Annotated in this window: 105 protein-coding genes and 1 pseudogene (2 of these 106 only partly in view); 52 read left to right on the top strand and 54 right to left on the bottom strand. The window is 63.3% G+C overall.

Going from position 1 to position 113,515, the window contains the following annotated elements; translation table 11 throughout:
• The 4 genes in view from thiO to LAC81_RS25130 are tightly spaced (at most 3 nt apart) and all read left to right on the top strand, a layout consistent with a single transcriptional unit that may run on beyond the window.
• A protein-coding gene (thiO, locus tag LAC81_RS25145) for a glycine oxidase ThiO (protein ID WP_223729863.1) crosses the window boundary here: on the top strand, positions 1-804 show its 3' portion. 168 nt of this gene lie to the left of the window's left edge; the window shows 804 of its 972 coding nt (coding positions 169-972); the start codon falls outside the window, past its left edge; the stop codon is at positions 802-804.
• Positions 801-998, top strand: a complete 198-nt coding sequence (gene thiS, locus LAC81_RS25140; protein WP_113538297.1) for a sulfur carrier protein ThiS — start codon at positions 801-803, stop codon at positions 996-998. Before thiO ends, thiS begins: the two co-directional genes overlap by 4 nt.
• Before the next feature lie 3 nt (positions 999-1,001).
• The gene (locus tag LAC81_RS25135) at positions 1,002-1,775 is read left to right on the top strand and encodes a thiazole synthase (RefSeq protein WP_223729862.1); all 774 of its coding nucleotides are present in this window, start codon (positions 1,002-1,004) and stop codon (positions 1,773-1,775) included.
• Positions 1,772-2,377, top strand: coding sequence for a thiamine phosphate synthase (locus LAC81_RS25130; RefSeq protein ID WP_223729861.1), 606 nt, complete (start codon positions 1,772-1,774; stop codon positions 2,375-2,377). Before LAC81_RS25135 ends, LAC81_RS25130 begins: the two co-directional genes overlap by 4 nt.
• Before the next feature lie 41 nt (positions 2,378-2,418).
• On the opposite strand, the gene LAC81_RS25125 is transcribed toward LAC81_RS25130, so the two are convergent.
• Positions 2,419-4,119, bottom strand: coding sequence for an amidohydrolase family protein (locus LAC81_RS25125; protein ID WP_223729860.1), 1,701 nt, complete (start codon positions 4,117-4,119; stop codon positions 2,419-2,421).
• Between the two features lie 171 nt (positions 4,120-4,290).
• On the opposite strand from LAC81_RS25125, the gene LAC81_RS25120 reads away from it, so the two are divergent.
• The 3 genes from LAC81_RS25120 (at position 4,291) to LAC81_RS25110 (ending at position 11,197) form a co-directional block, all read left to right on the top strand.
• Positions 4,291-8,406 carry an AAA family ATPase gene (locus LAC81_RS25120; RefSeq protein ID WP_223729859.1) on the top strand — a complete coding sequence of 1,372 codons (4,116 nt, stop codon included), beginning with the start codon at positions 4,291-4,293 and terminating at the stop codon, positions 8,404-8,406.
• A complete protein-coding gene (locus LAC81_RS25115; protein ID WP_223729858.1) occupies positions 8,403-9,992 on the top strand; it encodes a B12-binding domain-containing radical SAM protein in 1,590 nt (529 codons plus the stop codon). Before LAC81_RS25120 ends, LAC81_RS25115 begins: the two co-directional genes overlap by 4 nt.
• A gap of 140 nt (positions 9,993-10,132) precedes the next feature.
• Positions 10,133-11,197 carry a GH25 family lysozyme gene (locus LAC81_RS25110; RefSeq protein ID WP_223729857.1) on the top strand — a complete coding sequence of 355 codons (1,065 nt, stop codon included), beginning with the start codon at positions 10,133-10,135 and terminating at the stop codon, positions 11,195-11,197.
• 49 nt (positions 11,198-11,246) lie between these two features.
• On the opposite strand, the gene LAC81_RS25105 is transcribed toward LAC81_RS25110, so the two are convergent.
• Positions 11,247-12,725 carry a patatin-like phospholipase family protein gene (locus LAC81_RS25105; protein ID WP_223729856.1) on the bottom strand — a complete coding sequence of 493 codons (1,479 nt, stop codon included), beginning with the start codon at positions 12,723-12,725 and terminating at the stop codon, positions 11,247-11,249.
• Positions 12,726-12,950: 225 nt separating this feature from the next.
• Here LAC81_RS25105 and LAC81_RS25100 point away from each other — a divergent pair, with 225 nt between their 5' ends.
• Together LAC81_RS25100 and LAC81_RS25095 are read left to right on the top strand one after the other, a co-directional pair.
• The gene (locus LAC81_RS25100; RefSeq protein ID WP_223729855.1) at positions 12,951-13,625 is read left to right on the top strand and encodes a response regulator transcription factor; all 675 of its coding nucleotides are present in this window, start codon (positions 12,951-12,953) and stop codon (positions 13,623-13,625) included.
• Positions 13,622-14,992 (top strand): sensor histidine kinase, encoded by a 1,371-nt coding sequence (locus tag LAC81_RS25095; RefSeq protein WP_223729854.1) that lies wholly within the window; start codon positions 13,622-13,624, stop codon positions 14,990-14,992. The genes LAC81_RS25100 and LAC81_RS25095 overlap by 4 nt, the downstream gene beginning before the upstream one ends.
• 111 nt (positions 14,993-15,103) lie before the next feature.
• Here LAC81_RS25095 and LAC81_RS25090 read toward each other — a convergent pair whose 3' ends face one another.
• The 6 genes from LAC81_RS25090 to LAC81_RS25065 form a co-directional block, all read right to left on the bottom strand.
• Positions 15,104-16,477, bottom strand: coding sequence for an alpha-glucosidase/alpha-galactosidase (locus LAC81_RS25090; RefSeq protein WP_223729853.1), 1,374 nt, complete (start codon positions 16,475-16,477; stop codon positions 15,104-15,106).
• A 23-nt stretch (positions 16,478-16,500) separates the two neighbouring features.
• Positions 16,501-18,174, bottom strand: a complete 1,674-nt coding sequence (locus LAC81_RS25085; protein WP_223729852.1) for an ABC transporter ATP-binding protein — start codon at positions 18,172-18,174, stop codon at positions 16,501-16,503.
• Between the two features lie 12 nt (positions 18,175-18,186).
• Positions 18,187-19,314: an ABC transporter permease gene (locus tag LAC81_RS25080; RefSeq protein WP_223729851.1), complete on the bottom strand. Its 1,128-nt coding sequence runs from the start codon at positions 19,312-19,314 to the stop codon at positions 18,187-18,189.
• Positions 19,311-20,321, bottom strand: a complete 1,011-nt coding sequence (locus tag LAC81_RS25075) for an ABC transporter permease (RefSeq protein WP_223729850.1) — start codon at positions 20,319-20,321, stop codon at positions 19,311-19,313. The genes LAC81_RS25080 and LAC81_RS25075 overlap by 4 nt, the downstream gene beginning before the upstream one ends.
• A gap of 68 nt (positions 20,322-20,389) precedes the next feature.
• Complete coding sequence (locus LAC81_RS25070; RefSeq protein WP_223729849.1) at positions 20,390-22,474, bottom strand: ABC transporter substrate-binding protein; 2,085 nt, start codon at positions 22,472-22,474, stop codon at positions 20,390-20,392.
• Between the two features lie 111 nt (positions 22,475-22,585).
• Positions 22,586-24,049 (bottom strand): alpha-glucosidase/alpha-galactosidase, encoded by a 1,464-nt coding sequence (locus LAC81_RS25065; RefSeq protein ID WP_223729848.1) that lies wholly within the window; start codon positions 24,047-24,049, stop codon positions 22,586-22,588.
• A gap of 190 nt (positions 24,050-24,239) precedes the next feature.
• Here LAC81_RS25065 and LAC81_RS25060 point away from each other — a divergent pair, with 190 nt between their 5' ends.
• Positions 24,240-25,181: an AraC family transcriptional regulator gene (locus tag LAC81_RS25060; RefSeq protein ID WP_223729847.1), complete on the top strand. Its 942-nt coding sequence runs from the start codon at positions 24,240-24,242 to the stop codon at positions 25,179-25,181.
• A gap of 15 nt (positions 25,182-25,196) precedes the next feature.
• Here the strand turns inward: LAC81_RS25060 and LAC81_RS25055 are convergent, their stop codons facing one another.
• The 3 genes from LAC81_RS25055 to LAC81_RS25045 all read right to left on the bottom strand — a co-directional run bounded on the left by LAC81_RS25055 (position 25,197) and on the right by LAC81_RS25045 (position 26,884).
• On the bottom strand, positions 25,197-25,694 hold the full coding sequence (locus tag LAC81_RS25055) for an EVE domain-containing protein (RefSeq protein ID WP_223729846.1): 498 nt from the start codon (positions 25,692-25,694) through the stop codon (positions 25,197-25,199).
• 129 nt (positions 25,695-25,823) lie between these two features.
• Entirely contained in the window at positions 25,824-26,540 is a 717-nt protein-coding gene (locus LAC81_RS25050) for a GNAT family N-acetyltransferase (protein ID WP_223729845.1), read from the bottom strand.
• Between the two features lie 197 nt (positions 26,541-26,737).
• Complete coding sequence (locus LAC81_RS25045) at positions 26,738-26,884, bottom strand: DUF1127 domain-containing protein (protein WP_113536282.1); 147 nt, start codon at positions 26,882-26,884, stop codon at positions 26,738-26,740.
• 372 nt (positions 26,885-27,256) lie between these two features.
• On the opposite strand from LAC81_RS25045, the gene LAC81_RS25040 reads away from it, so the two are divergent.
• Positions 27,257-27,967, top strand: coding sequence for a GntR family transcriptional regulator (locus LAC81_RS25040; protein ID WP_113540847.1), 711 nt, complete (start codon positions 27,257-27,259; stop codon positions 27,965-27,967).
• Positions 27,968-28,094: 127 nt separating this feature from the next.
• Positions 28,095-29,057: a dihydrodipicolinate synthase family protein gene (locus LAC81_RS25035; RefSeq protein ID WP_223729844.1), complete on the top strand. Its 963-nt coding sequence runs from the start codon at positions 28,095-28,097 to the stop codon at positions 29,055-29,057.
• A 342-nt stretch (positions 29,058-29,399) separates the two neighbouring features.
• On the opposite strand, the gene LAC81_RS25030 is transcribed toward LAC81_RS25035, so the two are convergent.
• The gene (locus LAC81_RS25030) at positions 29,400-30,437 is read right to left on the bottom strand and encodes an Ldh family oxidoreductase (RefSeq protein WP_223729843.1); all 1,038 of its coding nucleotides are present in this window, start codon (positions 30,435-30,437) and stop codon (positions 29,400-29,402) included.
• 156 nt (positions 30,438-30,593) lie between these two features.
• Between LAC81_RS25030 and LAC81_RS25025 the strand changes: the two genes are divergently transcribed.
• From LAC81_RS25025 to LAC81_RS24975, 11 genes are all read left to right on the top strand, one after another.
• Positions 30,594-32,111: an aldehyde dehydrogenase (NADP(+)) gene (locus LAC81_RS25025; RefSeq protein ID WP_223729842.1), complete on the top strand. Its 1,518-nt coding sequence runs from the start codon at positions 30,594-30,596 to the stop codon at positions 32,109-32,111.
• 235 nt (positions 32,112-32,346) lie between these two features.
• Positions 32,347-33,153, top strand: a complete 807-nt coding sequence (locus LAC81_RS25020; protein ID WP_223729841.1) for a transporter substrate-binding domain-containing protein — start codon at positions 32,347-32,349, stop codon at positions 33,151-33,153.
• 72 nt (positions 33,154-33,225) lie between these two features.
• Positions 33,226-33,891, top strand: coding sequence for an amino acid ABC transporter permease (locus tag LAC81_RS25015; RefSeq protein ID WP_223729840.1), 666 nt, complete (start codon positions 33,226-33,228; stop codon positions 33,889-33,891).
• 13 nt (positions 33,892-33,904) lie between these two features.
• Positions 33,905-34,555, top strand: a complete 651-nt coding sequence (locus LAC81_RS25010; protein WP_034798414.1) for an amino acid ABC transporter permease — start codon at positions 33,905-33,907, stop codon at positions 34,553-34,555.
• Complete coding sequence (locus LAC81_RS25005) at positions 34,548-35,270, top strand: amino acid ABC transporter ATP-binding protein (RefSeq protein ID WP_113540834.1); 723 nt, start codon at positions 34,548-34,550, stop codon at positions 35,268-35,270. The genes LAC81_RS25010 and LAC81_RS25005 overlap by 8 nt, the downstream gene beginning before the upstream one ends.
• 7 nt (positions 35,271-35,277) lie before the next feature.
• Positions 35,278-36,525, top strand: a complete 1,248-nt coding sequence (locus LAC81_RS25000) for an NAD(P)/FAD-dependent oxidoreductase (protein WP_223729839.1) — start codon at positions 35,278-35,280, stop codon at positions 36,523-36,525.
• A gap of 12 nt (positions 36,526-36,537) precedes the next feature.
• Positions 36,538-37,539, top strand: a complete 1,002-nt coding sequence (locus LAC81_RS24995) for a 4-hydroxyproline epimerase (protein ID WP_223729838.1) — start codon at positions 36,538-36,540, stop codon at positions 37,537-37,539.
• Positions 37,536-39,227, top strand: coding sequence for an aconitase X (locus tag LAC81_RS24990; RefSeq protein ID WP_223729837.1), 1,692 nt, complete (start codon positions 37,536-37,538; stop codon positions 39,225-39,227). Before LAC81_RS24995 ends, LAC81_RS24990 begins: the two co-directional genes overlap by 4 nt.
• A 399-nt stretch (positions 39,228-39,626) precedes the next feature.
• On the top strand, positions 39,627-41,576 hold the full coding sequence (locus LAC81_RS24985; RefSeq protein ID WP_223729836.1) for a PrkA family serine protein kinase: 1,950 nt from the start codon (positions 39,627-39,629) through the stop codon (positions 41,574-41,576).
• 25 nt (positions 41,577-41,601) lie between these two features.
• The gene (locus LAC81_RS24980) at positions 41,602-42,921 is read left to right on the top strand and encodes a YeaH/YhbH family protein (protein ID WP_223729835.1); all 1,320 of its coding nucleotides are present in this window, start codon (positions 41,602-41,604) and stop codon (positions 42,919-42,921) included.
• Positions 42,922-42,933: 12 nt separating this feature from the next.
• Positions 42,934-44,478 carry a SpoVR family protein gene (locus tag LAC81_RS24975; protein WP_223729834.1) on the top strand — a complete coding sequence of 515 codons (1,545 nt, stop codon included), beginning with the start codon at positions 42,934-42,936 and terminating at the stop codon, positions 44,476-44,478.
• A 171-nt stretch (positions 44,479-44,649) separates the two neighbouring features.
• Here the strand turns inward: LAC81_RS24975 and LAC81_RS24970 are convergent, their stop codons facing one another.
• The gene (locus LAC81_RS24970) at positions 44,650-45,573 is read right to left on the bottom strand and encodes a LysR family transcriptional regulator (protein ID WP_223729833.1); all 924 of its coding nucleotides are present in this window, start codon (positions 45,571-45,573) and stop codon (positions 44,650-44,652) included.
• A 109-nt stretch (positions 45,574-45,682) separates the two neighbouring features.
• Positions 45,683-45,904: a hypothetical protein gene (locus LAC81_RS24965; RefSeq protein WP_223729832.1), complete on the bottom strand. Its 222-nt coding sequence runs from the start codon at positions 45,902-45,904 to the stop codon at positions 45,683-45,685.
• Between LAC81_RS24965 and LAC81_RS24960 the strand changes: the two genes are divergently transcribed.
• A complete protein-coding gene (locus LAC81_RS24960; RefSeq protein ID WP_223729831.1) occupies positions 45,894-48,341 on the top strand; it encodes a penicillin-binding protein 1A in 2,448 nt (815 codons plus the stop codon). The genes LAC81_RS24965 and LAC81_RS24960 overlap by 11 nt on opposite strands.
• Before the next feature lies 1 nt (position 48,342).
• Complete coding sequence (locus tag LAC81_RS24955; protein WP_223729830.1) at positions 48,343-50,079, top strand: peptidoglycan D,D-transpeptidase FtsI family protein; 1,737 nt, start codon at positions 48,343-48,345, stop codon at positions 50,077-50,079.
• A 74-nt stretch (positions 50,080-50,153) separates the two neighbouring features.
• Here LAC81_RS24955 and LAC81_RS24950 read toward each other — a convergent pair whose 3' ends face one another.
• The 7 genes from LAC81_RS24950 to LAC81_RS24920 are packed head-to-tail and all read right to left on the bottom strand — an operon-like array spanning position 50,154 to position 56,812.
• Entirely contained in the window at positions 50,154-51,209 is a 1,056-nt protein-coding gene (locus tag LAC81_RS24950; protein WP_223729829.1) for an ABC transporter substrate-binding protein, read from the bottom strand.
• A 17-nt stretch (positions 51,210-51,226) separates the two neighbouring features.
• A complete protein-coding gene (locus LAC81_RS24945; RefSeq protein WP_223729828.1) occupies positions 51,227-52,369 on the bottom strand; it encodes an NAD(P)/FAD-dependent oxidoreductase in 1,143 nt (380 codons plus the stop codon).
• Positions 52,366-53,769 (bottom strand): NAD(P)/FAD-dependent oxidoreductase, encoded by a 1,404-nt coding sequence (locus LAC81_RS24940; protein WP_223729827.1) that lies wholly within the window; start codon positions 53,767-53,769, stop codon positions 52,366-52,368. The genes LAC81_RS24945 and LAC81_RS24940 overlap by 4 nt, the downstream gene beginning before the upstream one ends.
• A complete protein-coding gene (locus LAC81_RS24935; RefSeq protein ID WP_223729826.1) occupies positions 53,762-54,076 on the bottom strand; it encodes a (2Fe-2S)-binding protein in 315 nt (104 codons plus the stop codon). The genes LAC81_RS24940 and LAC81_RS24935 overlap by 8 nt, the downstream gene beginning before the upstream one ends.
• 6 nt (positions 54,077-54,082) lie before the next feature.
• On the bottom strand, positions 54,083-54,877 hold the full coding sequence (locus LAC81_RS24930; protein ID WP_223729825.1) for an ABC transporter permease: 795 nt from the start codon (positions 54,875-54,877) through the stop codon (positions 54,083-54,085).
• A 4-nt stretch (positions 54,878-54,881) separates the two neighbouring features.
• The gene (locus tag LAC81_RS24925; protein WP_223729824.1) at positions 54,882-55,754 is read right to left on the bottom strand and encodes an ABC transporter permease; all 873 of its coding nucleotides are present in this window, start codon (positions 55,752-55,754) and stop codon (positions 54,882-54,884) included.
• A complete protein-coding gene (locus LAC81_RS24920) occupies positions 55,754-56,812 on the bottom strand; it encodes an ABC transporter ATP-binding protein (RefSeq protein ID WP_223729823.1) in 1,059 nt (352 codons plus the stop codon). The genes LAC81_RS24925 and LAC81_RS24920 overlap by 1 nt, the downstream gene beginning before the upstream one ends.
• 329 nt (positions 56,813-57,141) lie before the next feature.
• Between LAC81_RS24920 and LAC81_RS24915 the strand changes: the two genes are divergently transcribed.
• Complete coding sequence (locus LAC81_RS24915; protein WP_223729822.1) at positions 57,142-57,966, top strand: IclR family transcriptional regulator; 825 nt, start codon at positions 57,142-57,144, stop codon at positions 57,964-57,966.
• Between the two features lie 18 nt (positions 57,967-57,984).
• Here LAC81_RS24915 and LAC81_RS24910 read toward each other — a convergent pair whose 3' ends face one another.
• Complete coding sequence (locus LAC81_RS24910; RefSeq protein ID WP_223729821.1) at positions 57,985-58,671, bottom strand: TetR/AcrR family transcriptional regulator; 687 nt, start codon at positions 58,669-58,671, stop codon at positions 57,985-57,987.
• 144 nt (positions 58,672-58,815) lie between these two features.
• On the opposite strand from LAC81_RS24910, the gene LAC81_RS24905 reads away from it, so the two are divergent.
• From LAC81_RS24905 to LAC81_RS24895, 3 genes are read left to right on the top strand one after another with little or no spacing between them, the layout of a single operon-like run.
• A complete protein-coding gene (locus tag LAC81_RS24905; protein WP_223729820.1) occupies positions 58,816-59,826 on the top strand; it encodes an efflux RND transporter periplasmic adaptor subunit in 1,011 nt (336 codons plus the stop codon).
• 7 nt (positions 59,827-59,833) lie between these two features.
• Positions 59,834-61,075: an ABC transporter permease gene (locus LAC81_RS24900; RefSeq protein WP_223729819.1), complete on the top strand. Its 1,242-nt coding sequence runs from the start codon at positions 59,834-59,836 to the stop codon at positions 61,073-61,075.
• Positions 61,072-61,794 (top strand): ABC transporter ATP-binding protein, encoded by a 723-nt coding sequence (locus LAC81_RS24895; RefSeq protein ID WP_223729818.1) that lies wholly within the window; start codon positions 61,072-61,074, stop codon positions 61,792-61,794. The genes LAC81_RS24900 and LAC81_RS24895 overlap by 4 nt, the downstream gene beginning before the upstream one ends.
• 11 nt (positions 61,795-61,805) lie before the next feature.
• Here the strand turns inward: LAC81_RS24895 and LAC81_RS24890 are convergent, their stop codons facing one another.
• From LAC81_RS24890 to LAC81_RS24875, 4 genes are all read right to left on the bottom strand, one after another.
• Positions 61,806-63,860 carry a calcium-binding protein gene (locus tag LAC81_RS24890; protein WP_223729817.1) on the bottom strand — a complete coding sequence of 685 codons (2,055 nt, stop codon included), beginning with the start codon at positions 63,858-63,860 and terminating at the stop codon, positions 61,806-61,808.
• Positions 63,861-64,157: 297 nt separating this feature from the next.
• The gene (locus LAC81_RS24885; RefSeq protein ID WP_223729816.1) at positions 64,158-64,562 is read right to left on the bottom strand and encodes a DUF1236 domain-containing protein; all 405 of its coding nucleotides are present in this window, start codon (positions 64,560-64,562) and stop codon (positions 64,158-64,160) included.
• 294 nt (positions 64,563-64,856) lie between these two features.
• Complete coding sequence (locus tag LAC81_RS24880; protein WP_223729815.1) at positions 64,857-65,093, bottom strand: hypothetical protein; 237 nt, start codon at positions 65,091-65,093, stop codon at positions 64,857-64,859.
• A 169-nt stretch (positions 65,094-65,262) separates the two neighbouring features.
• Positions 65,263-65,448, bottom strand: a complete 186-nt coding sequence (locus LAC81_RS24875) for a hypothetical protein (protein WP_057252114.1) — start codon at positions 65,446-65,448, stop codon at positions 65,263-65,265.
• Positions 65,449-65,777: 329 nt separating this feature from the next.
• On the opposite strand from LAC81_RS24875, the gene minC reads away from it, so the two are divergent.
• The 3 genes from minC (at position 65,778) to minE (ending at position 67,718) form a co-directional block, all read left to right on the top strand.
• Positions 65,778-66,530: a septum site-determining protein MinC gene (gene minC, locus LAC81_RS24870; RefSeq protein WP_223729814.1), complete on the top strand. Its 753-nt coding sequence runs from the start codon at positions 65,778-65,780 to the stop codon at positions 66,528-66,530.
• A gap of 115 nt (positions 66,531-66,645) precedes the next feature.
• Positions 66,646-67,461 (top strand): septum site-determining protein MinD, encoded by an 816-nt coding sequence (gene minD, locus LAC81_RS24865; RefSeq protein ID WP_113540809.1) that lies wholly within the window; start codon positions 66,646-66,648, stop codon positions 67,459-67,461.
• Positions 67,458-67,718 (top strand): cell division topological specificity factor MinE, encoded by a 261-nt coding sequence (gene minE / locus LAC81_RS24860; RefSeq protein ID WP_034798387.1) that lies wholly within the window; start codon positions 67,458-67,460, stop codon positions 67,716-67,718. Before minD ends, minE begins: the two co-directional genes overlap by 4 nt.
• Before the next feature lie 100 nt (positions 67,719-67,818).
• On the opposite strand, the gene LAC81_RS24855 is transcribed toward minE, so the two are convergent.
• The 10 genes from LAC81_RS24855 to LAC81_RS24810 all read right to left on the bottom strand — a co-directional run bounded on the left by LAC81_RS24855 (position 67,819) and on the right by LAC81_RS24810 (position 77,212).
• Complete coding sequence (locus LAC81_RS24855) at positions 67,819-68,670, bottom strand: cupin domain-containing protein (protein ID WP_223729813.1); 852 nt, start codon at positions 68,668-68,670, stop codon at positions 67,819-67,821.
• Positions 68,671-68,737: 67 nt separating this feature from the next.
• A complete protein-coding gene (locus LAC81_RS24850) occupies positions 68,738-69,304 on the bottom strand; it encodes a TetR/AcrR family transcriptional regulator (protein WP_043618747.1) in 567 nt (188 codons plus the stop codon).
• A gap of 34 nt (positions 69,305-69,338) precedes the next feature.
• Positions 69,339-70,424 carry a Gfo/Idh/MocA family protein gene (locus LAC81_RS24845; protein ID WP_223729812.1) on the bottom strand — a complete coding sequence of 362 codons (1,086 nt, stop codon included), beginning with the start codon at positions 70,422-70,424 and terminating at the stop codon, positions 69,339-69,341.
• Positions 70,425-70,457: 33 nt separating this feature from the next.
• Entirely contained in the window at positions 70,458-71,297 is an 840-nt protein-coding gene (locus LAC81_RS24840; protein WP_223729811.1) for a carbohydrate ABC transporter permease, read from the bottom strand.
• Position 71,298: 1 nt separating this feature from the next.
• Positions 71,299-72,204, bottom strand: a complete 906-nt coding sequence (locus LAC81_RS24835; protein WP_223729810.1) for a carbohydrate ABC transporter permease — start codon at positions 72,202-72,204, stop codon at positions 71,299-71,301.
• Between the two features lie 7 nt (positions 72,205-72,211).
• Positions 72,212-73,285 carry an ABC transporter ATP-binding protein gene (locus tag LAC81_RS24830; protein WP_223729809.1) on the bottom strand — a complete coding sequence of 358 codons (1,074 nt, stop codon included), beginning with the start codon at positions 73,283-73,285 and terminating at the stop codon, positions 72,212-72,214.
• Positions 73,282-74,208: an ROK family protein gene (locus tag LAC81_RS24825; RefSeq protein ID WP_223729808.1), complete on the bottom strand. Its 927-nt coding sequence runs from the start codon at positions 74,206-74,208 to the stop codon at positions 73,282-73,284. Before LAC81_RS24825 ends, LAC81_RS24830 begins: the two co-directional genes overlap by 4 nt.
• A complete protein-coding gene (locus LAC81_RS24820) occupies positions 74,208-75,005 on the bottom strand; it encodes a 6-phosphogluconolactonase (RefSeq protein WP_223729807.1) in 798 nt (265 codons plus the stop codon). Before LAC81_RS24820 ends, LAC81_RS24825 begins: the two co-directional genes overlap by 1 nt.
• A complete protein-coding gene (locus tag LAC81_RS24815; protein WP_223729806.1) occupies positions 75,002-75,877 on the bottom strand; it encodes a sugar phosphate isomerase/epimerase family protein in 876 nt (291 codons plus the stop codon). The genes LAC81_RS24820 and LAC81_RS24815 overlap by 4 nt, the downstream gene beginning before the upstream one ends.
• Before the next feature lie 66 nt (positions 75,878-75,943).
• A complete protein-coding gene (locus LAC81_RS24810; protein ID WP_223729805.1) occupies positions 75,944-77,212 on the bottom strand; it encodes an ABC transporter substrate-binding protein in 1,269 nt (422 codons plus the stop codon).
• Positions 77,213-77,473: 261 nt separating this feature from the next.
• Here LAC81_RS24810 and LAC81_RS24805 point away from each other — a divergent pair, with 261 nt between their 5' ends.
• Positions 77,474-77,710, top strand: coding sequence for a transcriptional regulator (locus LAC81_RS24805; protein WP_223729804.1), 237 nt, complete (start codon positions 77,474-77,476; stop codon positions 77,708-77,710).
• A 22-nt stretch (positions 77,711-77,732) separates the two neighbouring features.
• On the opposite strand, the gene LAC81_RS24800 is transcribed toward LAC81_RS24805, so the two are convergent.
• Positions 77,733-78,824: a citrate synthase/methylcitrate synthase gene (locus tag LAC81_RS24800; protein WP_223730317.1), complete on the bottom strand. Its 1,092-nt coding sequence runs from the start codon at positions 78,822-78,824 to the stop codon at positions 77,733-77,735.
• A 60-nt stretch (positions 78,825-78,884) separates the two neighbouring features.
• Between LAC81_RS24800 and LAC81_RS24795 the strand changes: the two genes are divergently transcribed.
• From LAC81_RS24795 to LAC81_RS24785, 3 genes and pseudogenes are all read left to right on the top strand, one after another.
• On the top strand, positions 78,885-80,030 hold the full coding sequence (locus LAC81_RS24795; protein WP_223729803.1) for a citrate synthase: 1,146 nt from the start codon (positions 78,885-78,887) through the stop codon (positions 80,028-80,030).
• Positions 80,031-80,329: 299 nt separating this feature from the next.
• On the top strand, positions 80,330-80,806 hold the full coding sequence (locus tag LAC81_RS24790) for a hypothetical protein (RefSeq protein WP_223729802.1): 477 nt from the start codon (positions 80,330-80,332) through the stop codon (positions 80,804-80,806).
• A 196-nt stretch (positions 80,807-81,002) separates the two neighbouring features.
• Positions 81,003-82,184 (top strand): annotated as a pseudogene (locus LAC81_RS24785) (Do family serine endopeptidase); the annotation flags it as partial.
• Between the two features lie 82 nt (positions 82,185-82,266).
• Here the strand turns inward: LAC81_RS24785 and LAC81_RS24780 are convergent.
• On the bottom strand, positions 82,267-83,331 hold the full coding sequence (locus LAC81_RS24780) for a helix-turn-helix domain-containing protein (protein WP_223729801.1): 1,065 nt from the start codon (positions 83,329-83,331) through the stop codon (positions 82,267-82,269).
• A gap of 166 nt (positions 83,332-83,497) precedes the next feature.
• Between LAC81_RS24780 and LAC81_RS24775 the strand changes: the two genes are divergently transcribed.
• Complete coding sequence (locus tag LAC81_RS24775) at positions 83,498-84,559, top strand: alpha/beta hydrolase family protein (RefSeq protein WP_223729800.1); 1,062 nt, start codon at positions 83,498-83,500, stop codon at positions 84,557-84,559.
• A 127-nt stretch (positions 84,560-84,686) separates the two neighbouring features.
• Here the strand turns inward: LAC81_RS24775 and LAC81_RS24770 are convergent, their stop codons facing one another.
• Positions 84,687-85,328 (bottom strand): dihydrofolate reductase family protein, encoded by a 642-nt coding sequence (locus LAC81_RS24770; RefSeq protein WP_223729799.1) that lies wholly within the window; start codon positions 85,326-85,328, stop codon positions 84,687-84,689.
• Positions 85,329-85,435: 107 nt separating this feature from the next.
• Between LAC81_RS24770 and LAC81_RS24765 the strand changes: the two genes are divergently transcribed.
• On the top strand, positions 85,436-85,759 hold the full coding sequence (locus LAC81_RS24765; protein ID WP_223729798.1) for an ArsR/SmtB family transcription factor: 324 nt from the start codon (positions 85,436-85,438) through the stop codon (positions 85,757-85,759).
• Between the two features lie 10 nt (positions 85,760-85,769).
• Complete coding sequence (locus LAC81_RS24760) at positions 85,770-86,249, top strand: SRPBCC family protein (protein WP_223729797.1); 480 nt, start codon at positions 85,770-85,772, stop codon at positions 86,247-86,249.
• Positions 86,250-86,385: 136 nt separating this feature from the next.
• Here the strand turns inward: LAC81_RS24760 and pcaD are convergent, their stop codons facing one another.
• The 9 genes from pcaD to LAC81_RS24715 all read right to left on the bottom strand — a co-directional run bounded on the left by pcaD (position 86,386) and on the right by LAC81_RS24715 (position 94,997).
• Complete coding sequence (gene pcaD / locus LAC81_RS24755; RefSeq protein ID WP_223729796.1) at positions 86,386-87,171, bottom strand: 3-oxoadipate enol-lactonase; 786 nt, start codon at positions 87,169-87,171, stop codon at positions 86,386-86,388.
• A gap of 165 nt (positions 87,172-87,336) precedes the next feature.
• On the bottom strand, positions 87,337-88,671 hold the full coding sequence (locus LAC81_RS24750) for an MFS transporter (protein ID WP_223729795.1): 1,335 nt from the start codon (positions 88,669-88,671) through the stop codon (positions 87,337-87,339).
• Positions 88,672-88,707: 36 nt separating this feature from the next.
• Positions 88,708-89,496 (bottom strand): benzoate diol dehydrogenase BenD, encoded by a 789-nt coding sequence (gene benD / locus LAC81_RS24745; RefSeq protein WP_223729794.1) that lies wholly within the window; start codon positions 89,494-89,496, stop codon positions 88,708-88,710.
• The gene (benC, locus tag LAC81_RS24740) at positions 89,493-90,521 is read right to left on the bottom strand and encodes a benzoate 1,2-dioxygenase electron transfer component BenC (RefSeq protein ID WP_223729793.1); all 1,029 of its coding nucleotides are present in this window, start codon (positions 90,519-90,521) and stop codon (positions 89,493-89,495) included. Before benC ends, benD begins: the two co-directional genes overlap by 4 nt.
• A gap of 34 nt (positions 90,522-90,555) precedes the next feature.
• Positions 90,556-91,044, bottom strand: a complete 489-nt coding sequence (gene benB, locus LAC81_RS24735) for a benzoate 1,2-dioxygenase small subunit (protein WP_223729792.1) — start codon at positions 91,042-91,044, stop codon at positions 90,556-90,558.
• The gene (locus LAC81_RS24730; protein ID WP_223729791.1) at positions 91,041-92,399 is read right to left on the bottom strand and encodes a Rieske 2Fe-2S domain-containing protein; all 1,359 of its coding nucleotides are present in this window, start codon (positions 92,397-92,399) and stop codon (positions 91,041-91,043) included. Before LAC81_RS24730 ends, benB begins: the two co-directional genes overlap by 4 nt.
• Positions 92,400-92,500: 101 nt before the next feature.
• Complete coding sequence (gene catA / locus LAC81_RS24725; RefSeq protein WP_223729790.1) at positions 92,501-93,439, bottom strand: catechol 1,2-dioxygenase; 939 nt, start codon at positions 93,437-93,439, stop codon at positions 92,501-92,503.
• A gap of 75 nt (positions 93,440-93,514) precedes the next feature.
• Entirely contained in the window at positions 93,515-93,805 is a 291-nt protein-coding gene (catC, locus tag LAC81_RS24720) for a muconolactone Delta-isomerase (protein WP_223729789.1), read from the bottom strand.
• Between the two features lie 10 nt (positions 93,806-93,815).
• A complete protein-coding gene (locus tag LAC81_RS24715; protein WP_223729788.1) occupies positions 93,816-94,997 on the bottom strand; it encodes a muconate/chloromuconate family cycloisomerase in 1,182 nt (393 codons plus the stop codon).
• Between the two features lie 152 nt (positions 94,998-95,149).
• Between LAC81_RS24715 and LAC81_RS24710 the strand changes: the two genes are divergently transcribed.
• Positions 95,150-96,091, top strand: a complete 942-nt coding sequence (locus LAC81_RS24710) for a LysR family transcriptional regulator (protein ID WP_223729787.1) — start codon at positions 95,150-95,152, stop codon at positions 96,089-96,091.
• A 5-nt stretch (positions 96,092-96,096) separates the two neighbouring features.
• Here LAC81_RS24710 and LAC81_RS24705 read toward each other — a convergent pair whose 3' ends face one another.
• From LAC81_RS24705 to LAC81_RS24680, 6 genes are all read right to left on the bottom strand, one after another.
• Positions 96,097-96,963, bottom strand: coding sequence for a sugar phosphate isomerase/epimerase (locus tag LAC81_RS24705; protein WP_223729786.1), 867 nt, complete (start codon positions 96,961-96,963; stop codon positions 96,097-96,099).
• Complete coding sequence (locus LAC81_RS24700) at positions 96,963-98,168, bottom strand: NAD(P)/FAD-dependent oxidoreductase (protein WP_223729785.1); 1,206 nt, start codon at positions 98,166-98,168, stop codon at positions 96,963-96,965. Before LAC81_RS24700 ends, LAC81_RS24705 begins: the two co-directional genes overlap by 1 nt.
• A 225-nt stretch (positions 98,169-98,393) precedes the next feature.
• On the bottom strand, positions 98,394-99,338 hold the full coding sequence (locus LAC81_RS24695; RefSeq protein WP_223729784.1) for a substrate-binding domain-containing protein: 945 nt from the start codon (positions 99,336-99,338) through the stop codon (positions 98,394-98,396).
• A 77-nt stretch (positions 99,339-99,415) separates the two neighbouring features.
• Positions 99,416-99,739 (bottom strand): MocE family 2Fe-2S type ferredoxin, encoded by a 324-nt coding sequence (locus LAC81_RS24690; RefSeq protein ID WP_223729783.1) that lies wholly within the window; start codon positions 99,737-99,739, stop codon positions 99,416-99,418.
• On the bottom strand, positions 99,736-100,770 hold the full coding sequence (locus tag LAC81_RS24685) for a sterol desaturase family protein (RefSeq protein ID WP_223729782.1): 1,035 nt from the start codon (positions 100,768-100,770) through the stop codon (positions 99,736-99,738). The genes LAC81_RS24690 and LAC81_RS24685 overlap by 4 nt, the downstream gene beginning before the upstream one ends.
• A gap of 148 nt (positions 100,771-100,918) precedes the next feature.
• Positions 100,919-101,920: a LacI family DNA-binding transcriptional regulator gene (locus LAC81_RS24680; RefSeq protein WP_223729781.1), complete on the bottom strand. Its 1,002-nt coding sequence runs from the start codon at positions 101,918-101,920 to the stop codon at positions 100,919-100,921.
• Positions 101,921-102,063: 143 nt separating this feature from the next.
• On the opposite strand from LAC81_RS24680, the gene LAC81_RS24675 reads away from it, so the two are divergent.
• From LAC81_RS24675 to leuB, 12 genes are all read left to right on the top strand, one after another.
• Positions 102,064-102,789, top strand: a complete 726-nt coding sequence (locus tag LAC81_RS24675) for a glutathione S-transferase family protein (protein WP_223729780.1) — start codon at positions 102,064-102,066, stop codon at positions 102,787-102,789.
• 399 nt (positions 102,790-103,188) lie between these two features.
• Entirely contained in the window at positions 103,189-103,872 is a 684-nt protein-coding gene (locus LAC81_RS24670) for a GntR family transcriptional regulator (RefSeq protein ID WP_223729779.1), read from the top strand.
• The gene (locus LAC81_RS24665) at positions 103,869-105,314 is read left to right on the top strand and encodes an aldehyde dehydrogenase family protein (protein WP_223729778.1); all 1,446 of its coding nucleotides are present in this window, start codon (positions 103,869-103,871) and stop codon (positions 105,312-105,314) included. The genes LAC81_RS24670 and LAC81_RS24665 overlap by 4 nt, the downstream gene beginning before the upstream one ends.
• A gap of 83 nt (positions 105,315-105,397) precedes the next feature.
• A complete protein-coding gene (locus LAC81_RS24660; RefSeq protein ID WP_223729777.1) occupies positions 105,398-106,144 on the top strand; it encodes a glucose 1-dehydrogenase in 747 nt (248 codons plus the stop codon).
• A 56-nt stretch (positions 106,145-106,200) separates the two neighbouring features.
• A complete protein-coding gene (locus tag LAC81_RS24655; protein WP_419195888.1) occupies positions 106,201-107,676 on the top strand; it encodes an ABC transporter substrate-binding protein in 1,476 nt (491 codons plus the stop codon).
• A 142-nt stretch (positions 107,677-107,818) separates the two neighbouring features.
• On the top strand, positions 107,819-108,769 hold the full coding sequence (locus LAC81_RS24650; protein WP_223729775.1) for an ABC transporter permease: 951 nt from the start codon (positions 107,819-107,821) through the stop codon (positions 108,767-108,769).
• Complete coding sequence (locus LAC81_RS24645; protein WP_223729774.1) at positions 108,769-109,629, top strand: ABC transporter permease; 861 nt, start codon at positions 108,769-108,771, stop codon at positions 109,627-109,629. Before LAC81_RS24650 ends, LAC81_RS24645 begins: the two co-directional genes overlap by 1 nt.
• Positions 109,626-110,642, top strand: coding sequence for an ABC transporter ATP-binding protein (locus LAC81_RS24640; protein WP_223729773.1), 1,017 nt, complete (start codon positions 109,626-109,628; stop codon positions 110,640-110,642). Before LAC81_RS24645 ends, LAC81_RS24640 begins: the two co-directional genes overlap by 4 nt.
• Positions 110,639-111,613, top strand: a complete 975-nt coding sequence (locus tag LAC81_RS24635) for an ABC transporter ATP-binding protein (RefSeq protein WP_223729772.1) — start codon at positions 110,639-110,641, stop codon at positions 111,611-111,613. The genes LAC81_RS24640 and LAC81_RS24635 overlap by 4 nt, the downstream gene beginning before the upstream one ends.
• Positions 111,614-111,623: 10 nt before the next feature.
• The gene (locus LAC81_RS24630; RefSeq protein WP_223729771.1) at positions 111,624-113,012 is read left to right on the top strand and encodes an amidase; all 1,389 of its coding nucleotides are present in this window, start codon (positions 111,624-111,626) and stop codon (positions 113,010-113,012) included.
• Positions 113,012-113,239 carry a hypothetical protein gene (locus LAC81_RS24625; protein ID WP_223729770.1) on the top strand — a complete coding sequence of 76 codons (228 nt, stop codon included), beginning with the start codon at positions 113,012-113,014 and terminating at the stop codon, positions 113,237-113,239. The genes LAC81_RS24630 and LAC81_RS24625 overlap by 1 nt, the downstream gene beginning before the upstream one ends.
• Positions 113,240-113,303: 64 nt before the next feature.
• On the top strand, positions 113,304-113,515 hold the 5' end (the start) of the coding sequence (gene leuB, locus LAC81_RS24620) for a 3-isopropylmalate dehydrogenase (RefSeq protein WP_223729769.1). 898 nt of this gene lie beyond the right edge of the window; 212 of the gene's 1,110 nt are visible here — the first part of the coding sequence; the start codon lies at positions 113,304-113,306; its stop codon lies beyond the right edge, outside the window.

Here is a 113,515-nt window from a genome sequence, read left to right as displayed (position 1 = left end):
GAGGAAGTGGTACTGACACGCGGCATCGGCGCCATCGACTGGTGGGACCGGGCGCTTCCGGGAGAAGTATCGCGCAACGGCACGCTCGTCGTCGCCCCGGCACGAGATGCCGGCGAACTCAAACGCTTCGCTTCGCGCACGTCCGGCTTCGAATGGCTTGACGCAGAGGCGATCGCGCGGCTGGAGCCGGCGCTTGCCGGGCGCTTCCGAGAGGCGCTGTTCTTTCCCGGCGAAGCACATCTCGACCCCCGCCGGGCGCTTGTCTTGCTGCGGCAAAAGCTGGTCGAGCGTGGCGTTTCCTTCGTTGGTGAGACAGATGGCGACAGCGGCCACGATATGATCGCCGACTGTAGCGGGGCTTCGCGGATCGGCACCGTCGCCGGCCTGCGCGGCGTGCGCGGCGAGATGCTCTATCTGCAGACGGGTGAAGTGGAGTTGTCGCGGCCGGTTCGCCTCATCCATCCGCGCATCCCGCTCTACATCGTGCCGCGCGGCGATGGGCTCTTCATGTGCGGGGCGACCATGATCGAAACGGACGATGGCGGACCGATTACCGCCCGCTCACTGATGGAACTCCTGAACGCGGCCTACACGCTGCACCCGGCCTTTGGCGAAGCGCGGCTTATCGAAACCGGCACCGGCGTCCGGCCGGCCTTTGCCGACAACCTGCCGCGCGTCATGCGCGCCGGAAACACCGTTACGCTCAATGGGCTTTACCGCCACGGTTTCCTGCTCTCGCCAGCTCTGGCCGAGGAGGCGGCGGATCTTGCCCTTGCACGGAACCTGAAGGGAGATGCCGCATGAAACTGATCGTCAACGGCGAGGATCACGACCTCGCAGTCGCGAACCTTGCCGAACTTCTGGCCGCACTCGACTTTGAAGGCGACTGGCTTGCCACCGCCGTCAACGGCGAGCTGGTGCATCGGACGGATCGCTCGGCCCATGCCCTCAACGATCGCGACCGGATCGAAATACTCTCGCCGATGAAGGGAGGCTGAGACATGCTGACGCTTTATGGACAGGAATTGCGCTCGCGCCTGCTTCTGGGTACCGCCCGCTACCCCTCGCCGGCCGCCCTTGAAGACGCGGTTCGCTCGTCTGCGACCGCGATCCTCACGGTTTCGCTCCGCCGCGAAACCGCCGGCGGCCGCCAGGGCGCCGCCTTCTTCGAACTGATCCGGTCACTTGGCGCGCATGTGCTGCCGAATACCGCCGGCTGCCACTCCGTATCGGAAGCGGTACTGACGGCGAAGATGGCGCGCGAAGTCTTCGGCACGAACTGGATCAAGCTCGAGGTGATTGGCCATCAGGATACGCTCCAGCCCGACGTATTCGGGCTGGTGGAGGCCGCACGCATTCTCTGCGCCGAGGGCTTCGAGGTCTTCCCCTACACGACCGACGACCTGGTGGTCGGCGAGCGCCTCGTTGAGGCCGGGTGCAAGGTGCTGATGCCCTGGTGCGCGCCGATCGGCAGCGCCATGGGGCCGCAGAACATCCCGGCGCTCAGAGCCATGCGGGCGCATTTTCCGGATATGCCGCTGATCGTCGATGCCGGCATCGGCCGGCCCTCACACGCAACCATCGTGATGGAACTCGGTTTCGACGCGGTCCTGCTGAACACCGCCGTAGCTGGCGCGACAAAACCGGCTCTCATGGCCGCGGCCTTCGCCCGGGCGATCGATGCAGGACGTGACGCTTTTGAGGCCGGCATGCTGGAACCACGCGATTTTGCCGTCCCGTCCACCCCCGTCATCGGAAAGGCGGTGTTTGCGTGAAACTCGACCCCTTCTACCTCATCCTCGACAGCGCCAAGTGGATCGAGCGGCTGGTGCCGCTCGGCGTCAAACTGGTGCAGCTTCGCGTCAAGGACCGCCCGGAAGCGGAGCTCCGCGACGAGATCCGTGCCGCCAAGGAAGTCTGCGACCGTCATGGCTGCCAGCTTATCGTCAACGACTACTGGCGCCTCGCGATTGCCGAAGGCTGCGACTTCGTCCACCTCGGCCAGGAGGATTTGGCGGAGGCGAATCTTGCCGCGATCCGCGCAGCCGGCCTGAAGCTCGGCCTTAGCACCCACGACGAGGCAGAGCTTGAGACGGCGCTTGCCGCGAAACCCGACTATGTTGCCCTCGGGCCGATCTATCCGACGATCCTGAAGCAGATGAAATGGGATCCGCAGGGGTTGCCGCGGCTCTCCGCCTGGCGGGAACGCGTCCAGCCGTTGCCGCTCGTTGCAATCGGCGGCCTCAACATCGAGCGGATCGCCGGCGTCTTCGAGCACGGCGCCGACAGCGCCGCCGTCGTCACCGATATCACGCTGAATGCCGACCCCGAGGGGCGGACACGGGAATGGATCGCACGCACGCAGCCGTGGCGCTGATCGAGACAAACGACAGGGTCACCTGACGCCGCGGCGCTGCCTCAGGCAATCGCAAGTTCGGAAAGCCAGGCCGACCCCAGGCCGTGCCTGTCGCAATAGGCCGTGAGGCGGTCGCGCGTCTTGCCCGGTCGGTCAATCCCGAGAAAGCGCGAGGCGTTTCTCCAGAGGATGTTCTGCTGGTGCTCGTCGCTGACGCTGGCGAGCGTCAGTTGCTCGGCAATCCTCGATACATAGGCGTTGTAGTCTTTTTCCAGCGCCATCATCGACCAGTCGGTGCCAAACATGAGGTGACGGGCGTCGGGGTCGTAGTCATCAAGCCATTTGTCCAGCAACTGCCGGATCTCTGCGTGAAGATTCTTGTCGTCGCTGCTGACCAATTCACTGAGATAGCTCAGATCCGCAAAAAGGTTCGGGCGACGTTCGTGGTCGATTGTCCTGCCGATGATGTCCTCCCAGGTCGGCGGCCCGGAAAACTTGTCCTGGGCACAGGAAACCATTACGCCCGTCGGCGCGCCCGGGCGTATGACTTCGTCGAAAGCGCCAAAATGCGCGAGATTGATTCGCAGCTTGTCGTACTGGTTGGTGTCGAGCAGATCCTTCCAATAGGCGGGGCTTGCCAGGTTGCCGTAGCCACAGCCGGCCCCGATGCTGTTTTCCGCATGGGCCATGATCGGCACATCGTTGTCGCGGCACCAGACGTAAAGCCGCTTCAGAGCGGCATCGATCGCCGGATCCGCATTGCCCCATGCCTTGAAGCCCATCGGCGGGTAGATCTTGACGCCCATGAAGCCCTTTTCCATGATCGCATACTGGACATTTGCCAGCGACGAACCCGGCCTTTGCGCCTCGCGGTGCGGATCGAAGCCGACGAAGCTATGCATGCGGATGCCGTGCTTCCTGGTGACGAGCTGCTGGACCTCGTCCATCACGTCGATCTGGTCGCGCTGAGGCGATGATCGACCGTGCAGCGATTTGTCGAAGTCCAGGATACTCGGCGTGATCAGCGACAGCCGGCATTTGGACGCGAAGATCTTGATATAGGCCTCGGCCAGGTTTTCCCGGTAGTCCTGCATCAGCCGGACGAAAGAAAGATAGGTGCCGATCTGGTCGTGCGCCTTTGCGTTGTTGGCGAGAGTATCGACCTCCGAGTCACTCATGGCGCCGCCCGAACGCCGCTGGTCCAGACGCCTCTGGAATGTCTGCGGCAGATTGGGGGTGCCGCCGAGTTGCTGCAGCAGGCCGTCATAATCGGGGGATTCGCCAAGGCTGCGCCGTGAGAATGTGGAGCGCTGTTCGTTGGCGCGCGAGATCAGTTCCCTGATCGCGACACGCAATTGCTCGTCCTTGCGCCGCGCAAGTTCGGCGTCGGAAATGCGCCGGGCACCCTTCCTTAGGACAGCGAGCTCATGCTTGGCTTTGGGCGCGACGTCGCCAAGCGCGGTCACGAGAAAGACCACCAGCGCGTTTTCCAGTCCCTTCGCTTCCTGCGCGTTCGCCGAGAGCCTTTTCTCGGGCATCTTCTCACGCAGCGCCACGTAGCGAACGAGCCCTTCCACCGGCACATCGGCCGCGTTGAAGAAATGACAATGCACGTCGATGATCGGATGACTGAGACTGCAGGCGCCGGGCGAAGGCAGATGCCGGCATCCGGAAAGCACATTTGCAAGCACGCCCGCCGAAACCAGCCGCAAGACATCACGGCGCGTCACGGCGGCAACCGGACCAGCCCAGTCGACCCCCATCGTCCCCTCCTGTTGCGAGACCCCCTCGAACAATCGGGGAAACATTACTCCGTCCGAAGGCCGCGCGAAACAGCTATTTACTTGCCGTTACTGACATCTCGTAGATCAGCGCGAGTCGTCTTTCAGTCAGACAGGAGGCGTGTTACTCTAAAATCTTGGGGAGAATTTTGCGTGGTTGGTGGCGCCGGCAAATATGAATTCCAACGTTACCTGTCCGGAGCCCTGGTCCAATGGTCCTCCCCGGCAGCGACGGAATCGGCTGCCCCCGCACGGGAAGACTTTCTCGGTTCGCTGCTTTTCGCCGACATTTCCGGCTTCACCCGCCTGACGGCCAAATGGTCCGAAAGCGACCGTGCCGCCGGCGCGGAGCGCGTCAGCCTGCTCCTGAACGCCTTCATGGGCGAGCTCATCAACCATATTGAAGAGCATGGCGGTACGGTCTTGAGTTTCGCGGGCGACAGCCTGATTGCCGGCTGGCGGGCACCCTCCCCAGAGGAACTCGAGCAGACTGCCTGGCGCAGCTGCTATTGCGCCGAACGGATCCGCGAACAAATCGGCGGCCCGGGCAGCCCAGAAGACGCTCTTCAATTGCGCATCGCGGTTGGCGCCGGTGCCATCACGCTGCTGCACCTGCTGCCGCGCGCCGATCAGCGCTGGCTGATCGTCGGCGGCGACTGCCTGGCCCAGGCCGACCATTGCGGCCAACTCAGCGATGCCGGCGAAATTCTCGTCTCGGATGCCGTGTGGCGCCTGGTCGGCAAGCGCGCCAAAGGCGGGCCGAACCGAGAAGGAACCGCGCGGCTCGACAGCATAGAGCCCTGCTCGACCACGAAGGAGGCGCCGCGCACGCAGCCGGGCTCGACGGCTGACCGGCTTGAGGCCTACCTGCCGCTTTCGCTGCGCAGCCGCCTGCTGTCGCCGCTTTCGGAATGGCTCGCGGACCTCAGAACGGTGACGGCGCTGTTCGTGCATATCGTCGGCCGCGATCTCGATACGGATCTCGATCGGCTGAACAAGCTCATAGAACGATCGATTGCCGTCGTCGGCCGCACCGGTGGCGAGATCCTGCACACGGCGCTTCATGCCGGCGGGCTCGAAGTCTTCGCCGTTTTCGGCCTGCCCGGCAGGAAACACGCCGACAATGCGCGTCGGGCGATCATCGCCGCCCTTCGCCTGTCAAACGAACTCGACGAACCGGATCTCGGCCTGTCGGCCGGCATCTCCACCGGCGAGAGCTTCTGTGGCGCACTCGGCACGATCCACCGGGCCGACTATACTGTCGTCGGCGCTGCCGTGAACATGGCCGCCCGACTGGCGAGCGTTGCGGCAGGCCGCATCCTCGTCGACCAGGCGACGGCCAAGGAGACTGCCGGCCAGATCGCTTTTTCCGGCCCCTGGACGCTCGGGGTGCCCGGCATGCGCGGTGGCGTCGTCGCCTTCGCACCGATTGCCGAAACGGTCGCGACGATCGACAACAAGTCTCCCATTCTTTTCAACCGGGCCGCCGAACTGGCGGTCCTCAACGCCTATGTGGAGCGCGCCGGCCGGGGGCAGGCCGCCGGCGTGATGATCGTCAAGGGAGAATCCGGCGTCGGGAAATCGGCGCTGCTTCGCGCCTTCGTCGAAAACTGCCGCGACCATGGTAGCCAGGTCCTGGTCGGCAATGCCGACGATATCGAAAGCGACGTGCCCTATTTTGCCTGGCGCGGGGTGATCCGCGATCTGCTCGGCATCGGCGACCTGCGCGGTCCCGAGGCATCGGACCAGGTGATGCAGTTCTTCGCCCATCGCCCGGAACTCGCACATCTGGCGCCACTGCTGAACGATGCCATCAACCTGACCTTGACCGACACGGTCGAGACCCGGGCGATGTCGGGCGACGGGCGTTCCCATCGCCTGCGCGAATTGCTGCGCGACCTGATGACCGACAGCCTTTCCTGGGGGCGGGGCGTCGTCGTGCTCGAGGACGTGCATTGGCTCGACGAGGCCTCCGGCCAATTGCTCGGACGGCTGGCCTCCGGAACGGCGCCGATCCCGGTCGTGGTATCGACGCGGACGACCAAGACGCAACAGGACCTGACTCGGTGGACCGGTCAACATCATAACGGTGCCCAGACCCTCGACCTTCTGCCGCTCGACTTCGAGGGCACGATCGCGCTCGTGCGCGCTTCGATCGGCAGCAATTCGCCCGCCGATGGCTTCGGCGAAGCCGTCTATGCCCAATCGGCTGGAAACCCGCTGCTGATCTGCGAAATCTGCCGGATGATCGGCGAGCGCCGCTTGCCGAAAGCGGCTGAAGCGCCCGCGCCGCTATCGCTCGCCGAAACCCGCTCGAACGATGCGACCCTGCTCAATACGGCGAAGGTCACCGTTATCGCCCGAACCGACCAGCTTCCGGCCGAGATTCAGGCCCTGCTGAAGATCGCAAGCGCCATGGGCGCGACTTTTTCCGTACCCGAACTGCAGGCGCTTCCGCCGATCAGGAAGTACGCGCTCGACATCGAAGCCAGCATCGAGCGGCTGCAGGCCGCCCATCTGATCAAGCCCATGGATGATCGCCCGGGTCGCTTCACCTTCAGCCACGCCGTCATCCGCCAGGCGATCTACGAGAGCATGCTGTCGGAACAGCGCCGTGAGGCCCATCGCGCCATCGCGCAGGCGATGGAAGAGAGCGGGCAGCCCGACAACGCCGAGAACCTGCCGCGCATCTTGAGCCATTGGGAACGCGCCGGCGATGCCAGGTTGGCGTTCAACTACCTGGATCGTGTCGCCGAGCTGCGCCTGCGCCAGTTCGACAATGCCGCCGTCGTCGACCTGATCGAGCGCTTCTTCAAGACCGCCCGCGAGCTCTCGATCACGATTACGCCGACCCGGCGGGCGGCCGCTTGTTTCCTGCTCGGCGAGGCCAGCCTCAATCTCGGGCGTGCCGAGGCGGCAAGGAATGCCTATGAGGAAGGTTTGCGGCTTTCCGGCCTTCCGCTGCCGCGCACCTCGGCCGGCCTCGCACTGCACCTCGTGCTCGATCTTGCCGAACAGGTGTGGCGTCGCGTGACCCACGGGGACAAGGACTGGATCCTGGAACGCGAGATCTCACGATCGCCGTCCGATCCCTTCCTGCTCGCGGCAAAGGCGCATGAAGACCTGACGCGGATCTACTACTTTACCAGCGAGAAACTGCGGCTGATCCATGCAACGCTTCGCGCGACGAACCTTGCCGAAAGAAACAAGTACGTCTCACCGACGACCGCCACCAATTACGCCAGCCTCGGCGCAATCTGCGGCGTCATCCCGCTTCACAAGCAGGCCGAGCACTACAGCCGCTTGGCCGCCGCCCTTTCGGAACGCGTGGATCAGCTGGGAACGCGCGTGCGCGTCGACCTCTTGTCGGGCATGTACCAGATCGGCATCGGCCATTGGCGCGAAGGCAAACAGGCATTCGAGGCCGGTCTCAACAATGCCTCGACCGTCGGTGACCTTCGGCGCTGGTGCGAGGTGGCCGTCGGCCTCGAGACGATTTCCGGCCCCTGGCTACTAACCTCCGCCTTCGAAGGCATCGCACCCTGGGAGATCCTCGTTCAGCGTATCTGTGAAGAGGGTCGCAGACGTGGCGACACCCAGGTGCTCGGCTGCGGCCTGCTCGGCCGCCTCAGGGGCCATGCGGCGCTTGGCCGATGGAACGCCATTGAAGCCGATCTCGATGAGCTCAAGCAGATCATCACCGCCAAGGCCGATGGGCTGGAACTCGTTCACTGCATCGAGGGCGCATCGCTTCTGGCAGAGGCCGCCCGGCGGCAGGGCAAGACGGGTGAAGCAAAAGCCTGGTTCGAACGCGCATTCTCCTGGTGCCAGACGCTCAACCCGGCAATGAAGACGCGGACCCTGCCGGCCCTTGCCCGCCTGTTCGACGTCGCGAGCGACCCTGATAGCGGCGACCCCATGGCAGCACAGCTTGTGCTGCGAAAGCTCGAGCGGTTTGCCCGCGTCTATCCGATCGGCCGCCCGGCGGCAGCGCTCGGCGAGGCGACCCTGCACGTGCATCGCGGCCAGCAGCGCCGCGCCGAACGGGTCGCACGATACGCCTTCGCAGAAGCGATACGATTGGAGATGCCGGCAGTGGCGCTCGCGTCGTTACACCACCCGGCGGGGCGGAAAGACGTTGCCGCATGGCAGGCTTTGGAGACGATGTTTGCCGTTCGCCAAAACACCTGGAGCGAGGTCCTCCAACTTCATCAAGCCGAGCCACCGACCCATGTCCCGATTGTTGCGTTCGAGGGAGGCCACGCATGAACCAGTCCCGAGTACCTCGCGTCCTGATCGTGCTTGCCCATTTCGACGAGACGAGAAATCCGGAAGGCCGCCCCGATTTCATTCCACAGGGAACCGGACATCTGTTCCTGGCGGGCGCCTTTGCCCGCGATCGGGTCAGCCTTCGCGCCTACAGCGAGTTTCACGACGGGCCGCTTATCGAAGAGGCGGCGTTCGCAGACCTCGATATGCTGGTGCTGACCGGCGTCACCGCCGCCTTCGACCGGATGCGCCACCTGACCGCCTATGCCCGCACGAAGTCGCCCGGATGCGTGATCGTCGCGGGCGGACCGGTCGTGCGCAATCTGCCGGTTTCGAGCGCCGAAACCTTCGACTACGCCTGCGAGGGCGACGTCGAGGAGATGCAGGCGGTCATCAGGGAAGTCTTCGGCGAATGGGCCGTCTCCGAGACGATCCTGCCGCGCTTCGACCTTGCCAATTGGGGCGGCCCGGTCAGCTACGTCGAGACGAGCCGCTACTGCAATTTCAAATGCAGCTTCTGCGCACTCACCGCCGAAAACCGGCGCTATCACAGCTACGACCTCGGCTATATCGAGGCGCAATTGCGCAATGTCCCGGCCAAGAAATACGTGCTGTTCATCGACAACAACTTTTACGGCAACAGCAAGGATGCCTTTCATGCCAAGCTCGAATTGATCCGGTCGCTGTGGCAAGAGGGGCTGTTTCAGGGGTGGATAGCCCTCGTCACCGGGGACTTCTTCCGAGACCCCGACAATCTCGAAGCGGTGCGCGCGGCCGGCTGTCTCGGCCTTTTCAGCGGTGTCGAGACGCTAAACGAAGCGCAGTTGAAGCGTTATCAGAAGAAGCAGAACCTGGTGGTGCCGCAACTGGAAGCCATCCAGACTTGCCTCAAAGCCGGCGTCGCCTTCCAGTATGGCCTGATGTTCGACCCTTCGTCGCAGACGATGCAGGCGATGCAGGACGAACTCGCCTTCATTACCGGCGAAAGCACCATGCCGTTGCCGGCCTTCCTCAGCCTGACGATCCCGCTGCTCGGCACGCCGTTGTTTGATGAATGCGCCGCTGAGCGGCGCTTCCTGCCTTCAGCCAAACTGCGCGACATGGATGGGTTCACCTTGATGACCCGTCCGATCGATGGCCTCGGGGAGGTGGCCCTCTTTGCGCGCAAGCTATCGCGCCTCGACGGCAACCGCGTCCGCATCCTGCGCCATTGCCTGGGTTTTTATCGCAACTACCGCCACTCGCTTTCCGGCCGGCAGATGATCCATCTGCTCGCCAACAGCCTGCGCCTCGCGCTTCCCTCGGTCCTGCATCGCCATGGCCTGCCGACGCGTTCGGGGAGCGACGACAATCTCACCTACGTCACGACGACCCAGCCGCTCGGGCCGCTTTACACGCCGGCGTTCCGGGTCAGCGAAGGCTTCCGCTCGCATTTTGCGCCGACAATGATCACCGACGCTTCCGGAGCGCTCGACGACACTATTGCCCGCAATCTCGAATTTCGCAGCAGCCGGCGGCAACGAACGGGCTTGGGATCGAACACAGCGCAGGCTGAGAGCGTGCCCTCTACGCCTGCGGCAATCTGACCTCCTCATTGCAACCTCCAGTGCGTGAAGTTGGGTCAGCTTGGTAAGATTGGATTCAAACTTTTTGGGTAAGCTTCCGTTAGCTATTCACACCTGTCGGCCGGCGACTGCCGTCGACCTTGTTTTGCGTACGGGTGCCCATGCGTCTTTCAGCTGCGACCGCAATCATCTTTGCCGGCCTTGTTTCCGGTTGCTCCTCCAGTTCAAGCCTGGACACGATCGCACCGCGTCCCTCGCGCGAGACGACCAGCTCCGTGGTGCTTTCAGCCGCACCGGTACCCGCGGCCAATGTGGGCGCAAGGGTCGCTGGGGTGACGCCGCCACAGAATGTCCAGTCCGCACCGCCGCAGGAAATGCTCGCTTGGGCCGGCCCCGTTCCGGAGCCGGAAGCCTTCGCGCCCGTGGCAAACACCACGACGACGCTCGCCGCGCCTGTTCCCGACGCTCGGCCGGTCGCCTTCGTCGCGCCGGAAAATCCGGTGACCCAGGCGATGCCGCAGGGCCGCTCGCGGATCTACGGTCATCGTTTCCGTGACGCCAAGCCAATCAACTTCGGCCGCGCCAAAAATCCGCGCAAGATGGCCGTGCATGGCGTCGACGTCTCGCGCTGGCAGGCTGACATCGACTGGGCACGGCTGCGTACACAAGGGGCGAACTTCGCCTTCATCAAGGCGACCGATGGCGGCGACCACCTTGACCCGATGTTCAAGAAGAATTGGCGCGCTGCCAAGGCGGCCGGCATCCGTCGCGGCGCCTATCACTTCTTCTACTGGTGCCGCACGGCCGGGGAACAGGCCGACTGGTTCATCCGCAACGTTCCGCGTGAACCGGGCGCGCTGCCGCCTGTCATCGACGTCGAATATAACGGCGAATCGAGCTGCAAGCGTCGCCTGTCGCCGGAGCGCATACGCGAAAAGATGCAGGTCTTCATGGACAAGCTCGAGGCGCACTATGGCCAGCGCCCGATCATCTACACCGCACCGGATTTCTATGCCGACAACCTGCAGGGCGCTTTCAAGAACTATCCGTTCTGGCTGCGTGCCGTCGCCCAGCACCCGTCGATCGTCTACCCGAACCGCAAGTGGCTGTTCTGGCAGTATTCCGGTTCCGGCCTTTCTCAAGGCGTCGATGGCAAGATCGACCTCAACGTCTTCCACGGGAGCGAGGACCAGTGGCACGACTGGCTGGAGGCACGGGCGAACTGAGCCGGCAGGCTCTCGCCCACCCAGCCGCTCAAACTGACACTACGGCGTCTCAGCCCGCTCGGGCAACTCTGGGCCCGCTCCGCTTGATGCGGTCCAGGAACCGCTGGTAGTCCGGCTGTTCGAGCAGCAAGCGCCGACCGAGGCCTGCGAGAAAATCGACGTCCTTCGCCTCCAGGCTCAGGCGATTGTGCAACCCCAGGATCCGGCGTGCCAGCGCCGGGTCGGATATGTCCGACAGCGCCAGCCTGACGATGCCGACATCGAGATCGCCGCAGCCTCGCTTCGCGCCACCGATCTGGCAACGCCATTTCACGAACTTGTCCCGCCAGGCGGGAAGATGGTCGCGCAGGGCATCGAAGCTCTGAAGATTGGGAATGTTGATCATCGCGTCGATGGCCGCGACGATTGCATCCGGCGCCTTGGGGCTGTCGACTGTCTTTGAAAGTTCCCCTCCGATCCGGGTCGAAGCATCGACGACGATGACCATCAGGTGCCTGAGACGCATGGCCCGCTCCGCGGGCACCGGCTCGGGCGCTGCCCGGTCCATCAGGTGGAGGAGGCTCTGCGTTCCGACACCATCGACCAGTCCGCCGTCGTAGAGCTTGAGATAGTTGAGATCCTTTGCCGTTTCGTAGCGCCCGAGAGAATCGGCATATTCGCGCGCAACGAGCGAGCCGGGCGCTCGAGGCCCGGTTTTCTGCGGTTTCGCTTCCGGCGACGCCTCGCAACCGGTCCGGAAGTTCTGCAGCGTCAGTGGCGCGAAGACGACCGGTACGGCGGCCGAGGCGGCAACCGCATAGGCAAGCGGATAGTCGTCGTAGTTGCTGCAGATGGCGGTGAACGACGGACGATCGAAGATGAATGGCGCGCGATTGTAGAGATCGGTCGCGTGGATCACCAGGCGTGGGCGTCCTGGGCTCGTGATGTCGCCGAACGTCGCGCCCCTGAATAGGTTGGCGTCGAGCCAGGCAGGGAAGCCGGACAGATCGTTCACGCCACCCCGATAGCCGCGCAGGATATTGGGTGGCGAAAAGGACATCTTGAGCGATGCCTCGACATCGCGCCCGAGAAACCGCTGACGGAAATCAGCAAGACCCGATCGACCGTAAAGGGCGAAATGGGAGGCAAGCACCGCCCCGCCGGAGACGCCGGCAACAACGGCGACATCATCCGCGAGACGGCGCCCCCTTGCACCCGGTGACGGCGCCTCCGCCAGTGCCGACAGCACCCCGTAGCCGAAGGCGGCGGAGCGGGCACCGCCGCCGGAAAAGGCGAGGATGATGCCGGTTTCACCGCCGTCCAAGATGGGTTGCGGCAGCGGCACGGCTCCAGTCGTCAGTTCGAGCCGCCTGTTGGTCGGCGTCACATCCGGGCCGGTGCAACCCGCCGCAGCAAGCGCAAACGCCAGCGTCCCGTGGCGCAGAAGCCGCCTTGTGCGGACAACCACAATTTTCCGCACCGCATAGCGGCCGGTAGGCCCCTCTCCGATTTCCTTGAGTGAACGCCGCTTTCGATTGGTGACCTTCATTCGTCCTGATCCGGGTTGGCTCCGCCCGCGAGAACCGATGTTCACGAGCAGGTGTCGCACAGCCTAAGGACCAACATTGAGACAGCATGTCATGCCACAGCCTCGCAACGAATGATTGTACGGCGGCAGCGATCGGGACTACTTTGCGACGGGATGACAGGTTCCCTCAATGAAGCGGCGCTAGGGTCACGCGCGTGGGCACATTGCACGAGGTAAAGCGCATTCATGCGGGTCTTGCTGGTCGAAGATGAGAAGGAACTGGCGGGTGCGCTGCGGACTGCCCTGAGCAATCACCGGATGATCGCCGATCATGCCCGCGACCTCGCCGAAGCCGCCTTGATCCTGAACGATGCCGTCTATGACGTGGTCGTTCTCGATCGCAAGCTGCCCGATGGCGACGGGCTGTCGCTCATCCCCGTGATACGGGCGCGCGGCAATACCGTGCCGGTGTTGATGCTGACTGCGCTCGACGATCTGGCTGACCGGGTCGCGGGGCTCGATGGCGGGGCGGACGACTATATCGGCAAGCCATTTGCCTTCGAGGAACTGCTGGCACGGCTGCGGGCGCTGGCGCGGCGTCCGGCGCCCGTGCAGTCCGATGTCGTCACCGTCGGACGTCTCTCCTTCGATCTCGCGCATTGCGAGGCAAGCGTTGCAGGCGCGCCCCTCAAGATGCCCCGGCGCGAGCTTCTGGTGCTCGAAACGCTGACCCGCCGCATGGGACGCATGGTGCTGCGCGCGGCCCTGATGGAAGCCGTGTTCGGTCTCGACGACGAAATCCAGTCCAATGCGCTCGACACCCATATCTCGCGCGTTCGGCGCAAGCTTGCGGACGCGGATGCCGGGGTGATCATCAACGGTATCCGCGGCGTCGGCTATCTGCTCAGAGAAGACCAATGAGCGGCAGCACTTCCCATTCGTTCAAATGGCGCCTTGTCGGCTGGCTGGTGCTGTTCGAAACGATAGCGACTATTGTCGTCATCGCCATCGCCGTCGGTCTGCTCTGGGTGACCGGCTATCTCATCGACGGCTACGAAAACGGCAATGTCGACGTCCTGAAGGACGCGATCACTCGCAATGCCGATGGCGGACTCGTGCTTCAGGAAACGCCGGAGCTCGCCCGATTGCGTCAACAAGCAGGAAAGATCTGGTTTGTTGTCCGCGACAGGCAAGGCAACCGCCTTTCCGAGGGAAGCGTGCCTGAAGAATTCGCCTTCGCGATCGCCGGCCTCGAGCGCATGAACGACGCTCGCTTCCGGCTTTCGCCGGATAAGAACGCCCGCCCGGAAGCCGTCGTCAAATGGCTCGAGTCTCCCGCCGGCAGCGTCCAGATCTTCAGCGGCACCGAAGGGCAGCTGACCCTTGGCCGCCTGCTGCTCAGCACCACCGGCGCCTTCCTCAGCATCTTCGTGCCGATGCTGCTGCTGCTCGCCCTTGCGACCGTGGTCGTCACCCCGATCGTCGTTCGCCGGATGCTATCGGGCCTGTCGCACGCGGCCTCGCATGCGGCCCATATCGAATACGACCAGCGCGGCATCCAGATGCCGGTCGCGGGCGTCCCCACGGAATTCCTGCCGTTGGTAACCGCGGTCAACGATGCGCTGGTGCGGCTGGACGACGGCTATACGAGACACAAGCGCTTCCTGGCGCAGGCGGCGCATGAACTGCGCACGCCGGTCGCAATCCTCGGCGCCCGCATCGCATCGCTGCCGCCGGGACCGGACAAGACGCGCCTCAACGAGGACGTGACGCGCCTTTCCATTCTGGCGGGCCAGCTTCTCGATCTCGAACGTCTCGACGCCCAGAAGGATGATTTCAGGCTCGTCGATCTCGCAGCCCTTGCCGAGCGGGTGATCGTCGCACTCGCGCCGCTTGCCTTCGGGGCAGGTTACGAGATGACCTTCGAGGCCGATCAACGCCCTGTCATGGTGACGGGAGACGAGGCGTCGCTGGAGCGAGCGCTCACCAATCTCGTGCAGAACGCCATCGACCACGGCGGTCGGCGCGGCACGATCACCGTCAAGGTCGACCCTCAGGGCTCGATCGATGTCTGCGACGACGGCGACGGCATTCCGCGCAGCGAAACCGATCGGATCTTCGAGCCGTTCCAGCGGCTGCGAAAGGACGGCAAGGGCGCGGGGCTCGGCCTCAACCTCGTCCAGAAGATCGTTCACCTGCACGGCGGTTACGTCGACGTCGCCCGCTCCTCTTCCGGCGGCGCCTGCATGCGCGTTGTGCTGCCACTGGCGGCCGACAATACGGCTTGAAAAGAGCAAGCCCCGGAACCTGCGCGGCCTCTCTTGCCCCTTAAATCGGCTAGGACCTGGGGGAAGACGGCGAAGTTCCGGGGCTCGACGCGGCCTGACCGGGAGAAAAAATCAGGCTGCCTGGACCTTCTTCGACACGCGCGCCCATTCCGGGATCCAGTCGCGATGGGCGACGAGCAGGTCGTCGACGAGCGACCAGATCTGGCCGAGGTCGAGCTCGGCCGCCGTGTGCGGATCCATCATCGCGGCGTGGTAGAGATGCTCGCGGTTTTCAGTCATGAGCGCCTGCACCGTCAGTTCCTGGACGTTGATGTTGGTGCGGATCAGCGCGGTCAGCTGCGGCGGCAGATCGCCGATGAAAGTCGGCTGGATACCGGATGCATCGACCAGGCAGGGAACTTCCGCCGCACAATTTGCCGGCAGCGAGGTGATGCAGCCATTGTTGCGCAGGTTGCCGTAGATCACCGACGGCTCGCCGGTCCAGACCGAGTTCATGATCGAGGAAGCGTATTCATGGCTCTCAGCCACTTCGATCGTCTCGGCCTCCTTGAAAGCGGCCGCCTGCCCCTTCCAGCGCTCGATCTGCTCGATGCAGCGCTTCGGATATTCGTCGAGCGGAATGCCGAACTTCTCGATCAGATCCGGGCGACCATCTTTGATGAAGTAAGGCGTGTATTCGGCGAAATGCTCCGAGCTTTCGGTGACGAAATAGCCGAGCCGCGTCAGCATCTCGTAGCGCACCTTGTTGGGGCAGCGCGGGTTCCAGTGGCTGGGCTTGGGGAAGCGCCCTTCGCGATAGCCGCGCACCAGATCCGGATAGAGATCGCGGAAGCTGCCGTCGGCCTGTTTGTGCTCGAACTTGAGGAAGAAGGCCATGTGGTTGATGCCGGCGGCGCGGTAGCGGATCTCCGACACCGGGATATCGAGATCGCGCGAAAGCTCGTAGGCCGTGCCCTGGACCGAGTGGCAGAGGCCCACTTGGCGGATCGTCGGATACTTCTCGGCGATCGCCCAGGTGTTGATCGCCATCGGGTTTACGTATTGCAAGAGGATCGCGTTAGGGCAGACCTCAAGCATGTCTTCGCAGATTTTCCAGAGATGCGGCACGGTGCGAAGCCCGCGCATGATGCCGCCGACGCCGAGCGTGTCGGCGATCGTTTGGCGCAGGCCGTATTTCTTCGGCACCTCGAAATCGGTGACCGTGCAGGGCTCGTAGCCGCCGATCTGGAAGGCGACGACGACGAAGTCGGCCCCTTCCAGCGCCTTTCTCTGGTTGGAATGGGTTTCGATGTCAGCCTTGACGCCGAGCGTGCGCACCAGCTTGCCGGCAACGATCTCGCTTTCGCCGAGGCGCTGCGGGTTGACGTCCATCAGCGCGATCGTCGCGGCCGAGAGCGCCGGGCGCTGCAGCACGTCGCCGATGATGTTCTTCATGAAGACGGTGGAGCCGGCGCCGATGAAGGTGATCTTGGGTTGTCTGGTCATGGATTGCCTCTGCTTTCTAGCGGTCATGCTGCCACATCGAAGGCGGCTTTCACGAGCCTTTCGGTGTAGGCGGTCTTGGGATTGGACAGAATTTCGCTCACCGGCCCCTCCTCGACGATTTTGCCGTGCTGCATCACCACCACCCGGTGGCAGAGCGCGCGCACGACCTTGAGGTCATGGGAGATGAAGAGATAGCTCAAGCCCCGCTCGTCCTGGAGCTTGCGCAGCAACTCGATGATCTGGGCCTGGACCGAGAGGTCGAGCGCCGAGGTCGGCTCATCGAGCAGGATGAATTCCGGCTCCAGCGCGATGGCGCGCGCGATCGCGATGCGCTGGCGCTGGCCGCCGGAGAATTCATGCGGGAAGCGCGACAGGATGTTGCCCGGCATGCCGGCGGCGATGAGCGCGTCCACCACCCGCTCCACCCGCTCTTTACGGCTCTGGCCGATACCGTTGACGACCAGCCCCTCCTCGATGATCTGGCCGATCGACATGCGCGGATTGAGCGAGGCGAAGGGATCCTGAAAGACGATCTGGATGCGCGAGCGCAGAGGCCGCATCTGGGTCCGGTCCTTGTCGTGGATCGGGATACCGTCGAAGTAGATCTCGCCACCATCGGCGTTGAGCAGGCGGATCAGCGCCTGGCCGAAGGTCGTCTTGCCCGAGCCGGATTCGCCGACCAGGCCAAGCGTCTCATGCTTGCGAAGGTTCAGGCTGAGCTTGTCCACCGCAACGAGCTCGGAAAACTCGGACCGGAACAGACCACCCTTCTTCAGCATGAAGGAAACCTTCACGTCCCGCCCGTCAAGCATGATCGGCGCATTGTCGGGCAGCGGCCTGGCGGCACCTGACGGCTCGGACGAGAGCAGCCGCTTTGTGTAGGAATGCAGCGGGTTGGCGAAGAGCGCGGCCGTGGTGTTGTGCTCCCTCACCTCGCCGTATTGCATGACATAGACGTAGTCGGAGAACTGCCGAACGACCGTCAGGTCGTGGGTGATGAGGATCACCGCCATGCCGAGCTCGCGCTGCAGGTCGCGGATCAGGTTGAGGATCTGCGCCTGGACGGTGACGTCGAGCGCCGTCGTCGGCTCGTCGGCGATCAGCACGTCGGGATCGTTGGCAAGAGCCATGGCGATCATCACCCGCTGGCGCTGGCCACCGGAAAGCTGGTGCGGATACTGGTTGATGCGGAGTTCGGGATCCGGGATCCGCACATGGCGCAACAATTCCAGCGCCCGCTCGGTCGCCGCACGGCGGCTCATTCTGCGATGCGCCCGGATCGCCTCGATGATCTGGGTGCCAACCGTGTAGACCGGATTGAGCGAACTCATCGGCTCCTGGAAAATCATTGCCAGTCGATTGCCGCGCAAGGCGCGACGTTCGCGTGGCGAGAATTTCAGCACATCCTTGCCGTCATAGTCGATGCGCGATTGCGGAGCGATGGTAGCGCGCTTCGACAAGAGCCCCATGACGCTGCGCGCCGTCACCGATTTGCCCGAACCGGATTCCCCGACGATGGCGATGGTCTCGCCGCGATAGAGCTGGAAGGACACGTCCTTCACCGCCTCCACCGTGCCGTGCTCGACCTTGAAACGGACCGCGACGTTGCGCGCGTCGATGATCGGCCGGCCGGAGCGTTCCGAAAGGTCCCTGCGCTCAGAGGGAGCAGCCGTGAGGACGTCGATTGTTTCAGACATTGAGCGTCCTCCTCAATAGGGATCGATGGCGTCGCGCAGACCGTCGCCAAGGGCATTAAAGGCGAAGACTGTGACAAGCACGAAGGCGACGGGCGACAGAATCCAGGGATAGGACCCGATGACGGAATAGGTGGACGTGTCCTGCAGCATCAACCCCCAGGAGATCAGCGGCGGCTTGACTGCGAAGCCGAGGAATCCGAGGAAGGATTCCAAGAGCACCACCTGCGGGATAGACAGTGTGACCGCGACGATCACATGGCTCATCACGTTCGGCAGGATGTGCTGGAAGATGATGCGCCGGTCGCTGGCGCCCACAGCGATTGCGGCCCGCACATAGTCGATACGGGCGAGCGCCAGCGTCTTGCCCCGCACCTCGCGCGACATTTGCGCCCAGCCGAGCGCCGACATGACGATGATGACGAAAGCGAGGAAGACATTGGTCGGTGCGGTCACCGGGATCAGCGAGGTCAGCGCCAGGTAGAGCGGCAGTTGCGGAAAGGCGAGCACCAGCTCGACGAAGCGCTGGGTCCAGACATCGAAGCGGCCGCCGAAATAACCCGAGGCCATGCCGACGGTGGTACCCACCACCGTCACGATCGAGACGACGATCAGCGCGATCATCAACGAGATACGCGAGCCGACGAGAATGCGTGACAGCACGTCCCGGCCAAACTTGTCGGTACCGAGCAGATGCACCGGCGAACCATCGACCGCGCCGAAGAAATGCCGTTCGGCCGGGATCAGGCCGAGGAGGCGGTAGGGCGCGCCCTTGACGAAGAAGCCGAGGATCTGCGGGTTGTCGTAATCGGGGCCGATGATCGGCTGGAAGGTGATCGGATCCAGTTCGGTGCCTTCACTGAGCGGATAGCTGCGCGGCGAAAAGACGAAGTTGCCGTCCTTGTCGGTGAAGCTGATCGCCTGCGGTGGCGCGAAGGCGACGCCGGTTGCCTTCGGATCGACCGGCGACAGGAAGTCGGCAAAAACAGCCATGAAGAGCAACAGGCCGACGAGGACGAGGCCGAGCATTCCGGTCCAGGACCGCTTCAGCCGGCGCCAGACGAGCGCCTGGTAGCTTTCGTTATGCTGCTCGTTCTTGGGCTCGATGGCGAGCGGAAGGGTCGTTTGCATTTCGACGGTCATGCCGGGGCTCCTCCCAGACGCACGCGCGGATCGAGCGCCGCCAGCAGCATGTCGGCGATGATGTTGCCGAGGATCAGCGTTGCCGACAGCACCAGCATGAAGGTGGCGGTGACATAGACGTCGCCCACCCACATGGAGCCGACGATGGCGGGACCGACGGTCGGCAGCGCGAAGATGATTGCCGTCTCGATCTCGCCGGTCAGCATGTAGGGAAGCACGACGCCCTGATACATGATCAGCGGGTGCAGCGCGTTCGGAACGGCGTGGCGCATGACGACGGCACCTTCGCTCAGGCCCTTCGCGCGGGCGGTCTCGACATATTGCGCATTCAGCGTGTCGAGCAGATTGCCGCGCATCACCCGCATGTTGTAGGCGAGGCCGCCAAAGGTGGCGATCGCGACGACCGGCCAGACGTGCTTGACGAGGTCGACGAACTTGTCCCACGACCAGGGCGCGCCGCCGTAGCGGGCTGAGTGGAAGCTGTTGATTTCGCTGACATTGAAGTGGAAGACGAGGACATAGACGATGATCAGCGCCATCAGGAAGCGCGGCACCGTCATGCCGAGGAAGGCCACCGTCGACAGCAGGCTGTCGATCCAGGAATACTGCCGTGTCGCCGCGATGATGCCGAAGGATATGCCGATGATCGACGCGAGGACGTGGCAGACGAGCGCCAGGGCCAGCGTGCGCGGCAGGCGCTCGCCGACGACATCGGCAACCGGCTTGTTGTAATAGAGGCTGTGGCCGAAATCGCCGCGTGTCAGGATGCCGGTCATCCAGTTGACGTATTGCACCACCATCGGCCGATCGAGGCCATGTTCCTTGCGATAGGCCTGCGCCTGGGCTTCCGCTTCTTCATAGGAGGCGCCACCCTGATTGATCAGTTGCGAGCGGATGTAATCGCTGTAGTCTCCAGGCGGCGCCTGGATGATGGCAAACGTCGCCACGCTGAGCACCAAAAGCACCGGAATGGCAGAGGCGATGCGGACAAGCAGAAACCTGAACATGCCGTTTCCTTCTGTCGGTTGGGGTGACGGAGCGCTCCCCGGCAATGCGCCGGAGGAGCGGCTTTGCATCAGTTGCTGAGACCCTTGTCGCCGGGCTTGCCCGGGAGTTGCTCGGCAAAGAGCTCGAAGTCACCCTGTTTGTCCGAGGGAACGAAGAGGCGCTCGCGCATGATCGTGTCCTCCGCCCAGTTGAACATGAAGATCGGCGCTCCCGTCGGCACGTTGGCGAAGCGCTTGTTGATGATCAGCGCGCCCGGATATTCGGTGAGGCCCACCGTATCGAGATGCGTCGTTGCGACCTTCTGGTACTGCTTCATCAACTCCGCGCGCTCGGCATTGTCGTTGGTAGCGATGAACTTGTTGATGATGTCGACGAGTTCCTGTTCGAAGGGCATCAGGTCAAGCTGACCGCCTTCCGGTGCGCGGTGGTGCCAGCTGGTGCGTGGACCGGCTGCCGCCAGCTGCGGCGTGTTCTGCACGACGGAGGCATATTCGGCGGCGTTGCGGTGAACCATCCAGTCGAACTTGCCGGCGTAATTGGTCGCGTCCCGCTGCTTGCCGTCAAGCGAGTTCAGAACCACACGGAGGCCGAGCTTTTCCATCTGGCCGATCAGGCCTTCGGCGAGGTTGCGGTCGGTCGCGTAGCTGTTGTCGATCAGAAGCACGATCTCCACGTCCTTGCCGCCTGCCTTGCCTTCCGGGAAGTTGACGAAGCCGTTGCCGTCGGTGTCCTTCAGGCCAGCCTTCTCAAGCAGAGCCTTGGCGCCATCGAGGTCGAAGGGATAGTAGACGGTCGACTCCCGGTCGTAGAAGCTGGTGCCGGAGGAAAGCCCGCCCGGATAGATCGCGGTGAAGGGACCCTTCACCAGCGCCTCTCCGAGCTTCTTGCGGTCGACCGCCATGGTCACCGCCTTGCGGAAATCCTCGTTGCGGTTGAGTTCGCGCACGGCCTGGGCCCGCTCGTCCGGCTCGCCCCAGCCATTGGCCGAGAAGTTCATGTGCAGATTGTAGCCGATAAGGCGCGGGCCGAAGGCAAGGCGTGCCGGGGCCGTATCCTGCGCCGCACGCTTCAGCGACTCGACGAAATTTTCCGGCTGCTCGAGGTTGGAGAGATCGGCCGACCCGGCGATCGCCTGCACGTCACGGTCAGCCCAGGTCGAGAGCTTGTAGTGAAGCTCGTTGATGTAGGGAAGCTGGTTGCCCGCCTCGTCGACCTTCCAATAGTACGGGTTGCGCCTGAGTACGATGATGTCGTCGGGGCGATAGGCGACCGGCACCCAGGCACCCATGACCGGAATGTTCATGTACTCAGGTGGGAAGGCGTTCTTGTACTGGTCGTAGGTGGTGCCCGCATATTTCGGATGCTTGGCCTTGAGGATATGCGACGGGCCGGGGCAAAAGGTGCCGTAGGCCATGGCATAGAGATGCTGGCGCGGGAAGGCCTCCTTGAAGGTCCACTCGACCGTATACTGGTCGATCTTCGTCAGCGTCGTGCCGGCGCCGAAGGTCTCCGGCGTCGCGCCGTTCAGCGGCGTCACGCTCGGGTCGAGCACGTTGTCTTCCCAATAGAACATTACGTCGTCGGCATCGAAGAGGTCGCCATCCGACCACTTGGCGCCCTCGACCAGATGCATCGTCAGCTTGTGACCATCGGCCGACCAATCCCAGCTCCTGGCAAGGTTCGGCAGCGGCTCGACGTCCTTGGCCTCCACCTGGAAGAGCGGCGCCGTGCGCGTCAGGCATTCGGACATGCCGATATCGATGCCGCCCCAGCCCTGGCTCTGGCCGGCCGAGTAGTTCCAGCCTTCCGGCCGACCGCCGATCACGTGGCGCAGCGTATCGCCGTAGACGCCGACGCCGTCGGGCATATTACCGGTCTTGAAGACCATTGGCTCCTTCGGCAGGCGCTCGGCGACCGGCGGCAGCTTGCCGGTCTTGACGTATTTCTCGGTAACCCAGGCCGGTTCCTTGTATTCCGGCAGCGCCTTGAACTCGGCGATCGAGTCGCGCGGCACATAGGTGATCTTGCCCTCGGCCGGAAATGCCGGCTGTTGCGGCACGACGGTCGGCTTGGAGGCGGCCGCCTCCAACGCAAAGGTCGAGATGCCGACGAGCAGCAGGCTCGCCATCTTCATCAGTCTGTGGCTGGTCATTGGCTCAGATTCTCCCTCTTTTGCCGCGCCGGAACGCGGCCTCCTCCTTGAAAAGTCTGCAGTTCAGGCAGTGCTGCTTGCGTCTCCTCACGCAAGCAGCATTGCAATCGATCAGCCGGCGGCGCGGACCTGACGCTCGGCGCGCAACTCGTCGAGCGAGCGCACCTGACGCCGCGCGGCACCGTTCCACTCGCGCGTCTTGACGGTGGCGCGGCCGAGCCGCTCCTTTGCGCCGTCAATGGCATGGGCGTATTGCGGCAGCCATTTGGCTTGCGCGACCACCATCTCATCGACCATCTGCCAGACCTCCTCCGGCGTGCAGATGGCGCCGACCAGCGGATCGTGCAGCATCGCAAGCTTCAGGAGGTCGAGATCGCCAGTGACAGCCGCGTGTACGGACATGCGCTGGACGTTGATCGAGGAAAGGCAAGTAGCGGCACAGGCCTCCGGCAGCGTGATACCCGAGACCATGTTGATGCCGAAACGATCGACGAAGCCGGGGGATTCGATGATCGCGTCCGCAGGCAGGTTGGTGATCACGCCATTGTTCTTGACATTGAAATGGCCGCGATAGACCCGGCCCGTTTCGAGCGCCTCGAGGATATGGCTCGCATGTTCGTTCGAGCGCCGGCTATGATCGAGCGGCTTTCCGGCCGCTTCCAGGAACTGCGGAAACTCGGTCTCGAACCAGTTGCGCGTCTCGGTCGAATGGCGGAGGTAGCCGCCCGTTTCGCCGTGGATCCAGTCCGACATGTCAATCCAGCGGGTAATTTCCTCCGGGCGCTTGCGATACCAGGGAAGATATTCGGAGAGATGGCCGTTGCTCTCGGTCGAATAGACGCCGAACCGCTTCAGCACATCGATGCGGAGTTTCTCCTGCTTGGAGAACACCGGGTGCGCCTCGAAGGCGGCGACCAACTCGTCCTTGCCGATCCTGCGGCCCTTGAGCCTGACGTCGACGAACCAGGTCTGGTGGTTGATGCCGGAGCAGATGTAATCGAGCTCGCCTTCGCCAGCGCCGAGGATCTCGGCGATCTGCTCACCGCCGTGCTGGACGCCGTGGCAGAGGCCGACCGTATCGACCTTGCCGTATTCGATCGCCGCCCAGGTGTTCATCGCCATCGGGTTGGCATAGTTCAGGAACTTCGCGCCCGGCTCGGCAACAGCGCGGATATCCCGGCAGAAGTCGAGGATCACGGGAATGTTGCGCTGGCCGTAGAGGATGCCGCCGGCGCAGATCGTATCGCCGACGCATTGGTCGACGCCGTATTTGAGCGGAATGCGGATGTCGTCGGCATAGGCTTCGAGGCCGCCGACGCGCACGCAACTGATGATATAGCGGGCACCCTCGAGGGCCTTCAGCCGATCGGTCGTCGCCGTCACCTTCGTCGGCAAGCGGTTGACCTCGACGATCCGGTCGAGGATCGCCTTGATCATCTCCAGATTGCGGACGCTGAGATCGGTGAGCGCAACCTCGATATCGCGCAGTTCCGGCACGGCGAGGATGTCGGTGAAGAGCTTCTTGGTGAAACCGATGCTGCCGGCGCCGATGATGGCGATTTTGAAGCCTGCCATACCCTCTCACTCCTCCTGAACCGCCCGCGCTTCATGCGAAGGGTAAAATTAATTCAAAAACTGAGGCTCACCGCCCGGGAAAAACGGATGCAGATCCATCTTTCCGGCCGATCACTAGAGCCTCCTGTTGTGTGGTTGGCCGTCATTATGTGTATATTCGCCGACCCCGCCAGAGCGGTATTGTGCTTTCATGGGTAATTTTATGCTGCGCGATTTGATCGACAATGGCCCCATTATGCGAACGGTCTCCCTGCCAAGGGGACGCCAGAGCCTGCACACCATGCCGACCAGCACCGGCTATGAAATCCGCAACAATGCCACCTATGACTGGGACGGCAGAAAGCGCGGAAACACGCCCTTTACCGTCCTGCAGCACACGATTGCGGGTGCCGGAAACCTGCGTTACGAAAACCGCACCCATCGGGTGCGCGAGGGCGAGACGCTGCTGTTGCTCGTGCCGCACAATCATCGCTATTGGCTGGAAGATGGCGGGCGCTGGGAGTTTTTCTGGATCTCGATGAACGGCGACGAGGCCTTGCGCGTGCACCGCGCCATTCTCGCCGTCACCGGCCCTGTGCTGAAGCTGCAGCCGGAAACGATCGAACATCTGGCAGACTGCAGCCTGCGGCTAATCCGTGGCGGCGAGACGCCGGGGCGCGCTTCCGCAATCGCCTATGAGGCGGCGATGGCGCTCTATGACGACGTCTTCGGCTCGCACCCCTTGTTCAGCCACGAGCACCGGACGATGCACCGGGTCGTCGACCACATCATGAACAATCTGCAGAACCCGCTTCCTGTGGAGGAACTGGCGCGCGTCTCGGGCTTGAGCCGCGCCCATTTCTCGCGCGTCTTTGCCGCCAGCGAAGGCATGGCGCCGGCCGAATACGTCCTGCAGAAGCGCTTACAGCGCGCCGTGAAACTTCTGACGAAAACGGCGAGCCTACCGGTCAAGGAGGTGGCGATCCTCTCCGGCTTCGAAGACCCCAACTACTTCGCCAAGGTGTTCCGCCGTTCCTTTGGCCTCAGCCCGACCGAATTCAGAACCACCGGCATGTATGCCAGTATCGCCGCCGGCTCCGTAGAGCAGCCGGTCGACACACCAGAGGAGGCGACGGTACTGCTGTCTGGTTGAGGGCGGGCGTGGGCATCAGCCCGCCAGCTGCTGGCGATAGGCCGGCGTTCTCGCAAAGACCATGCCCAGATCGACGTGCATGGCCCGCGCGATCACACGGAAATCCCGTTCGCTGATGGCAAGATGGCCGAGACGAAGTTTCTGATCCCAGCTCCGGTTGCCTTCGGCAAATTCCAGGCTCTCGAGCCACGGACGGACCGGCGCCTCCATGCTGTCGGCCCAGTCGATGTCGCCGCGATGCGGGGCGACACCGCCCATTGCGAAGAAGTAGGGCGGGCGCTCCTTGACCACGCCGATCGCGATAAAACAGGCAAGCCCCGCTCTGCCATTGAAGGCGGCGCTGGGTGAATAACCGATAAAGCCATCGCCCGCCTTCATGCGCGTCAGCGCCTGTACATTGCCGTAGCCGTAACCGAACCGCGAGAAACTGTCTTCCGGGGCATGTTGCATGTCGTCCCCGGAAAGGGCGCCGACCCAGAAATTGCGCTCGCCTGTCGCGCGTTCTGCGTTCATCCTAAACAAGTCCTGCGTCGACATCGGTCGTCCCTCGATCTCTGATCATGGGAACACTTTGCGCGCGACCCCTGCCAGATTCTGTCAGCATTGATTTCCATCGCGTCGGTTCGCGCGAAGAGCCTCGCATCAGTCGCCTTCGGAAGGCGCTTCCCACCTGCCGAACAGCGTCACGCCCACGTTTCCGGCAAGTGCGACGGACGCGTGGTTGTCGAGCTGGCAGCGATACTGCGGCTCGTAGCCTTTCTCGTAGGCAGCTCTGCTGATCGCACGCACGACGTGGCGGGCATGGCCTTTTCCCCTGTCGGACGTCAGCGTCAGCACGCCGAGATCGGCAATCCGACGGTCCTGCCAGGGATACATGCTGGCGGTGCAGACCAGCCTGTCGCCATCGAAGGCGCCGTAAACCAGCCAGTGGTCCAGCTCGACATAGGCCGCATCGAGGTCCTCGTCCGAGGCGGAGCCCTGGAACAGGGAGAAGGCCGCCGCATCCTTCGCCGTAAGCGCGCGCACATGGCCGCTCGGGCTATCTTGCAGCAGCACAGCCTTGTCCGCCTCGGTGAAATAAAAGAGGTTGTCGGCACCATTCAGCACGATGCCCGCGTCGCGCAGCCTCTTGCGAAGTTCCGCTTCGGTAAGAGCCTGTCCCGCCGACAATACCGCGGAGGCCAGCGTAGGAGACAATACGGCCATCACGCCGTTTTCAGCCGTTTCCAGCACCATGGCCGGGCTGTCCTCGTCGAGATCGGAGTTGACCGTGACGGTGAACCGATCCGCGCGGGCAAGAACATCGCCCGCAAATGACGCCTTCCAGAAATCGGTTACCTCAGGGGAAAATGATGGCATTTCACTCAACTTGTTGAACGCACACGCTCAGCCTGCCGGGCGGAGGCAGGAAGCGCGATCAATGGATAAAGTAGTCAATTAATTAAACTGCGGTGCCAGCGCTGTGTGGGACGACAATGGCGCTATGAAGGCGCAAAAAGCAAAAGCGCCCGCAGGAGGTGCAGGCGCTTGGCAATTATTCAGTCTTTAAGGTCGCCTTAGCGGGCGAAGGCCGTGCGTGCAACGCGGTCGATGTCACCACGTTCGATGCCGAGGTCACGGAGTTCCCGGTTCGACATGCGGCCCAGCTCGGTGACCGTCTGACGATACTTGCGCCAGTTGTTGATGGAGCGTGCGATGTTCATTTGATCCCCCTTTCAATGGGCTTTCGAAGCCTGGCTGCCAGTCCGTGGCGCCTCGTTTCGCTTCGATGAACACCTTATAACTCAGGTCCTTGGTAAGTTGCAGCGCTCAAAACTCAGCGCTCCCATGTGGGAAACGCATGGGTCCCCGACCCGGCCGCCCGCTGCCCCCTTCGTCCGCCCTGTGCACTATTATCCGTTCCCAGCCAGAGCCTCTTAAAGCCGGTGCGCCGCGCCGGAGCACTCCCTCAGCAAAGTGCAGGCCGGAGAAATACACGTATCTGGATATTCCCGCCGCCGCTGGCCCTTCGCGACGGAAACGGTTGATCCCCGCGGCAGAGACAAGTATTTCTTTTGTCGACAAAGGATTCTGAGATGACCGATATCGACACCGACAACAGCCCCATCCCCGAACGCAAGCGCGGTTCCGGCGTGAAAATGGTCTACGACCTCCTGCGCGACGAGATCCTCGACCTGGTTCTGCCGCCAGGCAGCCCGATCGACGAAGTGCAGCTCGCCGAGCGTCTGAAGATGTCGCGCACGCCGATCCGCGAGGCGCTGGTCAGGCTTGCCGGTGAGGGGCTGATCGACACGCTGCCGAACCGCTCGACGATGGTGGCGAACATCGACTTCCTCAACCTGAACCCGTTCTTCGACGCACTGGTGCTGATGTACCGCGTCACCACGCGGCTTGCAGCGCAGAATCACCGCCCGGAAGATCTGCCGATCATTCGCGGCTTTCACGAGGACTACGCGGCAGCCGTGCAAACACGCGACGCGCTGACGATGATCGCCACCAATGCCGCCTTCCATGCGGCGATCGCGGAGGCCGGACGCAACCCTTACTTCACCAGCCTGTTTCGCCGGCTGCTCGACGAGGGGCGGCGCATTCTCCGTCTCTACTACCAGTCCTACGAGGAGCAATTCCCCCAACGCTTCGTCGACGAACACGCGGCCATGATCGCCGCGATCGCGGCGCGCGACATCGAAGCGGCCGATCGTCTCGGCAAGGCGCATGCGGAGCAGATCGTCGAGCAGGTGCAGAAGCTTTTTGCCCGCAACAGCAAGCTCGACATCGCTCTCTAGGGTCTTTGTATTTTTCTTGTCGACAAATAAAATACAAACGGCTATTGTCTCTATCAATGGCACGGAGACGTGCGCCGCCGACGGCGTGCACGCCTCATGCCCCGAGACAAGCCAAGAGGAGTTTCAAATGAAGGCGAAGATTTTCTCCGGCGTCATCCCGGCGCTGATGACCCCGTGCAAGCAAGACCGCACCCCCGACTTCGACGCGCTGGTCCGCAAGGGCCAGGAGTTGATCGCTCAGGGCATGTCCGCCGTCGTGTACTGCGGCTCGATGGGCGACTGGCCGCTCCTGACCGACGAACAGCGCATCGAAGGCGTCGAGCGCCTCGTCAAGGCCGGCATTCCGGTCATCGTCGGCACCGGCGCCGTCAACACCGCTTCGGCTGTCGCCCATGCGGCACACGCTGAAAAGGTCGGCGCCCAGGGCCTGATGGTCATCCCGCGCGTGCTTTCGCGTGGCTCGGTCGTCGTCGCCCAGAAGAACCACTTCAAGGCCATTCTCTCGGCCGCCCCGAGCCTGCCGGCTGTCATCTACAACAGCCCCTACTACGGCTTCGCAACCCGCGCCGACCTGTTCTTCGCGCTGCGCGCCGAGCATCCGAACCTCGTCGGCTTCAAGGAATTCGGTGGCGCTGCCGACATGCGCTATGCAGCCGAGAACATCACCAGCCGTGACGATGGCGTCTCGCTGATGATCGGCGTCGACACGGCCGTGTTCCACGGCTTCGTCAACTGCGGCGCAACCGGCGCCATCACCGGCATCGGCTGCGTGCTGCCGAAGGAAGTCATCCACATGTGCAACCTGTCGCGTGCCGCCGCCGAAGGCGACGTCGACGCACGTCTGCGCGCTCTGGAACTGGAACAGGCGCTCGCCGTTCTCTCGTCCTTCGACGAAGGCCCGGACCTCGTTCTCTACTTCAAGCACATGATGGTGCTGAAGGGCGACAAGGAGTACACGCTGCACTTCAACGAGAGCGATGCGCTTTCGGACAGCCAGCGCGGCTACGTCGAAGCCCAGTTCAAGCTGTTCAACAGCTGGTACGCAGAGTGGAGCAAGCTCCCGGGCGCCGTCCAGAAGTACAAGGCCTGATCGCTCGATCGGCCCGCAATAGAAAAGGCCCTCCGATCGGAGGGCCTTTTTTTGCTTTCTGCGAAGACATCTCTTCACACTTTGACCGCAAGGAAGCTTGGCGTCGGAGACGGCCGTCTCTCGCACGCTTGTGGCGGAACCTGGCCAGCCAAGTCCAAGTCGAAAAATCGTTTGGTCCGCGGACGCTCATGTCTAAGACGGCATGAACGACAGAGAATGCCGTCACCGCTGCGTCAATCGAGCACATTCAGCGGCGCAGCAAAAAGCCCTCCGGTCGGAGGGCTTCTATTTCGCATGTGGCCAGTCGGGCGCTGAGGGACTACCGGCAAGGTAAGCTCATGCTTACGCGACGGCGTCGATGCCGAGCGCGAGGAGCCGGTCGAGCTGCTCCATCTCGGCCTTGTTGAGAACGATGCCTTCGGCTTCCGACTTGGCACGAGCCACGAAGCGCCGCTGCGAGGGAAGGCGGGCACCCTGGCCGACGATCGCTTCGAACAGCACTTCCGCGCGGGCGAAGGGATTGCCGGGCCGGCCGGCGGCGAACTTCTGCGGCGAAAAAGCGACGATCAGTTCGCCATGGAACGGTGCCAGCGTCGTGGTGCCGAGATAATCGAGCACTTCCGGGCTCGTCAGATCGCCGATCATGATGCCCGCGAGAAGCTCGACCATCGTGCCGATCGCCGAACCCTTGTGGCCGCCGAAGGGAAGCATGGCGCCGGCAAGGGCTGCTTCCGGATCCGTCGTCGGATTGCCCTCGGCATCGATCGCCCAGCCCTCAGGCAAGGGCTTGCCGGCACGGCGGTGCAGCTCGATCTCGCCGCGGGCGGCAACCGAGGTCGCGAAGTCGAAGACGTAGGGCGGCTGGTTCTCGCGCGGCCAGCCGAAGGCGAAGGGGTTGGTGCCGAGCAGCGGCTTGTTGCCGCCGGTCGGCGCAACCGTCGCGTAGCTCGGGCACATGACGAGACCGGCAAGCCCTTCGCCGGTCAGGCCTTCCACTTCCGGCCAGAGTGCGGAGAAATGGGTGCAATCATTGATGACGAGGGCTGCAATCCCGAGCGAGCGCGCACGTTCGGCCAGCACCGGCAGGCCCAGTTCGAAGGCCGGGTTGGCGAAGCCGCCCTTGGCGTTGACCTTGACGATGGCCGAGCCTTCCTGCGCATCGAGCTCCGGTACGGCATCCGCCTTCACCTTGCCGGCCTTCACGGTGCGAAGCGCCCCTTCGATACGGTAGATACCGTGCGATTTGCAGGCATCACGCTCGCCGGCAACGATCACACGGGCCAACGCCCCGGCCTGAACGCCATTGAGCCCAGCCTTCCGGAAGATCGCCTCGACACGCTCGTGAAGCGCCGTGATCGTCAGGATGTTGGTTTCGCTCATCTCTCTCCCTCTCAAATGCTGCGCCTGATCCGGATAGGCCAGTCAGGCGATTGATGTTCTGCATACATATAGTATACAAAGATCCGACAAGTGCAATTCAGCCATGATCCCCTCTGCCACAAAAGGCAATCCGGGATCGAGAGAAAGGATCGCCAGATGGCCTTCACCCCCAAAGGAAAACACCTTGTCGCCGGCGAATGGCTCGACGGCGCAGGCACCTTCGCATCCGCACCCGCCCATGGTCCGGTGCATCAGTTTGCCACCGGCACGGTGGAGCTGGTCAACCGTGCGGCCGAAGCCGCCGAAGAAGCGTTCCTGAGCTACGGCTATTCGACCCGCGCCGAGCGCGCCGCCTTCCTGCGTGCCATTGCCGACGAAATCGAAGCGCGCGCCGAGGCAATCACCGAGATCGGCACCCAGGAAACCGGCCTGCCGGAAGCCCGCCTGCAGGGCGAACGCGGCCGCACCACTGGCCAGCTCCGTCTCTTTGCCGACCACATCGAAAAGGGCGAATACCTCGACCGCCGTTTCGATGCAGCCTTGCCTGAGCGCCAGCCGGCGCCGCGCCCGGAAATCCGCCTCATCCAGCGCCCGATCGGCCCGGTCGCCGTCTTCGGTGCCTCGAACTTCCCGCTCGCCTTCTCGACCGCCGGCGGCGACACGGCGGCGGCCCTTGCTGCCGGCTGCCCCGTGGTCGTCAAGGGCCACTCGGCTCATCCGGGCACCGGTGAAATCGTCGCCGAAGCCGTCGAAGCCGCAATCCGCAAGACCGGCGTTCACCCCGGCGTCTTCTCGCTGATCCAGGGCGGCAACCGCCAGGTCGGCGAAGCGCTGGTCCAGCATCCGCTGATCAAGGCCGTCGGCTTCACCGGCTCGCTCGCCGGTGGCCGTGCGCTCTTCAATCTCTGCGCCGCCCGTCCGGAGCCGATCCCGTTCTTCGGCGAGCTCGGCTCGGTCAACCCGATGTTCCTGCTGCCGGAAGCACTGAAGGCACGCGCCGAAGGTCTCGGCCAGGGTTGGGCCGGTTCGCTGACCATGGGTGCCGGCCAGTTCTGCACCAACCCCGGTATCGCCGTGGTTGTCGAAGGTGCCGATGCCGACCGCTTCGCATCAGCCGCTGTCGAGGCGCTCGGCAAGGTCGCGCCGCAGACGATGCTGACCGACGGCATCGCCAAGGCCTATCACGACGGCCAGGCGCGCTTTGAAAGCCGCAACACCGTGAAGCCGCTGCTGACGACCGAATCGTCCGGTCGCTCGGTCTCGCCGAACCTGTTCGAAACCACGGGCGACCAGTTCCTTGCCGACCACGCGCTCGGCGAAGAGGTCTTCGGCCCGCTCGGCCTCGTCGTCCGCGTCGGCTCGACCGAGGAGATGGAACAGCTTGCCCGCGGCTTCGAGGGACAGCTGACCACCACCATCCACATGGATGCGGCCGATCTCGAGACCGCCCGCCGTCTGCGCCCGATCCTCGAGCGCAAGGCCGGCCGCGTGCTCGTCAACGGATTCCCGACCGGTGTCGAGGTGGTGGATTCCATGGTGCATGGCGGACCCTATCCGGCCTCGACCAACTTCGGCGCAACCAGCGTCGGCACCCTGTCGATCCGCCGCTTCCTGCGCCCGGTCGCCTACCAGAACATGCCGGAAGGCCTGCTGCCCGAGGATTTCCGGGGCTAAGGCGGATGAGGAAAAGCGCGGGCGACTTGCCGCCCGCGCCCTGTCCCCACCGATAAGACACGACAGATCGCTTCGCAGGGTTCCCATTTGACGAAACAAATGGGAACCCTGCGGGCGTTTTGCGTTAGGATGATATACTTTTTGTATACTAATTGTATTTTTCTATTGATTTGTGCTCTCTAAAACGAAATAGTGGGTCAGCCGTCAAACGGCACTCATTTCAGGGAGAGAGATAATGAAGACTTCGGTGCTCGCGCTCGGCCTCGTTGCGGCCGCTGCTCTGACCAGCCAGGCCCATGCCGACAAGCTGGATGACGTCATCGGCTCGGGAACGCTGCGTTGCGCAGTCGTCCTCGACTTCCCGCCGATGGGTTCTCGCGACGAGAACAACAACCCGATCGGTTTTGACGTCGATTACTGCAACGACCTCGCAAAGGCACTCGGCGTCACCGCCGAAATCGTCGAAACCCCGTTCCCGGAGCGTATTCCCGCTCTGATGTCGGGCCGCGTCGACGTCGGCGTTGCCTCGACCTCCGACACGCTTGAGCGTGCCAAGACCGTCGGCATGACGATCCCTTACTTCGCCTTCGAAATGGCCGTTACCGCCAACGAAAAGTCGGGCGTCAAGTCCTTCGAAGACATGAAGGGCAAGACCGTCGGCGCCACCGCCGGCACGTTTGAAGCGATCGCACTCGAAAAGCAGGTCAAGGAATGGGGCGCCGGCGAGTTCCGTCCGTACCAGACCCAGGCCGACGTCTTCCTCGCGCTCAGCCAGGGCCAGATCGACGCCACCGTTTCGACCTCGACCGTTGCCCAGGCCAACGTCAAGACCGGCAAGTTCCCGGGCATTGCCGTCGTCGGCAAGGCACCGTTCGATACCGACTACGTCGCGCTCTTCACCAACCGCGAAGAATACGGCTTCATCAACTTCCTCAACCTTTTCATCAACCAGCAGGTCCGTACCGGCCGTTATGCTGAGCTCTATGAAAAGTGGGTCGGCGGCGAACTGCCGGACCTTACGGCAAAGGGCGTTTACCGCTAATCTGGCCGTCCATCTGGCGGCGCGAGGTGTAGCCTCGCGCCGCTATTCGTTTCCGCAGAGGTGAGACGAAACATGTTCAGTTATACCTTCCATTGGAATCAGGCGCTGAAAGCCCTGCCACAGATGCTCGATGGAGCACTGGTCACCTTGCAGGTGGCCCTGCTCTCGATGGCCATCGGCCTTGCACTGGCGCTGGCGCTCACGGCCTGCCGTCTGTCCGGAAACCGCATCCTCAGTGGCTTCGCCACTGCCTGGGTCGAGATCGCCCGCAACACGCCGGCGCTGTTCCAGATCTACATGGCTCATTTCGGCCTCGGCAATTTCGGCATCCACCTGAGCCCCTATACGGCGCTGCTGGCGGGGATCGCCTTCAACAATGCCGGCTATCTCGCCGAGAATTTCCGCGGCGCGCTCAAGGCCATTCCCGAGACTCAGACACGCGCGGGCCGCTCGCTCGGCATGACAGCGGTGCAGGCGTTCCGTTACATCGTATTGCCTCAGATGCTGCGCATCGCCTTCCTGCCGGTTACCAATCAGATGGTCTGGGCGATCCTGATGACGTCGCTCGGCGTTACCGTGGGCATGAACACCGACCTCGCCGGCATCACACAGGAACTGAACGCCCGTTCGTTCCGCACCTTCGAATTCTTCGCGATCGCGGCGGTCATCTACTACCTGATCGCCAAGGCCGTGACGCTTGGCGCGCGCCTGCTCGCCGCACGCATGTTCCGCTACTAAGGAGAGGTGAGAGATGTTCAATACCGCCCTCACCCTCGCTGATCTCGGTTTCCTGCTGCAAGGCGCCCTGATGACGCTTGCGGTTACCGCCGTCTCGGTTACCGCCGGCACCGTTCTCGGCATCATCTTCGGTGTCGTGCGCAACCAGGTCGGCCCCTATTGGGCAGCCCCGCTCACTTTCGTGCTCGACATCTTCCGCTCGGTGCCGCTCCTGATCCAGCTCGTGCTTGCCAATGCCTTCCAGGCGATCGCCAAGCTCGGCTGGGCGCCGTTCACGACCTCCTGTGTTGTGCTGTCGCTCTATACGGCCGCCTATTGCACCGAGATCGTACGCGGCGGCATCTCGTCGGTACCGCCGACGACGCGCCGTGCCGCCCGTTCGCTCGGCATGACCTGGTGGCAGGACATGCGCTATATCGTGGCGCCGCTTGCAACCCGCGTATCTCTGCCCTCCTGGATCGGCCTGACGCTCGGTGTCATGAAGGACTCGGCACTCGTCCTCTGGCTCGGCCTGATCGAACTGCTGCGCGCCTCGCAGGTGCTCGTCACCCGTCTCCAGGAACCGCTGCTGATCCTTCTGATCTGCGGCGCCATCTACTTCCTCATCAGCTTCCCGATCGCCCGGCTCGGCGGTTACCTTGAAAAACGGTGGTCCAATGATTGAGATCCAGAACGTTCGCAAATCCTTCGGCTCGCTGGAGGTTCTCAAAAGCATTAACCTCACCGTCAACAAGGGCGAGGTGCTGACCATCATTGGCGGCTCCGGTTCCGGCAAATCGACCCTGCTCACCTGCATCAACGGTCTTGAGCCGATCGATGCCGGCCGCATCCTCGTCGACGGCACCGAGGTCCACGCCAAGTCAACAAATCTCAACAAGCTGCGCAGCAAGCTCGGCATCGTCTTCCAGCAGTTCAATGCTTTCCCGCACCTGACCGTGCTTGAAAACGTCACGCTGGCGCCACGCAAGGTGCTGGGCCTCTCGAAGGAGAAGGCCGAGGAGATCGCCGTCAAGCAGCTCACACATGTTGGCCTCGGCGAAAAGCTCGGCGTCTATCCGACCCGCATGTCGGGCGGCCAGCAGCAGCGCATGGCGATTGCCCGCGCGCTTGCCATGTCGCCGGAATACATGCTGTTTGACGAAGTGACCTCGGCGCTCGATCCGCAGCTCGTCGGCGAAGTGCTCGACACGCTGCGCATGCTGGCCTCCGAAGGCATGACGATGATCTGCGTCACGCACGAAATGAAGTTCGCCCGCGAAGTCTCCGACCGTGTCGCCTTCTTCCACAAGGGCGTGATGGCGGAAATCGCCGCACCGGAAGCACTCTTCGGCGCGCCGAAGGATCCGGAACTGCAGAAGTTCCTGGCAGCGACGCACTGAGCCGATCATGAAGGATGCAATTCAGCCTGACGTCATCGTCATCGGTGCCGGCGTCGTCGGCCTTTCTGCGGCGATCGCCGCCCAGGCACGGGGGCTTTCGGTCACCGTGCTCGACCGGGAAGGCCCGGCAGCAGGAGCCTCGGCGGGCAATGCCGGGGCCTTCGCCTTCACCGACATCCTGCCGCTCGCCTCGCCCGGCATCCTCAAAAAGGCGCCGAGGTGGCTGCTCGACCCGCTCGGACCGCTGAGCGTCCCGCCGGCCTATGCGGTGCAGATCGCGCCATGGATGTTCCGCTTCTGGCGTGCCTGCTCGGCAAGCCGCGTGGCACATTCGACGACCGCGCAGACGGCAATGATGGACCTCTCCAAGGCGGAGCTCGAACCCTTCCTGGCTGAGACCGGCACCCTGCCGATGCTGCGCAAGGAGGGCAACCTTCAGGTCTATGAAAGCGAAGCCGAACTGAAGGCATCGCTTCCCGGCTGGAAGGCGCGAGCGGAGCACGGCATCGAGTTCCGCCACATGGGCGCGGCCGAAATGGCCGAAATCCAACCCGGTCTCGCGCCACGCTTCACCCACGGCACCTTTACGCCCGGCTGGTTCTCGATCGCCGATCCCAAGCTCTACACGCTGGCGCTGGCAGACCATTTCCGCGCCAAGGGCGGCACCATCGAGCGCGCCGAGGTCGCGGCACTGAAGCCGGTTGATGGCGGCGTCGAACTGACGGCCGACGGCAAGACGCTGCGTGCCGGCCAGGTCGTGCTTTCGGCCGGCGCCTTCTCGCACCAGATCGCCCGCACGCTCGGCGAGCGCATCCCGCTCGAAACCGAGCGCGGCTATAACACCACATTGCCGCAGGATGCCTTTGATCTGCGCACCCAGGTCACCTTCGGCGGCCACGGCTTCGTCGTCACACGGCTTTCGACCGGCATCCGCGTCGGCGGCGCCGTCGAGCTCGGCGGCCTGAAGCTGCCGCCGAACTTCCGGCGCTCGGAAGCCATGCTGAAGAAGGCGCAGACCTTCCTGCCCGGCTTCAAGAGCAAAGGCGGCGTGCAGTGGATGGGCTTCCGTCCGTCGCTGCCCGATAGCCTGCCGGCCATCGGCCGCGCCCGTGCCACAGGCCGCGTCGTCTATGCCTTCGGCCACGGCCATCTCGGCCTGACGCAGTCGGCAGGAACCGCGCGCCTCGTTGCCGATCTGCTCACCGGCCAGCGGCCGGCGATCGACATCCAATCCTTCTCGCCTCAACGATTCTGACAGAGCATAGACATGCCCAACCACACCTTCTCCTGCATCGACGGCCACACCTGCGGCAACCCGGTCCGCCTCGTTTCCGGCGGCGGGCCGCGGCTCGAAGGGGCCAACATGCTGGAGAAGCGGGCGCATTTCCTGCGCGAATACGACTGGATCCGCACCGGCCTGATGTTCGAGCCGCGCGGCCACGACATGATGTCGGGCTCGATCCTCTATCCGCCGACGCGGCCTGACTGCGACGTGGCGGTACTCTTCATCGAGACCTCAGGCTGCCTGCCGATGTGCGGCCACGGCACGATCGGCACCATCACCATGGCGATCGAGAACGGGCTCATCACCCCGCGCGAGCCGGGCAAGCTCTCGATCGATGCGCCGGCTGGCAAGGTGGATATCACCTATCGCCAGGAAGGCCGGTTCGTCGAGGAAGTGCGCCTCACCAACGTCCCGGGCTTCCTCTATGCCGAGGGGCTGACGGCGGAGGTCGAGGGTTTCGGCGAGATCGTCGTCGACGTCGCCTATGGCGGCAACTTCTACGCCATCGTCGAGCCGCAGAAGAACTTCCGCGACATGGCCGACCATACGGCCGGCGAACTCGTCGGCTGGAGCCCGAAGCTGCGCGCAGCGCTCAACGCCAAGTACGAGTTCGTCCATCCGGAGCATCCGGAAATCCAGGGTCTGAGCCACATCCAGTGGACCGGCAAACCGACGCAGGCCGAAGCCCATGCCCGCAACGCCGTGTTCTACGGCGAAAAGGCGATCGACCGTTCGCCTTGCGGCACCGGCACTTCGGCGCGCATGGCGCAGCTTGCCGCCAAGGGCAAGCTTGGGGTCGGTGACGAGTTCGTACATGAATCGATCATCGGCTCGCTGTTCAAGGGCCGCGTCGAGGCAGCGACCAAGGTCGCCGACCGCGACGCCATCATCCCATCGATCGCCGGCTGGGCCCGCATGACCGGCATCAACACCATCTTCATCGATGACCGCGACCCTTTTGCTCATGGATTTGTCGTAAAATGACCCAATCGATCTCCGCCCGCAGCATTCTCTCCGGCTCCGCCGATGGCCCCATCATCGCCACCGAGGAAGCACTGAGCTTCTGGGGCGGGGTCGATCCGGCAACGGGCCGGGTGATCGACGTGCACCATCCGCTGCACGGTCTCTGTCTCACCGGCGGCATCCTGATGATGCCGTCGAGCCGCGGCTCCTGCACCGGTTCGGGCGTACTGCTCGACATGGCGCTGACCGGGCGTGCGCCGGCGGCCCTCGTGTTCTCGGAAGCTGAGGACGTGTTGACGCTCGGCGCGCTGATCGCCGCCGAGATGTTCGGTAAATCCTTGCCGGTGCTGCGCCTTTCGCGCGAAGCCTTCAAGGCGCTGTCTGAGGCGAAGTCGGCACGCATCAGCGATACGGCGATCGAGGCCGACGGCCTGACGATCCCGGTCACCCCGCCGGCGACGACGGCTCTTAACCTTACCGAAGGCGATCGCGCCATGCTCGACGGCCGCGACGGCGTCGCGGTCCAGCAGGCAATGCGGATCATCTCCGCCATGGCAGCGCAGCAGGGGGCGGAAAAGCTCATCGACGTGGTCCAGGGCCATATCGACGGCTGCATCTACGCAAGCCCCGCAAACCTCACCTTCGCCGAGAAAATGGCGGACATGGGTGCCAAGGTACGGGTGCCGACGACCATGAACGCGATCTCCGTCGACCGGGCCAACTGGCAGGCGCAGGGCGTTCCGGAAAGCTTCGGTGACCCGGCCGCACGGCTTGCGGACGCTTACGTGCGCATGGGCTGTCGCCCGACCTTCACCTGTTCGCCCTATCTGCTCGACAGCGCGCCGAAATCAGGCGAAGCCATTGCCTGGGCGGAGTCCAACGCGGTGATCTTCGCCAATACCGTGCTTGGCGCCCGCACGGCGAAACACCCTGACTTTCTCGACCTCTGCATCGCGCTGACCGGTCGCGCGCCGCTCTCGGGCGTCTATCTCGACGCGCCGCGCAAGGCGAAGCGCGTCATCGAGGTGGAACTGCCCGACAACGTCGACGATGCCTTCTGGCCGCTGATCGGTTATCTCGCCGGCAAGGCAGCACCCGACCGCATCCCGCTGCTGCGCGGTCTTGCTTCGGCAAAGCCTTCACGCGACGACCTCAAGGCACTTTGCGCCGCCTTCGGCACGACGTCCGCATCGCCCATGCTGCATGTGGAGGGCGTGACCCCGGAAGCCGATGGTGCTGCTGCCGAAGATGCCGACCACACGACGATCACGCGCGCCGACATGACTGACGCCTGGTCGCTCTTGAACGAAGGCCCGGCAGAAGTCGAGCTTGTCGCGATCGGCAGCCCGCATGCCTCGCTGGAGGAATGCCGCGCTCTGGCCGTCGCCTTCGACGGTCGCAAGCGCGAAAGCAACGTCGCCGTCATCGTAACCGCCGGACGCGATGCTATTGCCGCGGCGCGCGAGGAAGGCCTGCTTTCGCGGCTGGAGGCAAGCGGAATCCAGGTGCTGCCGGATCTCTGCTGGTGCTCGATCTCCGAGCCGGTCTTCCCGACCAAGACCCGGGCGCTGATGACCAATTCCGGCAAGTACGCCCATTACGGCCCCGGCCTCTCCGGCCGCTCCGTTCGCTTCGGCAGCCTCGCCGATTGCGTAGAGGCGGCGCTCACGGGCCGTGTTCCGGCTCGGTTGCCGGCCTGGCTGTCCTGACAGCTCTTCCTGCTCAGGCGCCGCTGCGCGGCGGCGCCATTGAAGCACACATCACATGCACAGGGCATGCTTTGACGACGCCGTAACCGGTCGAGCATGCATTGGCGAGACGTTGGCCACGTGCGGGACCTTGTTCACCTTCCCGAGCTACCAATCTCGTGCGGCCAAGCCTATCCGAAGGCGCCCAAAAAACGCCCCTCCGGCGCGCCATCTCGGCCGTCCGGATCAGGATTTCGTGAGCCCTCGGTCACGATCTTTCAATCCTTGAAAGCAACCCCTTCGAGAATCAGAAGAAAGCGAGTACTCTGGTGGAACATTGCGCATGGGACGCCGTTTATTCGAATGAGCGAGCCGATAAGCAGCGATCCCCGTCTCAGCCAGCGGCCGCGGGAGAGCATGATGCAAAAGAGCGAATGCGACGTTTTTGATCTCTTCTCGGAGATCTATACCAGTGCAGCGCAAGAAGAAATCAGCCTTCAAGAATACCTTCTGGCATGTCGCGACGACAAAAGCATGTATGCCACCGCGCAGGAGCGGATGGTCACTGCCATCGGTAATCCAACCCTGATCGATACCAGCGCGGACGAACGTCTCGGCCGCATCTTCTCAAACCGCACCGTCAAGATCTATCCATCCTTCGCCGACTTCTACGGCATGGAAGATACGATCGAGCGGATCGTCGGTTACTTCCGCTACGCCGCGCAGGGGCTCGAGGAGCGCAAGCAGATCCTCTACCTGCTCGGACCGGTCGGCGGCGGCAAGTCGTCACTCGCAGAGCGGCTGAAGAAGCTGATGGAACTGCAGCCGATCTACACGCTGGCAGTCGGCGGCAAGGTCAGCCCCGTCTTTGAATCACCCCTTGGCCTCTTCCATCCCGACCGGATGGCCGACCTGCTCGAAGACAAGTACGGCATCGGGCGACGCCGGCTGACCGGCCTGATCTCGCCCTGGGCGACGAAACGGCTCGACGAAGTCGATGGCGACATCTCGAAATTCAGCGTCGTCAAGCTGATGCCGTCGCGGCTGCGCCAGGTCGCAATCGCCAAGACCGAGCCCGGAGACGAGAACAACCAGGACGTTTCCTCGCTGGTCGGCAAGGTCGATATCCGCCAGCTCGAAAACTACAGCCAGGCCGACCCGGACGCCTATTCCTACAGCGGCGGTCTCAACCGCACGACGCAAGGGCTGCTCGAATTCGTCGAAATGTTCAAGGCGCCGATCAAGGTCCTGCATCCGCTTTTGACGGCAACCCAGGAGGGCAACTACAACGGCACCGAAAGCTTCGGAGGCTTCCCCTATCAGGGCATCGTCGTTGCCCACTCCAACGAGTCGGAATGGCTGCAATTCAAGAACAACAAGAACAACGAAGCCTTCCTCGACCGCATTCTCGTGGTCAAGGTTCCCTACTGCCTGCGCGTCACCGAAGAGCGGCAGATCTACGAGAAACTGCTGCGCGAAAGCGAGCTCACCAAGAGCCCCTGTGCACCGGAAGTGCTCGAAAGCCTCAGCCGCTTCACCGTATCGACACGGCTTGCACGCCACGAGAACTCGCCGCTTTATACCAAGATGCGGGTCTATGACGGCGAGAACCTGAAGGACACCGATCCCAAGGCGAAGTCCGTTCAGGAATACCGCGACGCCGCCGGCGTCGACGAAGGCATGACCGGCATCAGCACCCGCTTTGCCTTCAAGGTGCTGTCCGAGACCTTCAACTACGACACCAAGGAGGTCGCGGCCGATCCCGTACATCTCATGTACATCCTGGAACAGGCGATCCGCCGCGAACAGTTCCCGAAGGAGACCGAAGCAAGTTACCTCGACTTCATCAAGTCCGAGCTTGCCTCGCGTTACGCCGAATTCATTGGCCACGAGATCCAGAAGGCCTATCTCGAATCCTACAGCGAATACGGTCAGAACCTTTTCGACCGCTATATCGCCTATGCCGACGCCTGGCTCGAAGACCAGGATTTCAAGGATGCCGATACCGGGCAGATCCTCAACCGGGAGATCCTCGACAGCGAGTTGTCGCAGATCGAAAAACCGGCCGGCATCGCCAACCCCAAGGACTTCCGCAACGAGGTTGTGAAGTTCACCCTGCGCGCCCGCGCCAAGAACCATGGGAAGAACCCCTCCTGGACGAGCTACGAGAAGCTTCGCGACGTGATCGAGAAGCGCATGTTCGGCCAGGTCGAAGACCTGCTGCCGGTCATCAGCTTCGGCTCGAAGAAGGACAGTGCCTCCGAGAAGCAGCATGCCGAATTCGTCCAGCGCATGACCGAGCGCGGCTACACCGAGCGCCAGGTCCGACGGCTGGTCGATTGGTACATGCGGGTCAACAAGGCGGGCTGACGATGCCGAAGCAGGGGATTGGTATATGCCGAATTTCATCGACCGGCGGCTCAATCCGAAGGATAAGAGCCTCGGCAACCGACAGCGTTTTCTGAAACGGGCCCGCGAAGAGCTGAAGCGGGTCATCAAGGAACAGGTCAAATCGGACAGGATCATCGACGTCGATGCGGCGCACGGCGTGCCGATGCCGACCGACGGTGCCAATGAGCCGACGTTTCAGCCGGCTCGCGGCAGCGGCGAGCGCAACTATGTGCTTCCCGGCAACAAGCAGTTTTCGGCAGGCGACCGCCTGCCGAAGCCGGAAGCAGGTGGGGGCGGTGGCGGAAAGGGCCGCCCCGGGACCGGAGAGAGCGAGGACGACTTCCAGTTCATCCTGTCGCGCGAAGAGGTGCTGGATCTCTTCTTCGAGGATCTGGAGCTGCCCGACATGGTCAAGCTCAGCCTCAAGGAAACGGTGACATTCAAACCCCGTCGCGCCGGCTTCGCCACGGCCGGCACGCCGACCAACATCAATGTCGGGCGAACCATGCGCAACAGCTTCGGCCGTCGCCTGGCGTTGCACCGGCCGAAGGAAAAGGAGCTGACGATCCTCGCCGAGGAGATTGCGCGGCTCGAGGCGACGCCGGAAATTTCGGCGAAGGACCGCCAAAAGCTCAGCGAACTCCGCGGAGAACTGGAAAAGATCGAGAAGAAGCGACGGCGCATACCCTATGTCGACCCGGTCGACATCCGCTTCAACCGCTTCGAACAGCAGCCGCTGCCGAATGCCAATGCTGTCATGTTCTGCCTGATGGACGTCTCAGCCTCCATGGGCGAGCGCGAGAAGGACCTCGCCAAGCGCTTCTTCGTGCTTCTGCACCTGTTCCTGAAACGGCGCTACGAGCGGATCGATATCGTCTTCATCCGCCACACCGACGAGGCGCGCGAGGTCGACGAGGAGACGTTCTTCTACAGCACCCAGAGCGGCGGCACGATCGTCTCGACGGCGCTCGAAGAGATGATCCGGGTTGTCGAGGACCGCTACCCCGCCCAGATCTGGAACATCTATGCTGCGCAGGCGTCCGACGGCGACAACATCATCGGCGACAGCGAGCATTGCGCTGCGCTGCTCAGGGAAAAGCTGACGAAGATCTGCCAGTACTACGCCTATGTCGAGATCATCGACGAGCGTGAGACGGAAATCTTCGGATCGACGGACAATGGCACCGCCCTGTGGCGCGCCTATCGCACGGTGGACGGCGAGAAGGCGAATTTCCAGATGACCCGGATTGCCAAACCCGCCGACATCTACCCGGTCTTCCGCAGGCTCTTTGCCCGGCAGCCGGCCACACGCACCCGGAAATGAGGGGACGACCGGATGGCTCGACGTGCGACTTCAGGCCTCCTGTTCCAGGGCTCGGACTGGAACTTCGCGACCCTCTCCCGGGCCTACGACGCGATCGAGACGGTCGCGCTCGAGGAAATGGGCCTCAGCGTCTACCCGAACCAGCTGGAGATCATCACCTCCGAGCAGATGCTCGATGCGTACTCCTCCGTCGGCATGCCGCTGATGTACCAGCACTGGTCCTTCGGCAAGCGCTTTGCCTATGAGGAGCACCACTATCGCAAGGGGCACCGGGGCCTCGCCTACGAGCTGGTGATCAATTCCAATCCCTGCATCACCTATCTCATGGAAGAAAACACCATGGCGATGCAGGCTCTGGTCACGGCCCATGCAGCTTTCGGGCACAATCATTTCTTCAAGAACAACTACCTCTTCCGCCAATGGACGGATGCCGGTGCGATCCTCAGCTACATGGATTTTGCCAAGAAATATGTGAGCAAATGCGAGGAGCGGCACGGCACCGCCGCCGTCGAGGCGATCCTCGATTCCGCCCACGCGCTGATGGACCAGGGCGTATTCCGCTATCGGCGTCCGCCGCGGCTCTCCTCCGAAAAGGTTCGGGAGCGGGCGCGGGAACGGCTGGAATACGAGGAACAGACCTATAGCGATCTCTGGCGGACGCTGCCGCAGACGGCCGAAAGCCATGACCCGGCCGAAGCCGAAAGAGACGCATCCGAACGCAAGAAGGTGCTCAACCTGCCGGAAGAGAACCTGCTCTATTTCCTAGAGAAACACAGCCTGATCCTGGAGCCGTGGCAACGGGAGCTGCTCCGGATCGTCCGGGTCATCGCGCAATATTTCTATCCGCAGCGCCAGACGAAAGTCATGAACGAGGGCTGCGCCACCTTCGTCCACTACACCATCATCAACCGGCTCTACGACCAAGGCCGGATTGGTGAGGGCCACATGCTGGAACTCCTGCAGAGCCACTCCAACGTCGTGTTCCAGCCGGATTTCGACGACCGGCGCTATCCCGGCATCAACCCCTATGCGCTTGGCTTCGCGATGATGCAGGACATTCAGCGGATCGCCACCGAGCCGACCGACGAAGACCGCGACTGGTTCCCCTCCTTTGCCGGCAACGGCGACTGGATGGAGACGCTGCGCGACGCCTGGGCCAACCACCGCGACGAGTCCTTCATTCTGCAATATCTAAGCCCGGCGGTGATGCGAAAGTTCCGCCTGTTCCAGCTCGCGGACCGCGCTTCGGACCGCTTTGTCGAGGTCGCGGCGATCCACAACGAGCGCGGCTATTCAGCCGTTCGCTCGGCCCTTGCCAACAGTTATGACGTCGGTGCCAATCAGCCGGATATCCAGGTCATGGATGTCGATCTGCTGGGGGACCGGCATCTTCGACTGCAGCACAATGTGAAGAGCGGCATCCTGCTCGAAGAGAGCGGCCGCAACGCGACGCTGCGCCACGTGCGCCACCTCTGGGGCTACGAAGTCAGCCTTGCCGGCGTGGACCCGCAAACCGGGCGCACAGTGTACGAATACTCGACGGCAAAAGACGCCTGAGCGAGCGCGGATGCGCCGTGCCATTTCACCGCCGGTGCCGGAAAGGGCGTCGTGGGCGGCCTCAAAACGGGCATCACAAGAATTCAGGGCAGGCATTAGAATTTCTTGGGCTGATGGTATGACTTCGGAGACTGCACGAACTGCTCGCGCGGCGCGAAAAATTCTGCAGTTTCAGCCGGCGAGCGCCTCTCGTGCCGGAGACTGAGGCCAAGCGGTCGCCTCCTGCGCCGCCGCGGCGGTCAGCCACTCGCCAAACGCCTTCATCGCGGGCGTGACGGGCCGTGATTTCAGGCGTGTCAGCCAGTAACTTCCCATCGAGGTGTGGACATCGAATGGCTGTCGGATCGTGCCGTTCGTCAGCAGCCGCGAAAACATCAGCGGCGGTGCGAGCGCGACGCCGATGCCTTGCGCTGCCGCCTCCATCATCGCCAGTGAACTATCGAAGACGACACCCTTGAGCAACGGCGCCGGATAGGCCATGCCGGCCGCCTCGAACCAGTTTACCCATTCATCGGCCCGGTAGGACCTGAGCAGCGTTTCGTTCAGGAGGTCGGCAGGCGTTTTCAACCGGTCGGCAATCTCGGGAATGCAGAGCACGGACAGCGGCGCCTCGAAAAGCCTGACGGCCTCGGTATTGTGCCAGGAACCACCGCCGAAGCGGATGGCGAAGTCCAAGCCTTCCGCAGCCATGTCGACCCGGTTGTTGTTGGTCGAAAGCCGGACGTCGATAAACGGGTACTTCGCCTGGAATTCGGCGAGACGCGGCAACAGCCAGCCGACCGCGAAGGTGCCGACGGCGCCAATCATCAGCACCTCCCGGATATGGCCGGCCTCGAAACGCTCGAGCATGTCGGCCATGCGATCGAAGGAATCGCGCAGCACCGGCAGCAATGCCTCGCCTTCCGTGGTGATCATCAGCCCACGCGGCAACCGCTTGAACAGGGTGACGTTCAGCCGGCTTTCGAGCAACTTGACCTGATGGCTGACTGCCGCTTGCGTCACGCAGAGTTCGATTGCCGCACGGGTGAAGCTCAAATGCCGCGCTGACGCCTCGAAGGCACGCAGCGCATTGAGCGGAAGATATGGCCTGACCATGAATGCCCTAACTCATCTAATGGGTCTCGCAAATAAACGTGGTTTGTTGCTCCAGCACAATCCCTTTACGGTGAACTCCATCGGCTGACCGGGCTGCCATTCGGCAGCGTCAGCGCAGGAAGGTGCGGCTGATCGCGCCGCTTACGGGGATCGATCCCATGCGCCGTTTCGCCTGGCCGTAGCGCCCGCTCGCATCTTCGTTGCTGCCGACATCCCGGATGCCGGTGCACCCTGAAACATCGCTCCAGACAGGCCGCGGTCGCGCGAACATCCGCGCTCCGGACGGCAGTCCTTTGCCCCAGAGGTCCGTTCCACTCACTATGAAGTTCATCGCAAATCTGCTTGGCACATGCCTCAATCTCGCGACCGTCGTTGCACTCGCCGCAGCTACGGTGGTCGCGGCACTGACGCGCCACTTGCCGGACCACCGCACGCTCGCGAATTGGGAACCGGCCGTCACCACCCGCCTTTATGCCGGCGACGGCACCATGGTCGGCGAGCTCGCGCGCGAACGCCGGCTGTTCCTGCCGATCGGCGCAATCCCCGCACGCATCCGCCAAGCCTTCCTTTCGGCCGAGGACAAGAATTTCTACGTCCATCCCGGCATTGACGTCACAAGCATCGGCACGGCGCTGCTCGCCAATCTCGCCAATTACGGTTCCGGCCGCCGCATGATCGGCGGCTCGACGATCACGCAGCAGATCGCCAAGAACTTCCTTTTGTCTTCCGACCGCACGGTGGAACGGAAGCTGCGCGAAGCGATCCTCTCGTTGCGGATCGACCAGACCTATTCCAAGGACCGTATCCTCGAACTTTACCTCAACGACATCTATCTCGGGCGCGGCGCCTATGGCGTGGCGCAGGCGGCCCTCACCTATTTCGACAAGCCGGTCGGCGAGCTCTCGGTTTCGGAGGCCGCCTTCCTCGCGGCCTTGCCGAAGGCTCCGAACAATTATGATCCGGATCGCCAGGCGGAGCGGGCAATCAGCCGACGCAACTGGGTCATCGGCCAGATGCGACAGAACGGCTTCATCGATACTGCGACCGCTGCCAAGGCGGCCGCCACCCCACTCGACGCCAACCCGCGCACACCCTCGCCCGCAGTTGCTGCGGCGGACTACTTCACCGAAGAGATCCGCCGCCAGCTCAATGCCCAGTATGGCGAGGCAGCACTTTACACCGCCGGCTTTTCGGTGCGCACGACGCTCGATCCGCGGCTGCAAGAGGCCGCAATGAAGGCTCTGCGCAAGGGCCTCGTCGCCTATGACCAGGCGAAGGGCTATCGCGGCCCGGTCACAAGGCTCCCTTCAACCAAGGATTGGGCGACCGCACTTACCAAGCTCCGGCCGCTTGCCGACGTGCCGGAATGGCGGCTGGGCGTGGTGCTTGCCGCAGGAAACGCGGACGTAGAGATCGGTCTCCGGCCGGAGGGCGCCGCGCCTAACGGGACCACGCCGGCAGAGACAGCAAGCCTTGGACGCCAGGCCTGGGCGCTTTGCCGCTCGGTCAAGGGAAAGCGAAACTGCGCCGCCGGGATCGACGGCGTCCTTTCGCCCGGTGATGTCATCTATGTAGAAAAGCAGGAAGACGGCTATGTCTTGCGGCAACCGCCGCTCGTTCAGGGCGCCCTCGTTTCCATGGACCCGAACACGGGCCGGGTGCTCGCGGTCGCCGGCGGCTTTTCCTATGCGCAGTCGGAATTCAACCGCGCAACCCAGGCCTATCGACAGCCCGGCTCGTCGTTCAAACCCTTCGTCTATGCCGCTGCGCTCGACAATGGTTACGCGCCGACGACCCTGGTGATGGATGCGCCAATCGCCCTTTCCGACGGTGCGGGGCGGACCTGGAAGCCGAAGAACTATGATGGCCGCTTCAGCGGCCCGTCCACCTTGCGCGTCGGGCTGGAAAACAGCCGCAACCTGATGACGGTGCGCCTCGCCCGTCATCTCGGCATGGATCTCGTCGCCGACTACGGCAAGCGCTTCGGCATCTATGACACGCTCAAACCCTATCTGCCGATGTCTCTCGGCGCCGGCGAGACGACGTTGCTGCGGCTGGTTTCGGCCTATGCGGTCATCGCCAATGGCGGCAAGGCAGTCACGCCCTCGATGGTCGATCGCATCCAGGACCGATATGGCCGCACCATCTTCCGCCACGACCAGCGCCGCTGCGACGATTGCAACGCTTCCAGCTGGAGCGGCCAGGAAGAACCTATGCCGGTCGACGATCGCGACTATGTGCTTGATCCGATGACTGCGTATCAGGTGACCTCCATGCTGCGTGGAGTGGTCGAACGGGGGACCGCGCGCAATGTCAGCCAGCTCGGCGTGCCGATCGCCGGCAAGACCGGCACCACCAATGACGAGAAGGACGTGTGGTTCGTCGGCTTCACGCCAAACATCGTGACCGGCGTTTTTCTCGGCTACGACACACCGAAGCCGATGGGCAATGGCGAAACCGGCGGGGGCCTGGCGGCACCCATCTTCATCGATTTCATGAAAGTGGCGCTTCAAGGACGCCCGGCGGCGGATTTCCATGCGCCGTCCGGCATGACGGTGGAGGCGATCGACAGGAAGAGCGGCCAGCCTGTACCGGAGGGCACGCCCGGCGCCATTCTCGAAGCCTTCAAGCCGGGAACTGCGCCCTGCGCCGGTGGATGCCCCGTCATCGACGGGTTCGAGACGGCAAGTACATCGGCCACCGCCGATGCAGACCTGTCGCCGGAACTGCGCGAAAAGCTCCTGACCAGCGGCAACGGGCTCTACTGATATGGCACGTCAGGTTCAGCCCCGGCCGGATCCCCGCGGCCGTCTTCTCCTCGTCATCGGCGCCTTCGCGCTCGTCTTCGGCCTCATGCTGGCGCGCCTCGTGCAGCTTGGCGTCGCCGACTATGAGCGGACGGGATACATACCGCCGCCGCCATCGCTCGGCCGGCCGTCGATCCTCGACCGGAACGGCAACCTGCTCGCAATCGACGTTCCGAGTTCCGGGCTCTATGCGGAGCCCCGGCTGATCGTCGACGTCGACGAGGCGGTCGAGAAGCTGACCGAGATCTTTCCTGATATCGACGGGCGCGACCTTTATCGTCGGCTGAAGAGCGGCGCGGCCTTTGCCTGGATCAAGCGCCAGGTGACGCCAGCGCAGGAACAGGCGGTGTGGAATGCCGGCATTCCGGCCGTAGGTTTCCAGCGCGAGAAGCAGCGCTTCTATCCGAACGGCTCGCTCGCCGCCCACGTGCTCGGCACTGTCGATATCGACAATATCGGCATCGCCGGCATCGAGCGCTGGATCGAGGGCCAGGGCTTGGAGGTCCTGCGCCAAAGCGGCATGGATCTCTCCCATCGCACTCTCGAGCCAGTGAACACGACGCTCGACATCCGCATCCAGCATGCGCTAGAGACCGAACTTCGCAAGGCGATCGCCAAGTTCAGCGCCAAGGCCGGAGCCGGCCTGGTGCTCGATGTCACCAATGGCGAGATCCTGGCGCTGGCTTCCTATCCGGATTTCGACCCGAACCTGCCGGTCGACGCGCTGAAGCCAGACCGCATCAACCGCATTGCCGCCGCCACGTTCGAGATGGGCTCAACCTTCAAGGCCCTGACGACGGCGATGGCGCTCGATTCCGGACAGTTCACGCTTCGCTCCGTCGTCGACGCCAGCAAGCCGCTCGCCTTCGGTCGCTTCCGCATCAACGACTATCGCGGCCAGTATCGGCCACTGACGCTGCCGGAGGCCTTCATCTTCTCCTCAAACATTTCGATGGCGAAGATGGCGATTGCTGTCGGACCGGAAAACCTGCGGGCGTTCCTGACACGCTTCGGGCAGATGTCGCGGCTGACGACCGAATTGCCGGAGAGCGCCCATCCGCAATTGCCGCGACGCTGGGGCGAGATCGATACCGCAACCGTCTCCTACGGCCACGGAATTGCCGTCACGCCGCTTCAGGCGAGCATCGCGGTCGCCGCGCTCGTCAACGGCGGGCGTCTCATCCGGCCGACCCTGATCAAGGGCGCGCCGCTGGACGATCGCATCATCGCGCGCGATCTGATCAAGCCGGAAACCGGCGAGGCGCTCCGCTATCTGCTGCGGCTCAACGCCAAGACCGGCTCGGCAAAGAAGGCGGAAGTCAAAGGGTACTTTATCGGCGGCAAGACCGGCACGGCCGAAAAGGTGGTCGGCGGTCGCTATTCCAAGGAACTCAACATCACGTCCTTCATGGGCATCGTCCCCGTGGACAATCCGCGCTACCTTCTGCTCACCCTGCTCGACGAACCGAGGGGCCTGAAGGAGACCTATGGCTTCCGAACGTCGGGCTGGAACGCCACGCCGCTTGGCGGCGCCGTCTTCGAACGCATCCTGCCGATGCTCGCGCTGATGCCCGATTTCGATATCGCCGATGTCAGCTTCCCTGAGATCAGCAGCCAGGGCGCCTTCGGCTCGCAGCTTTTTCCATCTTCGACGAACAAGGGCGAGCAGAACAGTTCTGCGATCGACGGCGCGCTTTGACACGAAGCCCCAAACGTATCACGCCCCCATGGTGCCCACGGGGGCGTGCATAGAACAGATAGGTTAGCTCACGCTTACCTTTCGATCATGCGGTTCCAGCGCTTGTTCCATTCCTGCCGGTTCTGGTTGATCGCGTCCCAGTCGAGGACCTTGGCAGTCTGCATGTTTGTCTTGAAGGTTGCGAGCTTCGCGTTCGCCGCATCCGTGCCGGCCTTGGCGTTGACGTTGGACGGAATGATGTTGCCGTGATCGAGCGCCAGGCTCTGCGCCTCGGCCGAAAGCAGATAGTGGGCGAGCTTCTGGCTGAGCTCCGGTTCGCTGTTGTTGGCAATCACGCATTCGGTGACGGCGAGCACGACGGAGCCTTCCTTCGGCTGGGCGTATTCCACCGGAATGCCCTTGTCCTTGAGGTTGTTGACGGCCGTCGGCGTCAGCGGGAAGATCGCGGCTTCGCCAGTCTGTACCATCTCGGAGATCTTCGCCGAGCTCGGGATGAACTCGATGACGTTCTTGCCGATCGAGTCGGAGAATTTCTCGAAGCCCGGCTCGACATTGGTCTCATCGCCGCCCTGGATGCGGTTGAACATCAGGAAGGCGTGCAGGCCGAAGCTCGAGGCGGAAGCCGACTGGAAGACCACGGCGTTTTCAAACTTCGGGTCGGCCATGTCCATCCACGAGGTCGGCGCCGGCCAGCCCTTTTCGTCGAAAAGCTTCTTGTTATAGGCAAGCCCGGTCATGCCCATGTCGACGCCGATCGCCATGTCATCCTTCAGGCGGGCGGCCGGCTGGATCTGGTCAAGAACCGGATCGGCCGCAACCTTCTGGCAAAGACCGCCGCCGATCGCCCGCACCATCACGCCGTCATCGAGCAGCATGACATGCATCTGCGGATTGTCCTTGGCAGCGGTCGCCTTGGCGAGGATATCGGCGGAGGTGCCGGGCACGACGACAACCTTGACGTCGTTCGCCTTCTCGAATGGCGGCAGCACGTGTTCGGTATAGGCGCGTTCGAAATTGCCGCCGTTCATGCCGATATAGAGCGTCTTGGTTTCCGCCGAGGCAGCATTCTGCTGCAGGACGAAGGCCAAAAGCGCGAGGGCCGTGGTTTTGGTAAGCCGTTGGTCGATCATGGTATTCCCCTTTCTGTTTACAACGAGGCTGCAGTTTCGACCGCCACCTTGTGGAAGCGGCCAATGGAAAAGGCGTCGATCGGCGTGGTGCTGCGCCCCTCGGTGACGAGTTCTGCGAGCACTTCACCGACAGCGGGCGCGGTCTGAAACCCGGCGCCGCAAAAGCCGAAAGCGTGGAAGAGACCTGATGTCGTTTCGCTCGGGCCGACCACCGGGTTACCGTCGGGCATTTCCGCCTCTGTGCCAGACCAGAAGCGGATGACCTGGGCCTCTGCCAGATGCGGAAAGAGCATGAAGGCGCGCTGCATGACGGAGGACGCAGCGGTCACCGACGGGCGCGAGTAGTCGGGATCGCCGAGCGGCAGGCCGCGGCCACCACCCATGACATAATTGCCGCGTGCCACCTGCCGGCCATAGAAGCTGCCGCCCTGCTCGCCCATGCTGACAGGCAGCCGCAGCGGAAGCGGCTCGGTCACCACCATCGACGGGTAGATCCGAGTGAGCGGCACGATTTCGCCGAAGCGAGCGGCAAAGCCATCGGACCAGGCGCCGGCACTGTTGACCAGTAGTCGGCAGCGGATTTCGATGCCGTCGCCGGCGAGGATCTCGAAACCGTTCCCGGTCGCCGCGACGTCACGCACCGGCGTCAGTTCCAACACCGTCACGCCGGCGCGCTCGGCCGCCCGCGCGAAGGCTGGCGCAACGAGACGCGGATTGGCATGGCCGTCATCGGGGCAGAGCGACGCGCCGACCGCCTGGGCGGAAAGCCAGGGGAACCGGCGCGCCAACGCCGAACCGGCTACGAGTTCAAGCCCCAACCCATAGTCCCTGACCGTCTCGGCATAGGCTTCGAGCTTGGCGAAATCCTTTTCCGTGCGCGCGAGCTTCAGGTGACCGGAGCGCATGTATTCGGCATCGATGCCGATCATCGCCTTCAGTTGCGGCCAGATGCGGTGTGCGCGCTGCGACAGCGGCAATTGTTCGGGGGGCCTGCCCTGCCGGCGCACACCGCCATAGTTCACGCCGCTCGCCTGGGCGCCGCAATAACCCTTGTCGAGCAATGCAACCGAAAGCCCGGCCTTGCGCATGGCAAGCGCTGCGGAACTGCCCACCAGGCCGCCACCGATGATCGCGACGTCGACGGAGATGCGCCGGCTCATGGGCGGGCCTCCGTTTCTACGGCAGCGCCAAAACCGAGCGGGATTGGCTTGACCGGCGCCTGAGCGCGCAGCCGACCAACCTCTCCGGCCGGAACGCCACAGGCGCCGCTCAACAGTTCGGTGGCAGCAGCGGAACACATGCGCCCCTGGCAGCGGCCCATGCCGATGCGGCTTAGCGCCTTCAGGCGGTTGATCTCGCTGAGGGACCCGCTCGCGATGGCACAGCGTCCTTCGGCAATGGTGATCTCTTCGCAGCGGCAGAGCATCGTTTCGCCGGCTAGGGTCTCAAACCAGTCAGCCGGGAAGGGAAAGGCGCGTTCGAGGATGTCACGCTGCCGCAGGATCGCTTTGCGCGCCGCAACCAGGCGCGCTGCATCCGCTGATGCCTTTCCCACGTCCTCAAGCAGGGCGGCCGCAGCAAGTTCGCCCGAGATTTCCGCCGCATCGGCACCGGCAATGCCGCTGCCGTCGCCGGCGGTGTAGACATCGACCCGGCTCGTGCGCCCCATGGCGTCGCGCTCCGGCAGCCAGGCGCGATCGCGCGCGTCGAAACGGAAACGGCAGCCGGCAAGATCGGCAAGTTGGGTTTCCGGCCGAAGGGCAAAACCATAGGCGAGCGCGTCGCAGGCCACCGTCTCGACGACCTCACCCTTGAGCGTCCGCCGACGGAAGCGAAAGCCCTCGACCTGGCCTTCGCCGAGAACCGCCTCCGGCCGCACGCCGTAGCGGATCTTCACGCCCGAGAGCTGAAGCTGCAGACCATAGAAAAGGCCAAGCCCGACGATCCGCGGCGCATGAGCGGCAAGCGACAGCAAGTGGCGCTTCGACGCGATGGGCGCGGTGTCGAGCACCGCCTCCACGCACGCGCCGGCTTTCATATATTGCCAGGCAACGAGATAGAGCAACGGCCCTGAGCCCATGAAGACGATGCGGTCGCCGATCGTGCAGCCCTGCGCCTTCAGCGCGACCTGCGAGGCGCCGAGTGTATAGACTCCGGGCGTCGTCCATCCCGGGAAAGGCAGCACGCGATCGGTCGCGCCGGTGCAGAGGATCAACTGCGAAAAGCCGACCTGCCGGTGACGGCCAGCCGAGAGCAGATCGAGCTGGTTGCCGCGCTCAGGTGCCGAGACATTCCAGACAAGCGTTTCGGGGCGATAGTCGATCGCAGGCAGAAGCGCCTCGAACGCCTCGTGCAGCTTTCTTGCTTTGCCGGCTTCCGAGCCATAGCGGCTGCGATAGGAGCGACCGTCCTCGATCAGCGGGCGGCGATAGATCTGCCCGCCGGCGCGCTGACCTTCGTCGAGCACGACGGGCCTGAGGCCGGCACGCACCAGGCGCTCCGCGGCGCGAATGCCTGCCGGTCCGGCGCCGACGATCACCGGCTGCAACGGCTCACTCATGGGCCGCCTCCGCCATTGCGCCGAGATCGGTGATGAAGGCCATGCCGGGTTGCAGGGCCGTGCTGCAGGCGCGGACGCGGCTGCCGTCCGCCAACATCACGTAGCAGTCCTGACAGGCACCGATCAGGCAGAAGCCGCCACGTTTCTCGCCGGTGAATTCACTCTGTCTCAGGTGGCCGCTCACCGAAAGGATCGCCGTCAGCACCGTATCGCCGCGACGGCCGGTTTCGGCCGTCCCGTTCAATATAAAGGGCACGGGTGCCTCATCCAGGCGGTAGCGCCGCCGGAGCAACGGATGCATCGACATCGGTTCTCAGCCCTTGCCCACCAGAAGCCGGTCGAGACCGAACAGGCGATCGAGAATGATCATGGTGACGGTCGCAAGCGCGATCATCAGCGTGGAAACGGCCGCCATCATCGGGTCGATGGATTCGCTCGCGTACATGTACATGCGGACCGGCAGTGTTACCGTCGACGGCGATGTCACGAAGATCGACATGGTCAGCTCATCGAAGCTGTTGATGAAGGCGAGCAACCAGCCGCCACTGATGCCTGGCAGCATGAGCGGCATCGTGATCCGGCGAAACACCGTCCACTCCGCAGCCCCCAGTGTGCGCGCCGCATTCTCGGCATTGCGATCCATGCTGGTCAGCGACGCCAGGATCAGGCGCAGCGTATAGGGCGTGACGACGATCGCATGGGTGGCGATCAGCCAGCCGAAAGATCCACCCATACCCATCAGCGAGAAGAGACGCAGAAAGGCAACGCCGAGAACCAGGTGCGGGATGATGAGCGGTGACAGGAAGAGCGCGTTCAGCGCCTCGCGCCCGCGAAACTCGTAGCGGGTGATCGCCAACGCTGCGGGCACGGCAAAGAGCGTAGAGATGGTGGCCGACAGGAGCGCGAGCCGAACGCTGTTTCCAAAGGACGACATGAAGTCGCCGTGATGGAAGACCGCCTCGAACCAGCGAAGCGAAAGGCCATTCCAGGGCATCGCCAGGGTGTTTTCCGGCGTGAAGGCCACGAGGCAGACCACAACCATCGGCGCCAGCATGAAGACGACGACGAGGCTGTGGAAAGCAAGAGCAATGGGTCCGTTTCTCTGCATGGCTTCAACCCAGCTTGCGCTTCGCCTGCCGCTCGATCAGGCGGTTATAGGCGAGCATGATGACAAGATTGGCAACGAGGACGATGATCGCGATGGTCGCGCCGAGCGGCCAGTTCAGCTCGATCAGGAACTCGTCGTAGACGAGTGTCGCCGCCATTTTGAGCCGCCTGCCGCCAAGCAGGCCGGGGATGGCGAAGGAACTTGCCGAGAGTGCAAAGACGATCAGGCTGCCCGAGAGGATGCCGAGGGCGGCCTGCGGGAAGACGATGCGGCGAAGCGCCGTGAAGCGCGAGGCGCCGAGCGTGAGTGCCGCCGCCTCGACCGTCGAGTCGAGCTTCTGCAGCACGGTCCAGACCGGGATTACCATGAACGGCAGCATGATATGCACGAGGCCGATGACGATCGCCGTCTCGGTGTAGAGGAGCTGAACCGGGCTGAGGCCGACGAGGGCGAGCGCACCATTCACGAAGCCGTTCTTGCCGAGCAGCATGCTCCAGCCGAAGGTGCGCACCACCACGGAAACGAGCAGCGGACCGATGATGACCAGGAGAAAGATCGACCGCCAGGGCTTGCGCATGTTCGAGAGAACATAGGCCTCCGGCACGCCGATCAGCACGGTGATCACGGTCGTCAGAAGCGCCAGCCGCAACGTCCGCCAGAAGGTCGCGAGGTAATATTCGTCCTGTAGCACGGTTAGGTAGTTGGCGAAGGTGAAGTCGCTCTGGATGCCGGCCGTGTAGTCGTAGCTGTTGAAGGAAAGAATGATCGTCAGCAGCAGTGGCAAGAGAACAAGGCCGATGAAGAACAGCGTCGCCGGGCCGGAAAGGGCGAGGGGCGTAAGCAGGCGCGGTTTGATGGCGGAGGTCGCAGTGCCCATCACTTGGCCGCTCCCGAAAGGATCCGACAATCGGCGTTCTGCCAGGCGAGCCCGACGGTTTCACCTTCCACCGGCGGCGGCGCACCGAGATTGGGAACCGCGACGGCGAGGACGCCGGCCGGGGTCTCGGCGCTGACCAACCATTGGCTGCCCATGAAATAGCGCGTCGTCACCTTGCCCTCGATCTGGCCCTCGCCCGGCTCGGTCAGCCGGAGCTTTTCCGGGCGGATGAAGACCGAGACCTTGCCGTCCGGCTCGCGGCGGTCGGTATTGAAGCGGATCGGCGTGTTGTCGATGCTGATCGAGGCGCCCTTGCCGTTGAAGGCCGAGGTCGCACGCAGGAAGTTGGACTTGCCGACGAAGGACGAGATGAAGTCGTTGCGCGGATGCTCGTAGAGCTCATAGGGCGTATCGACCTGGGTGATGCGCCCCTTTTCCATGACGACGACGCGGTCGCTGATCGACAGCGCTTCCGCCTGGTCATGCGTCACCATGATGGTGGTGATGCCGACCGTCTGCTGGATGCGGCGCAGCTCGAACTGCATCTCCTCGCGAAGCTGCGCGTCGAGGTTCGAGAGCGGCTCGTCGAGCAGCAGTACCGGCGGATTGATCACGAGGGCGCGGGCAATCGCCACGCGCTGGCGCTGGCCGCCCGACATCTCGCGCGGGTAGCGATCGGCAAGTGCCGAAAGATGGACGAGGGCCAGGATATCCTTGATGCGTTTGTCGCGCTCCGGTTTTGCAACCTTGCGCATCTCCAGGCCGAAGGAGACGTTCTGCGCGACCGTCATGTGCGGGAAAAGCGCGTAGCTCTGGAAGACGACGCCGAGTTCCCGTTGCGGCGGCGGCAGGTGGGTGATGTCGCGCCCGCCCATGGTGATCGTACCGGCGGAAGGACGTACGAGCCCGGTGATCATCTGCAAGGTCGTCGTCTTGCCGCAGCCCGAGGGCCCGAGCAGCGAGATGAACTCACCCTTTTCGACCGCCAGATCGAAATCGTGAACGGCCGCAACCGGCCCGTAGAACTTGGAGATCTTCTCGAGGTTCAGGAAACTCATGCTCACTCTCCCGTGGGTCGCTACCCCAGGGATCGCCCGCCCCGTTTTTCTTGTCGGCGATCCCAGCGGCTGCGACACGTCGTCAACCATCAAACCTCTCCGGTGCGGGATCTCCGCCAGGCGCAGGTCGCGCCGGCGAAGGCGCGGTTTCGCGATCGCGATAGCCGGTCAGCTATCCACGCTTTGGCGCACCCACCCCTGAGAAGGCTTGTGGTTTAACTCCAGGAAATTGACGAAAAACACAAATGCAATTTTCTATTTCGGAATTTTTTGTTAGAAAAATCCGATATACGGAATCCTTTCGTGTGAAATTCGAGAGAAGCGCGCAAATGTTGGAATCAGAGAATGCAGGAAGCTCCAGCCTCGCGAAGGCGATCCACATCCTGAAAGATCTCGCGGAGAACGCGAGCGAGGGTGTGCGGGTGATCGATCTCGCGCGCAGGCTGAATCTCACCCAGCCCTCGGCGCACCGCCTGCTGAAGAGCCTGATCGCCGAAGGGCTCGTTGAGCAGATGCCGGAGGGGAAATCCTATCGCCTGTCGCTGGAGTTTTTCTCGATCGCGTCGCAGGCGCGAAGGCGTGAAGGTATTCTTGACATCGCCCGGCCGTCGCTGCTCAGACTCTCGGCCACCTTCAACGATACCGTCTTCTTGCTGGTCCGCAGCAATTTCGATGCGATCTGCCTCGACCGGGTCGAAGGCCCCTTCCCTATCCGCTCCTTTACCGGCGACATCGGCGGCAAGGTGCCGCTCGGCATCGGCCAGGGCAGCATCGCCATCCTTGCACACCTGCCGGAGGAAGAGCGCGAGGCGATCATCAAGTTCAACATGCCACGCATCATGGATCGCGCCGCGATCGACGAGGTGGACCTGCGCATCAAGATCGAGGAGGTCAGGCGTATCGGTGCCGCGCAGATGAATTTCGAGATGATCGAGGGCATGGCCGGTCTCGGCGTACCCGTGCTCGACCGCAACGGCATCGCGGTCGCCTCCTTGAGCATCGGCACGCTGGCATCGCGCCTGACCGAAACAAGAAGCGGCACCATCACCGACCTGCTGAAGGCCGAGGCACAGGCGATCAGCAGCAAGCTCAATCCCTTCGACCCGACCTTGCGCTATCCGGCATCCGCCCTGCGCGCCGCACAGAAGAACTGAGACACGCCCTCTCGTAGCTCACGCTTCGAGGAAGGCCCTGGCAAAACCCGGCTCGGTCACCTCGATCGACCCATCCGGGAGTTTCAGAAAACGCTCGATGGCGGTTCCGTAGGTTCGCATCCAGCCGTCGAGCATCACTGCCGCCCCATCGACGTCGCCGGCTTCGTAGCGCTGCAGCGCCTTGTGCATCACCTTGGCGACGCTCAGCCGCAGTTGCAGCAGCATCAGGGCGGAGGCTTCCGGATCGGACGCATCGAGCGTTCCTTCCTCGTGTCCGCGCCGGAGCATCTCGGCGACCAGAGGTATGCTGACGGCGAGCAGGGCCTCATCGATGCGGTGATAGAGGGCGACGTTTTCCGGTTTGAAGAGGGCGTTGAAGGTGTTCTTCAGCTGCGGCGCCATCTCGAGCTTAAGCCGCCGCGAGCCGGCGAAAAGCGCGTTCAGCTGCCCGACCGCATCCAGCGACGGGTCTTCGAACAGCGGCTGCAATTCCCTAAGGTTCCGCTGCGCCAGACGGGTGGCGACCGCCTCCAGCAGCGCCTCCTTCGAAACGAAATAGTGGTAGAAGGCCCCTTTGGAGACATTGGCCTCGCGGATGACGTCGTTGACCGTCGTATTCTCGTAGCCGTGCTGGAAGAACAGCCGCTCGGCGCAATCGATCAGCTCGTTCGATCGGACTTCCGGCGATTTTTTCGTTCTGACCATAAGCACTCCCAGAACAGCGGCTTAGCACGGGCTCGCCATCCGGTCCACGACGCTCCCAAAGGGACCGGGAATCGGCATCCTTGAAACAAACCGACCGTCGGTCTATTTATACAGAACGGATAGAGAGCATTCAAGGAGCGTCTCGTGCGGCTGGCTCGTTATGCAATCGGAGCAGCGATCGTCGTTGCCATCGGGGCGGCGGCCTCCTGGTATCTGTTTCGTTCGGTTCCCGTGTCCGTCGTCGCGCCGAAGCGCGGCGATGCTGCAGAGATTATCTATGCCGACGGCGTCGTGGAGCCGCGCACCTGGGCAAAAGTTACCCCGACGGTCGCCGAGCGGATCATCGAGCAGTGCAATTGCGAGGGTCAGCGCGTCGCCAAGGGCGATGTGCTCGCTCGTCTCGACGACACCGAAGCGCGGGCAGCGCTCGGCGAACTCCAGGCGCGCCTGACGCTGGCGCAGGAGGAATATCGCCGCAAGCTGGCGCTCGCCGAACGCAGCACGATCAGCGAACAGGAGGTCGATCGGGCGCGCAGCGAGCTCGGCCAGCTCGAAGCACTCGTGGCCGGCCGTCAGGCGCGGCTCGCGACCTATGTGCTGAGGGCCCCGAGCGCCGGCCAGGTGCTCCGGCAAGACGGCGAGATCGGCGAAGTCGCCGACCTCGGCACCGTGCTCTTCTGGGTGGGCGAGCCGAAGCCGCTGATCGTCACCGCTGAGGTCAATGAGGAGGATATCCCGCGCGTCGAAGTCGGCCAGAAGGCGCTGCTGCGGTCCGACGCCTTTCCCGACCGCAAGCTGGAAGCGACGGTCGACAGCATCACGCCCAAGGGCGACCCGGTGACGAAGACCTATCGCGTGCGCTTTCGGCTTCCCGACGACACGCCGCTTCGGATCGGCATGTCGACCGACGTCAACATCATCGTGCGTGTGTCGCATGGCGCCTTGGTCATCCCGACCGTGGCGCTGGAGGGAACGAAGGCCGCGGTGATCGACGGCAATCGCGCCCGAATACACGAATTGAAAACAGGCATACGCGGCGCCGAAGGCGTCGAGGTCCTCTCCGGGCTCACAGACGACGCGCGCGTCGTCTCACCCTTCCCGACCGGCCTTGCCGATGGCACGCGCGTCAAGGCCACGCCCGCCCCGGAGAAATGAGCCCGCCATGCGCCTCATCTTCGACATCGCACTGACGCACATCGCCGGCCGAGGCCGGCAGACGATCGTCGCGATGCTGGGCGTGGCGGTCGGCGTCGGCTTCTCCATCGCCATGGCGGCGCTGATGCAGGGTGGCCAGGACGACTTCGTTCGCCAGCTCGTCGACACCATGCCGCATGTACAGGTGACCGACGAGCAGCGCACGGCGCGGCGACAGCCGGCAGAAGATCTGTTCGATGCCGCCGCCATCTCCGGCCTTCGGCCGCGCGACGACCGCCGCGGCATCATCAATCCCACCGCGGCACTCTCCTGGCTCGACGGCTGGATCCCCGGCCGCTTTGCCGCGACCCTGAAGGCGCAAGGCGTCATTCGCTATTCCGGCCAGGAGGTCGGCGCCGCCGTCATCGGCATCGATCCGCAGGCGGAGCCACGGATTTCGCCGATCATAGGAGACTTCAGGGCCGGCAGCTTCGCGGCCCTTGCGGCCGGCGGGAACAATGTGGTGGTCGGCGACACCATGGCCTCGCGGCTCGGCGCCAAGCTCGGCGATACGATCACCGCCGTCTCCTCGGTGGGGCTCAGCCGCCGCTTCAAGATCGTCGGTCTCTTTCACACCGGCACGACGGCCCGCGACGAAGGCGAGGCCTATGTGCTGCAGAAGAACGCGCAGATCCTCTCGGCCCGGCCGAACGCGATCAATGAGATCAACATCAAGCTCGACGATCCAAATGCAGCCCCGGCGGTCGCGCGGCGCATCGAGGCGGAGCTTGGCTACAAGGCGGTCGCCTGGCAGGAGGCCAACGAGTCGATCCTGGAGGCGCTCGTCGTGCGCAATGTGATCATGTACACGGTCGTCGCTGCGATCATGCTGGTCGCCGGCTTCGGCATCTTCAACATCATCTCGACGATCACGCACGAGAAGGCGCGCGACATCGCCATCATGAAGTCGCTCGGCTTCACCGAGGCCGACATGCGCATCCTCTTCGTGCTCGAAGGCGTGGCGATCGCCACGGCCGGTACGCTCCTTGGCTGGGCGCTCGGCTTCGCGATGATCTATGCGCTCTCGCTGGTGCGCTTCGAGCTCGCTGCGACCGGCCAGGAAATGACACGGCTACCGATCGCCTGGAGCATGCTGCACTATCTGATCGCCGCCGCCTTCGCGCTCGGATCGGCAGCGGTCGCAGGATACCTGCCGGCAAGGCGCGCGGCCCGCGCCAATCCCGTCGACATCATCCGGGGCGCGACATGAGCACGCTGATCGAGACAAAGGATCTGACGCGTATCCTCAGAGAAACCGTGCCGGTCACGCTGGTAAAGGACATATCCCTGAGCATCGGCGAGCAGGAATTCGTCGCGGTCACCGGCCCCTCGGGCTCCGGCAAGTCGTCGCTTCTCTATCTGCTCGGCCTGCTCGACCGGCCGACAAGCGGCACGCTCGCGATCCGCGACCGCGACACGGCGCAGATGAACGAGGACGAACGGGCTGCCACGCGGCTTGCCAATATCGGCTTCGTCTTCCAATTCCATTTCCTGCTGCCTGAGTTCACCGCCCGCGAAAACGTCGAGATCCCCATGCGCAAGCTTGGCCGCCTCGGCCGGGGCGAGATGCGTCAGAGGGCGAGCGACCTGCTTGCCGCACTCGGGCTGGCCGATCATCTGGACAAGCGGCCCGATCAGCTCTCGGGCGGTCAGCGCCAGCGGGTGGCGGTCGCCCGGGCACTGGCCAACGATCCGCCATTGATCCTCGCCGACGAGCCCACCGGCAGCCTCGACAGCCAGAATTCCGAACAGGTGTTCAAGATTCTCGAAACGCTGGTGCGCGAACAGGGCAAGACCGTGGTAGCGGTCACCCACGACCTCGACATGGCCGCGCGGATGGATCGGCGCCTTCATCTGATCGATGGGTGCCTGACCACTGCTGTCGACGATGCCGCGCCCCCGGATGACGGCGCGGCGCCGACATCCTGACCAACGGTGCGTCAGCCGAGACCGAAGACGACATCGCTTTCCGAGAGAACCGCAAGCGAAGTATCCTCGATCAGAATGCCTTCGGTTTCCGAGCCGCCAAAGGAGACGAACACGCCATCGGCCGTGTCGCGCGCCGCGGCAAGGAAATCCGCATAGCTGTGAATGCCGGTCGTGTCCTGCGCCTCGTCGGAGAAGGCGATCCGGTCGCCCTGCCGGGCACTGAAATCGAGAATGTGGTCAAGGCCGGCCTCGCCGGAGGTTTCGGTCGACCACAGGAACGTGTCGGCGCCGCTGCCGCCTCTCAGCACGTCGGCACCATTGCCGCCGCTCAACAGGTCGTTCTCAGACCCGCCATCAAGAACATCTGCACCGTCACCGCCAAAGAGCTGGTCGTTTTCCGACGCACCCGTCAGCTTGTCGTCCCCGCCGCGCCCGTCGAGGATGTCGTTGCCGCTCGACGCGTAGAAAGTGTCGTTGTCGTCCCCGCCGCGCAGTACGTCGTCGTAGCGCCCGCTCGTGATGTTGAAATATTCAACATCCGTGAAAGTCAAACCGGTCTGCGTAACGCCGCGCGCCGCGTCGAAATCCATCGCCTCGGGCAGGCCGCCATAGTTGAGGTTCAAAAGATCCCGCCCTTCGCCACCATCGACCTCGCCGAGGAAACGGGCATTGATCGTGTCGTTGCCGGCACCGCCGCGCAGGATCGACGCAACACCGAGGCTGCCGCTGCCGGGAAAGGTGTCCTGCAGCCAGTCGTCCCCGGCGCCGCCATCGAGCACGTCGCTGCCGCCGGTATTGGCAAGCGTGTCCATTCCATCGCCGCCATAGGCCACATCGTCGCCGGCGCCCGTGACGATCGAGTCGTTTCCGGCTCCCCCGTGAATGTAATCATTGCCGTCCTCGCCATAAAGCGCATCCGGCCCGGCGCCGCCTTCGAGGTGATCGTTTCCAGCACCGGCCTCGACCGTGAGATAGGCAAGATCGCCGGCGATGACCCGGTCGTTGCCGCTGCCCAGCGCGAGGTTCGCCTGCTCAAAGCCGCGCAGCACGGTGCCGGTCGAAACCTTGCCGGCAGCGAAATCGATGGTGAGATCGCTGGTGCGCGCCATCTCGCTGATGTAGAGCCAGTCCTGGCCCGCACCGCCGTCGATCTCGGCTGAGTAGAACGTGGAGGTGATCCCATCATCGCCATCGCCGCCAAAGAGACGATTGGCGCCGCTCCCGTCGGTGATCCTGTCGTCGCCCGCGCCGGCATCGACGAAATCGCTGCCGCCTGCCGTCTCGATAACATCGTCAAGCGCGCTTCCCGTAACGCGGTCGTTTCCGCGTCCGGTCAGCAACACAACCTGCTCGACATCCTGATGCTGGACAAAGAGGTGTCGCTCCTGCAGCGTCCCCTCTCCGATGATGCCGTGTCCGTTTTCCAGGTTGAACACGACCGGAGCGGTCGATCCCGAGAGATCGACGACCAGCGTGTCGTCCCCAGCACCGCCGAAGACCGTGCTGCCCGTCCCAACGAGAACGAAGCGATCGTTTCCGTCACCACCGTCGAGACGGTCGTGACCGCCGGTATTGGTGATGATGTCGTTGCCGGCGCCTGCGTGGACGACGTCGCTGCCGGCACCGGTCGAAATCCGGTCGCTGCCGGCGGTCCCGGTGATCCGGTCGTCACCGCTGCCGGCTAGAAGGCGCAGCCACTCGATATCGTGGAAGAAGACGTGCTGGCTGGCGACGCCTGGGTCGCCGACATAGCCATGGCCGCTGGCGCCGTTGAAGACCATCCGGTCGGCGGTTTGTGAAAAATCGACGACGAGACCGTCGAAGCCCCGGCCTCCGGTAACAGCACCGCCGGTCCCGGTGAGAACGATCTGGTCACTGCCGTCGCCACCGTCGATGCGGTCGTAGCCGCTCGAACTCGTCAAGGTGTCGTCGTGCGCCCCGCCGTTGATAAAGTCGTCACCGCCGCCGCCATCGATCGTGTCCATGCCGATCAGGCCCCAGATGTGGTCGCTCTCCGCGGTGCCCTTCAAAACATCGCTCGCAGACGAGCCTACGATCTTCGCCATACCGCCATCTCCTTCGATCGACCCATGAATACATTCAATTTGCAAAATATAAATCCTGAATCAAAATGTATTACAGTGACGAAACAAAGCAATGCAGAATATATACAAGAAATATAGGCAATTTATTTTGAAAAATATATTAGAAATCCCGAGAGTATTCCAAAGTTTGTCGAGATTGAAAAAGATGTGGGTCGGAAATTCGAGACGTCCGGGCGCGCGAACTAGGGGCAGCCAAATGGAACGGCAAAAGGGCGGCGCTTGAACGCCGCCCCAGAGAAAAGACTATCGAGCCTTGGGTCAGTTGATCACCTGAACCACCGTTCTCGACTGCGGCTCCACGATCACGCGATGGTCGTTGACGACCGCATAGGCATAGCGCGGATTTTCCGGGACCGGCATCAGGACGACGGCGGACGGGATCGGCTTACCGACCACGACACGTTCCTGGACGACCACAGACGGCGGAGCCGGCTGCTGCTCGACATAGGTTACCACTTCCGGCGGGGGAGGCGTCAGCGCCCCACCGAGCGCGCCACCCACCACGGCGCCGACACCGGCACCGATCGGGCCACCGACGACAGCACCTGCTGCCGCGCCACCGGCCATGCCTGCGGCCGTACCGGCTTGCTTGTTGGCATCCTGAGCAAAGGCGGAGCCTGCCAGTAGAGCAGCAACAGCTGCCATGATTACAAGCTTCTTCATGATCTCATCCTTTCGTTCGATCAAAAACTCAACGAAAAGAATAATAAATTGTTCCAGATTCACTTTCTCTCTTCGGCATCACGGTTGATAACTTTCGTTAACAAACATCCGTGATCTCTGAATGCAGGAGATCGACGACTTATATCCGCCAAAAAATTATGAATGGATACTTTATGTTGGCGGCTCCATACTCTGGAGAATCAGCCGGAGCGGATGATCTTACCTTGAAAGCGCGGACCGCTCCACCGAACCAAGCGCGCGGGAGCTCCGTCGCTTCCCGTGCCATCTGCCACACTAGTCGCGGGGCAACTTGCCAATCAGCAGTTTGTTCCCTTCCCTGTTTCCGCAGCGCGAACATTTGAGCGTTCGGCCAATGGAGTTGAGGTCGACGTCCCATCCGTGGGTGCCGGCAATTGCCCGACGCTCAATTCGCCCTTGATGCCGGCACTTTCCGCATTTCGCCACCAGCACATACCATTCCGGCAGCAGCTCCAGGGTCGAGCCGTAATCGGTGGCATTTTCGCGCGGCATCAGGTCGATGCTTCGACGATGCCTCATAGTCAGTCCTCTCGAAGCTTCGTCTCGATCCGCCTATCATCTTATCATCGCCCGCGGACAACTGAGGCTCCCAGGCCGACCAACGCCCGGGCCGCTCCCGCATTTTCCTCGGTTCGCCGGTTGCAAGACAACCGTTTCACTGTCAGCGCGCCGAACCGTCGAGCCGCAGCGAGAGCTGCACGCCGCCGCGCTTCAGACGCGGCAGCGGCGGCGTCATGTCGATGCGTCCAAACGTGCGCTTGCGCCATTCCGCTTCGCGTTCCCGCTTCTTCCGGGCGGCTGCGACGGCAGCCATGGCGCGTTCGATCACTTCTTCCGTATGGGTCATGGTTTCTCTCCGGTTCATGGGAAACCTCCATCTGTTCACGTTATGTTCTTATTTTAGCACTCCAATGTCAACTCCCTTCGCAAGGCCGGGCGATTCGCATGCAACGGGATGGGTGATTCACCTGCTCGGCGGCGCGCAGCAGACGGTCAAATCCACCATAGCCAGGGCAACAACGGTTAAAAGATCGCTCTGTTTCGACGAGCGATTTCCCTTGTTTTTCAGTGCCGGAAGGCGGCCCGCGAGAGCCATCTCATTAACCTTCGCAATGCCGAATTAACCATTTGTTAACCATTTCCTCGGTACATCGAAGCAACGGAAAATTTACCAAGATGAACGATGTGTTAACCGAATCCCGGCCGATCCGCCTCAAGGGGCGATCCTTCCTTGCGCTAGCGCTGACCCCCGAGCTCCCCCTCGAGGATTGGCTTACCCGGCTCGACGATCTGGCTTCCCGCTCCGCCGGCTTCTTCCTGCGGCGTCCGGTCGTGCTCGACGTCGATGGCCTCGAAATCGATCGTTCGCAACTACGCGAACTCGTGGACCAGCTCAGCAAACGCAATGTCCGGATCATGGGCATCGAGGGCGCACGCCAGTCGCTGCTCGGCGCCGACCTTCCGCCCGCGATGAACGACGGTCGCCCGGCGGCGGACTACGAAGCCAAGATGGCAGAACAGGCCGAAAAGGCCGAGGCGCCGGAAGCGGAAGCAGCCACGGGAGCAGTGATCTCGGCAGAGCCGCTTGCCACCAAGGCGACGCCGTCGATCGTCGTCACTCAGCCCGTGCGCTCCGGCCAGTCGCTGTTCTTCCCCGAAGGCGACGTGACGATTATCGGCTCGGTCGCTTCGGGCGCCGAAGTCGTCGCCGGCGGCTCGATCCATATCTACGGCGCCCTGCGCGGCCGGGCGATGGCCGGCACCACGGGCAATGCTTCGGCGCGGATCTTCTGCCGCAAGCTCGAAGCGGAACTGATTGCGATCGACGGCTTCTACAAGACGGCCGACGACATGGAGCAGAACCTGCGTGGCAAGGCCGTGCAGATCTGGCTCGACGGCGAAGAGCTGAAGGCCGGAACACTCGGTTAGGCCGAGGCAAGGAAAGGTGTGGATGCTTGCCATCCGCATCTGGTGATTCAGGTCGATCCGGCCGGGATCATGAGGATGTAGGCGAAGGCGAATTCTTAGATACTTGGAGAGACGAATGGGCAAGGTAGTCGTAGTTACATCGGGCAAGGGCGGCGTCGGCAAGACGACGTCCAGCGCCGCACTGGGCGCCGCACTCGCTCAGAACGGCGAGAAGGTCGTCGTCGTGGACTTTGACGTCGGTCTTCGCAATCTCGATCTCGTCATGGGCGCGGAACGCCGCGTCGTCTATGACCTGGTCAATGTGATCCAGGGCGAGGCCAAGCTGTCGCAGGCGCTGATCCGCGACAAGCGCCTGGAGACTCTCTACCTGCTGCCGGCCTCCCAGACCCGCGACAAGGACAACCTGACGCCGGAAGGCGTCGAGAAGGTCATCGCCGCCCTTCAGAACGCCTTCGACTGGGTCATCTGCGACAGCCCCGCCGGCATCGAACGTGGCGCCACGCTCGCCATGCGCCATGCGGATATCGCCATCGTCGTGACCAATCCGGAAGTCTCGTCGGTGCGTGACTCCGATCGCATCATCGGCCTGCTCGACTCCAAGACTCTCAAGGCCGAAAACGGCGAGCGCATGGAAAAGCACCTGCTGCTGACCCGCTACGACCCGATTCGCGCCGAGCGCGGCGACATGCTGAAGGTCGACGACGTGCTCGAAATCCTGTCGATCCCGCTGATGGGCATCATCCCGGAAAGCGCTGACGTGCTGCGCGCCTCCAACGTCGGCTCGCCGGTCACGTTGGCCGACAATCGTTGCGCCCCGGCGCTGGCCTATTTCGACGCGGCACGCCGGCTCAAGGGCGAAGCCCTGCCGATCACCATTCCCGGCGAGAAGCGCAGCTTCCTCGGCAAGATTTTCGGAAGGAAAGCGGCATGAACCTTTTCCGTTTCTTCTCCCGCACACAGTCAGCGCCGGCAGCCCGCGAACGGCTGCAGGTGCTGCTGGCCCATGAGCGCGCATCCGCCGGCGATAGCGATCTCGTCACCAAATTGCGCGACGAAATCCTCCAGGCGATCTCCAAGCACATGCAGATCGACGACGACAAGGTCCGGGTGACGATGGAACGCGGCCCCCAGGTCTCGACGCTCGCCGTCGACATCGAAATCCCCTTCGACGCAAAGAAGGCGGCCTAAGGGCCGCCGACTTATTTCGGAAGCAACGTTCTTTTCAGCGTACTTCCTGTTTTCAAATACGGCAGTATCCACCGGGTACTGCCGTATTTTTTGTCTGAGATCAGTACTCCGGCGCGACGCCGAAGATGAACTCCACCTTGTCGCCGGTCATGTTGAAATACTGGTGATCGAACCCAGCCGGAATATAGAACCCATCGCGCGGGTTGAGTTCGAACCAGACCTGCCCCTCCGCTTCCGGCACATGAATGTTGAGCGTGCCCGACACGACGTAGAGGCACTCGTCGCCCTGGTGACGCTCCATTCCGGTGCGCTTTCCCGAAAGCAACGTCGTCTTGCCGACGGTCAGCTGGTCGGTCGCACAGTAGAGGCCGGTATAGGCGCCCTGCGTTTGCCGATCGAGGCTTAAAAGCAGATCGGCATCGCGCATCGGATGGATTGTCCTTGCCTTCCGCTGCGCTTCGGCCTCCATCGGCCAGCGGCCGATGAACTCGCTCTGGCCATAACGCGACTGCTCGATCTCGATATAGGGCTTGGTGCGCGCATAAGGGCCCGAGGTTCCCTTGGCCGGCGGCGGCGCGAAGAATTCCAGCACGCGGACCTGCTCGTTGCCAAGGTTGAAGCCGTGGTGCCAGGTGTCCTTGCGGAAGAACAGCGCCTCGCCTTCCTTCGCGATGCAGAATTCACCCGTCTCTGGGTTGGCGAGGCCGAGCGTGCCGCTCAGCACGTAGAGAAGCTCGTCCGCCCCGAAGATCGTGCGGAATGCCTCCGTATGCTTGAAGCAACCGCCGGGCTGCATGCCGAATACGATCTGGTGGATGCTTTCCGTCGAGGCGTAGATCCAGTCGTCGACGAGCCCGGCATTTTCTTCACCCCAGAGATGCCGCGTCACGCCGGCATAGGGAACGTGGCTGGGACGATCGAAGACAGGACGGGGAGACGGCTTGTATCCCATCGGAAAACTCCTTGGTTTTGGGCGCGAGAGGCGCGCCGATGCGGGGGATGTCAGCGCGCGATGCGCGCTATTTCGGCGGTGCTTGCGCGTGCGTCCGCTCCAGCAGGCGGGCGGTGACGGCGCGCTTCATTTCGGGGTCGAGGTGCATGACGTTGAAGACCTCCGCCAGCCACATGCCCTCGACCGCCAGTCGCGTAATCGTCGCCTCGACCGGGTCGAGGCCGTCGTTTTCAACGGATGCCTGGCAGCGGATGTTTTGCTGGCGCACGATCTCCAGAAGGTCGGGGAAGTTCGACAGCGCCGCGGTGATGCTGGCACCCAGGCGGTCATACTGATCGCCGGTGCTTGTGGCCTCGCCGAGCGTCGCCCGCACATAGGCGCGGGTGTAGCGGCCATGCGGGTCCTCGTCCTCGGTTTCGAGCCCGGAGAGACCGGTCTCGAAACGGTAGACGAAACGCTCGACCATCGCCCGCACCAGCGCGTCCTTGCTGGCGAAGTGATAGAGGATACCACCCTTGCTGAGGCCGGTCTGTTCCGCCACTTCGTCGAAGGTGAGGGACGACACGCCCTTGCCGACGACGATCGCTTCGGCGGCGGTGAGAATGCGGTCACGTGCGGTTTCGCGTTTTGCCATATCGATACAACTCAAGTGTGTGAAACGTGTCCTGCTATAGCCCCGAACTCTCGCGCAGGCGACCGACGATCTCGGCCATCAGTGCCAGGTCCTCGCGCGAGTCCGACAGCGTCGTCTTCGGCTTTGTGCCATTGGTGAGATGGTCGTGGAAGGCACGCAGTTCCAGGGCGAAGGGATCGGTATAGTCAGGACCGAAGGTCCGCGTTTCGGTCTCGGTATCGGTGCTGTCGATCACCTCGAGCGTGGTGGGCAGGTTGCGGATATACGGTGTGTCGTAGCTGACACGCAGCTGGCGACGATCCGACAGCACCTCGATGCGCGCGTCGAAGCGGGCGACGTTGTCGATCATGGCTTCGTAGATCGCAGTGAAGTGGCCATAGTCGAACAGCGCGACGATGGACTCGCCGTTGCATTTGTGATGGGCGGCAATCACCCGCTTCGGCAGACCGATCAATTCGCGCATCGCCGAAAGGCTGTGCGACGAAAGCCCTGTCAGTACCTGATAGGCACGCATCAGATCGGCGGGCGCGTCGTCGCCGACCACCTGTTTCAGGAGCGCCGTCGTCTGCGCGCGGGATTCTGCCAGGAACGCGGCGTCGAGATCATCAGGATAGAAGATGTTGCGCGTCTGGCGAATGAAGAACGGGCCTTCGCAGATGATGTCGCGGACGCGGACGTAACGCACATCGCTCTCGGCCGGCATCATCGCCTTGGCGCGCAGGAAGCTTGGCGAATAGCGGCGCATATAGGCAACGAACAGCAGCCGGTCGGCGGCTTCTGCCAGCGGCGCGACCGTGTCGATTTCGCCGAGCGTCAGGCAGGCGGGCTTTTCCAGGAAGACGTGCTTCTTCGCCTTAAGCGCCATCTCCAGATAGAAACTGTGCGTCTGGTCCGGCGTCAGGATGAAGACGGCATCGATGTCAGGCGAAGAGACGAGCGCTTCCGCCGTTTCATACTTCTTCGCGCCCGGATAACGGGTCGAGCAATAGGCCGTCAGGCTCGGCGAAACGTCATAGACGCCGGCGATTTCGAAGAGATGGCGATAATCGGCCAGGATCGGTAGATGCATGAGCTGGCTGACTTCGCCAAGCCCGATCAAACCAACACGAACGACACGCATGTGAGTACCCTTTCTGCCTCCTGTCTGAGGCAATCAACCCTTGACCGCGCCGGCGGTCAGGCCGGAGACGATGTGTTTCTGGAATATGAGCGCGAGAATGATCAGCGGCACCGTAACGATGGTCGAGGCGGCCATGATCGCCCCATAGGGGAATTCGTAGCGGCTCGACCCGGAGATCAAAGCGATCGCCACCGGCACGGTGCGGTTCTCGTCGGTGAGGATGAAAGTGAGCGCGAACATGAACTCGTTCCACGAGGCAATGAAGGCGAGCAGCCCGGTCGAAACCAGCGCCGGTCCCATCATCGGCAGGAAGATGCAGCGCACGATGCGCAGCGGCGAGCAGCCGTCCATGATTGCCGCTTCCTCGATCTGCTTCGGCAGGTCGCGCATGAAGGTCGTCAGCACCCAGATGTTGAATGGCAGCGTGAAGATCATATAGGCGAAGATCAACGAGCCTATCGTGTTGTAGAGCCCGAGCCAGCGGATCATTTCGAAGAGGCCGGAGAGCAGCGCGATCTGCGGGAACATCGAGACGGCCAGCACCAGCATCATGATCGGCGAACGGCCACGGAAATCGATGCGACCAAGCGCGTAAGCCGCGCCGACTGCCAGAAGCAGCGACAGCGCCACGACTGAGAAGGCGACGATCAGCGAGTTCAGCAGAGAGCGCAGGAAGACACCGTCCGAAAGGATGGCCGCATAGTTGTTGAACTTCAGGTCCGGAAAGAAGGTGACGTCGAAGATCGCCTGCCCCGATTTCAGCGACGAGGCGATCATCCAGTAGAACGGAAAGATCGTGTAGAGCGCGACGATTCCGAAGAGGGCGTAGATTGCGATTTTGTGCAGGCGTTTGCCGGTGTTGCTCCTGACCATATCAAACTCCCATGAGGCGGCGATTGAGACGGAAGACGGTGACGTAGATCGCCGTCACCAGCGCGATCATCAGGAAGACGGCAGTGCTGGCGGCCGAGCCGACGCCCATGTCCTGGAAGTTGACGAGCACTTCGCGGGCATAGATCGAGACCGTCTTGGTGTCGTCGCTGTTGGAGGACAGCACATAGCTCAGATCGAACATGCGCAGCGCGTCGAGCAGGCGGAAGAGCACGGCAACGGCGATGCTGGGAGCCAGCAGCGGAAGGGTCAGCGAGGTGAACTGCTTCCATGCCGACACACCGTCGATCGAAGCCGCCTCGTAGATGCCGCGCGGCAGCATCGTCAGGCCCGCAAGGATCAGGAGCACCATGAACGGCGTGGTGATCCAGACGTCGACGGCAATGATCACGGGCATTACCAGCGCCGAATTGGCGGTCCACGCGACCCCACTCTCAATCACGCCGGCAAGCTTCAAAACGTGGTTCACGATGCCGAACTGGTCGTGCAGCATCCATTGCCACATGCGCGCGCTGACGACGACCGGGATCGACCAGGGGATCAGGATGATCGCCCGCATCATGCCGCGCCCGGCAATATGAGAATTCAGGAGCAGCGCGATCGTCAGGCCGAGCACCGTCTCGATCGTGACGGAGATGACGGTGAAATAGAGCGTGTTGCGGACCGACTGCCACCAGAGCGGATCCTCGAACAGCGCATAGTAGTTGTCGAAACCGACATAGCTGTAGAAGTCCGGCTCGGTGAGCAGGGCGTCGGTGAAGGAAAAGAGGAAGGTGCGGCCGAGCGGCCAGAGCGCCACGCCGGTGAGGACAAGCAGGCTTGGCGCGAGAAACAGCCAGGCGGTGCGAACGCGCGCCTGCCGCAGTCCTGTTGATCTTGAACCCGCCATCATGGTCTCACGCTCCCTTGGCCGAGAGCGCCATGTCGTCGGCACCGAAAATATGCGCCTTCGACGTGAGCCAGCCGACGGTGATGTCGGCGTTCGGCTTGAGATCGGGCTTGCCCTGCACCTTGAGAACCAGCGACTGGCCGTTGCCAATGCGCGCGTGAACCAGAGCTTCGCCACCGAGCGGCTCGACAAGCTGCACGGTTGCCGGCAGGCGGATATCGCCGCCGCCGAGGATGAGGTCTTCGGGCCGGATGCCGACGCTGACTTCGCCCTCGTAACCCAAGTTCCGAAGGCCGTGCGGGACATCGAGCACTTCGAGACGGCTTCCGCCGGCGTCATTGGCAAGCGTCCCGGCAAGAAAATTCATGCGCGGCGCACCGATGAAGCTGGCGACGAACTTGTTGGCCGGGCGCTCGTAAAGTTCCATTGGCGTGCCGACCTGCGAGATGCGGCCGTCCTTCAGGACGACGATGCGATCCGCCAGCGTCATGGCTTCGAGCTGGTCGTGGGTGACGTAGACGGTGGTGGCTTTCAGCTCGCGATGGATGCGAGCGATCTCCACCCGCATCTCCATGCGCAGATCGGCGTCGAGGTTGGACAGCGGCTCATCGAACAGGAACAGTTTCTGCGACCGGACGAGCGCGCGGCCGATCGCGACGCGCTGCTGCTGGCCGCCAGAGAGCTGCGCCGGGCGACGCGCGAGCAGATGTTCGATCTTCAGGAAGCGGGCAACCTTCGCCACACGCTCCTTGATTTCGCCGCCGGCAAGCCGCGCCGTCTCCAGCGCGAAGCCGAGATTGCGCTCGACGCTCATATGCGGATAGAGCGCGTAGGACTGGAACACCATGGCGATGCCGCGGCGTGCCGGCGCCGTCTCGTTCATCCGCGCTCCGCCGATCTGCAACTCGCCGTCGGTGATTTCCTCGAGCCCGGCGATCATGCGCAAAAGCGTCGACTTCCCGCATCCGGAGGGACCGACGAAGACGACGAATTCGCCTTCTGCGACCGAAAGGTTGACCTTGTCGATCACGGTCAGCGCACCGAAACGCTTGACGACATTGGTAAGGGCAATTCCACTCATTGGCGCACCGTCTGGTTGGCAGTCCTGTTTGCAAGCGCGGCCACGCCGATGGCGCAGGCCGCATCACCGAGGAGGCTTGGAACGATCGGCATGTCGCGCGCGTCATCGGCCCAGATGAACGGCCGCGTCAGCGCGGCGAGCCGCGCATTGACCGATGGGTCGCCGCCGATGCCGCCGCCGAGAATGAGCACGGCCGGATCGAGCGTGTTGACGAGCTGGCCGAGATAGGAGGCGAGCGACAGGAGACCGTCGGCCACCATCCGCGCCGCCTGCGGGTCGTCACCTTCGGCTTCAAAGAGCTGCAGCGCGCTTGCGTCCGGTCGGCCAATCATGCGGCCATAACGCTCGCCCAAGGCCTTGCCGCTCGCAAAAAGCTCGAGGTTGTGGCGAACCGCCTGGTCCTGCCCTTCGCCCGAGAAAGCGACGAGATCGCTGCCGGAGAAATGGATGGCGAAGCCGCGGGCACCCGCATAGGGCGTTCCGCCGATGACCAGCGAATGCGAGAGCCCGGTGGAAATGGTCACGTAGACGAAAGGATCGATACCGCGGCCTGCGCCAATCCAGCCTTCGGCGAAGGCGGCGGCGCGCACGTCGCTGTCGATATGCAGCGGCCCGAAACCGCCGAGACGATCGTGATAGTCGAGGCCGCGCCAGTCGAAATTCCAGGCAGAGGCCGGCTCGCCTCTGCCGGTCACCAGTTCCGGCAGGCAGACGCCGAGACCCGTCGCCTCGACATCAAGCGCTTTACCTTCGTGGCGAATGGTCTCGGCGAGCGAGGCCACCAGGTCCAGCACGGCAGCACCGCCCTGCTGGCAAGGCGTCGGCTCGGTGCGCTCGGCGATCACCGCCCCGTCGGCGAGACGGACAAGGCAAGCCTTGGTCTTCGTTCCCCCGACGTCGATACCGATGGCGTGCAGGCCCATCACCGCGCTCCCCATTCGCGGGCAGCGTCGGCATCGGCGTAGAGTTCGGCGCTCCGGCATTCGACGGCGATGGTTGCCGGCCAGCTCGGATCATAGGCGCGCGCAGTCGTCAGGCTATGGAAGGCGTGGCGTTTGCCCTGACCCCAGACGATCATCGCGACGGCTTTCGACTGTTCGGCGATCGAGCCGATGCCGATCGTCATCCCATGCGAGGGCACGTCGTCGATGCCTGAGAAATCCGGGAAAGTCGCAAGATTGTCGCGCCGCGTCTGTTCGGCAAGGGCAACGATGCGGGTGCGGCTGTCGCGGGCAGAGCCCGGCGGGTTGAAGGCGATGTGGCCATCACCGGCGCCGGAGGCGAGCAGGAAAAGATCGATACCGCCGGCGGCAGCGATGCGCTGATCGTAGCCGCCAGGTGCCGCGATATCCGGCATCCAGAAGTTTTCGGATGGAATGCGGAAGTGGTTCGGCAGGGCCGCGTTGATGCGACCAACGATCTCGCGTTCGCCGAAGCCGCGGCAGGAATAATGCGCCTCGGACGGCGGCGGGACGAAGCCACCACCTTCAGCGGGACGCAGATATTCGTCCATCATCACGATGATCAGCCGCGAACAATCGACGGGCTCGCCGGCAAGACGGTGTCCGAGTGACTCATAGACCGGCAGCGGACTGCGCCCGCCCGGGCAGCCGAGAACGTAGTTGCGGCCCGCAGCACTCGCTTGCCGGATACCGGCAATGATCCGTTCCGCCAGGCGCTCGCCGATGGCGGCCGGCGTATCGTGGATTTCGATCTTCATGCGCCGGCCCCGTTCGCAAGAAGTTTCGAGACGAAGTCATGGTTGCGCCGGGCGATCGCTTCCGGCGTATCGGGATGGTTCAGCGCCAGATCCTGCTCGACGACCAGCGGACCGTCGTAGCCGGTCTCGCGCAGCGCTGACACGAAGGCGGCGATATCGACGACGCCGCGATCGAGATCGGTCATGATGCCCTCTTCGAAGGCGCGGTCCGAATGGATGTGTTCGGAAAGCACCCGTTCGCGGAAGGCACCGTCGACATTCTTCAGATGCACCGAATTGATGCGGTCGCGGTGGCGCCGATAGAAGACGATCGGGTCGGCCTTCCAATAGGCATGGTGGCCGGTATCGAGGCAGAGCCCGACGAGATCGGGATCGGTATCGGCAAGCAGCCGCTCGATCTGCTCCTCTAGCTCGACGCAGGTGCCGACATGCGGGTGGAAACTGAACTGCAGCCCGTGGCTGCGCGCGATCGTCGCCGCGCGGTTCGTCTGGTCGATCATCGCGCACCAGCCGGCCTCGTCGACGACACCCATGCGGTCCTTCGGATAGAATTCCGACTCGTCCATCAGGATGAAATGCGTGCCGCCGATGTCAGCGAGCAGCTTGCAGATCGCCTGCGCCTTTTCCTCAAGCACCGGCCAGGTGGATGCATCGGCAAGCGTATGCACATGCGCGGCCGCGACGACCTTGAGGTCGCGGCGCGCCAGCTCGGACGAAAGCACCTTGGCGTGCGTGGAGAAGTAGCCATAGGGGCCGAGTTCGGTGTGCCGGTAGCCGGCCGCATGGATGCGGTCGAGATAGTCGGTCCAGCCGAGATCATTCCCCTGGGGCCAATAGATGCCCCAGCAGCACGGTGCGATCGCAATATTCACGTTGGTTTCCTCAGATCCTGTGGTGGCGGGGTCCGTCACGCCGGACCCCGTGTCGTCGAGGCGGGCTTACCAGCCCCGCGCCTTCAGCCGCTCTAGATCGCTGCTGACCTTGGCGAGCGCATCCGCAGCACTTTCCTTGCCGCTCAGCACATTGTGCACGCCGTTGAAGATCCGCTGCGAAACGCGGTTGTAGGAGGCGCCGGTCACCTGTGACGGCCGCGAGGCACTTTCGGCATAGGCCTTTTCGGCAAAGGCGAGCGACGGATTGGCGGCGAGGATGTCCTTGTCCTCGTAAAGCGCCTTCAAGGTCGGGCTATAGGCCTGCAGCGCGCGGCGCTTCTGTTCTTTCGCGCCGGTGAGGTAACGCACCAGGCTGACAGCCGCATCCACATCGTCGGCATATTTGGAAACACCGAGCAGACCCGCACCATAGCAGCCGCTCGATTTCTGGCCTTCCGCCCCGACCGGCAGCGCCATGACGCCGATCTTGCCGCGAAGCGAGGAGTCCTCAGCCTGGGTCGTGCCCCAGACATAGCTCCAGTTGCGGTGGAAGACGGAGTTGCCGGCCTCAAAGACGCCGCGCGAGCCTTCCTCGTCATAGTTCAGCACGCCCTCGGGGCTGATGTTACCGATCCACGAGCGGGCGAGATCGAGCGCCTTTACGGCCTCGGGATTGTTGGCGGTGATCGTACCGTCGGGCGCAATGAAATTGCCGCCGCCGAAGGAGGAAACCCATTCGAGCGCGTCGCAGGTCAGCCCCTCATAGGCGCGGCCCTGCCAGACATAACCCCACATGTCGGGGCTGCCGCCGGCGCGTTCCTTGTCCTGGATGAACTTCGCCGTTTCGGTCAGCTCCTGCCAGGTTTTCGGTTCGCCCTTGCCGTATTTTTCCAGGAGATCCTTGCGATAGAACATCAGGCCGGCATCGACGAACCACGGCATTGCCAGCAGCTTTCCGTTGATGGTCGCGTCCGCAAGCGAGGATTCGAAATGGGCGGAGATTTCATCGGCCGGAACCTTCTCGCGAAGGTCGACCAGGTGCGGCGCCAGCGTTCCGACCCAGATGTTGTCGAGCGTCAGAACGTCGACGTCACCGGACTTTCCGGCGAGCAGCTGCTGGTAGAGCGGCAGCGCCTCGCCCCAGTTCGCAGGCATCTTGTTGATCTTTACGGTGTTGCCGGTTTCCTTGGCCCAGGCCTCTGAGGCCGATTGGCAAAGTTCGAGCTCGGCACCGGCCGAGCTGCAGAAAATAGACACCTCGGCTGCAGCCGCCGGAGTTGCGGCAAATGCGACACCGGCCATGGCGGCCGCCTTGAAGCACTTCATCCAACGCATGCTCGTCTCCTCCCCAGAAAACGTCTTGTTGCGATCAACGATGATTGAGTTACTATACCGTCCAGACGGTACAGTAAAGTGAAAAATCGTGGAGCAACGAGGGCGCGGGGAATAATTGCCCGCGCCTGACCGCTTCGAAGGGAGGCCCTTTGCGGACGCAGTCGGGCTGGGGAGAATTGTGTGGAGACCACCGTGATAAAAGCCGGCACCCAAACGAATGCAAATCCAAGGCGCCCCGGCGACATGACGGAGCTCAAGGGGATGTTTGCGTCCAGAGCCCTCAGGCTGCCGAAACAGCTCGAGCAGATCGCTCTGGTCGCGCTGGCGAAGCCGGAGCTCGTCGCCTTCGGCAGCGCCCGCTCGATCGCGCTCGCCTGCGCCGTTTCGCCGACGACGGTCGCCCGTTTTGCGACGGTCCTTGGCTTTGATGACTTCCGCGACCTGAAGGCGTTCTTTCAACAACACCTGCGAAATGCGCGGATGGTGTCGGTCGGCTGACAGAGATCAACCACGCCGACCCTCAGGCCGCTTGCTGCGGCAGCGGCCCGACATAGAGCGAACGCGGCCGGATAAGCCGACCTTCCAGCGCCTGCTCGCGGGCGTGGGCGATCCAGCCGACCGTCCGGCCGATCGCGAAGACACCTGTGAACGCCTCGCGCGGGAAGTTCAGCGCGTCGAGCAGCAGCGCCGTGTAGAACTCGACGTTGACGTCGAGCGGGCGGTCAGGCTTGCGCACCTTGAGGATGGCGAGCGCCGATCGCTCGACCGCTTCCGCCAGCTGGATGCGATCGCGGTTCGCCGGATGCGCGACGATCAGTCGTTTCAGCGCGCCCTTCAGCGCATCGGCGCGGGGATCGCGAACGCGGTAGACACGATGACCAAAGCCCATCAGCCGTTCGCCGTGGTCGAGCGCGTCAGAAAGCCAGGTTTCCGCATTCTCCGGCGTTCCGATCGCGTCGAGCATGTCGAGCACCGGCCCGGGTGCACCGCCGTGGAGCGGCCCTTTGAGCGCGCCGATGGCGGCAAGCACCGACGAGGTAAGACCGGCCTTGGTGGAGGCGACCACGCGCGAGGCGAAGGTCGAGGCGTTGAGGCCATGGTCCGAAATCGTCACGAGGTAGGCGTCGAGGGCCGCCACTTGCTCCTTGCTCGGTGCCTTTGCGCCGAGCATCGCCAGGATATCGGCAGACTGCGACAACGCCGGCGTCGGCGCGACCGGGCTTTCACCCCTCTTCAGGCGAAGCGCGGCCGGAAGGAAGACGGCCGAGGCGGCCAGCAAGCCCAGCGCCGTCCCGAGGTCGTCCCCATCCAGGAGGCGGGCGATCAGCGCGCGCATGATGTCGACGGGCGGCAACCCCAACAGTGCATCGTCGATGGCGCGAACATGGGCGAACACTTCGGCCCGCTTCTCACCGAGGCGCCTGGCAAGCTCGGCCCGATCCGGCGTCGGCCCCAGCAGCCCGCCGAACAATAGTGCCACGATATCCTCATAGCTGGCGTGACCGACCAGGCGGTCGAGCGACACGCCACGGATGATCAACTGCCCGGCCTCGCCGTTAACATGGGAGAGCTGCGTTTCGGCGGCGACGACGTCTTCAAGTCCGTTCTTCATCATCAAGTTTCTCCTTTACGAGGAGAATGATCCGACCTAGCTCTATTGACGTCAATCTTGATGCAATCGATCAACATGCACACACTCTGGATCACCGCCGAAGAGGCGCTCGCCAAGCTCGGCAGCAAACGGCAGACGCTCTATGCCAATGTCAGCCGCGGGCGCATTCGCGCCAAACCCGACCCGGCAGACCCGCGCCGCAGCCTGTATCAGGCCGACGACGTCAACCGGCTGGCCGAACGCCACGCCGGACGGCGGCAGGCGGCGGTCGTCGCCGCCGGGGCGATCCGCTGGGGCGAGCCGGTTCTGCAAACGACGATATCCAGCATTGCCGGCGGGCGGCTCTTCTATCGTGGCCGCGATGCCATCGAACTCGGCGGCGACGCAACGCTGGAGGATATAGCGACGCTGCTTTGGCAGTCGTCCGAGACGGTGACCATTCCCGCTGGCGATCGTGGCGGCGACCAATCGCGCCTGGCGGCAACGTTCGCGTGCCTGGCCGCACGGATCGAAGGCGACTTGCCGGCGCTCGGCCGTCGGCCGGCCATATTGAAGGCAGAGGCGGCTGATGTGCTTGCGAGCGTCGCAGCAGGACTGGCGCCGTCGCCGGAGCGGATGCCGCTGCATCAGCGGCTGGCGCTCGGCTGGGGACGGCCGGAAGCGGCCGAGCCCATCCGCAAATGCCTGGTACTGACCGCAGAACACGAACTCAACGTTTCGGCCTTCGCAGCCCGTGTCACGGCCTCCTCGGGTGCAGCACTTTCCGCCGCCACGCTTTCAGGCCTTGCCACCCTTACCGGGCCGCGTCACGGCGGCGCCTGGCTCAGCGTCACACGCCTGGCCGAGCAAGCGGCCGCAAACGGTGTGCGCGAAGCGATCCGGGGAATGCTCTCCTCGGAGGGCGTGGTCCGGGCCTTTGGCCACCGGCTCTATCCGGATGGCGATCCACGCGCGAAAGCGATCATGAAGAGCTTCGAGGTACCGGCCCTCTATACCACTTTGGCAGAAGCTGGCGAGGAACTGCTTGGAGAGCCGGCCAATCTCGACTTTTCACTGGCCGCCCTTGCAGCGACATACGACCTTCCCGAAGACGCACCCCTCGTCATCTTCGCGCTCGCACGCACCGTCGGCTGGCTCGCGCATGCCATGGAGCAGGTCGAGAGCGGCGAACTGATCCGCCCCCGCGCGCACTACGCCGGCTCCTAGCGATTTGTCCTGCGCCGCCCGCAAATACGTCGGCCGAGCCCCCGTTTCCGAGGGGTAGGCGAGAAGAGTATTTTTCGGAATAGTGCGCGAACAGCGTTTATTACATAAAGTTAACAATTTGATTTTGCTAGAAAAAATGGAGCATTATTACATTATATTAACATGACTATCGCGCATCGAAGTATTACCTTCATATTGAGGCTGAATATTGCCGGCGACCGCTTCGGCCGTGACGCGACAATAGGAGACAGCCTCGAATGGAAGCGCTCCCAGCTTCCTTGATTTCAGGAGATGCAGATATGCGCTCGCCCCTCAAGACCACTACCATCGCAACCCTCGCTCTCGCCCTCCTGAGCGGCGGTGCCTTCGCTGCCGAACATCACGATTTTGATCGTGACAGCGTTGTGGATCATGACAACGCTCGCAACAGCGACAAGGGCGCTTTTACCGGTGATTATTACCAGGGCATTCTCAGCCAGGACGACATGACGGCCCCGGCCATGCAGGTCTACCGCGTACCTGTTCACATGTCATCGAACCGCCTCAACCACGTTCTGTATGAACTCCGGGTCGACAATCACCGGATCAATGCCGACCGCGAACGGGGCATGCTGACCGCGGCAAACTACAGGAAGCTTGAAAGCGAAGACGGCGCAGTGCGCGCCCAGGCAGTCGAGACCGCCGCAGCCCATCACGGCATGTTGCCCGCGCATTCCTATGCGCGGCTGCAGATCGAAGTTCGCCACCTCGACCATGACATCGCTCGAATGGCCTGACCAACAGGCAGTGGCGGCCCGCCCAGCTTTCGGGTGAGCCGCCACTGTCGGCGCCGGATCCACGTACGAGTCCGGCGCCGGCAATCGACACAAGCCCTTACACGAAGCCGACCGAGGCAACGAACCGCGATCAGTTCCCAGTACGGGGCGCGCGGCGGGGATCGCTCGGCGATCTGGCAGCGAAAGGAACAAGACCATGTCAAACATTCTCATGAGGTACCGTGCTGCCGCCCTCCTCGGCGCAGCCGTCATCATCGCGCCCCTTTCCGTGGCAGCCTTTTCAGGTCATGACGTGGCGGCGGCCGCCGCGCCCGGCCCGGCGGTTGCGGCCACGGCTGCATCCGGCGGCTCGTTCGCGCCGATCGTGTCGGCGGACAAGCCGGCGGTCGTCACCGTCACCACCGTGATCAAAGCCGAAAACACCGGCAACGACGAAACGTCACAACTCGGCGGAAACTCGCCCTTCGACGAACAGTTTCGCCAGTTCTTCCGCGATCAGGGCATACCCCTGCCGGACCAGGCCCCGCAGCAGCGCCCGGCCCAACGGGCCGAAGCGCTCGGCTCCGGGTTCGTCGTGACCGCGGACGGCTACATCGTCACCAACAACCACGTCATCGACAAGGCGTCGAGCATCACGGTGACGCTTGACGACGGCACCCAGGTGCCCGCCAAGCTCGTCGGCGCCGATCCGAAGAACGATCTTGCGGTGCTGAAGATCAAGCCGGCTAAGCCGCTTGCAACCGTCGCCTGGGGCGATTCCGATGGCCTCAGGGTCGGGGACCAGGTGCTTGCGATCGGCAATCCGTTCGGCATCGGCACGACCGTGACCGCCGGCATCGTCTCGGCCCGTGGCCGCGATCTGCACAGCGGCCCCTATGACGATTTCATCCAGATCGACGCGCCGATCAACCGCGGCAATTCCGGCGGACCGCTGGTCGACGCTGCGGGCCGGGTGGTCGGCATCAATACCGCCATCTACTCGCCCAACGGCGGCAGCGTCGGCGTCGGTTTCGCCATCCCCTCGGATCAGGCACAGAAGGTCGTCGCCGAACTGATGAAGGACGGTTCGATCCAGCACGGCTTTATCGGCGTCGAAATTCAACCGGTGACCGCTGACATCGCCGATGCGATCGGCCTCCACCAGGCAGAAGGCGCGCTGGTCGCCGACGTCAACAACGGAACGCCTGCCGCCAAGGCCGGCCTGAAGGCCGGCGACATCATCACCGCCTTCGGCGGCAGCCCGGTCAAATCGCCGCGTGATCTCTCGCGCATGGTCGCCGACCTCTCTCCCGGCACCTCGAAGAGCCTGAGTGTCTGGCGGACCGGCGAGACGAAGGATCTCTCGATCACCATCGGCCGCAACACCGGGGATCAACAGTAAGCCTTTGCCGTCACGAGACGGTCACAGCCAAGCCCCGCCCAACGTACCTGCCCGGCCGCACCACGGCCGGGCAGATTTGTCAGGGATAGCCCGTGCCGATGATCGCCTCACCTTCTCGGTCCGGCGTTTCTTCCCGGTTTTGCTCGCGCCAGGATCCAGGGCTGAGAGACGTCACCCGACGGAATTCGCGATTGAAATTCGACTTCGTCTGAAAGCCGGATTCGAGCATCGCGGTCGTCACCGACATGTCCGTCTCCCGAAGCAGCCGGCAGGCCTCGGCGATCCTGAAATCGTTGATGTATTGCGAGACGTTCTTGCCCGCCAGCCGATTGACGGCGGTCGATATCTGCCGGGCGGGCAGGCCCGCGCGCCGCGCCAGACGCGACAAGGTGAGGTTTTCGTCGCGGGCCAGTTTCTGGCCGACGAGCAGTTGATCGATCCTGTCGAGAATTTCGCGATCCTGCGGCGTTGCAACTGGATCCTCATCGGCGACTGCGCCGGCGGCCGGAAGCGCACGCGCACGGTCCGCGACCATGGCTGTCAGCCCGATGAAAAGCAGGCCCAGCAAATTCGCGTTGCTGACGATGAGGCCGATATTCGCTCCCCTCGTCCATTCGAAATCCAGAAGGATCGCAAGATCGAAAAGTGCCGACAGGCAGAGCGAGAACGCGGCAATGAGCAGGGCGCGGTGCGCCGCGGCCGCACCTTCGAAACGCGCTTCGTCCAGCGCATCCGTACCGACGCGCGCCAGGTTCAGGAGCGCCAGCGCATATCCGACATATTCGACGATCAAGGCGAAATCGATGTAGCGCGGCGCAAGCAGGACGGGCACGAGCATACCGATCGTCGGTGCCACATGGACCCACCCCGCCGCAGCAACGCTTCGCTCGTCTTTGCGGATCAGGCTGTGGAAACTTGCAAGCACCAGCGGCGGTACGCCGCTTGCGAGCAACGGCAGTGCAAATTTCAACGCCGCGACGTCATAGCCCCAGCGCAGCCCGACGATCACCGACTGGAGTGCACACAGCCCTACCAGGGCGAAGAACGGCCAGTTGCGCCGCGCCGGCTCGTCGCCATGCAGCATGAACGCAAGCAGGATGAGAAGCAGCAAGGCGACGACGAACGGGAGCGGCAGGAAGATCAAGGCATGTCCTTCAAAGGAAAGGCTGGCAGACAAAAGGCGGGCAAGCATTCGATGGGCGGATCATTGCCCAGATCGCGATTCGGGACGACCTCGAACGCGATCGAGGACGCGGATAAGCGGGGCGTCGGCGACGATCAGCCGTCTTTTCCAACACAGCGAGATGCCCATGCCCCTCCTCCAGTTCATTCCCGCCGCCGCCTTCCTTCTGGGCCTGGCCGCGTCGGCGCAAGCCGATGATGTCGGCGTCCGCGAGATCGACGTTGCCGCACCCAAGCGGGAACGCCGACTCGCCGTCACCGTCTGGTATCCCGCCAAAGCCGGGGGTAAGCCGGTGCTTGTCGGCGACAACCGTATCTTCGAGGGATCGCCCGCATGGAAGAACGCCCCCTTGCGCCAGGGCCGATATCCGCTGGTGGTTCTGTCCCATGGTTCGGGGGGCCGCGTCGAGGCGATGAGTTGGCTTGCAACCGACCTTGCAGCGGCCGGCTTCATCGTCGCCGGCCCCAACCATCCCGGCACCACCAGCGGCGATTCGACGCCCGCCAACACGCCGAAGCTTTGGGAGCGGACGGCCGACCTCGCAGCATTGATCGACGTGTTCACCCGGGATCCGCAATGGAGCGCTGCAATCGACCCCGAGCGGATCGCCGTCCTCGGATTCTCTCTCGGCGGCTCGACCGCCATGGAGATTTCAGGGGCAAGAGCAAGCCTCGATGCCTATGCCGACTACTGCGACAGCTACGGCAAGTGGGATTGTGCCTGGTTCGTCGGCGGCAGAGGCTATGTCGGAGATGCGCCGGTCGACGTCGACAAGCTCGATCTTCGCACCGTCGACAAGGCGCGCTTCGAGCAGTCGAACCGGGACTCCCGGGTCAAATCCGCGGTACTCGTCGACCCCGGCCTTGCCCAGGCCTATGTGGAAGACAGTCTCAAGGCGATCGCGATCCCGATGCATTTCATCAATCTCGGCAACAAGGAGACAGTCCCGCTTGCCGTCGCCTCCGAGCCGCTGGCGGCGCTGACGCCGAAGGGCTCCTATGCCACGGTCGCCGGAGCGGACCACTTCAGCTTCCTGCCGATTTGCAAGGAGGGCGCCGCGGAGTTGCTCGAGACGTTCGGCGAAGTCGATCCAATCTGCGGCACGACGGAAAGGCCGCGCGCCGATATTCATGCCGAGATCAGCAAGCTGACGCGCGAGGCCCTGCAGAAAACACTGGCGGATCGATAGCATTGTCATACTGGCCGCAGGGCGATGACACACGTCGCCCTGCGCTCGATCTGTTCCATTTCGGTCTTGCCCCGGAGAGATGGCATCGTCCGAGGAGACGAGAAGCTGCCATCGCTCTGGTCCGCTGCTAGCGCTGAAACGTGAGGTGGACAGTCCCACTCTCGGCCGTTTCTGCCTTGACGGTGTAGCCGGCCTCCAACCCGCGCAGATCGTCCCAAAAACGGATTCCCCGCCCGAGCAGGATGGGTGTGATCGCCACATGCAAGCTATCGACAAGGCCTGCCTTGAGATAGGCGCGCACGATCGTGGGGCCGCCGCCAATACGGACATCCTTACCGTCAGCGGCGCTCGTCGCCTGCCGGAGAGCATCGGCAAGGGACGTGTTCAGAAAATGAAATGTGGTGCCTCCGGCCATCTCTATCGGAGGCCGCGGCTTGTGCGTGAGCACGAAGACCGGCACGCGAAACGGAGGTTCTTCCCCCCACCAGCCGCGCCAGTCGGGATCGTTCGGGTGAGCGTGAAGTCCAAACATGGCGGCGCCCATAATCTCAGCACCGATGTTTGAGAAGTATGACTGCGCATACTGCTCATCGACGCCGGTGGTGCCTGCTCCGGACGTGTCCTTGAACACGCGCTCCCGCATCGTTCGGGTCGCAGCATAGGCAGCAACCAGACGCGGCCAGTCAGCGCCAAACGGATTTTCCGGGGTCTGATCCGTGGTTGTGGCGAAACCGTCCAGGGAAATGTTGAGATCGACACGAACTGTCATTGGTCTCTCCTAATAGTAAGGCAGATACCTTATTAATGTCACTCGAATACAAAGGCAAGTACCTTATTATCATTGACGCGCGTGCGTGGTCCGCTTTACTGTGGTGCATGCCCTATCATTCGACCCCACTCGACCTTGCCTTTCATGCTCTCAGCGATCCGACGCGCCGCGCCGTTGTTTCACGGCTTGCGGACGGGGAGATGCCCGTGAGTGTCCTTGCCGAGCCTTTCGACATGGCACTGCCCTCGTTCGCGCAGCACCTCAAGGTGCTTGAAGATTGCGGACTTATCGCAAGCGAGAAACGTGGCCGCAGCCGCTGGTGTCGGTTGGAGCGGGGGCGCTTCGAAGAGGCGGCAACCTGGATGGAAGCGGAGCGACGACGTTGGGCCGAACGGCTCGACCGATTGGAAGTCTATCTCGACAAGACGTAAGGGAACGGCAATGGAAACGATTTTTGAGACCTGGTCGCCCGACCGCGAGATCGTTTTGGTCAAGGTGCTGAAACACCCGCGCCAAAAGGTCTTCGCCGCCTGGATGGACCCGCAAGCGCTGGCACAATGGTACGGCCCGGCTGGCTTCAGCATCGAGAACCATGAGGCCGACATCCGTGAGGGCGGGGTATGGCGCTTCGACATGGTGGGCGAGTTCGATGGTCGGCTGCAGCGCTTCCCCAGTCTGATGCGCTTCCTGAAGATTGTGCCGAACGAATTGATTGTGGTGGACTATGGCACTACTGAGCCCGACGACCCCGATCGCTTCCATATGACGATTACTTTCGATGAACAGGCCGACGGCAAGACCGTTCTGACCCTGCGCCAGCTTCACCCAAGTCGCGAGCGCCGCCAAGCGGTCATCGACTTCGGCGCGGTGGAGTACGGGCTGCAGACGCTTGACAGTCTGGCCGCCTGGCTCGATGGCTGAAGGCGGCCCGCTTGGACGTTGGTCGCCGGCGCCAAGATTGACCGCTTTCAGGATTGTTCGGAGCCACGTCTGAGCTTGCCACCGACGGCGAAGACGTCGCCGCTCGATCCGATCAAGTGACGGATTTGCGCGGCACCTATGGCCGAAGGAAGTCGAGAAGCTCCGAATTGAACGCCGAGGCAGACTCGATGTTGACGATATGCCGACCAGGCAGCGACAGGTGGCGGCCTCGTTGCACCCGGGCGGCGATATATTCGAGGTCCACCGGCGGGCATACCGGATCGCCGTCTCCGGAGACGGCGAGCACGGGGTTGGCGATCGCTACGATCTCCTCCCTCAGATCCGCGCCGGCGAGCGCAGTGCAGCCGCCGATGTAGCCGTCCGTCGAGGTGGCGGTGAACGCGCCCAGAATGCGATCGACCCCTTCTGCATGGCTGGCTGCAAAATGCGGGCTGAACCAGCGTTCGGCCGTGGCCGCGGCGAGCCCTGCGAGACCGTCCGCCCGGACGCTGTCGATGCGGGTGGCCCAACTCTCGGGCGTCCCGATCCGCGCCGCCGTGGCACAGAGCACGATCTTGTCGAAACGTTTGCCGGCATGAATACCTAGCCATTGCCCGGTCAGGCCGCCGATCGACAGGCCGCAGAAATGCGTCCGCTCGATCCTGAGGCCATCCAAGAGAGCGAGCACGTCCTGGCCAAGGTCGGCGAGCGCATAGGGCGGCGGCGGCGCCGAGGACTGGCCATGACCGCGGCGATCGTAGCGCAGCACGCGGAAGTGGGGCGACAGATCAGCGATCTGCGCATCCCACATGGAGAGGTCAGTGCCGAGCGAATTGCAGAAGAGCAGCCAGGGCGCGTTGCCGCTCTGGTCGCCGTCGATGCGGTAGTGAAGGCGATGGCTGGACAGGTCGAGATAGGCCATGAAACAGGAGCTCCAATCGGGAAAGCCGCCAGCAATGGCGGCTTTGTCGTTCTTGGCGCAACATCGCGCCTCGGGTGGTACGCTCGCTGCAATAGGTAGAAATCGACAGCGCGCGCTCAAGGGGTGGCAACCGGTCCTTTCGTGGCCCGGCCGTCTCGCCGCGATCTATGCCGCCGCCAGTCGCGCGATCTCGACGCGGCGGGCGTTGCTGACCGCGAAGACCAGCATGGCGACGGCCGAGATCGCCGCCGGGATGGCGAAGATTGCGAAGTTCTGCTGCAGCGGAAGTTCCTGCGCCAGGAGCACGCCGCCGAGCGTCGGGCCGACGATCGCGCCGATGCGACCGACACCGGAGGCCCAGCCCAAACCGGTAGAGCGAACCGACAGGTTGTAGAGCTGCGCCACGCTGGCATAGAGCAGGATCTGCGTGCCGATCGTGGTGGCGCCGGCAACAAAGACCATCAGGAACAGGACACCCGCCGGCGGATTGAAGCCGATCAGCGCGATCGAAAAGGCGGCGGCAACGAAGAAAGCGACCACCACCTTGGGCAGGCCGAAGCGGTCGCCGAGCCAGCCACCGGCGATCGCGCCGACCATGCCGCCGAAATTGAGCGAGAACAGGCTGAGCAGGCTGGCCTTCTCCGCATAACCGGCCTCCTGCAGCACCTTCGGCAGCCAGGACGACAGCAGATAGACGAGCAGCAGGCAGCAGAAAAAGGCGACCCAGAGCATGAGGGTGCGCAGCGTCCGCTGGTGGCGGAAGAGTTCCAGTACCGATGCCGAGGCGCCCTTCGTTTCGGAGAACACCAGCCGATCTGCCGCGCCGAGACGTGCGCTGAGATCTATCTTCGCATAGATCCGCTTCGCCTCATCCTGCTTGCCCTGGCGAATGAGGAAGCCGAGGGACTCTGGCAGCTTCCAGAGGATCACCGGCAAAAGGAGCAGCGGCACGGCGGCGATGAAGAACATCGGCTTCCAGCCATAGGACGGAATGAGGCCGATGCCGAGACCGGCCGCGACCATGCCGCCGACCGAATAGCCGGAGAACATCAGCGCAACCAACGTACCGCGCAGGCGCTTCGGCGCGTACTCGTTCATCAGCGCCACGGCATTCGGCATCAAGCCGCCGCAGCCGAGACCGGCGAAGAACCGGAAGATCTTGAACTGCTCCGGCGAACTGGCAAGGCCGGTCAGAAGCGTCGAAAGCGTAAACAACAGGAAGCTGATGGCGATGCCCTTCTTGCGGCCGATCCGGTCGGCGAGCGGGCCGAAGATCAGCGCGCCGAACATCATGCCGAACAGCGCCCAGGCCTGAAGCGCGCCGGCCTGCGGCTTGCTCAGGCCCCATTCCTTGATCAGGGTCGGCAGCACCGTGCCGGCGACGAAGACGTCGTAGCCGTCGACGATCAACAGCAGTGCCGAGAGCACCACCACCATCCACTGGAAGCGCCCAAGCGGGCTCCCGTCTATTGCTTCATTCACATCGATCGTACGCATCATCTCCTCCCCAGGTGTTAGCGCGTTGAAAAAGGTCCGTCAGCCGAGATCGCCGCCGGCAACCGGTAGCACGCTGCCGGTGATGTAGGAGGCCTCGTCGGAGGCCAGAAAAAGGATAGGGGCCGCCTGCTCTTCGATGCTGCCGTAGCGCTTCATGAAGCTCGACTGCTTCACCTGGGCGACGACCTCGCCCATCCAGCCCTTCTCGGCGTCATTGTCGCCTTCGGCATTGCGCGGGATGCGGCGCGGCGGCGCCTCCGTTCCGCCGGGTGCGGTGGCGACGACGCGGATGTTGCGCTCGGCAAGCTCCATCGCCAGCGCCTGGGTGATGGCGTTGACGCCGCCCTTTGCCGCCGAATAGGGCACGCGGTGAATGCCGCGCGTGGCGTTGGAGGAGACGTTGACGATGGTGCCGCCGCCGCGGGCGAAAAGATGCGGCAGCACGGCATGGCAGCCGTAAAGCGTCGGCATCAGCGAGCGGCGGATTTCCGCATCGATCTGCGCCGGTTCGAACTCCGAGAAGGGCCGCATGCGGATCGCGCCGCCGACATTGTTGATCAGGATATCGATGCCGCCGAATTTTTCCGCCGCAAAGCCCATCGCTGCGGCTGCCCCCTCATGGGTTTCGAGATCAGTCACGAAAGCCGTCGCCCGCTCGCTGCCCGCCTCGGCCGCCACCTCAGCGACGAACTCGGCGCGATCGACAAAGAGGACCTTGCCCCCTTCAGCCACGGCGCGCAGCGCGACGGCACGACCGATCCCTTGCGCGGCACCGGTGACGACAAGAACTTTGCCGGCAAACCGTCCTTCGAAACGAGCGGAGGTCATGCCGCCTCCTTCGCCACCACGTTGGGCGTGAACTTCTCATAGTGGAAGCTGTTGGGCCTCACGCCGGTGTCGTCGAGGTGCTTGCGCACGGCGTCCACCATTGGCGGCGGACCGCAGAGATAGACATCGACATCACCGCCGTTGAGCACGTCCTCCGGCATGTGCTGGGTCACCCAGCCCTTGCGCGGATGAGCGGACGCCGCATCCGCCACCACCGTGTCAAAGGTAAAGTTGGCAAGCCGCTTGGCATAGGCTTCGACCTCGTCCACCAGCACCAGATCGAGGTCACGGGTGACGCCGTAGATCAGATGCACCTTCTGCTCCGGATTGGTGCGCGCCAGCACCTCGAGCATCGACAGGAACGGCGCGAGACCGGTGCCACCGGCGAGGAAGAGCAACGGGCGCTGAACCTCCCGCAGATAGAAGCTGCCGAGCGGTCCGGTCAGCTCCAGTTTCGTACCGACTTGAGCGCGTTCGAGCCACGTGCTCATCACGCCGCCCGGGATCTTCTTGATCAGGAAGCCGAGGCGTGTCTCGCCTGGCGCCGACGAGAAGGAATAGGAGCGGCTCTGGCCGCTGCCGGGCACTTCGATATTGACGTACTGACCCGGCAGAAAGACCGGGGCCGCAGCGCCCTCGACATCCAGTTCGAGCACGATCGCCGCATCGTTGTGCGGGGCGACGCTCGCCACACTCGCCGTAAACTTCTGGTGCCCGGTCTTGCAGGCGGCTGCCGTCGTCGGCACCGCAATGACGCAGTCGCTCGACGGTTTCATCTGGCAGGTCAGCACCAGTCCGCTTTCGGCTTCATCCGAAGTCAGCGCATCATCGATGAAGTCGTCGCCGAGGTCATAGGTTCCACTTTCGGCGCGGCACTTGCAGGTGCCGCAAACCCCGTCGGAACAGTCCATCGGCAGGTTGATCTTGTTGCGGAAGGCAGCGTCGAGCACCTTCTCGTCGTCCCGGCATTCGACGAAGCGGGTGACGCCGTCCTCGAAATTCAAAGCAATCCTGTAGCTGGCCATGGTTGTTCCTCCCATTCCTGTCAGGCGACGGTCGTCAGATGTGGTAGACGTCGATGACCTGGCGGATGTAGTCGTTCTTCAACACGATCTTCTTCCGTGAGATCAGCAGTTCACTGCCGCTCTTGCGGAGCGTGACGAACATGGTCCCGAAGAAGTGGTCTGTGACCTTGTAGCGATGGTTGAGCGTGTGGAAGTTGTAGCGGAAGTCCGCCTCCTCGCCGCGATCAGCCACAAGCTCGACATTGGTGACGTTGTGGCTGGTGCGCGGTTCCGGCGTGGACGCACCGGAGCGCTCGGTCTTGATGCGGAAGACGCGATCTTCCAGGCCGTCGCGGCTCGGATAATAGATCAGCGAGATCTCGGACTGCGGATCTTCGGTCAGCTGATCGTCGTCGTCCCAGGCCGGCATCCAGTAGGTGACGTCGGGCGCGTAACAGGTCAGCCATTCGTCCCATTGCCGGTCATCGAGCAGGCGGGCTTCGCGGTAGAGAAAGGCGCAGGCGGTGTCATAGGAGATCGTCATGCGACCGCTCCCTGCTTTTCGGAGGCAAGTGCTGTGCGCATCACCTTCGCCCAATATTCGTGCTGGCGGACAAAGAGGCCTTCGTCTTCGCTGCGCTCGCCCGAAAGTAACGGTGCGATGCCCATGCGCTTGGCGTTCTCATCCGGACCGTCGATCCAGAGCGGCGCGCCGCGCGAAAGGTCGTTCCAGAGCGCGGTGATGCCGGCATAACCCTGCTGGCAGGCGCGGAATTCTTCCAAATCGTCGGCCGTTCCCATGCCGGACACGTTGAAGAAATCTTCGTATTGGCGAATGCGCAGCGTCCGGTCTTCGGCACTTTCACCCTTCGGTGCAAAACAGAAGATGCTGATCTCGGTCTTGTCGACGCTGATCGGGCGGGTGACGCGGATCTGGGTGCTGAACTGGTCCATCAGGAAGACGTTTGGATAGAGGCAGAGATTGCGGGTCTGGTTGACGATGAAATCCGCCTGCACCTCGCCGACGCGCGCCTTGATTTCCTCGCGGTGGTTGTAGATCGGCCGGACCTCCGGGTTCATGGTGTTGGTCCAGAGCAGAATATGGCCGTTGTCGAAACCGTAGACGCCGGCAATCGAGCGGCTCCAGCTCGAGGCATCGACCGCCTTTGTGCCCTCCTCGTTACGCCGGCCCATGGTGGCGGCATAGTTCCAGTGCACGGAGCTGACGTGATAGCCGTCGCAGCCGTTCTCCATCTGCAGCTTCCAGTTTCCGTCGTAGATGTAGGAGGAATTGCCGCGTAGTACTTCGAGACCGTCAGGCGCCTGGTCGACGATCTGGTCGATGACGACTTTCGTTTCGCCGAGGTAGTCCTCGAGCGAGGTGACATCAGGATTGAGGCTGCCGAACAGGAAGCCGCGATAGCTCTCGAAGCGCGCGACGCGCTTCAGGTCATGCGAGCCGTCCTTGGCAAACTGCGGCGGATACTGCGTGGTCTTCTCGTCCTTCACCTTCAGGAGCTTGCCGGTGTTGGCGAAGGTCCAGCCGTGGAAGGGACAGGTGAAGCTGCCCTTGTTGCCGTGCTTGCGCCGGCAGAGCATGGCGCCGCGATGGGCACAGGCATTGATGACAGCGTGCAGTTCGCCCGTCTTGTCGCGGGTGACGACAACGGGCTGGCGGCCGATGGTGGTGGTGTAATAGTCGTTGTTCTCGGGGATCTGGCTCTCATGGGCGAGATAGACCCAGTTGCTCTCGAAGATGTGTTTCATCTCCAGCTCGAAGAGGTCTTCGTTGGTGAAGATGTCGCGGCGGCAGCGGAACGTGCCGGCCTCATGATCGTCCTCGACGGCGGTGGCGAGCAGGTCGTCGAGGGCTTTGGCTTGGTCGATAACGGCGGACATGGTTCTTCTCCCGCAAACGGCTTGATCCGTGCTCGGCTCTAGCGATTGCAACAATGTCTGATGTCAGGGGCCGGCGGGTCAGTCGGCCGCCGCAGAGGTGATCAGGCGGCGGCGCGCTTGCGCTGCTCGTTGATCTGGTTGTCGACACCATTCACCAGGGAGGTGAGATGGATGTCGAACACGATCTCGGCGAAGGGGCCGGAGAGATTGTTGGCCTTGATGCTCGCCTCGTCGGTGCGCTCGGTGACATCGGGCACCAGACCATCCCGGGTCGCATAGGCGAAGTCGTCGTTGACCAGCGGGTCGCCGGCGATGTTGATCTGGGTGGTCAGCTTGCGGTGACCGTCAGCGCTGATGAAGAAATGGATATGGGCCGGGCGCTGGCCATGGCGACCAAGGGCCGAGAGCAACTGCTCAGTCGGGCTGCCCGGGGGCACGCCGTAGCCATGCGGTACGATGCTCCTAAACTTGTAACAGCCGTTGGCGTCTGTGACGATCGTGCGGCGCATGTTGAACGGCGCCTGCAGACCGGTCGGGTCGAAATGCGAATAGAAGCCACGAGTGTCACAGTGCCAGACTTCGACCGTTGCACCTTTCAGCGGCTGGCCGGCGGCGTCATAGACGGTGCCGTGCATGATCAGCGTCTTGCCATTGGTGTCGCGACCGTCGTCGAGGCGGGCGAAGCCTTCCGAGGCCGGCGCGCCGGCGACATAGAGCGGACCTTCGATGGTGCGCGGCGTCTGGTTCTCGATACCGAGCGCTTCGTCGATCGCGTCGAGACGTTCGTCGAGGAAGTGATCGAGGCCGAGGCCGGGCGAGATCAGGCCGGCCTGGCCGGCAGCGCCGATCTCGTTTAGCCAGGCAATGCCGGTCCAGTATTCGTCCGGGGTGATGTCGAGATCGTCGATCGCCTTGAACAGGTCGGACATCAGCCGGTGCACGATCTCTTTGACGCGCGGGTTGCCGCCGTCCTTGTCGAGGCCGCTCAGAACCTTCAGGAAAGCTTGAGTTTCCGGCTTGTCGAAAATCTTCACGCTCATTTCAATTCCTCCACTTGGATTGTCTTGAAGCTCAAGCCGCTGGCCAAACCTCCCGGCCGCGGCACGCACAAATTCTCAGCTATCGTCCTCGCGGATCGAGGATGGGTGCCGAAGCAGCGGCGTGACCTCGATCTGCATGAACTTGAAGAGCGGCAGGCCCGAGAGGACCTCGTGCAGCTCGGCATTGTCTCTGACGTCGAAGACGCTGTAATTCGCGTACTGACCGGCGATCCGCCAGATGTGCCGCCACTTGCCGCTTTGCTGCAGCGCTTGCGAATAGGCCTTCTCCCGCGCGATGATCTCCGCTGCCTGTTCGGCCGGAAAGTCATGGGGGATGCGCACATCCATTCTGACGTGAAACAGCATCGCTCTCTCCTCACTTTGCAACGCTGATGGTCTTGCGCAGCCCGTCGCGCGCAAAGAATTTCAGCCGGTCTTCGTCGAGTTCGATCCCGAGCCCTGGACCATCCGGCACCGTCAGTTCGAAGTCGCTGTAGTCGAGCGGCGTCGCCAGGATTTCCTCGGTCAATAGCAGCGGGCCGAAGAGTTCCGTACCCCATTGCAGCTTGGCGAAGGTGGAAAACACGTGGGCTGACGCCACTGTGCCGACACCGCCTTCCAGCATCGTGCCGCCGTAGAGTTCAATGCCCGCGGCATCGGCGATGACCGCCACGCGCTGCGCATTGAACAGGCCACCGCTCTGCTCGATCTTGATCGCAAAGACGTCGGCGCCCTTGGTCTTGGCGATCTCGAAGGCGCTCTCGGGTCCGGTGAGGGACTCGTCGGCCATCAGCGCCAGCGGGAAGCGGCGCACGAGGCGACCGAGCGCTGCGGTCGAAGCCACCGGCTGCTCGACCAGTTCGCAACCGGCATCGGCGAGCGCCGCCATGCCATAGGCTGCTTCGAATTCGCTCCAGGCCATGTTGACGTCGACACGCACCGCGCCGCGCTCGCCGAGCGCCTTCTTGATCGTCGCCACATGGGCGATATCGTCCTTCAGCGGCCTGGCACCGATCTTCAGCTTGAAGATCCGATGACGGCGTAGCTCGAGCATCTTCTCGGCTTCGGCGATATCCTTGGCCGTATCACCCGACGCCAACGTCCAAGCGACCGGCAGGCGCTTGCGCAGTGCCCCGCCCAACAGTTCGCTGATCGGCAGACCCAGGCGCTTGCCATGGGCGTCGAGCAGCGCCGTTTCCACCGCGCTCTTGGCGAAGCGGTTTTCCTTCACCGCCGTGCCGATCCGGGCCATCAGGGCGCGAACGCGGGTCGCGTCTTCACCGATCATGAGCGGCGCGAAATAGGTATCGATGGCAAGCTTCATGCTTTCCGGGCTTTCGCCGCCATAGGCGAGCCCGCCGATCGTCGTGCCTTCGCCGATGCCGACCGTGCCGTCGCTGCAATGAACCTTCACCAGCATCAATGTCTGGCCGGTCATGGTTGCGACCGACAGCTTGTGCGGCCGGATCGTCGGCAGATCGACCAGCATCGTCTCGACCCGTTCGACGACGGGGAAGAGGGCTGCTGCCGGGGTGATGGGTGCAAGGGTCGTGTTCATCGCGTGACTGTGCGCCCACGCAGCGGGTGACGTCCAACACCAAATAGGTTATCTATGATACCTTGACGGTATAGTATGGCAAAGATTACGCGCATTCATGCGCTTGCCGCACTGCAGCATACCACAATGGTAGGAAAACAAGGGCTGTAACATTGGACCTGCGCCAGCTTCGCTACTTCGTCGCGGTCGCCCGCGAACGCAATTTCACCCGCGCCGCCGAGCAGTTGCACATCGCCCAGCCGCCCTTGAGCAGGCAAATCCAGCTACTCGAGGAAGAACTGGGCGTGCCGCTGATCATCCGCAAGAGCCGCCCGGTGCGGCTGACGGAAGCGGGGCGATTGTTTTACGAACAATCGCTGCAAGTGCTCGGCCGGGTGGAGCAGATGGTGGAGGCAACCCGCCGCGTCGGCCTTAACCAGAATCGTGTGCTGTCGATCGGCTTCGTGGCCTCAACCCTCTATGGCGGGCTGCCGACGCTGGTGCGCAAGCTCAGGCAGAATGCGCCGGAGCTCGATATCCGGCTTCTTGAGATGGTGTCGGTGCAGCAGATTGCGGCGCTGAAGGAGGGCCGGATCGATGTCGGCTTCGGCCGACTGCATCACAACGATCCCAACGTCGCCGGCATCCTCATGCGGGAAGAGCGCCTTGCCTTGGCGATACCGCAGGGCACGCCGTTTGCCGATGATACGTCTCCCCTGCCGTTAAGCGCGATTGCCGGGCAAAAGCTGATCGTCTACCCGAAGGAACCGCGCCCGAGCTATGCCGACCACGTGCTGAGCCTGCTTCACGCTGAGGATGTGCGCCCCGCCGAGGTGCATGAGGTGCGCGAAATCCAGAGTGCGCTTGGCCTCGTCGCCTCGGATGCCGGACTTTGCATTGTCCCCTCCTCGGCGCGTCAGGTCCGCTCCGACCTGCACTATCGCATGATCGAGGGTGAGCGGGCGACCTCGCCCGTTATCCTCAACCACCGGATCGGCGACAATTCGCGCTACATCGAGCTGATCAAGACGCTGATCGTGGAAATGTACGCGGAAAACCCGCCATGGCTCGGCCTGGAGCACAATCTGCCATTCCGGCCGTCCTTCGTTAAATGACGAGTTCAAGCGTCCTCAAATCTTGCGCTCCTATCGGGCGAGATTGCGCTCTCGGCCCAGATGTCGCGGACCATCTCGCGTAACAGGAGCGCCTCGGCCCACCGGTCGGTCGAGTCGTTGCCATCCCTGTCGGTGATGGCATAGGGCCTTGGGCCGAGCTCGCAGGTCATCACCAGCTCGGCATCTTCAGCAGCGCGGGAGCGCCAGTTCCGGAAGCCGTAGCCCCACCACTCACCGAAAAGATCGACCCAGGGCTGATGGTGCGGAAAGGAAAGCTCGATCTGAATCTGCTGGCACGAGCCGATGCGCCCGTGGAAGGCGCCGGCATTGCGCAAGATCCGTTGGATCTGGGCGTGGCTCTCGTCTTCGACGGGGAAAGCGAACTCCCGGCCAACGAGATAGTGCGAGAGATCGGCCAAGAGCGGCAGCTTGGGCCGCAGGTCGAGCAGGTCGAGCGTGAAGAGGAGATCGCTGGTGATCCGGTGGCGATGGGTTTCGATATAGAGGGGAACGCCCATCTCCTCGGCAAGCCGCGTCCACCCGTCAACGAGCGGCAGGCAATCCTCGACCCGGCGCGGACGAATGTCGGCTTGCAGGTCGATGTGGCTCACCGGGAACTCCGAGGCCAATTCCAGCGTCAGGCGCAGATCCTCGACGCTTCTCGGAAAGCAGACGCCCTCGATCTTCAGGCCGGTGCCGCGGATCACGGCATTGAGATGCTCGACATCGCGCCGATTGGTATAGTGCGCGCTGATGCCATCGAACCCGGCTTCAAAGATCATTGCGATGTTCTCTTCGAGACTGCGCTCAAAGCCGTCGGCATGCCGGCGCTCCATCGCCCAGAGCGATTGAAAGACAAGCAGCTTCTGCATCAAGCGGCCCTGGCACTTTTGAGCAGCGCCTTGAGGTTGACGCTGGCGTCGGCAAGCGCAGAGGGGGCCGGGCTGATACCGGCGGCAATCAGCATTTCCGCGAGCTTGATGTCCTTGGCCAGACCGTTGCCGAGACCAAGGCCTGCGGCCGCGACGAGACGCCCGCCATCCAGGTAGAATTCGAGTTCGCCGCCGTCGAGCTGGCGCGTCACGCTTTGATGGTCCGGATGCGGCAGGCCTGCCACCTGCAGGCCGAGGTCATATTGATCGGTCCAGAACCAGGGGATGGCGGCGAAGGTCTCCTTGCCGCCGGCCATGTTGCGGGCCGCTACCTCCGCCTGGTTGCGCGCATTGCGCCAGCTTTCGAAGCGCACATGCCCGCCCGTCGGCTGGGCCACGGCGGCGCAATCGCCTGATGCAAAGATGTTCGGGTCGCTGGTGCGCAGATAGCCATCGGTCAGGATACCGTTGCCGACGGCAAGCCCTGCCGCCTCTGCGAGTGCTGTATCCGGCTGGACGCCGATGGCGGCGACGACGATATCGGCCGGCACCGCGGCGCCACCGGCAAGAACAACCGCATCATCGGTGATTTCGGCGATGCCCTGTCCGAGATGGAAGGCAACGCCTTCGTCCAGATGCCGGGCGTGGAGCCTCGCAGCAAAGCGCGGCGGAACGGCGCGGCCGAGCGGCTTCGGCGCCATTTCGATGACGCTGACAGCGATGCCCTTGCCGCGCAGCACCGCCGCGAGTTCCATGCCGATGAGCCCGCCGCCGATGATCGCAACTTGTCTGCCGCCTTCGGCACGGGCGAAGATCGCCGCCGCATCCGGGTAGGTGCGGAAATCGAGCGCGCGCTCGGCTCCTGGGCAAGTGAGCCGTCTCGGGCGGGCACCGGTGGCGAGCAGCAGCTTGTCATAGGTGAGCGTCCGGCCATCGCTCAAGGTGACGGTGCGGTCATCGGCATCCAGTCGAGATGCAGAAACTCCCTGGCGGTAATCGATACCGGCTGCCTCCAGCGCCTCAGCGCCGCAGATCGGCTTCATCTGTACCGCGCCATTGATCGGTTTCGACAGTGGCGGCCGCTCATAGGGCAGATGCGGTTCCGTGCCGACCAGTGTGACGCTGCCGGCAAAGCCCGATTCCCTGAGCGCAAAGGCCGCGCGCGTGCCGGACTCCCCGGCGCCGATGATGACCATGCCGTCCATGACGTGCTCCATTGATCAAATGGTGGAGTGGATGCGGGCGGAAGACCGCACGCAATTTTCCTCATCCCGCTCAAAAAAGAGGTGGCCGGCGCAGGCAGGAGAAATGCGCCGGCCCACAGCGCCGCGCGTCTTATCAGACGCATAGAGGTCGCTGTCGAACTTTGAATGCCTGCATGTTTTGTCCCCTTGATCGGCTCCGATTAAAGGAAACATGCAGTAGGCGGATCAGTTGCGGGTGGTGTAGTCGGCCATGTTCTTGGGCGTGACGAGCTCGAAGGGAACCATCACTTCCCGTTCGACGGCCTTGCCGCGTGCCAAGGCAACGGCGGCATCGAGCGCGCTGGCCGACTGCCCCTTGGCGTTCTGGAACACCGTCGCATCGAGGTCGCCGGCGGCCATGGCGGCGAGGCCATCCTGCGTGGCGTCGATGCCGACGACGATCACGTCATCCATCGACACACCCGCGGCTTTCAGCGCCTGGATGGCGCCGATCGCCATTTCGTCGTTGTTGGCGAAGACCACGTCGATCGGGCGACCGGCGGTGATCCAGTTGGTGGTGAGGTCCATCGCGTTGGTGCGCGTCCAGGCAGCCGATTGCTCATCGGCGATGACAGCACCCTTGCAGTCTCCGGCGGCGAGCGTCTCCTTGAAGGACGAGGTGCGATCACGCGAGGCCTGGTGGGCGAGATCGCCCATCAGGATATAGACCTGCGCATCACTGGCCTTGCCCTTTTCCTTCAGCAGCGAACAGGCGGCCTCGGCGCCCAGCTTGCCGGAGTCGGTTTCGCGACTGCCGACATAGGCCTGCTTTTGCGGCAGGCTGGCGACATTGTCGGGCTGCAGGTTGAGATAGACGAGCGGGATACCGGCCTTCTCTGCCGCCTCGCTGATGCCCGGAGCCGCCGAAGTATCGGCCAGTGTCGTGATGATCGCATCGACGCCAGACGCGATGAAGTTGTTGACCTGGTTGAGCTGCTTGGAGATGTCGGTCTGGGCGTCCTCGATCTGGACACTGACACCGCCTGTCTCCGATGCCTTCGCGTTGATGCCTTCGCGCAGCAGCGTCTGGAAGTTGTTGTCGAAGCTCTGCATCGAGACGCCGATCGTCTCCGCAGAAGCAGCACTTCCCATCAAGGCGGCAAGCGCTGCCGCCAGGTACATGGATTTCATGATTTCCTCCCAAAAGGGTGCCGGACCACCCGCGTGCATTCCGGAGGCCCGACGGGCCTTCAATGCCGAGTGGAACTCTAGCCGAGGGCCACGCGGACCTCTCCGTCGACGACTTCGGCGGGGTAGGTCCTGAGGTTTTCGCAGGCGGGAAGCCTGAGGGCTTCACCGGTGCGGTAGTCGAAGGCGCCGGAATGCTTGGGACATTCCACCTCGTAATCCATGACGAGGCCATCGGCGAGATGGATCGCCTCATGGGTGCAGAGGCCGGTAGTGCAATAGACGCTGTCGTCCGGGCCGCGGTAGACGGCGTAGGTGCGACCGGCATGGTCGAAGCGGATCGCGCCTTCCTGTTCGATGTCCTCCAGTTTGCAGGCTGGTACCCAGGTCGATAGATCGCTCATTCTGCTGCCTCCCCGATGGTGTTGCGTGCCTTGCGGGCTGCGAGTTTCTCTTTACGCTTGCGGTAACGCTCCTGCATCCGGGCCTCGCCATCGGCCGAACCGTCGTGCCAGGTGCCGAACCAGCGATCGAGCGGGATCAGGGCGTCGCCATAGTTCACCTCGAAATACTTGTGGTGCAGGTAATGCGCGTAGGCGTGGCTATCGACGAGCGTCTCTTCGCCGACCTCGACCTTGTCGAAGCCGACATGGCCGGGAATGGCGCCGAAGCCCGCATAGTGAAGCTGGTAGAGCATCAGGATCGGGTTGGACGGCAGGATCAGGTGATAGAAGGCGGTTCCGAAGTAGAGCAGGTGTTCGACCGGATGCATCGACAGCGACGACCACGGCGACGGGTTCACCGAATTGTGGTGGACCGAGTGCACCCACTTGTAGAGCAACGGCGTGTGGATGAGCCGGTGGATGCAGAAGAAGTGGAACTCGTGGATAACAGGCACGACGAGTGCGACCAGAGCGAGCGTCCACGGATTTTCCGCGAAGGTGAGCCACGGCGCATAGCCATTGGCATAGGCGAAGAGCATGCAGACCTCGACGGCGGTCCAGATGGTCACGCCCGAAAGGAACGTGCGCAGGACATTGTCGAGGTTCTGGCTTTCGAACCAGAACGCCTTGCTCTTCTGCTCGGCCGGGAACTTACCATTGTACTTGAAGCGGTTTTTCTGCCGCTTCAGCACATAGAGATGCAGTTCGAACGCGCCGTAGAACAGGAAGACGCAGACCGCGTTCACCACGTAAAGCCAGGCGATCCAGCCAATACCGAGCGTCTGCATCGTCTCGACCGGCGGGATCACCCAGGCCCAGTAGGCAACGGCGGAAGCCGCGAAGATCGCATTCCACGGAAAGAAATAGTGCGGCAGCCACTTTGCGAGCGCCAGCAGCCTGGGCGGAAAGGCAAACAGCGGTGCCGTCTCGATCGGCTGGTTCGGTGCCCAGTCGCCGCGCTTGTTGCGCGTCCCGTATTTTAAGTCGTCCATAACGCTCCTCCCGGCGGACCGAGTGCGTTCCGCCCAAATTCCTGTGAAGGAGGTGGCCTTCCGGTTCCGTCGGATCCGCGTTCTCCTTCTTGACAAAAATCTAGCAGGAGGCGTTCTGAACCGCGAAACCTAGTTTGATCAAATCAGATCAAAGGCTCTCGGCCGTGATGGTGATGAAGCGGATGGGCGCATTGTCCGGCTCCATCTCGGAGAGGCCGATCCGGCGGAGGACAAGATCGAGGGCGCGGCGGGCCTGCGCTTCGGGTGCCTGGTCCAGCACGACGTCCATGATGCCGTCGGCGAGCGCCTTGCGCGTATAGTCGGTCAGTTCGTGGCCGACGAAGAAGATCTCGTTGCCGCGCGGATGCCGGCGGAGCACATCGATCAGGGCGGCGTTGGCGCCGCCGGCGTTATAGAGCCCGGCCATATCCGGATACATGTCCAGCGCGGACCGCAACGCTTCGGCGCTGTAGTGCTCCTCGTCGCGGGTGAAGCCCAGCCATTCGAAACGGCGCTCGCCCGGATGTTCACGGAAATAGGCCGAAAAGCCGCTGAGACGATCGCGGTGGACCTGATAGATCGGATGGCAGAGCGCGACGACGGGACCAGGCCTTTGCGCCATGCGGGCGATGAAGAGGGCTGCCGTTCTTCCGGCCGCGTCGTTGTCGATGCCGACGAATTCGCCCAACTTTTCGGACGCCCGCGTTACGACGTGGATGACCGGCACGCCGCGCGCGACGACGGCTTCGACCGCCGCGCTGATCAGCGGGCTGTTCGGCACCGCGAGGATCAGGCCGGCACGCGGCACCTCGGTCGACAGAATCCGCCGCGCAATCTCGTCCGGTTTCATCTCCTCGGTGAAGCTGCGCTGCACGACGACAAGCGGATCGAGTGTCTCGGCGATCCTTTCGAACGCCTTGGAGAGGCGGCGATAGAAGGTTGTTTCGGGGCGGACCATCAGCACGTCGATGCGCAGCAGCCCACGATGCGTATCGGGAAGCGTGCGCGGATAATTCAGTGTGCGCGCGGCGACCACCACCTTCTCGACAAGGTCTGGACGAACGCCGCCGCGCCCGTTGAGCACCCGCTCGACCGTGGCCGTTCCCACACCGGCGAGCGCGGCGATGTCGCGATAGTTCGGCTTGCTCACCCTGGCATCCCCTGCTTGATCCCAGATGCATAGCATGGGTCCTGGCCCGCCCGACAGAGTGCGGCGCCCAACGGCGATCCAGCCCTCGCCGTGAGCCTTCGCGAGCCTATATCCATCGGATATCGAACCGGATCGAGGCTTCCATGACCTATGAGTTGTACTATTGGGACGGCATTCAGGGCCGCGGAGAGTTCGTGCGCCTCGCGCTCGAAGATGCTGGCGCCGACTATGTTGACGTCACGCGCGAACCGGGCCGCGGCACTGGCGAAATGATGAGGCTGATGGAGAGCGCCACCGAAGTGCACATCCCCTTCGCGCCGCCGTTCCTGAGGGATGGCGACCAGATCGTCTCGCACGTGGCGAACATTCTCTTCTACCTCGGCCCCAAACTCCGCCTCGCGCCTGACGATGAGCCGCTTCGCTGGTTCGCCAACGGCCTGCAGCTCACCATCACCGATTTCGTCGCCGAAGTGCATGATACCCACCACCCGATCGCGACCTCGAATTATTACGAAGACCAGAAGCAAGAGGCCAAGGCCCGCGCGGCCGAATTCGTCACCAACCGCATCCCCAAGTTTCTCGGCTATTTCGAGCGCGTTCTCGCGCAAAACCCTGATGGCAGTGGCCACGCCGTCGGTAATGGCCTGACCTATGTCGACCTCTCGCTGTTCCAGGTGATCGAAGGATTGCGCTATGCCTTCGCCAAGGCAATGCGGCACTATGAGGCACGGTATCCGAACCTCATGAAGCTGCATGCCTCGGTGAAAGCGAGGCCGAAACTCGCCGCCTATCTCGCTTCCCCGCGGCGGCTCGCCTTCAACGAGGACGGTATCTTTCGCCGCTATCCTGAGCTCGACATCGAGCCCTGAAATGGGCTCATACTGTTTGCACGCGAGCGTCTCAAGCGGCCGTTTCGACCCGCAATCCGGCCGCCTCACATTCCGGGAAACCATCTTCGAGCCGGTGGACCTGGAAACCCTTCGCGCTGAGGGAGGCGACAGTCTCGAAGGAGACGACGCAATAGGGCGCGGCAATAGGCGATAGTCTCGTTGTCTTGCGGCGGTTCGGCGGGCCAGGTTTCGAGTTCATCCAAGGGAATGTTGATCGCGCGCGGCAGATGGCCCAGCGCGAGCTCGTCGCCCGGACAAGAAGGTGGGGAGACGCAGTATCGTCCCCGTTTCGGTCCGCGATCGCGCGTCTACCGCTCACTCCCCGATTGACACCGTCTGTATCCTGGATACAATTTGCTTCGATCTTGGGAGGGATCCATGAACCAATCCTTCGAATGGCGAAGCCAATCGCGCCTTCTCGACGAAGTGGCACAGGCACTTCGCGAACGCATCTATGCTGGTGTCTATGCGCCCGGCGCGACCCTCCGCCAGGAGAAGATCGCTGCCGAGTTCGGCATCAGCCGCACGCCACTTCGAGAAGCGTTGCGGGTGCTGGAGCGCGACGGGCTGGTCGTCAACAAGCCAGGCAGCGGTGTCAGGGTCGCAACCGCCGACCTGCCGAAACTGCTCGACGCCTACGCGGTGCGCGAAGCGATGGATGGCGTTGCGGCGCGTAACGCTGCCGAACGCGCAACCACGGCCGAAATCAAGGACCTGGCAAAACAGGTCGAGCGCCAGCGCAAGATCGTAGAGAATTGGGATCCGGGTGCCTACACCCAATCCAATGTCATATTTCACGAAGCGATCGTTGGTGCCTCACGCAATGCGTCGCTGGCGCCGCTCGGGCCGCTCCTGCGCATGACCTCGCAGGTGTTTGCACCGGCGTTTTCGCTGTCCAGCGAACGGGCGAGCACAGCCGTCGCCGAACACGGGCTGATCGTTGAGGCGATCGCCGCACGGAACCTTGATGAAGCCGAGAAGCTGGCGCGCGCGCATATCAATGCGACGGCCATGAGATTGAAGGCGCTGCTTGAAGAGCGCGGGACTGACAAAGAGGCATGACTGTGAAGAGCTACGGCAATTTTATCGCGAACAAGTGGCAGGACGCAACGAACGGCGAGTTCATTGCCGTGCGCGACCCATCCAATGGCCAGGAATTCGCGCGCATCGCCCGGGGCACCCGGGATGATATCGATCTCGCCGTGCGCTCGGCCCGTGCGGCACTCGCAGGTGACTGGGGCCGCATGACGCCGACCGAGCGTGGCCGGGTGCTGACCCGGATTTCGGCGGGCGTGCTGCGCAACATCGACCTTCTGACGGAACTCGAAGCACGCGATGTCGGCAAGCCGCTGACGCAAGCGCGGGCCGACGTCGTGGCGCTTGCCCGCTATCTCGAATTCTACGGCGGCGCCGCCGATAAGGTGCATGGCGACACGATCCCGTATCAGAACGGCTTCACCGTGCTGACCGTCTATGAGCCGCATGGCGTCACTGGCCACATCATCCCCTGGAACTATCCGATGCAGATCCTCGGCCGCAGCCTCGGCGCAGCCCTTGCCATGGGCAACGCGGCCGTGGTCAAGCCGGCAGAAGAGGCTTGCCTGACGATCCTCGAATTCGCCCGCATCGCCGAAGAAGAAGGCCTGCCGTCGGGTGCCTTGAACATCGTCACCGGCTTCGGCTCGGAGGCAGGGGCTGCCCTTTCCGAACATCCCGACGTCAACCACATCTCGTTCACCGGTTCGGTGCGCACCGGCGAAATGGTACAGGCGGCCGCAGCCAAGAACGCCGTGCCGGTGACGCTGGAACTCGGCGGCAAGTCAGCGCAGATCGTCTTTGCCGATGCGGATCTCGACCGCGCGGTCCCCTTCCTCGTCAATGCCGGCATTCAGAATGCCGGCCAGACCTGCTCGGCATCGTCGCGTATTCTGGTCGAGCGCGCCGTCTATGAAGACGTGGTGGCACGCATGAGCGAGCGATACCGGGGGCTGAAGGTCGGACCGGCCGGTAGCGATCTCTCGGTCGGACCGGTCGTCTCGCAGAGGCAGAAGGCGATCGTCGAGGGCTTCCTTGCAGACGCCGCCAAGGATGGCCTGAAGGTCGCGGCGCAGGGCGAAATCGTCGCTGACGCGCCCTCGAAAGGTGCCTATGTCGCCCCCACCCTATTGCGTGACGTGCCGCACGAACACCGCACCGTGCAGGAAGAGATCTTCGGCCCGGTTCAGGTGATCATGGCCTTCGACGGCGAAGAAGAGGCCGTCCGGCTCGCCAACGGCACCGACTATGGTCTCGTCTGCGGCGTTTGGACCAATGATGGCGGCCGGCAGCTGCGCATGGCGCGCGCCGTCCATGCCGGCCAGGTCTTCATCAACAATTACGGCGCCGGCGGCGGCGTCGAGCTGCCCTTTGGCGGCGTCAAGAAATCCGGCCATGGCCGCGAGAAGGGTTTTGAGGCGCTCTACGGCTTTGCCAGCATGAAAACCATCTCTGTCTACCACGGCTAGAGCGGGATGAGGAAAAGCGTGCGCGGTTTCCGCCCGCATCCCGCTCTAACCCATGATCTAAGTCTCCTCGGGAGGAACTACACGTGTCACTAGAAGGTAAGGTCGCTCTCATCACCGGTGCAGGCTCCGGCTTCGGCGAGGGCATTGCGAAGCGGTTCGTCGAAGGCGGCGCCAAGGTCATCGTCGTCGACCGCGATGCAACGGGGGCAGAGCGCGTCTCCAAGGAACTGGGAGCCAACGCGGTTCCCGTGGTTGCCGATATCGCCAAGGAGACGGATGTCGAAGCCGCCGTTGCAGCGGGTCTGCAGCAGTTCGGACGCGTCGATATCCTGATCAACAATGCCGGCATCGGCCACAAGCCGCAAAACGCCGAACTGGTCGAGCCCGACGAGTTCGACCGCATCCTCGGCGTCAATGTGCGCGGCGTCTATCTGATGACGCGGGCGCTGCTGCCGCACATGAAGGAAAACAAGACCGGCGTCATCGTCAACATCGCATCGACCGGCGCCAACCGGCCGCGTCCGAACCTTGCCTGGTACAACGCGACCAAGGGCTGGGTCGTCTCGGCCACCAAGGCGCTCGCGATCGAGCTCGCGCCCTTCAACATCCGTGTCGTCGCGCTCAACCCGGTCGCCGGCGAAACGCCGCTGCTTTCCACCTTCATGGGCGAGGACTCCGAGGAAATCCGCAAGAAGTTCCGCGATTCCATTCCGCTCGGACGCCTGTTGAAGCCGGAAGACCTTGCGGAGGCCGCCTTCTTCGTCGCCTCGCCGCAGGCATCGATGATCACCGGCGTGGCGCTCGACGTCGACGGCGGACGCTCGATCTGATTATTTCGATCCGATTTCTGGGACCATGAACAACGAAACCGCAAAGCGGGGGAACCATCATGAACTTGACGAAACTGGCGCTTGCCTCGTGCTTCATCGCCGCGTCGCTGACGCCGGCGATGGCCAAGGATACGATCACCGTCGGCCAGGTGCTTGAGCCGCCGGGCCTTGACCCGACCGCGGGTGCTGCAGCACCGATCCGCTACATCACCTACGGCAACCTTTTCGAAGGTCTCGTCCGCGTGGTCGAAGACGGCACGGTGAAGCCGCTGCTCGCCGAAAGCTGGACGATCTCCGACGACCAGAAGACCTACAGCTTCAAGCTTCGCCAGGGCGTCAAGTTCCACGATGGCACCGCTTTCGACTGCTCTGTCGTGAAATTCTCCTATGAGCGCGCCGTCTCGGCCGATTCCACCAATGCGCAGAAGGGCCTGTTCGAGCCAATCGAAAAGACCGAATGCCCGGATCCGGCGACCGCGGTCGTGACGCTGAAGCGCCCGGCCTCCAACTTCCTCTTCAACATGGCCTGGGGCGACGCTGTGATGATCGCGCCGTCGTCGGCCGCAGACAACAAGACCAAGCCTGTTGGCACCGGCCCGTTCAAGTTCAAGGAATGGGCGAAGGGCGACAAGGTGGTGCTTGAAAAGAACGGCGACTATTGGGGCGAACCGGCCAAGCTCAGCGAAGTGACCTTCAAGTTCATCAGCGACCCGTCGGCTGCCGCCGCTGCCGTTCTCGCCGGCAATGTCGACGCTTTCCCGATGTTCCAGGCCGCAGAACTGGTCAGCCAATTCCAGAGCGACCCGAACCTGCAGGTCGAGGTTGGCAGCACCTCGGGCAAGGTCGTGCTCGCGCTCAACAATGCGAAGAAGCCCTTCGACGACGTGCGCGTCCGGCAGGCGCTCGCCCATGCGATCGACCGCAAGGCGCTGGTCGAAGGCACCTATTCGGGCTTCGGAACGACCATCGGCTCGCATTATTCGCCGGTCGAGCCCGGCTATGTCGATCTGAACGAGACTTACCCCTATGACCCGGGCAAGGCGCAGCAACTGCTGCAGGAAGCGGGCGTTCAGAACCTCGAAATCACCATCATGCTGCCGCCGCCGGCCTATGCCCGCCGTGGCGGTGAGATCATCGCAGCCATGCTCAGCGAAGTCGGCGTCAAGGTGAACCTCGTTCCGATCGAGTTCGCACAATGGCTGGATCAGGTGTTCAAGAACTCGAACTTCGACGCGACGATCATCGCCCATGCGGAAGCCCGCGACCTCGATATCTATGCCCGCGACAAGTACTACTTCAATTACCAGAACCCTGAATACAAGGCGCTCTACAAGTCCTACACGCTGGCTGCGACCGAGGCCGAGCAGATGGACCTGATCGGCCAGCTCCAGCGCAAGCTCGCGGCCGACGAACCAAACGTGTTCCTCTACGCGCTGCCGAAGATCGGCGTCTGGAACAAGAAGGTCAAAGGTCTCTGGAAGAACATGCCGGTGCCGGCCGACGACCAGACCCAGACCTATTGGGAAAACTGATCGACTTTCATTGAGCGGGATGCGGGCGGAAAACCGCATCCCGCTCTGGCATCCGCTCCTTCGTCTGAGGGAGTGGGCGCAGATCTGCCGTTGACCGACGCCCCCGACGCCGGTCAACGCTCGCTCTTTCCGGGAGGTTGATGTGATTTCCTTCATTGGCGGTCGCCTCGTGTCGCTCTTGCTGACGACGCTGGTCGCCTCAGTCATCGTCTTTCTGCTGATGCAGGTGCTGCCCGGCGACCCGGCCGTACTGATGCTTGGCATGAATGCCGACGCAGATGCGATCGCCGCGCTGCACCGGCAGTTTGGCCTCGATCAGCCGATCTGGATCCGCTACCTCCACTGGATCGGCGGCTTCGTCGTCGGCGATTTCGGCATGAGCCTGACTTACTCGGTGCCGATCCGAGAGCTGCTCGGCCCGCGCATCCTGGTGACGCTGCCGCTGGCGCTGCTCTCCATGGCAATCTCCGTCGTCGTCGCCATCGCTATCGGCGTCTATGCCGCCGCCAACCGCGGCAAGGCCGGCGACACCGTCGTCATGGGCATCGCCCAGGTTGGCGTCGCCATTCCCAATTTCTGGCTCGCTTTGCTTTTCATCCTGCTCTTCGCCCTGAAGCTCGCCTGGTTCCCGGCCTCCGGCTTTGCCGGCTGGGAAGGCGGTATCTGGAACGGCTTGCATTCGCTCATCCTGCCTGCGCTCGCGCTCGGCCTGCCGCTTGCCGCCATTCTCGGCCGCGTCACCCGCTCGGCCGTCATCGAAACGCTCGGCGAAGATTTCATTCGCACCGCCCGCGCCAAGGGGCTTAGCCGTTCCGGCGCGCTCTGGAAGCATGCGGTGCCGAATGCCCTCATTCCGGTCGTCACCATCATCGGCCTGCAATTTTCCTTCCTGCTTGCCGGTACGATCATCATCGAAAACGTCTTCAACCTGCCGGGTATCGGCCGCCTCGTCTTCCAGGCGATCGCCCAGCGCGACCTCGTGACAGTGCAGACGCTGGTGACGCTGCTTGCCGCTTCCGTCATCACCATCAATTTCCTCGTCGATCTGGTCTACGGCTATCTGGATCCGCGCCTGTCGCGGGGAGGCCACTGATGTCCGCTCCCGCAACCGCCGCGCAACCCGGCCTCTTCTCCAAGCTCATCGGCAGCCGAAACCTGACGATCGGCGCCACCGTTACCCTCATCCTCGTGGCGATGGCTGTCGTCTCCTATGTCTGGACGCCCTATTCGCCAACGGCGATGAATTTCCGCGACAAACTGCAGGGGCCGAGCCTTGCCCATTGGTTCGGCACCGACAACTTCGGCCGCGACATCCTGTCGATGATCATGGTCGGCGCCCGCAACTCGATCAGCGTCTCAATCGTCGCGGTTCTCGTCGGCGCCGGCATCGGCGTGCCGCTCGGCGCCTGGGCGGCCGCCCGCGGCGGCTGGGTCGATGGTCTCGTGATGCGCATGAGCGACCTTGCCTTTGCCTTTCCGGCGCTTCTGACTGCTGTCATCATCACCGCGATCTTCGGTCCCGGTGCGACCAATGCGATGATCGCAATCGGCATCTTCAACATCCCGGTCTTTGCCCGCGTCACGCGCGGCGCCTCGATGGGTCTCTGGAAACGCGAATATGTGCAGGCCGCGCGATGCGCCGGCCGCGGCGACGTCGCGATCACGTTTCTGCACATCCTGCCCAACATCAACCACGTGCTGCTCGTCCAGGTGACGATCCAGTTCGCGTTGGCGATCGTCGCCGAAGCCGGCCTTTCCTATGTCGGCCTCGGCACGCAGCCGCCGATGCCGAGCTGGGGCAAGATGCTGAACGACGCGCAGACCTTCATCTATCAGGCGCCGTGGCTCGCGATCTTCCCGGGACTGGCGATCACCTTCGCCGTGCTCGGCCTCAACCTGCTCGGCGACGGCCTGCGCGACATTCTCGACCCGCGCGTGAGGCGGCAAAGATGACGAAACCCTTGCTTCAGATGGCCGGCATGTCGGTCGAACTCACAGCGGGCAAAAACACGGTCGATATCGTCTGCGACATCGATCTTGAGCTCAACCGCGGCGAACGGCTTGGGATCGTCGGCGAATCCGGCAGCGGCAAGTCGATGACAGCACTTGCCGTCATGGGCCTGCTGCCGCAACGCATGCGGGTGCGGGGCGAGCTTTCCTTCGACGGCCGCAATCTCGCGGGCTTGGGCGAAGCCGATTATTGCGGCTATCGCGGCCGGCGCATGGCGATGATCTTCCAGGAGCCGATGACTGCGCTCAATCCGGTCAAATCGATCGGCGCGCAGATCGCCGAGGGGCGGCGGCTGCACCTCGGCGAAACGAAAGCCGATGCCGAGAAGAAGGCGCGTGCGCTTCTCGACCGCGTCGGCCTGCCGGCGCCGCGCTTCGATCTCGATCTCTACCCGCACCAACTCTCCGGCGGCCAGCGCCAGCGCGTGATGATCGCGATGGCGATCGCCTGCGAACCGGATCTGCTGATCGCCGACGAGCCGACGACGGCGCTCGACGTTACGGTGCAGGCGCAGATCCTCGATCTGCTCGACGAACTGATCGAAGACACCGGCACGGCGTTGATGCTGATCACCCACGATCTCGGCGTCGTCTCCGAGATGACCGACCGCATCGCGGTCATGTATGCCGGCCGGATCATCGAGACCGGGCGCACCGACGATGTCTTTGCCCGCATGGCGCATCCCTATGCCCGTGGCCTCTTCGCCGCGTCGCCGCATGGCGCGGCACTCGCGCCGCGACAGCCAAGCGAAGGGCGACCGAGGCTGAACGCCATCCCGGGCATCGTTCCAGACCCTTTTGGCCGTCCGCCCTACTGCTCCTTTGCGGACCGCTGTTCCTACGCCCAGCCGGACTGTCGGCTGGCGATCCCGGCGCTCGACCTGATCAATACCGATGGAAATGTGGAGCATCGCGCCGCCTGCTTTCATCCGCGCGAAAGGATGGTGGCACCGTGAGCGAGGTGATCCTCAAGACCGCCGATCTGGTGCGCGAATACGACCTGCCGCGCCCGTCGATCTTCTCGAAGCAGAGCCGTCTGCGCGTGCTCCATGGTGTTAGCGTCGAACTCGCCGCCGGCCAGAGCCTCGGCATCGTCGGCGAAAGCGGCTCGGGCAAATCGACCCTGGCACGCGCCGTTATGGGACTAGAACGGCCGCGGTCCGGCCAGGTCTCGATCGCCGGCAAGGATATCTACGCGCTCGATCGTGCCGGCCTGCGCGAAGCACGCAAGGGGTTTCAGGCGATCTTCCAGGATCCCTACGGCTCGCTCGATCCGCGCCATACGGTCAGGACGATTATCTCCGAGCCGATCGTTTCGCTGGAGCGTGGGACCGGCACCACAGAACGCAATCGGCGCATCGCCGACGTTCTGGAGGCAGTCGGCCTGCCCTTGGCGTCGGCCGAGAAATATCCGCATGAGTTCTCCGGCGGCCAGCGCCAGCGCATCGCCATTGCCCGCGCGCTGATCACAAGGCCGGCGCTGATCGTTGCCGACGAGCCGGTGTCTGCACTCGACGTCTCGATCCAGGCGCAGGTTTTGAACCTGATGATGGATCTGCAGGAAAAGCTTGGCCTTTCCTACCTCTTCATCAGCCACGATCTCGGCGTCGTTCGCGCCATTACCGATAGGGTCGCGGTCATGCATCTCGGCCGCATCGTCGAGGAAGGGCCGACAACAGAGGTCTTCGACAACCCGCGCCATCCCTACACCCAGGCGCTGGTCGCGGCCGTGCCCAAGCCGTTTTCCGGGCGTCGCAAGCGCGTGCGCTCCGATGGGCCACCGCAAACGCCGGTCCATACCGCCACGACCGCAGCCGGCTGCGCCTATGCCGCCGTCTGTCCTCGCAGGCAGGACATCTGTCTGACCCGTACGCCTGAGGCCAAGCCGGTGACGCCGGCCTGGTCCGCCCGCTGCCATTTTGCCTAGGAAGTGCCCCATGTCCGAACTCGCCGATCTCTCCGCCGTCGATCTTGTCGACGCCTACCGCTCGAAGAAGCTTTCCCCCGTCGACGTCACGGAAGCCGTCATTGCCCGCATCGACGCCTCCGAGCCAAAGCTGAACGCGCTCTGGGCCTATGATCCGACTGAAGCCCGCAAGGCCGCCAAGGCATCAGAAGAACGCTGGGCAAAGGGTGAGCCTCTGGGGGCGATCGACGGCGTGCCGGTGACGATCAAGGAGAACATCGCAACGAAGGGTACCGCCGTGCCGCTCGGCTGCGCCGCCGTGTCTCTGACGCCTGCTGCCGCCGATGCGCCGCCGGCGGCCCGCACCCGCGAGGCGGGCGGCATTCTGCTCGCCAAGACCACCATGCCGGACTACGGGATGCTCTCTTCCGGCCTTTCCAGCTTCCACAAGCTCGCCCGCAACCCGTGGGACCTCTCGGCCAATCCCGGCGGATCGAGCGCAGGCGCAGGCGCGGCTGCCGCAGCCGGCTACGGGCCTCTTCATATCGGTACGGATATCGGCGGTTCGGTGCGCCTGCCGGCCGGCTGGTGCGGCGTCGTCGGTCTCAAGCCTTCGGCGGGGCGCGTGCCGATCAACCCGCCCTTCATCGGCCGCGTCGCCGGGCCGATGACCCGGACGGTTGCCGACACGGCGCTCTATATGTCGGTGCTGTCGCAGCCGGACGCCCGGGACACGATGTCCCTGCCCTATGCCGATCTCCCCTGGCTCGATCTTGATCACGATCCGAAGGGTCTGAAGATCGGCCTCTGGCTCGACGCCGGCTTTGGCCAGTCGGTCACGCAAGAAACGGAACAGGCGGTCAAGAAGGCGGCACAGCTCTTTGCCGATGCCGGCGCGATCATCGAGCCGATCGGCCCCTTCCTGACGCGCGAAATGATCGACGGTCTCGACCGCTTCTGGCGGGCGCGCGGCTGGGAAGACGTGTCGCGCCTTTCGCCGGAAAAGCAGGCGCAGATCCTGCCCTATATCTTTGACTGGATCAAAACGGCCGAGAACTTCTCCGGCCGCGAGGTCTATACCGGCTTCGCCCAGATCGAGGCGATGCGCAACGCGCTGCATGCGGCGCTTTCCGGCTATGACTTCATCCTCTCGCCGACCGCGCCGACGGCCTCCTATCCGGCCGAATGGGCCTCGCCGGTCAACGATCCGCAGAAGCCGTTCGAGCACATCGCCTTCACCGTCGCCGTCAACATGGGCGGCCAGCCGGCGATCTCGCTCAACTGCGGCTATACCGCAAGCGGCCTGCCGATCGGCCTGCAGATCATCGGCCAGCAGTTCGACGATATCGGCGTGCTGCGACTCGCACGCGCCTTCGAGACCATGCGCCCTGAGCAGCGCCCATGGCCGAAGGTGGCATGATGAGCGACACGATGCGTTACACCATCGAGAGCGGCGATCTCGAAAACATCGTTTCCCGCCTGCTCGACATCGTTCGCCGGCTCGGCGTCAGCGTCTCGAAACTCGCGATCGAGGTCGACGGCGGCAACGCCAATCTTGAAATCGCCCTCGCCCCGGCCTCGCAGGCTGTCGCAAACACGCTGCGTGAGCGCATCGGACAGATCGAAGGCGCGAAGGCAGCGGTCTAGCCCGCAACATTACCAACGCGGCCGTGCCGCTTTACACCGACTGAAAACCACAGGAGTGCCGACAATGGCCCGCAAGCTTTTCATCCTCCCCGGCGACGGCATCGGCCCGGAAGCCATGGCGGAAGTCCGCAAAATCATCGCCTATATGAATGCCGAGCTTTCTGCCGGCTTCGTGACGGACGAGGGCCTGGTCGGCGGTTCGGCCTATGACGCCCACGGCCAGGCGATCTCGGAAGAGGACATGGCAAAGGCGCTGGCCGCCGATGCGGTGCTGTT

The organism is Ensifer adhaerens (genome assembly GCF_020035535.1).
Taxonomy (GTDB): Bacteria; Pseudomonadota; Alphaproteobacteria; order Rhizobiales; family Rhizobiaceae; genus Ensifer.
This window is presented reverse-complemented; position numbering and strand designations above follow the sequence as displayed.

Coding starts and splice junctions, on each gene's coding strand:
- benC (WP_223729793.1), bottom strand. CDS start 90,521: ATGGCCAGCTACAGGATTGCTTTGAATTTCGAGGACGGCGTCACCCGC.
- LAC81_RS24625 (WP_223729770.1), top strand. CDS start 113,012: ATGAGCGACACGATGCGTTACACCATCGAGAGCGGCGATCTCGAAAAC.
- LAC81_RS25000 (WP_223729839.1), top strand. CDS start 35,278: ATGAAGGATGCAATTCAGCCTGACGTCATCGTCATCGGTGCCGGCGTC.
- LAC81_RS24985 (WP_223729836.1), top strand. CDS start 39,627: ATGCAAAAGAGCGAATGCGACGTTTTTGATCTCTTCTCGGAGATCTAT.
- LAC81_RS24805 (WP_223729804.1), top strand. CDS start 77,474: ATGTTTGCGTCCAGAGCCCTCAGGCTGCCGAAACAGCTCGAGCAGATC.
- LAC81_RS25115 (WP_223729858.1), top strand. CDS start 8,403: ATGAACCAGTCCCGAGTACCTCGCGTCCTGATCGTGCTTGCCCATTTC.
- LAC81_RS24850 (WP_043618747.1), bottom strand. CDS start 69,304: ATGGCAAAACGCGAAACCGCACGTGACCGCATTCTCACCGCCGCCGAA.
- LAC81_RS24960 (WP_223729831.1), top strand. CDS start 45,894: ATGAAGTTCATCGCAAATCTGCTTGGCACATGCCTCAATCTCGCGACC.
- minE (WP_034798387.1), top strand. CDS start 67,458: ATGAACCTTTTCCGTTTCTTCTCCCGCACACAGTCAGCGCCGGCAGCC.
- LAC81_RS24980 (WP_223729835.1), top strand. CDS start 41,602: ATGCCGAATTTCATCGACCGGCGGCTCAATCCGAAGGATAAGAGCCTC.
- LAC81_RS24830 (WP_223729809.1), bottom strand. CDS start 73,285: ATGAGTGGAATTGCCCTTACCAATGTCGTCAAGCGTTTCGGTGCGCTG.
- LAC81_RS25125 (WP_223729860.1), bottom strand. CDS start 4,119: ATGGGGGTCGACTGGGCTGGTCCGGTTGCCGCCGTGACGCGCCGTGAT.
- pcaD (WP_223729796.1), bottom strand. CDS start 87,171: ATGGCCTATCTCGACCTGTCCAGCCATCGCCTTCACTACCGCATCGAC.
- LAC81_RS24705 (WP_223729786.1), bottom strand. CDS start 96,963: ATGCAGAAGCTGCTTGTCTTTCAATCGCTCTGGGCGATGGAGCGCCGG.
- LAC81_RS24670 (WP_223729779.1), top strand. CDS start 103,189: ATGAACCAATCCTTCGAATGGCGAAGCCAATCGCGCCTTCTCGACGAA.
- LAC81_RS25080 (WP_223729851.1), bottom strand. CDS start 19,314: ATGACCGTCGAAATGCAAACGACCCTTCCGCTCGCCATCGAGCCCAAG.
- LAC81_RS24880 (WP_223729815.1), bottom strand. CDS start 65,093: ATGCCGCGCGAAAATGCCACCGATTACGGCTCGACCCTGGAGCTGCTG.
- minC (WP_223729814.1), top strand. CDS start 65,778: ATGAACGATGTGTTAACCGAATCCCGGCCGATCCGCCTCAAGGGGCGA.
- LAC81_RS24645 (WP_223729774.1), top strand. CDS start 108,769: ATGTCCGCTCCCGCAACCGCCGCGCAACCCGGCCTCTTCTCCAAGCTC.
- LAC81_RS24715 (WP_223729788.1), bottom strand. CDS start 94,997: ATGAACACGACCCTTGCACCCATCACCCCGGCAGCAGCCCTCTTCCCC.
- LAC81_RS24835 (WP_223729810.1), bottom strand. CDS start 72,204: ATGGCGGGTTCAAGATCAACAGGACTGCGGCAGGCGCGCGTTCGCACC.
- LAC81_RS25095 (WP_223729854.1), top strand. CDS start 13,622: ATGAGCGGCAGCACTTCCCATTCGTTCAAATGGCGCCTTGTCGGCTGG.
- LAC81_RS24920 (WP_223729823.1), bottom strand. CDS start 56,812: ATGAGTTTCCTGAACCTCGAGAAGATCTCCAAGTTCTACGGGCCGGTT.
- LAC81_RS24930 (WP_223729825.1), bottom strand. CDS start 54,877: ATGCAGAGAAACGGACCCATTGCTCTTGCTTTCCACAGCCTCGTCGTC.
- LAC81_RS24995 (WP_223729838.1), top strand. CDS start 36,538: ATGCCCAACCACACCTTCTCCTGCATCGACGGCCACACCTGCGGCAAC.
- LAC81_RS24855 (WP_223729813.1), bottom strand. CDS start 68,670: ATGGGATACAAGCCGTCTCCCCGTCCTGTCTTCGATCGTCCCAGCCAC.
- LAC81_RS24825 (WP_223729808.1), bottom strand. CDS start 74,208: ATGGGCCTGCACGCCATCGGTATCGACGTCGGGGGAACGAAGACCAAG.
- LAC81_RS24760 (WP_223729797.1), top strand. CDS start 85,770: ATGGAAACGATTTTTGAGACCTGGTCGCCCGACCGCGAGATCGTTTTG.
- LAC81_RS24790 (WP_223729802.1), top strand. CDS start 80,330: ATGCGCTCGCCCCTCAAGACCACTACCATCGCAACCCTCGCTCTCGCC.
- LAC81_RS25075 (WP_223729850.1), bottom strand. CDS start 20,321: ATGTTCAGGTTTCTGCTTGTCCGCATCGCCTCTGCCATTCCGGTGCTT.
- LAC81_RS25060 (WP_223729847.1), top strand. CDS start 24,240: ATGGGTAATTTTATGCTGCGCGATTTGATCGACAATGGCCCCATTATG.
- LAC81_RS25040 (WP_113540847.1), top strand. CDS start 27,257: ATGACCGATATCGACACCGACAACAGCCCCATCCCCGAACGCAAGCGC.
- LAC81_RS24665 (WP_223729778.1), top strand. CDS start 103,869: ATGACTGTGAAGAGCTACGGCAATTTTATCGCGAACAAGTGGCAGGAC.
- benD (WP_223729794.1), bottom strand. CDS start 89,496: ATGACCTCCGCTCGTTTCGAAGGACGGTTTGCCGGCAAAGTTCTTGTC.
- LAC81_RS25055 (WP_223729846.1), bottom strand. CDS start 25,694: ATGAACGCAGAACGCGCGACAGGCGAGCGCAATTTCTGGGTCGGCGCC.
- LAC81_RS24915 (WP_223729822.1), top strand. CDS start 57,142: ATGTTGGAATCAGAGAATGCAGGAAGCTCCAGCCTCGCGAAGGCGATC.
- LAC81_RS24695 (WP_223729784.1), bottom strand. CDS start 99,338: ATGAAATCCATGTACCTGGCGGCAGCGCTTGCCGCCTTGATGGGAAGT.
- LAC81_RS25090 (WP_223729853.1), bottom strand. CDS start 16,477: ATGACCAGACAACCCAAGATCACCTTCATCGGCGCCGGCTCCACCGTC.
- LAC81_RS25135 (WP_223729862.1), top strand. CDS start 1,002: ATGCTGACGCTTTATGGACAGGAATTGCGCTCGCGCCTGCTTCTGGGT.
- LAC81_RS24700 (WP_223729785.1), bottom strand. CDS start 98,168: ATGGACGGCATGGTCATCATCGGCGCCGGGGAGTCCGGCACGCGCGCG.
- LAC81_RS24690 (WP_223729783.1), bottom strand. CDS start 99,739: ATGAGCGATCTATCGACCTGGGTACCAGCCTGCAAACTGGAGGACATC.
- LAC81_RS24765 (WP_223729798.1), top strand. CDS start 85,436: ATGCCCTATCATTCGACCCCACTCGACCTTGCCTTTCATGCTCTCAGC.
- LAC81_RS24750 (WP_223729795.1), bottom strand. CDS start 88,671: ATGATGCGTACGATCGATGTGAATGAAGCAATAGACGGGAGCCCGCTT.
- LAC81_RS24900 (WP_223729819.1), top strand. CDS start 59,834: ATGCGCCTCATCTTCGACATCGCACTGACGCACATCGCCGGCCGAGGC.
- LAC81_RS25100 (WP_223729855.1), top strand. CDS start 12,951: ATGCGGGTCTTGCTGGTCGAAGATGAGAAGGAACTGGCGGGTGCGCTG.
- benB (WP_223729792.1), bottom strand. CDS start 91,044: ATGACGATCTCCTATGACACCGCCTGCGCCTTTCTCTACCGCGAAGCC.
- LAC81_RS25070 (WP_223729849.1), bottom strand. CDS start 22,474: ATGACCAGCCACAGACTGATGAAGATGGCGAGCCTGCTGCTCGTCGGC.
- LAC81_RS24730 (WP_223729791.1), bottom strand. CDS start 92,399: ATGTCCGCCGTTATCGACCAAGCCAAAGCCCTCGACGACCTGCTCGCC.
- LAC81_RS25025 (WP_223729842.1), top strand. CDS start 30,594: ATGGCCTTCACCCCCAAAGGAAAACACCTTGTCGCCGGCGAATGGCTC.
- LAC81_RS24810 (WP_223729805.1), bottom strand. CDS start 77,212: ATGCGTTGGATGAAGTGCTTCAAGGCGGCCGCCATGGCCGGTGTCGCA.
- LAC81_RS24950 (WP_223729829.1), bottom strand. CDS start 51,209: ATGATCGACCAACGGCTTACCAAAACCACGGCCCTCGCGCTTTTGGCC.
- LAC81_RS24640 (WP_223729773.1), top strand. CDS start 109,626: ATGACGAAACCCTTGCTTCAGATGGCCGGCATGTCGGTCGAACTCACA.
- LAC81_RS24990 (WP_223729837.1), top strand. CDS start 37,536: ATGACCCAATCGATCTCCGCCCGCAGCATTCTCTCCGGCTCCGCCGAT.
- LAC81_RS25005 (WP_113540834.1), top strand. CDS start 34,548: ATGATTGAGATCCAGAACGTTCGCAAATCCTTCGGCTCGCTGGAGGTT.
- LAC81_RS24630 (WP_223729771.1), top strand. CDS start 111,624: ATGTCCGAACTCGCCGATCTCTCCGCCGTCGATCTTGTCGACGCCTAC.
- LAC81_RS24945 (WP_223729828.1), bottom strand. CDS start 52,369: ATGAGCCGGCGCATCTCCGTCGACGTCGCGATCATCGGTGGCGGCCTG.
- LAC81_RS24875 (WP_057252114.1), bottom strand. CDS start 65,448: ATGACCCATACGGAAGAAGTGATCGAACGCGCCATGGCTGCCGTCGCA.
- LAC81_RS25030 (WP_223729843.1), bottom strand. CDS start 30,437: ATGAGCGAAACCAACATCCTGACGATCACGGCGCTTCACGAGCGTGTC.
- LAC81_RS24970 (WP_223729833.1), bottom strand. CDS start 45,573: ATGGTCAGGCCATATCTTCCGCTCAATGCGCTGCGTGCCTTCGAGGCG.
- LAC81_RS25015 (WP_223729840.1), top strand. CDS start 33,226: ATGTTCAGTTATACCTTCCATTGGAATCAGGCGCTGAAAGCCCTGCCA.
- LAC81_RS25020 (WP_223729841.1), top strand. CDS start 32,347: ATGAAGACTTCGGTGCTCGCGCTCGGCCTCGTTGCGGCCGCTGCTCTG.
- minD (WP_113540809.1), top strand. CDS start 66,646: ATGGGCAAGGTAGTCGTAGTTACATCGGGCAAGGGCGGCGTCGGCAAG.
- LAC81_RS25065 (WP_223729848.1), bottom strand. CDS start 24,049: ATGGCAGGCTTCAAAATCGCCATCATCGGCGCCGGCAGCATCGGTTTC.
- LAC81_RS25010 (WP_034798414.1), top strand. CDS start 33,905: ATGTTCAATACCGCCCTCACCCTCGCTGATCTCGGTTTCCTGCTGCAA.
- LAC81_RS25085 (WP_223729852.1), bottom strand. CDS start 18,174: ATGTCTGAAACAATCGACGTCCTCACGGCTGCTCCCTCTGAGCGCAGG.
- LAC81_RS24800 (WP_223730317.1), bottom strand. CDS start 78,824: ATGAAGAACGGACTTGAAGACGTCGTCGCCGCCGAAACGCAGCTCTCC.
- LAC81_RS24795 (WP_223729803.1), top strand. CDS start 78,885: ATGCAATCGATCAACATGCACACACTCTGGATCACCGCCGAAGAGGCG.
- LAC81_RS25105 (WP_223729856.1), bottom strand. CDS start 12,725: ATGAAGGTCACCAATCGAAAGCGGCGTTCACTCAAGGAAATCGGAGAG.
- LAC81_RS24935 (WP_223729826.1), bottom strand. CDS start 54,076: ATGTCGATGCATCCGTTGCTCCGGCGGCGCTACCGCCTGGATGAGGCA.
- LAC81_RS24925 (WP_223729824.1), bottom strand. CDS start 55,754: ATGGGCACTGCGACCTCCGCCATCAAACCGCGCCTGCTTACGCCCCTC.
- LAC81_RS24885 (WP_223729816.1), bottom strand. CDS start 64,562: ATGAAGAAGCTTGTAATCATGGCAGCTGTTGCTGCTCTACTGGCAGGC.
- LAC81_RS25110 (WP_223729857.1), top strand. CDS start 10,133: ATGCGTCTTTCAGCTGCGACCGCAATCATCTTTGCCGGCCTTGTTTCC.
- LAC81_RS24840 (WP_223729811.1), bottom strand. CDS start 71,297: ATGGTCAGGAGCAACACCGGCAAACGCCTGCACAAAATCGCAATCTAC.
- LAC81_RS24975 (WP_223729834.1), top strand. CDS start 42,934: ATGGCTCGACGTGCGACTTCAGGCCTCCTGTTCCAGGGCTCGGACTGG.
- LAC81_RS24910 (WP_223729821.1), bottom strand. CDS start 58,671: ATGGTCAGAACGAAAAAATCGCCGGAAGTCCGATCGAACGAGCTGATC.
- LAC81_RS25045 (WP_113536282.1), bottom strand. CDS start 26,884: ATGAACATCGCACGCTCCATCAACAACTGGCGCAAGTATCGTCAGACG.
- LAC81_RS24775 (WP_223729800.1), top strand. CDS start 83,498: ATGCCCCTCCTCCAGTTCATTCCCGCCGCCGCCTTCCTTCTGGGCCTG.
- catC (WP_223729789.1), bottom strand. CDS start 93,805: ATGCTGTTTCACGTCAGAATGGATGTGCGCATCCCCCATGACTTTCCG.
- LAC81_RS24890 (WP_223729817.1), bottom strand. CDS start 63,860: ATGGCGAAGATCGTAGGCTCGTCTGCGAGCGATGTTTTGAAGGGCACC.
- LAC81_RS24675 (WP_223729780.1), top strand. CDS start 102,064: ATGACCTATGAGTTGTACTATTGGGACGGCATTCAGGGCCGCGGAGAG.
- LAC81_RS25035 (WP_223729844.1), top strand. CDS start 28,095: ATGAAGGCGAAGATTTTCTCCGGCGTCATCCCGGCGCTGATGACCCCG.
- LAC81_RS24895 (WP_223729818.1), top strand. CDS start 61,072: ATGAGCACGCTGATCGAGACAAAGGATCTGACGCGTATCCTCAGAGAA.
- LAC81_RS24685 (WP_223729782.1), bottom strand. CDS start 100,770: ATGGACGACTTAAAATACGGGACGCGCAACAAGCGCGGCGACTGGGCA.
- LAC81_RS24940 (WP_223729827.1), bottom strand. CDS start 53,769: ATGAGTGAGCCGTTGCAGCCGGTGATCGTCGGCGCCGGACCGGCAGGC.
- thiS (WP_113538297.1), top strand. CDS start 801: ATGAAACTGATCGTCAACGGCGAGGATCACGACCTCGCAGTCGCGAAC.
- LAC81_RS25050 (WP_223729845.1), bottom strand. CDS start 26,540: ATGCCATCATTTTCCCCTGAGGTAACCGATTTCTGGAAGGCGTCATTT.
- LAC81_RS24820 (WP_223729807.1), bottom strand. CDS start 75,005: ATGAAGATCGAAATCCACGATACGCCGGCCGCCATCGGCGAGCGCCTG.
- LAC81_RS24845 (WP_223729812.1), bottom strand. CDS start 70,424: ATGCGTGTCGTTCGTGTTGGTTTGATCGGGCTTGGCGAAGTCAGCCAG.
- LAC81_RS24770 (WP_223729799.1), bottom strand. CDS start 85,328: ATGACAGTTCGTGTCGATCTCAACATTTCCCTGGACGGTTTCGCCACA.
- LAC81_RS24955 (WP_223729830.1), top strand. CDS start 48,343: ATGGCACGTCAGGTTCAGCCCCGGCCGGATCCCCGCGGCCGTCTTCTC.
- catA (WP_223729790.1), bottom strand. CDS start 93,439: ATGAGCGTGAAGATTTTCGACAAGCCGGAAACTCAAGCTTTCCTGAAG.
- LAC81_RS24965 (WP_223729832.1), bottom strand. CDS start 45,904: ATGAACTTCATAGTGAGTGGAACGGACCTCTGGGGCAAAGGACTGCCG.